Source organism: Clostridium sp. D33t1_170424_F3, from assembly GCF_015667585.1.
Taxonomy (GTDB): domain Bacteria; phylum Bacillota; class Clostridia; order Oscillospirales; family Acutalibacteraceae; genus Anaeromassilibacillus.
This window is the reverse complement of the sequence record NZ_JADPEG010000016.1, coordinates 1-81,900: the sequence shown is the minus strand read 5'-3', so window position 1 is coordinate 81,900 and position 81,900 is coordinate 1. Positions and strand designations below refer to the sequence as shown.

Sequence of the window (81,900 nt, the reverse complement as noted above, 5' to 3'; positions counted from 1 at the left end):
TGGTCTTATTGACCGTCTCAAAGACAAACTGCAGGTTTTCCGCATCCATGCCCATTGTGAAGTCGTACAGGTATTCCCTGCCGCCGACCAACGCCGGCTCCGCGCCGTTCACAGAAACGGAACGGAACACTTCGTTTTCAAGCCGCGGCGCGAACGCCAACTGCAGTTCCGTGCCGCTGTCCACGTCCTTCTGGGTGTACTTGCCGATCAGGTCTGCCAGCTTCTGCTCTTCGCCGTTCACCTTCAGCGTTACGTTCTTGCCGTAATTGACAATTACGCTGCGGTCCTCCTGCGATACGACTACATCCAGCGTGGGCTGATAGCCAACCAGATTGATTACGCCGTCCGCCAGGACAAAGCGGCCCTGCAGCGTGTAGGTACCGGTAACATTCGGGTTATAATCGCCCGGTTCCCAGGTCACAGCCAGCTCTTTCTCGCTGCCGTCCGCCAAAGTGACTTTTACGGTCTTCGGCAGATTCAGACTTTCAAATGCCTTGCCCGAAGACACGCCAAGCTTCTCCAGCTCCGACACGCCCAGGATGCACTTTTCAGTGCTGACGGCAAACGGGATCACAGCACCCTCGCCCTCACCGTTCTCATAGTAGGTAAAGTCTTCCACTGTAATGCTGATGTTTTCATTATTGTTGGAGCCATTGGTTGCAAAAACGCCAATCTTGACATCGGCTGCGTTGGCAACGCCGGAGCTTGTTACTTCACGAAGCTTCGTCCAGTTGGTTCCGTCATAGCTGTAATAGCCGGTAAATACATTGCCCTTGCGCTCCAACTTCAAGTATGCAGGGGCATCCTTATCGGTTTCAATTGCAACCGGGGTTTCGTCATATCCATTTTCAAACTTCATCAACTCAAAGCAGTTGCCGCCAAAGTTGCTGTGGTATCTTCTCATCATGGAAATGACATTTTTATTGTCGACAAACGCTGTCAAAGAAATGGTCTGGAATGCTTTTTCCAATCCACCGCTCACTTTCACGGTCGTGGTAAAGTCCTTATTGCCAATGGACTGCACGATCATGTTCTTCGGCAGGCCCGAGAGGTCAGCGTTGCCGTCGATGTCGCCCGCCAGAGAATTCTGCACAAGGGAATTCGGGCCGGTGTAGGAGATATGCTCGCTTCTTTCACGCTGGATTTCCCATGTATCCCGGTCAAGCGTATATTTTTCCAGCTCTACCGTAACGGTGCAGGAATCGCTGACGCTTGGATCCACCGGAGATTTTGCAGTGACAACCGCCGTACCGGGCCGCAGGCCGGTAACTGTTCCGTTTCCATCCACAGAAACGATTTCCGGATCGCTGGACTCCCAAATCAAATTGGAGATCATCGGTTTTTCCGGCGTAATGGTTGCATTGATCCGCTGACTGCGATTGCGTTCGACCGTCATCTCAGACTGATCAAATTTGATCGTTTCCGCCGCGGAGGGCTTCTCTTTACTCAGTCGAACGGCACAGCCGCCGCCCTTTTTCACGGGAATCGTCAAAGTGTCTTTTGAAGTCACCTTCTGGAATTCCATCTTCATGGAGCGTGCATCGGTTCCGTCGTCGCGATAGATCGACGCATAATATTCCTGTCCTTCATCCAGGAAATCGAGCGGGAATTTCGCGTCGCGCGCATCGGTGGAAATCGCCGCCGCATACCATTCCTCGCCGCTCTTACGTGCGAGCGCGGTATATTCGCCCGGGTAGCCGTCGATAAAATGATAGCCGTCCCAAACAGCCGGGAAGTTTTTAAAGAAAGAAATACCGCCGCTGCTCTGATAGTCCTCTACGCTGCTGGCAAAGCAGTGCAGACCGCTGGTATACAGCACGGAAACAGCCATCTGGAAGCCGATGGTTGTGGAAGAGCCGCGCGGATAGACCGTTTCCGTCACATCCGCCGGGCCGACTGCATTGCGGGTAAACGGCATGATGGTGTACTGCTCCGCCTTGAGGTCGCCCATCTCCTGGCCATAGATGCCCTCACGGGTCAGGATATTCGGATAGGTGCGCACTTCGCCGGTCGGTTTATTCGCACCGTGTGCATTGACTACCAATCCCAGCTCTGCGCATTCCTTGTAAATGTCCTCCATCAGCTGGACCCTGTCCTGATTCTCGCGGTCGAAGAAGTCCACCTTGATGCCCTTGATGCCAAGCTCCGCCCATTTAGGCAGGCGCGCGGCCCGTTTCTCCGGCGTATTGAGGTCGTCGCAGTGTACCCACGCCAACAGCCCGATGCCCACTTCGTCCGCATAGTCGCGCACTTCCGGGAACCAGTCGTATTCGCCCCAATAGCGGCCGCCGTCGCCCTGTCCGGAGCCGGGTCTGGGCTGCCAGCCCTCATCCATGATGAAATAATCCCAGCCCATCTCCGCGGAGAAGTCCAGATATTTCTTAATCGCATTCGGATCGCTCTGCATGCCGGCGTAACCAACCAGCCAGGTCCAGGAGGTAATGCCCGGTTTCGCCCAGGAGTAGTCCATCTCCGAATCAGGATCGGGGCTCAGGTTCTCCGTCATGGTATTGACGTTGATGGTACCCAGATCACCCGCCACGACAAAGCGCCACGGGAAAGCAAATGCTCCGGTGACCACCGCGTCGCCGCTCTGTTGTGTGGTGGCGCTTACCTTTAGAACGCCGTTTTTCGCAACAACCATGGAGCCCATGTAACCGGCGATATCCGCCTCGGAAATCATACCGAAGGTGCCGTCCGGCGTCTCATACAGGAGCGGCATGGTCTGGTTGCCGCCAAGGGACTCCACTGTATTCTCATAGAAGAAGGACTCGTAAGAGAAGTTCCCGCTGCCGTACGCCATCGACCAGACTTTGGATTTCGCCGGAAGCTGGAAAGTGGTAGCCTCGTCCTGAACTTCTATTTCTTCGCCGTCTTCCGCCTGCACGGTATAGCGGAATGCCATGCCGTCGTCGTAGGAGCGGATCGTGACGTCAAAGCCGACGCTGTCCTTTTCAAAGGAAATCACACGTTCATTATAATGGTTCTTATACTCATCCAGCTTGCGGGCATGGACGGTATAGGTCTCGTCCACCTCTTTGGACTCTGTCACACCGACAAACGTCAGGCCCTCTGTAAAGTCCGCAACGCTGGTAGTCATGCCCATTGCGGAGAAATCCAAAATGGATTGTCCGTCCTGCTGCGCGGAATAGGCGAGCTTTCCATGATCGTCCAGCATGAAGACCGCACCGGTCTTTCCATCCGGAGAGGCAATGGACCACACCCTGCCTTCCACTTCGGAGCCGATGATAAAATTGACTTCCGCGGTTTTCGTGATGCCTTCAAGCGTTACCTCGCAGGTAATGGTCGCCAGGCCGTTCGCCAAGCCGGTGACAACGCCCTTGTCATTCACCTCCGCAATACTGTCGTCGCTGCTGGTGTAGACGACGTCCGCTTTGGAGAGGTCCGCTTTGGAATCGTCGACAAGCGAGCCGCTCAGGCTGAGCTTTGCTTCGTCACCAACCTCCAGCAGCGTCTTGTCCGCAGATGCGGTGACCATACGCAGATCCTTCTGTACGGACGCGTCAAAAACCACTTTTGCATCCGCCCAGACGCTGTGGTCGGAGTTGTTGCTGCCATCCGCCTTATCGGTAATCAACGTCAGAAGTTTGGTTCCTTCGGGAATTTCCAAATCCAGAAACTCTTGTACATCGGACTCCCGCATCATTTTGCTGCGGTAAATTTCCTCATCATCCGCTTTTACGATAAAAATAACCGTACCGTTTGTTTTCGTGTAGTTGACACCGATATAGGACTGAAAGCGCATAGCGCCGCGTCCCTCAATGTCATATACCACCTCAGAATCCGCATGCGCGCACAGGCCCTTATCATATACTTTGGTTCCGCCGCCTTCTGTACGCAATTTAAGCGGCAGGTCCTCGTACCCCTCGTCGATCATCAGGCTCTGCCAACCGACCTGCGCGCTCACATATTCCATATCGCTCACATAGCGTTCTATGGTTTCCGCTTCCGGGTCGGCCGCATCTTCCACCTGTTCCATGGCGGCGGCCTCCAGCAGTGCGGCCGGATCCTCCGTCTGCGCCATAACCGTTGCTCCGCTGGCCATCGCCATCTGCGCCGCCAAAATCAGCGCAATTGCAGAGCGAAGTGCATTTCTTTTTTTCATTTTCTCCTCCTGTTCCGCTCCAAATGAAGCAGTTTTTTTCTTTTTACAACTCGCCAAACGCGGGACTTTTTCCCGCCAACCGATCTCCCCAAAGTCACTCCTTTCCAAAATATCCGTCTAACCTTCTATTCAATGAGTCAATTCATTCGTATTATAGCATTGTCATTTAATATTTTCCAGTTGTTTTGAACATTTTAGATTATTTTTACAAGATATTTTTTGATTGGACATATTTTTCTAGAATTCACGGGCATGATCTGGATTTCTTAATCAGAATGTGCTACAGTACGGTTGACGGGGCAATAGCGTCTTCCGCCTCTCATGCGGCAGCCCGGCGAGTCGCCGGACCGGACAGCCATTCCCGATACCGGGAGAAAAACAAGCCTCGCCGTGTTCCGGATACACTGCGTGTATCAACAGACACGGCTGCGGTTGCATTTCTGAATGAAGCTTTTTGTATTGTCCCGTCACCACTTAACATATGATAGGGAGGGGATTGTATGCTGCGCACACTGGAGGATTTCTGCCGCGCAGTCTACCCCGGTCTCCCACCGGAGCAATTCCGGAAAAACATCCATCAGCTCGCCGCCTACGCCGACAACCGTAAGCGCCGTAAGAGCTATCAGGAATGCTGGATTCCAAAAAAGCATGGCGGTGCACGGCGTATTCTGGCTCCGTCCTCCGGACTGAAGCAAATCCAGCGGACCGCCGCCGCACTGCTGGCCAAAGGCGACGTTTCATCCTGTGCTACCGCCTATCGGACCGGGTATTCCATTCTGGAAAACGCCGTCCCCCATACGGGCCGCGAGCTGCTGGTCAAGCTGGATATCCGGGACTTCTTTGGCAGCATCCGTTTTCCCGCTGTTTTTCACGCGATTGACAATGCCCTGCGCCGGAACCCGGAGGTTGGCCGGCACTGTAAAGCCTACCCGCGCGGCTGCCGCGAATCGCGCAACTACAACAGCGTGCTCAGCTTTTATCTGGCGCAGTTCTGCACGCTGAACGGCGTTTTGCCGCAGGGCGCGCCCTCCAGCCCCGTCCTCTCCAATCTGGTCTTTTACCCGCTGGACTGCAGGATTGCCGCGTATTGCAAAAAGCGGAGCATTCAATATACCCGCTACAGCGACGATATGACCTTCTCCGGCTGTTTTCATCCGGGAGCGCTGATTCGTTTTGTCCGCCGCCTGCTGGCGGAATACGGCTTCACCCTGAACGAAGAAAAAACTGTCCTTGCGGGACGCGGATGCCGGAAAAGCGTGACCGGCGTTACAGTCAACGAGACGCCTCAGGCAAGCCGCTCTTACCGCCGCAACTTGCGCCAGCAGATCTATTACATCCGCCGCTTCGGCTTGCGGGAGCATCTTCTGCATTTGGGGCGGACGGAGGACGCAGGCCAGCCGGAACGATACCTGCGCCAATTACTGGGAAAAGTGTCGTTCGTTTTGCAAATATGTCCGGAGGATTCAGAATTCCAGCACTACCGCGCCTATTGCCTGGGTCTGCTGCGAGCGCACACCGGCGGAAATACACCGTAAAAAGCCGAATGTTTCCCGCTTTTTTCCTTTCGAAACACCGTGTCAGAACTTGACATAACTTAGGAATTCCCATATAATCAAACCATAAATATCGTCCGGTCTTATCATTGACCGGCGGTCCCCATCATACCGGATGCGGCCCGGCTTATGTGCGGACAAAAGGAGGATTAAGTAATGAATAAAATTATCAAAGCAATCTGGTTTGTACTCACGGCAGCTCTCCTGGCATACTTTTGTGGCGTATCCGCATATCCGGAGGATAAATATTGAAACGATTGGTCTCCTTATTACTGGTCCTGACGCTTGTCGTCTGCGGCGGCGCGGTTGCCTTTGCAGACGACAACGCCGACATGCCTACTGCCTATGCGGCCAGTAACACGTTTACCATTGACAACACCTCCCTGGCGGTTAAAATCGGGGAAAGCGCTATGGTCACCGCGTATGAATACGGCTTACCGATCATGAACGCCACATGGACGGTCAGCAACCCCAGCATCGCTTCCGTCAGCAACGGTATGGTCACGGGCAAGCAGCTCGGCACCACGGCGGTCACCGCCACCAACAGTTCCGGGCAAAGCGTCACCTGTTATGTTCACGTAATCCTCAAAGGCATCGACGTATCCGCCTGGCAGAAAACCGTGAACTGGAGCACCATCGCCGCACAGGGCACCGATTTTGCATTGATCCGCACCGGCTATGGCAAAACCGCTCCGGAGGTGCAGACCGACGCTTATTTTACAACCAACTACGACGGTGCAACACGGAACGGCATCAAGGTCGGCGTTTACCACTACAGCTATGCGGAAAACGTGGAAGACGCGATCGCGGAGGCCAATTTCTGCCTGAGCATTCTCAACGGACGCAGTCTGGATTACCCTGTTTTCTATGATATTGAGGATACGGTACACCGCACCATGGACAAGGAGCTGATGGCCGACGTAGTGGAAGCCTTTTGCACCCGGATGGAAGAAGCAGGCTACCGCACCGGCATCTACAGCTCCGTCAGCATCTTCAACTCCAATCTTGCAAGCCCGCGGCTGGACAAGTACGACCGTTGGGTGGCAAGCTGGGGCAAGGATGTCCCCAATTTCGACAAAGCCTACACCATTTGGCAGTATGCGTATGGAACGCTGCCCGGTGTGGATGGCAACGTCGATTTGAACTATTCTTTTAAGGATTATTCCAAATCCGGAACGCCGGTCGATCCCAGCACCCCGAGCACGCCATCCCTTAAATGCGACACAACATCCTATACTTTTAGTAACAGCGATGTGTATTATTACAAAGTGTTTACAACAAGCAACACCGTTCCCACCGCGGCATCTTCCGATCCAACCGTTGCAACGGTTACCTTCGGCAAAAAGGTCAGCGACGGCTACATCTTCCAGATTAACAACGTGGGACAAGGGTCGGCGGTCATTACCACTACTGCGGCGGACGGGGCGTCCGTCAGCTTCCCGGTTACCGGCACAAAGAGTACTGCCACAACATTGCGCTGCGACACCAATTCCCCCTATGTATTTGGTTCCAACAGCGCATACTACTATAAAGTATACACTGCCAGTGCCACAGCGCCTACGGCGGTTTCCTCCAATCCGGCGGTCGTTTCCGTCCAGTTCGGCAAGAAGGATTCCGACGGCTATATCTTCCAGATCAACAATGTAGGACAAGGCACGGCGGTCATCACTACCACCGCGGCGGACGGTTCTTCCTGCAGCTTCCAGGCTACCGGAAATAAATCTGCTTCCAGTACGCCGACCGCGCTGCGCTGTGATACCACCACTCCCTATACCTTCGGTTCCAACAGCGCGTACTATTATAAGGTATACACCACCAGCGCCACAGCGCCTACGGCGGTTTCCTCCAACCCGGCGGTCGTTTCCGTCCAGTTCGGCAAAAAGGATTCCGACGGTTATATCTTCCAGATTAACAACGTGGGACAGGGTACGGCGGTGATTACCACCACCGCGGCGGACGGTTCTTCCTGCAGCTTCCAGGCTACCGGAAACAAATCCGCTTCCAGTACGCCGACCGCACTGCGCTGTGATACCACGTCCCCCTATACTTTTGGTTCCAACAGCGCGTACTACTATAAGGTATATACCACCAGTGCAACGGCACCTACGGCGGTTTCCTCCAACCCGGCGGTCGTCTCCGTCCAGTTCGGCAAAAAGGATTCCGACGGCTACATCTTCCAGATCAACAATGTAGGACAGGGCGCCGCAGTGATTACCACCACCGCAGCGGACGGTTCCGCATGCAGTTTCCAGGCGACTGGCAACAAGGCGGCTTCCTCCGGTACGCCGTCGTCCTCCAGCCTGATCTGCGATACCACCGCGCCGTTCACCGTTAAAACCGGAAACTTGTATACCTTCCTGTTTACGCCCAAGGGGAATATCGGGACTCCGCAGTTTACCACGGGAAACGGCAGCGTTTTGGCAACAGCCGGACTGACCCTGCGCAACGGTTCTTACCTGCTCACGGTCAAGGGAATTTCCAAAGGAAGCACCGGCGTTTACGCAACATTGCCCGGTCAGCAGCCGGTAAAATACTGCACCGTTACGGTGGCATAAAGCATAACAAAAACATAGAGCGCATTGCTTTAATCAGCAATGCGCTCTATTTATTTTCGATCATGGACGCCAATTTTATAACTGAAACAGAAAATGTCTTTGGGTTTAACTGACCATTCATTTCAAAGGTATTTTACGATCTGTCATCAATCACAAAAGTGTTTTCACATCAATAGGGATTTCCTCCCCATTATGCATTTGCAACGCTCCTTCTATTCCAGCTAACCATCGGCAAACATGTCAACCGCCATTAAGGGATTCTGCGCTCGTAAACCAGGTCGACAATCCCGTCATACCGCCGGGTTGAGAGCAATTGCAGCTTATACTCTGCGCTGTGTTTATGAAAAAGCGGAACGCCGTCCCCAAGAATCGTCGGAATAATGGAAATGCAGTACCGGTCTATCTGGTCCGATTCCAAAAGCTGGTTTACAATCTCCGCGCCGCCGCAGATCCAGATATTTCCGCCGCCGTTGTTTTTCAGCTCTGACAAAAGTTCCGACGGTTCCTTTTGCGTAAAAGTAATTTCCTCCGTAGACGCCAGGTTCCTATGCGTCAGCACATAGCTTTTCTTATCGCTGTAAATCCATCCATCCGGCGACAGCTCCGTGGCAATCTGACGATAGGTTTTATAGCCCAGAATCACCGTGTCAATTGAATCATAGAACGCGGCATAACTTCCCTCGTTCTCCGGATCTGAGCCATCTCCCCTGAGCCAGGCGACGCCTCCTTCTGTATCGGCGATGTACCCGTCCAGACTCATGGCAATATATAAAATAACGTGTCTCATAGAATCTCCTTCGTCTTCTAAACTTTGGAGGAAAGCCTATTTGGATTTCCTCATTCATCAAATTACACCCCATAGCAGCAAGTTCTTCCAGCTCAATCCGCCGCTTTTATTTCTCTTCCGCCTGTGAGGAAAGCTTCTTCTTTTTCCGTCTTTTACAATAAGGAGCGCCCTTTTTCTCTGATTGATGATGCTCCATGCAGGCCACGCAGTCGCCATGGCGCGGACAGTTTTTCCATTTGCAGGTACATGCCTCTTTCCCGTTTTCCAGCACTTTGCATCCCTCCAATATTTTTCTCAATTCTATCATATCCGATTTAGAACAGGCCTTTTCAAAACCGTGATTTTTTAATCTTTTATTCAGCAGGATTTCACATTTTTCAGCCGTCGGAAGCTCTGCTTCCGCTAACGGCGTGAGGTTATTATACCATAGGACCTTTAAACGTGCCCATGGTAATATACGGTATTTCAAACGCTTAAAAAACACCGTCCGCCGCAATCGCGACGGACGGTGTTTTTTATCATTTTAGTACAAATTGTATGTCTCTTCTCACGTTATCTTTCTGCTGCGAATATTTCCGCAACCGGACTACCGAAGAATAAAGAGACCCGAATACATTGCGTTATCCGCGGACATAGACCGTCCCGAACATCTGCATCAGCCAATCGTCACCGTGCAGTGCTTGACAGCAGCAGCCCCCGGCAGGGTAGTGTACACGCCTGTACTTGTGCCCGGCGCGCCAACCGCCCATACGCGGAAGTAATACTCGTTGCCGATCTTCGCTACAAACTGAGTCTTCAAAACATCTTTGTTTCCGACTGTAAAGCTCGGAGTGAGTGTGTCACCGTTGACAACCGTCATCTTAAAGCAGTATGCTGCGCCTCTTCTGACCCGGAAGTCCACGGTCGTGTCGGAACGGACATATGCCGCTGCCGCCTGCACATTGCCAGCCGCGCCGATCACTCCGGAGGAACCGTAACTGTTATCCTGCACTTTGCTGGTGCTGCCCTTGCCGCTGTTGTTCGGCTTCGGCGCATCCTTCAGCTCCAGTGCTTTGACAGAAGCGACCAGTTCCGTATCAGCGGCGTCAACCTCTTTCTGTCCAACTGTATCGCTGTACAGAGCCGCAAGAGCATTGGCCAAAGATTTCTCAAAGACCTTTACGGACTCTTCCGTATACTTGCTGGTATCGATGGCCTGCGCCGCGGTGACGTCCTCCTGAAGCTTGGTCTTATCCGGGATGAGACGAAGAGCAGACATCGCTTCGAGCAGTTTATCCGTCGCTGCCTTAATTTCAGTCGGTGTATTCTCAGCCGTGATTTCCTTGGCTTCTGCCAAAGCGGCGAGGAACTCTTCCTGGCCGGCTTCCAGATACTCTTTTTCCAGCTTCGGAACGATGATCTCCGCGCGTGCGATCACCTCAAGCAGTTCGCTCAGGTCGTTCTTTTGATACTCAAGGTTTTCAATCGCATCGTGCAGCTCATGATAGGCATTTTCCACTTCGGCTGCGAGCGGTTCATCTTCTGCAGCCACTTCCTTCGCATCGGCCAGCTTCTCAACCAGCACGGCCCAGGTTTCGGAGGTGTAATCCTCTTCGGTCAGGTTTTCTGCGGTAATAATCAGCTTCTCCAGCTCTGTGGTATCGCCCGCCGCAAAGCTGAGATAGTGGAACGCGTCGATCAGATCGATCCAGGCGTTGTCAATTGCTTCCTGGCTGGCGGTCTTATCGTCCGCAACGGCCTGCGCCGCTTCCAGGGCAGCATCAAACTTCTTCTGTACCGTCTCTACTGCAGCTGCATACTCCGGCCCTTCCGCAAGCTCCGCCGCCTGCTCCAGAACCGTATACAGGACCTGCTTGTTGACGATGGTAAAGGCAAAGCTGACATTCTGATCCAGCATACCCATCTTACCAGTATAATCGTAACCCAGCGTATCGGTGTCCTTATCAAAGACGACCGCCTTGCCATTGACCGTGATTGCGGAGAACTCTCTGCCCTCTACTCTGGGAGCAAAGCGCAGGGTGTAGCTGTCGCCATCCATGACGGACGCCTGATACTTGCCGACCAGATTCGCCAGGCGGGTGTCTTCACCGTCCACCGTCAACTGCGCCGCGGTGTTGAAGGTCACGTTGAGCGCATGCTCTTCCTTCGGTCCATTGTTCTGCGTGAAGGTGAACCAGTTGAGGTTCAGGCCGCCGGTCGTCATCAGGACCTTGATCTTATACTTGCCGGCCTCCAGATACACGCGCGGGCCTTCCTTGGTAACCCACTTCTGCCAGCCGCCGGTTCCGCTTGTGGTAAAGGAAGCAATGGTGTTGCCCTTGATCTGCATTGCAAAGGAGGACTGCACCAGCTCATCCTGACCGCTGGAAACGCGGGCTGCAATATCATAGTAGCCGGATTCCAGAATCTCAATGTTGTAAATGGCGTATTCGCCCTTGTCGCAATAGCCCAGGTTCTGGCCGCCGTCGGTATCGCTGCAGTTTTCTCCGCGCATGGTGGAGGAAATGCTTGCAAAATCTTCCGCGGCCTTGATCTTGGTCTCTTCGCTGCCAACCTGGATGTACTTCGCTTCCATGCTGGTATCGAAGCGGAGATAGTCAAATTTTGCGGTGATGTTGCCGCCCGCCTTGGAACCGTCGGAGGCCAGCAGGCCAATCTTCGGATCCGTATAGTTGGCGGTCGCACGCACGCCCATATCGTGATAGGTTTCGCCGTCCGCGCTGACCGCGCCGGTATAGACGTTGCCGCGCTTGGAGAGCTTCAGGTACATGGTATTGTTCTCATCCGAGAACATGTCGGCCAGATCGGCGTTTGCTACCAGCTGTGAATGCGAACCGGAGCTCTCCTGCGAAATAAACATATTCGCACCGGGTCTCTGGCTGCTGGTGGAATTGTTAAACTCCATGCGCAAGGTAATATAGTTGTTCTCATCCTGCATGGCGATCATGCCGATTTCCTGATATTCGCGGTAAGGTTTCTTATCAAAGGTAACCTTTGTATACGCATCCCAGTTGCCCGCGGCAGACTGGGTAACGTAGTTCCTCAGATTGTCGTTCGTCTGATAAAGATCGCCCACCTCTGTGGTGATGCAGAGCGCGCCGTCTTCCATTTTAAATGTATCCGGGTTCGGACGGTGCAAGGTCCAGAAGCTGTTCAGTTCCGGCCCATCGAACTCATCGCTGCGCGGTCCCTGGGACATCCGGACCGTGTACTTCATCGCCTGATCCGCACTTTCGCAGAGGATGGTCGCAACCTTGTTAACCGCGTCATAGGAAACGCTGTAGGAAACGCCGTCCGGTACGTCCGCGGTGATCTCCGGCACTGCCTCCAGATCTTCCACCAATACAGAATAGGCGGTAATCGTGGATTCAAAGTCCTGCAGGGATTCGCCGTTTACCTGGATATCATCGGCGTATGCGTAGGTCGGGTTGTCAAATACCGGCGGCAAACCGGCTTCATCTGTAAAGATGACCTTGTAAATGCGTTCTTCCATGCCCTCGTTGGCATAGATGACTGCAATGGGGCTTTCCTGCGTAGCCTGGACTACTTTAACGTCCACGCCGGCCGGCGCTTCAACAGAGATTTCCGGAATCTCAGCGCCGTCGCTCAGTTTGGTATATACTTCATAGTCAAGCACCAGCGAATTGAAAACGGCGATGCTGCGTCCGCCGACCTTCAGGCTGCTGATCATCGGATCGCCCGGCTCGCTCTTTTCCACGCTGAACCAGCGCTCGCCCGGCTGATAGGTGCTTTCATAGTCCAGATTGTGCATACGTGCAAAAGAGGGAGATTTGATCAGGCAGTTCAGCACGTTGATCGCGCTGCGCTGCACCTCGCCGAGCGTCAGGACGCCGGCGTTGACCGCATTGACAATGGAATCGGCTTCATCCGCAACCGGCATCGCGACGTCGTTCTGCGCGCGGACCATCGCGGCCTCCTGCCGGAGCAGGCCCTCTTCGTTCTGGTTTGCCCACCAGTCGGTCATGACCATATTTTCAAAGCCCCACTCCTTGCGCAGGGCGGTTGTGCACAGGTCATAGTTGGAAGAAGCCCAAATGCCGTTGATCTTATTATAAGAGGTCATGATCGTGCCGGGGTTCGCGTCGCGCACCAGAATTTCATAGCCCTTCAGATAAATCTCACGCAGGGCGCGCTCCGACACGCGGGAATCGTTGTTGTTGCGGTTTTGTTCCTGGTTGTTGGCCACAAAATGCTTTGCCGAAACCACAGCGCCGCTCTTCTGTACGCCGCGGGTCACCGCCGCGCCGGTCATACCGCTGAGCAACGGGTCCTCGGAGAAATATTCAAAGTTACGGCCGCAAAGCGGGTTGCGGTGAATATTCATGCCCGGTCCCAACGTGACGTCAACCTCGTTGAGCAGCAGTTCCTTGCCGTAATAGTTGTGCAGCTTTTCCACCAGATCGGTGTTCCAGGTGCAGGCCATCAGCGTTCCAATGGGCATCGCGGTCGCAAGCTCGCCGTCGTCCATGCGGATACCGGATGGGCCGTCGGCACAGCAGCCGATCGGGATGCCGAAGCTCTTCAGGCTCGCGGTGAGGCCGCCGAACGCAGAAGCTGTACCCGGGGTGACCTTCGGGCTGTTCATTCCTTCGCCGCGGCACAGGTACGCAACATCCGCCAGCGGAAGCTGCGCTACAAACTGTTCCATGGTGACAGTATTGTTGTAAACGTCCAAAAGCGAATACCCTTTATCGCCCGTCATTTCAATCGTTTCGGGCAAACGCTCCTGGATGCGTTCCTTAACGTCCACCGTACGGGTGGGAACCTTCTCCGTGCCTTTGACAATTTCGCCGTTCTCCCCTTCGGAAGCGGTCATACGGTCAAACGCCTTGTCCGGCTCCACCGCCATGATCTCTTCCAGCTGCTCCACTACGCGGAGTTCCGGCTCCTCGTGGGTATAAACCGCTTCGCAGTCGCGTACGGAAGTTCCCACATAGACGGGATAATTGCCCGCCTCCATGACATAGGCGGATTTATGTCCGGTTTTGCCAGCGTCGTCGTAGGAAGCCATGTTATCGACGTCGTAGGAAATCGTCATCTCCTGGGAATCTCCGGGCTGCAGCAGGCCGGTCTTTGCAAAGCCGGCCAGAGATTTGACAGCCTTGCCCAGCTTGCCCTGCGGCGCGCCGTAATAGACTTCAACCACTTGTTTGCCCTTATAGTCGCCGGTGTTCGTCACGTCCACCGTGACTTCAATTTTGCCGTCCTTTTCCTCCACGGACTTTGTATCCACCGTAAATTCCGTGTAGCTCAGGCCGAAACCGAAGGGATACAGCACCTTGTCCTGCGCAAAGGTTTCAAAGTAGCGGTACCCTACATAAATATCTTCGGTATAGTTGTTGTATGCGTTGTTTCCAAAGCTGTTGGCAGACGGATAGTCCGCATACGATCTCGCAATGGTGTCGCTCAGCTTGCCGGAGGCAGGTACATCGCCGCTGACGACGTCCGCGACGGCCTTGCCGCCCTCCATACCGCCGTGCCATACATACATAACGGATTCCACGCCGAGTTCATCCACCCAGCTCATGTCGATCACGTTGCCGACATTCAGCAGTACTGCCACACGATCGAACTGGGCAGTAACCTTTTGGATCATGTCGCGCTCATCGTCGGTCAGGAGGAAGCTGCCCTTTGTGTTGCTGGCGTCCTTGCTCTCGCCCGCGGTACGGCCGAGAACGACAATCGCCTTATCAGATTTGGAAGCGGCGTCCGCTGCCAGCTCTTCAGTTACGGGCATTTCCGCCTGACTCCAGGGTTCCGTCCAGTCGCCGATTCCTACGGGCGGGTTCTTTTCGACCCAATCCTCATAAACCTTCGCTAAATCTTCATTAATATGAATTCTTGGATTTTTACGGAAGCCTTCAAGGATGTTTGTCACATGGTCCACGTTTACTTTACCGCCAGAACCGGTGCCGCTCTTGAAATAGTTGATTTGAATACGACCGAAAACCGAAACCGTCTCATCCGCTTTTACAGGCAGCGTCTGCCCCTCATTCTTCAGCAGGACGGCGCCTTCCGCGGCTGTCTGACGGGAAAGATCCGCAAAACCAACCTCCACCTTCGCTGACACCGACGCAAACGGTAACGCGGATACCAAACAGCAGACACTGCACAAAGCAGCAATGGACCGTCTCCAGAACTTGTTTTCTGACTTTTTCTTTTTCATTTTCTCGCTCCTCTCCTAAATCCAATTGAAATGTTCCGAAACTTACATACGGCCTCCTTTCTTATCAATCCATCTAATTAAATTAGCCGGATTCCTAGTTTTTCCAATAATACGCTAACTATATTAAATCATTCCTTCAAACAGTTGTCAATATCTTTATCCATATTGCACATACATTTTTTATTACATCAAGAAAATCGCCAGATTTTCTACTTTTAAATGCAACAAAAAATCCTTTTCCCGAATTAACCAGAGTACATTCAGGAACTGGTAGGACACCGTTGTTTTTTTATTACATCAAGAAAATCACCAGATTTTCCACAGCAAAGCGGGCATGCCATATGGCATGCCCGCTTTCAATCGGCTAAAGGCCCCTTTTATCCCTCCAGCCAGGTATTCCATTTTTCCAGATTTTCTTTGTCGCTCAGCAGGTGATAGCGCAGCATGGGCTCGTCAAACTCCACGCCGCAGACCTGCGCCCGCAGAGCATATTCCTTGAGAAGCGACCAGATCGCCGGAGAATACGCCTTTATCTGCGCCTCCGTCTCCGCATCGGCAAAAATGGCCTCCTGAAATTCCATCCTGTTCTGAATCCGCTGCACCGTTTCAAGGTCCAGCACGTCGCAGGGGTACTGCCCCAGTTGCTGCGTCATCCAACTGGCGAGCATCTGCTCCACTGTGTTTAAATCCCGCAGAATCTGTTCTTCCGTCATGCCCGGCGTTTTGAGCTCCCAAAGCGGCAGAAGCGCGTCCGACTGAAAATAGTTGTTGTAAACACCGCCCGCCTGGCTTCCCAACACCTGCACCAGGAACGGCTCCATCTCAAATACTTCCCCACGGCTCCACTGAGCGGTCAATTCCTGCAACACGGCGTCTTCCCGCCCGGCGAGCGATCCCACCATCCAGACAACCAGAGGCGCCTGGATATAATGCAGAAATTCCTTGCGCCCCTCGGACTCGGAAATCCGCGCTTCATCCATCGGTGCAAACGAAAACAGCGCCGGGTCCTTTACCTTTATATATAGGTACTGATTGAACAGCGAGGCAAACTGCGTTTCCGGCTGAATGCCCGCCGCCGCGCGCACGGCTTCCGGCAGCGACGCCACGGACCGGTTTTCATAATAGGTGGCCAATCCTTCATAAAACCAGAGCTGGGGCGCGGCGTGGAACCGCTGTGTGGGAAACGCGGTATCAAAATACGCGTGAAACATCCGGTGGCTCAACAGCTCCCAATCCCGCTTGCTGGTTTCATCAAAGGTTGCGCAGACGGAGCCGGCCCCCGCGCCGCCGATGACCGCTTCGCCGCCGCCCGGCAAAAGTATCGCCTGATACGGCCTGTCCTGCCTGGAAAATTTCTGCTGGTAATAGTTGTCAAGCGCGGCAATCCCCTCCAGCGTCTGCCCGGACAGGTCATTTTCCGCCCCGGACAGCCGGTATACGCGCAACCCTGTATCCTGCTCCGGCAATGCGCACGATGTAAACCGGCCCATGGCAAAGCAATCGTTGTTTATATGGTAAGCGTCCATCCAGGTCAGATCCGTCAGCTCTTCAAACGGAAGGACAGCCGTCCATCCTTCACGCAAGTCCATTCGAACACTGAGGCGGCTCACAACGACCTCCTGCTCCGGGAACCCATCCGTATAGAACTCCATCGGCAGCAGCAGCGCCTGCCCGCCGTCAAATACGCAGTAGTCCTCCGTCACCGCGCCGCGATGTCCATGCTTGCCTTCCGCGCCGATCGGCACATCGTATACCAACTGGATTTCTTTTCCGCGTCCCAGTGAACACGCCAGCGTATCCTCCGTTTCGCGTATTTCCCCGCCGTCCACATCCCGCAGTGTCACCTCTTTATCGCCGGTATACAGCGCCACCTGTCTGTCCCTGGAGAAAAACGAGCTGCGCAGCTTTAAGGTAACCTCCAGCGTGTAAGGTCTGTCCTGGGGGGCGGACACGGTAAATTCCATTCCATATCCCCGGTCAACCGCCAGAAATACTGCCGCACCGCCCAGCAAAATCACCAAAACGCATATTCCCGCGCAAAGCGCCCATTTCTTCCATTTTTTCATCCATTTCCGCTCCATTTATCAAGGTGCTTTTATCATACTTCTTCCGGCATCCCCTTGTCAACTAAATTTACGAACTGGATACTATCATTAATTTTTTTCTACATATCATTTGCAAATTGTCTTTTCTTCCAAAGGAACCCCCCTGCAATCAAAAAAACCTCCCCTACTTTTTTGCCTGCCTTTCCCTGTATAATATTGGCAAGGGCCAGGTTCCGGCCAGGGATTCCGGCGGAACCATTTTTATGAAACATGCACAGGTCCATTTTCTGGAGGTGGATATTTTGAAAAGACAATATTGGATCGGCGGCTTTTTGGCGTTATTGATCGTTGCCGCAGTTTCCTTTGGCATGTGGTGCAGCCAGGTAAGCGCATCTCAGTACATAGACCCGGCGATCTCCCAGTTTGCGGTGGATTACACCGTGGAGCCGGTCGACTTTTCTGGAAAACTGGCGTCCGTCACCATTCAACTGACGCCTGAAAAGCTCTCTGATGACCGCACTCTTTATCTGGACGCGAGCGCGGTGGACGGCTCCAAACCGAAATGCACCGGCGAAGACGGAGCGGAACTCACATTGAACGATCTGGGCAGCGTCTGGGAAATCGGCCCGCTGCCCGAAGGCTGCGAAACCGTTCTCTTTACCTACGACGTCAAGCTGGGCGAAGGCAACGGAGAAGACTTCCAGGTGGAAGGCAATTTGTATGAGGACCTGATGGTCTTTCAGGGCAAAAAGGTCCTGATGATTCCGTGGTTCGACGGCGACAACGCCCCTTATATGGACCGCTATATCAGCCGCGTATCATTTCGGCTGCTGAATCACCCCGGCTGGAACGCCATTATGCCGTTTGCAGAAACCAACGGAACGGATGCGTCCTTCCAGCTGGACAAGCCCACCTGGTACGACTTCTATGACATCAGCAATTCCAGCTTCTGCTTCGGCAGCTTTGAACCCTTAAACCTGTCCGCCGCCGGTGGAACCGGGACCCTGTATCTGGACAAATCCATCGACAACAGCGCGGACGTCAACGACCTGAGCACGGTCGTTTCCTTCTGCAACTATTACGCGGGCGTCTTCGGGGGAGGCCTCGATGATATGCCCCTGGTACTGCTTCGCAGCGCTGAGGACGGCGAAAGCGTGATTCTGGGCGGCGTCGGCGGAAAAAGCGCGGCGATTTCCCTCTCCATGCTCACCCCCGGCGAGTGCCAGACGATGTCGCGCACAATTTATCACGCCTTTTTTGACAGCAAAATTTACGCGCGCAACCTGCACTTTATGCCGAACCAGTGGTTGTATAAGGGATTGGAGAACTACTACTTGGACGACTCAGCGAACGCACTGCCGCTGGAACTCAAGGAACGCTACGGCATCGAAGTGCAGGACGATATGAACCGAAAATATATGAAATACCTGTTCTTCTCCCTGAAAGACCCCATCCTGGCGTCCCTCTCTTCCGACATGGAGGACAGCATGGTCAACGCGCAGCAGGATTTTTATTACACCGTCAAGGTACCGCTGATCCTGCACACCATCGAAAAATATGCCGGACAAAACGAACCGAACGCGCTGCTCCGCTATTTGCAGGAGCAAACGCCCCGCCAGGACGTCAACGTTTCCAAACTGATGAAGGACCTGCTCGGCAAGGATGAGATGGCCGTACGCGCCTATTTCTCCGGCAGCTCTTATATTCCCAACTACTGGGATTTTTCCGCGCAGGCGATCAATCAGGAAAGCACCGTAGAACTGCTCTCCTCCTATGAAGATCTGCTCTCTGAGCTTTATGAGAAACAGTATGTCGATTATCCCTACGATCCCGTATTTTTGATTAACACGGACGTTTTGCATAAAGAGATTGCAGAACGGAGCCTGTCCTTCTCCAGTCCGGAGATGGAAACCATTGTAAAGGATTATTCCGAGACGCTCTACCTGCTCCTGATGCAAAACGCCCTGCGCGCCGACCTGTGCGGCATTGAAGACCCCGGCGCCGCCGGCGTAAAAGCGGAGCTGAACTCCCTGGAAAACGGGCAGAAATGGGCCGACTATGTGAGCAGTGTTGGATACGCAGAATAACGGCTGATTAAACGCCCGTCAGGGACGTTTTCAGAATATGATGCAATGAGCAAACGGACGTTGAAACGCGGCTTACACCACGGGCCGCATTTCGATTTCGTCCCGGACAAGTTGACCGGCAAAGGAGGGATACCCAACTTTACATAACCGCAGTTTCCTGATAAAAACAGTTGCGTTTTCCCGGCCTCCGAGCGCTTCGCGGTTCACCTGACAGACAACCATTTTGTTGCGTTCAGAGGCAAAAATCTGGCGATTCATGCATTAAAAAATTCGCGGGGCGCAACAGCGCGCCGCCAAAAGAAGGAGAGAAGTATGAAAAGGAAAAATCTCAGAAAAACTGTTTCCCTGATGCTGGCCGCCATGTTGGCGGTTTCTGCCGCCGCGCCGACCACCATGTTGGCGGGCCCCAATGAAAACGCGCCTTCCAACGCGCAGATCGACAGCAGCTGGACCATGTACCTGGTTCCGAACGCACATATCGACACCGCCTGGGAATGGCCATTCGAAGACACCGCCCGTGATGTCATCAGTGAAACATTTAAGCGTGCAATCGATAATTTGAAGAGCAACGAAAAATATAAATTCAGCATGTCCGCCTCCAAACACTATGAGTGGACCAAAGAGTATTATCCGGAGATGTACGAGGACGTCAAGGAACTCATTGCCAAAGGCCAGTGGGACAACCCCGGTGGCCAGGTCGTAGAGCCGGACCTCAACCTTCCCAGCGGCGAAGCGCTCGTCCGCCAGAGCCTGGAGGGCCAGCATTTCTTCCTCAATGAATTCAACCAGATGAGCACCGTCGGCTATGTGCCGGACACCTTCGGCTTCAACGGCCAGTTCCCGCAGATTTTGAAAAAGTCCGGCATGGATAATTTCGTCACCACAAAGCTCAACTGGCAGCAGCAGAACGTGCAGCGCGACTCCGATATCTTTAAGTGGCAGTCCATCGACGGATCGGAAGTCCTCGCTTACGCACCGATGCGTGATTATGTCAGTAAATACGAAAGTAACGCCATGCTTAATGCCATGAAGCGCAACAACCAGACCGGCAAGGAAACCGGCGTGAAAAAGGCGTTAGGCATGTTCGGCAACGGTGACCACGGCGGTGGCCCTTACAACAACGAGTATGCGGAAGTTATCAATACCAGCGGCACAAGCGCAATCAACGGCGCCAGCGCGGAGCTGGCCACCATCACCGAATATTTTGACAGCGTCCGTGAAACTGAGCCGCTGGACAAGGTCCGCACGGTCAAAGGTGAAATGTATTTTGAAAACCATCGCGGCACCTACACTTCCTGGGCGCGTGTCAAGGAATACAACCGTAAAAACGAAATTCTGGCAGAAAAGGCAGAGAAAGCCGGCACTTTGGGCAACTGGCTGGGCGTTCTGCCGGGTGCGGGCAACGATGAGGTCAGCAAGGCCTGGGACAAAATCCTGATCAACCAGTTCCACGACGTTCTCCCCGGCTCCTCTATTCCATCCCAGTATGAGGCCACCTATAATAACCAGGAACTGGCAAAGAATCTGTTGAACAATGTACAGAACAACGGCCTGCAGGCCATCGCCTATAAGGCGGACACCAACATGGACGGCACGCCGGTCCTGGTGTTCAACTCCCTTTCCTGGGCACGCGACGACATGGTAGAAACCATCGTCAGCTTTGACGGCGCTGTTCCGGAAAACCTGGTGGTCTATGACGGCGATACCGAGCTCCCCTCTACCGTCGTCGCCAGAGATACCGAAAAGAACACCGCGACCATCCGCTTCCAGGCAAAGGATCTGCCGCCCGTCGGCTTCAAGGTCTTCAATGTCAAGGCCGGCGAGAGCGCCGTGGAAACCAACCTCAGCGTTAAAGAAGACGGCGGCCTCTTCGTATTGGAAAATGCCGCGCTGAAGGTGGAAATCGACAAGAATACCGGTAACATTGCACAGATTTATAATAAGAACGATGAGAATCGTCCTGTGTTTGCAGACGGCTATCAGGGCAATGAAATTCATATTTTAAAGGATACCGGCGGTACCCAGTATATGGCCTGGGACCTGATTATGGAAGAGATGAACGCCGATCCGGTCGCCATCCTGAACGGTGCGCCGCAGTCCATCGAAATCGTGGAAAATTCCGCCGACAAGGTGGTCGTACGGGTCGCCAGAGACTGGTCCGACTCCACCATGTATCAGGACATTTCCCTGTATCCGGACACCGACCGCGTGGACGTCAAAATGCATGTCAGCTGGAACGAAAACCAGCGCATGATGAAGATTTCCTTCCCGTTTGCCGCGGAATCCGACCACGCCACCTACGAAATCGCCTATGGCGCACTGGAGCGCCCGACGACCCGCGACAACAGCATCGACAACGCCAAGTTTGAAGTCTCCGGCCACAAGTGGGCGGACGTTACAGATGACAGCGGCGCATACGGCACAAGCATTCTGAACGATTCCAAATACGGATGGGACGCCATCCAGCTGAAAGACAAAGAGGGAAATGTTGAGGCGACCCGCATGCGCATGACTGCGCTCCGTTCCCCGATGGGTGCAAGAGTCCGTTGCCCTGGCTGGGACCCGGCTGCCTATTACATCGATAAAACAGAGCACGATTTCTCCTACTCCATTTATCCGCACAGCGGCACCTGGCAGGACGCCAATACCGATCAGAAGGGATCCGAATTCAACTACAGAACGGAGGCCGTCCAGTCTGAAAAGCACAGCGGCGAACTGGGCGCCAGCCACTCCTTCGCAGCTTCCTCCGCAGACAACGTCCATCTGACGGTCATCAAGACCCCGATAGAAAATCCGGACGCAAAAGATCAGCTGATCGTCCGCGTCTATGAAGCCCAGGGCAAGGATAACACCGACGTCACCCTGACCCTGCCCAGCAACGTCAAGTCCGCCAGGGAAGTCAACATGATTGAATTTGAGGACGAAAACCTGAACAAGGATATCGCCGTCAACGGCAACCAGATCAGCTTCCAGATGGACAAATACGAGATCACCACAATCGCACTGGAGATCGAACCGTACGCGGACGAATCCGTCGCATTGAAATCCAAAGCGGTCGACCTGTACGATTACTACAACATCGATGCGGTCAGCTTCAATGAGAACCGCAAGGACGGCAGTTACGACGGCAAGGGCAACACGATCCCGGCGGAGCTTTGGGACGATTCCGTCACCTTCCAGGGTGTGGACTTCCAGCTCGGACCGAAGGAAGACGGTTATAAGAACGTCGTCGAGGCCAGAGGCCAGAAGATCGACCTGCCGAAATCCAACTATAAGTATGTCTACCTGCTGGGCGCAGCCGCCGGTTCTGGCGACAAATCCGGCGTCTTTACTGTCAACATGGCGGACGGAACCTCTGTCACCAAGGAAATTTCCTTTGCCGACTGGGATTCTAAGCTCTCCGGCTGGGACCGCTTCTCCAACAGCGACCTGCGCCCGTATGTTTACGATCAGGTCGGCCACTTCTTCACCCACTTCCACAACGGCAGCAAGGACCGTATGACCTGCGACAATTACCAGTTCGTCTATGCAATTCCGGTCGATCCGGACGTCGCGCTCGATTCCATTGAGCTTCCGGATGCGCGCGGCATCAAGATCACCGCGATCTCCCTTGCCGACAGCGATTTCCTGCGCGTCGCAAGAGAAGCCGTCCGGAAAGAAAGCATCACCCTTCCCGCCATTGAAAACGTTGCCGCTGCTATGGAAACCGGCGAAGGCGTGCTGGGCGACAAGGCCGTCGTTTCCTGGGACAAGGCGGACAACATCGCCACATACCGCATTTACAGAGGCACTTCCTCCGACTTTACCGTGGAAGAGGGCACTCTTGCCGGTACAGTAGGCGGTAAAAACAGTTCCTTTATCGATACACTGCCCTATAACGGCGAGTTTGTTTACAAAGTGATCGGCGTTGACCTGAATGGCAACCAGACGGAGCTTTCCGACGTTTCCAACGTCATCAAAGGCGGACTGGACAATGCATTTCTGAATGTTTCAAGCGACCGTATTTCTTCAACAGGCAGCTTTAACAATGAAGAACCTTACAAAGCCTTTGACGGAGACGAAGGAAGCAAATGGTGCCACCGTGACAATAATATATTCCTGCAGGTAGACCTTGGCGAGAACAATGGCTGGACAATTGACAAGTTCCGCTTAGTTAACGCAGGCCGTGAAAATGAGAATTATATCACGCGCGACTTCCGTATTTTGACCAGCAACGATGGAAAAAACTGGGATGAGCAGGTCAAAGTGACGAACAATAAAGAAAATATATTAGAATTTGTCATGGATGAACCGATCCAGGCCAGATACTTTAAGTTAATCCCGGATTACGCGGGCCAGACCAGCAGCGATGCAAAATGTGCGCGTATCTATGAGTTCCAGGCATGGGGCAAGTCCAACAAGGAAGCGCTTCCCTCCGCGGAAAACGCCACCATCGCGGCTTACAAGGAAAAGGAAGATGATTCCAAGGTCGTCTTTGAAGGCGGATACACCTATATCAACGCGGGTGTGACGGGCGTGGAAGGCGATTCCACCTTCCAGTGGTACCACAGTGGCGACGGAGAAACCTTTGCTCCCATCGACGGCGCGACGGAATCCACCCTGACCATGGATAAGGAAGACGCACTGAAGCTGAATACCCTCAAGTTTGAAGTGACCCCGGTTACCGCAGACGGCGTGGCAGGCAAGCCGATCAGCACCACCTACATCGTCAGCGGCGACGGCGTCAACGTCTTCCAGGGCAAGACCTCTATTGCGGATAAGCAGTTTAACGCAGGCGAAGCCGGAAGTATGCTCACGGACGGCAATCTGTTCACCAAGTGGTGCGCGGACGGCGTCTCTTTGGAGGATCCGCGCGTTGCGGTAATCGATCTCAACGGCATTTACGATCTGAGCAAGATTACACTGCGCCACGCGACCGCAGCGGTTGATGAAAAGCTGCCCGGAGCAGATGAGAGAGACCGCTTTAAGGAATACAACACCCGCAAGTACAACCTCTACGTCAGCGACGATCAGAAAAACTGGAAGCTGATTACCGCCGGCGTAAATGACGAAGGACTGGGCGTTACCGAACATACCTATGAGGCGGGCAGCGTCGTCGGCCGTTATATCAAGGTGGAAATTACACAGGGCGTGGCATTGAACAAAGACGGAAGCCCTTACGACGGCAACAGCTGCGTGCGTTTGTATGAGGTGCTCGGCTACGGCAACTTGACCGATTTTGCCGACAAGGACAGCGGCGGCCCCAACGTGCCGGATACCGATATCACCGACGTCATCCCGGAAGACGTCAAGGTTGTCAACACGAGCGGAGACAGAACGCCGGTCGCAGGCGACAAGTTGCAGGCTTCCTTCACAGTGGAAGAACAGTATCGTCCCTATGCGCGCTATCGCTGGCTGATTTCCGACACCAAGGACGGCGTCTTCATCCCGGTCTCCGGCTCTTACTCGGAGTTCCTGACGGTCGCAAAGGATATGGCCGGAAAATTCGTCCGTACCACGGTCCGCATCGATCAGGGTCCGGTCATCTACAGCAATCCGATCGAAATCTCCACGGAAATCGACGTGCCCACCGAGCACAGCCTGGTCATGACCTTCCCGTCCAACAAGGCGCGGGTCGAGATCACCGGCAGCGACGCGACAATCGCCAACCTGATCGGTAAGTATGACGCGGAAATCCTGTCCGGAGAGGACTACGAATTTGTCTTTACGCCGAGAGTGGAAGGCAGAGAGTTCGCCGCTGTTTCCGTCAACGGAACCGACGTAATCTTTGACGAAGATACGGATACCACCAGCTACACGTATACCAACACCATGGGCCGCGAAGATACGGAGCTGTCCTTCCTGTTCACAGTCGTCAACAAGATGACCCTGCGCGACATCATTGCGACAGCGGACGAACTGAAGGAAGGCGACGAATACGCAACCGCCGTCCCGTCCGTTCAGAAGGCGTTTGACAGCGCGCTGAAGAACGCAAAGGATGTGGAGGCCGATAAGACCGCCACACAGGACACCATCAACAACGCATGGAGCAAGCTGCTCAAGTCCATCCACTTCCTGAGCTTTGAGAAGGGCGACGTCACCCGCCTGCAAACCCTGCTGGCCAACGCCGACACCCTGAGCGAGGAAGACTTCACAGCGGAAACCTGGGCTGCCTTTGTTGAAGCGTACGAAGCTGCGCAGACCGTCGCGGACGATCCCGACGCGCTGGTTGCGGACGTTGAAATGGCCTATGACGACCTGTACGACGCCATGATGAACCTGGAGGCGATCGCCGACAAGACCAGCCTGAACAGCACAATCGAACAGGCCGACGCTGTCTATGAGAATCTTGACCAGTATCTGGATACCGGCAAGGAAGCCTTCACAGCCGCTTTGGAAGAGGCAAAGAAGGTTTACGACGCCAAGAACGCCACGCAGGCCAAGGTGGACGAGGCGGAAACCGCGCTTGTTAACGCGATGATGGCACTGCGCAAGATCCCGAACAAGGATTACCTGGCCGAGCTGCTCGAGAGAATTGACAATATGGACCTCAGCGGCTACACCAGCATCAGCGTGTCCGCGCTTCGCGCCTCCTACAACCTGGGCGTGAATGCAATGAAGAGCAGCACCGCGACGCAGGAGGAGGTCGACTCCATCAGCGAGATGATCGAAACACGCATCAGCGGCCTGAAAAAGGATACGCCGAAGCACAACTCCAGCAGCGGAAGCAGTTCTTCCAAGCCGTCGATCAACACCAACGGCGAAGGCACTGCAGTCGCAACGCCGGTCGTCGCCGCCGCGCAGAACGTCGTCTCCGGCGCAAGCGTCCGTTCCGACACGACCCTGCCGTTCACCCTCAAGAGAGGCGCCGCATACTGCTTCAAGATGACCGTCAACGGCACCGACGCCGCGCCGAACTTCACCGTCGGCAATGGCAGCGTGCTCAAGACGCAGTATGTCGCCAAGATCGGCAACGATTACTACTACCGCGTATGGGCAGTCGGTGCGCCGGGCACAAGCACGGGCGTATACACCACCCTGCCGGGTCAGAATGCCGTTAACCACTGCACGGTAACCATTGGGTAATTCCTGTAAACCTCTTAATAGAATGTAAGCAGACAGACCGCCCCCGGATTGGCAATGCCAATCCGGGGGCGGTTCTTTACTTTTATAAGTTCTTACATGAAACAGGAGCCAAAACTGGCATCATTTCTTATACTCTACTTAATCACCATGAATAGGGTCAATCCCCTCGAAGAATTCATCATAACTCACATTAAGTATCTTGCGAAACAGAATCAAATCACTTATGTAGATATTCCTGATCCCCTGCTCAATATGAGCGTAATTCGCCCGCGTCATGCCACGTCCTAATAATTGTAATTGATCTACCATATCTTTTTGTGAAAGATTTCGGCTTTTTCTTATCTTTTGTAAATTCCCACCAATAGATGTATCCTGTAAAAACTTTTGCATTGTACACTCCTCCAATCTTGATACTATTTGGTATCTTATATATTGATTATAGCAGCGTAAAAGAGTAAACCAGATACCAAGTGGTATTCTAAAGAAAAAAGGGGAAAATTATATGCAAACAGAAATTAATGAAAACAAACTGGTACAGATGGCAAATTGGCTGGCAAATCACCCAAAAGTCCAGCACAAGTTATGTGACGATGGATACGAAGTATCTCCGGAGGAATATTGAAATAATGGAACTCTTCGAGCGCAACGGATTTCATGAATGGATTCCCGTGCTGTTTCTTAAAAACTGTTACAATGACATCCTGCATCAGGCAATGACCAGCCTACTGATTGAAAAAGCAGGGCGGGAGTGACAGCGGATCGGCACCGGGCAACTGTGCAAAGAGATAAAAGACAAAATCAAAGAAGAAATCCGGCTCAAAGAAGAGCGGAGAAGTACGCTCTAGCAGAATTCCTACCTTGTCATTAGCAGACAAAACCTTCCCTTATTGACGCGGAACAGATAATCTGCTATTCTGAAATTGTCGATCATCCATTTATGAGAAAACGGATCCTATCTGCCGATGGTCACACCATGACCAGACAGGAGATTACCGCAAATGAGGGAATCGGAATGAACCAAAAACAGGTTTTCGGCATTTTGATTGCTGTTATTCTGCTATTTGGATTGGCCATGTCCGGCAAGCATTTTATCCAGCAGGAGCCCTACCAGATCACGACGGAAACCTTTTCCCAAGGGGAAGCGACGCTCAAGTATCCGCAGCTTCATGGGCTCAAAGACCCCGTCAAGGAAAAAGCCATCAATGCGCTGATCCGGGACGACCTCAAATCACAGGTGAATTTGGACAGCATCGGTCCGATAGACATTTTTGAATTGGACTTGAACTATCAGGTCACTTTACACACCCCTGAGCTGTTGAGTATTCTTTACACGGGAACTTCCACCTATTACACCGGACGTCCGGATGTTAGAAGCTCCTGCCGTATCTCGGACGATATTTATGCAACCACCATCGACCTGCATCGTATGGAAAGATTAAAGCTCTCCGACTTCATGGATATCAACATGGACCTTGTGCGGAAAATCAAGCAGTCTGAAAACGTTACAAACGAGGCGGTCAAAAGCGGCTATATCAGCAAAGAGCAGATGCAGACCATCGTCAAGGATGTCAGTGACGAATATTTATTGGATGATCTGACGTCTGACGATCACCGCGCGTACTATGCGTTCTGCTTAACGCCCGATTCCTTTCTTGTAAGCACATCCATCGCTTCCGCATTAGGCAACTATGTATTGATAGAAGTGGACTGCCCAAATGCCAGCTGGAACGCTGCATAGAACAGCTCGCCCAGGTAAATTTATTTATTCCCGTATAACAAAACCGCCGCCGTGCTTTTTCTGTTTAAAAGCACGGCGGCGGTTTTGTTATTTTGTTATACGGTCTGCTGTTTTCATCTGCACTGGAATGCTTCTCCCAGCAGGGCCGCCCCGATCACGCCCGCGTCGTTTCCCAGCTCCGCAATGCGCACAGAGGTATTCTGATCTGCAAAGCGGGAAAACGCGTACCGGTTGATATAGGTGTTGATCGGCCCCAGGAGATTCTCCCCCTCCTTGGAGAGGCCGCCGCCGATACAGATGATCTCCGGCTGAAAAATGTTGACGATATTGACAATGCCCTCGGCCAGGTACTCCGTGTACTTCTTCACCACGGCAGTCCCCTCCGGGTCTCCCTGCCGCATCGCGTCGAACGCCGTGCGGCCGCTGACTTTTTCCAGGTTGCCGCCCACCAGCTTCCACATCAGGCTTTCCTTACAGCCCTCCATGCGGTTCTTCGTCATGCGGATCAGGCCCGTCGCCGAGGCATAGGCCTCCAGACAGCCGCGCCGCCCGCAGGTGCACAGCTCCCCGTCCTTTACAAGCAAACTGTGTCCAATCTCCGCGCCGCCGTAGGCGAAGCCCGTGTACAGCTTGGAATGGATGATAATTCCGGAACCAAAACCCGTTCCCAATGTGATGGCAATCATGTTTTGGCTGCCTTTTCCCGCACCCGCTTTGAATTCCCCAAAGGCCGCCGCGTCCGCATCATTTGCCATCAGGACCGGAATTCCCAGCCGCCCGGACAATTTCTCCCCGACCGGCTCATGATAAAACTCCAAGTTATTGGAGTAAATGACGACGCCGGTGGTAATATCGATCATCCCCGGACAGCCAAGCCCCACATAGTCCAGCTCCTGCACCGCAACGCCCGCCTGCCCGGCGGCTTCCCGCACGGTGGCCTCCATATCCTCGATAATCGTGTCGCATGGGCGCGGCAGGGCGGTTTTGCGCTTTGCGGAAGCGACAATTTGAAACGATTCATCTACGATGCCTGCGACGATGTTGGTGCCTCCCAGGTCGATTCCCGCATAATACTTCATATGATTACTCCTCCAAGTTTTTCTGATATCGGACGTCACACGCCCATGGAGATACAAACGGCGCACCCCTCCAAGGCGTATGCGCCCAGCCCGGCCGGCAAAAACATCGTGTCGCCCTTTTGGAGCTCCCATGCTTCTGTTTCCGTCCGAAGAACCGCCGCGCCCTCCGCGCAAAACAGCCCTTCAAATGAGCCTCCGTCCACGGTGCGGTCCATACATCCGTCCAATGTGATTTGCCTGGTTTTGAAATAAGGACAGTCCGCCAGCAGCGTCACCGTTCCGCCTGTTTCTTTGCGCATGGGATATGCCTTCTGTTCCGCACGATATGCCTCCAGATCGGTCACGTCGAGCGCTTTTTCAATGTGCAATTCCCGCAGACTGCCGTTTGCATCCACGCGGCCATAATCGTACACGCGGTAAGTGGTATTGGAATTCTGCTGGATTTCCGCAATGACGATGCCCTTTCCAATTGCATGCAGCGTCCCCGCCGGAATGAAGAAAACGTCCCCTTTGTGAACCGGGACCTCGTTGACCGCCTCCATCAACGTCTGCTCCGCGATCCGCCTGCGGAACGTCTCCCGGTCCATCTCCTGCCGGAAGCCATAGACCAGCTTTGCGCCGGGTTCGCATTCCAGTACGATCCACATTTCCGTCTTGCCGTATTCCCCTTCCACGCGCATCGCATACGCGTCGTCCGGGTGGACCTGCACAGACAGGTCGTCTTTCGCATCGATCAGTTTAAACAGGATGGGAAACGAAGGAAAGTCCACGCCGCGCGTCCCGGCCGCTTCTGGGTTCTGCTCCAGGTACGCGGACAGCGTCATGCCGGCACATGGGCCGTTTGCAATCACAGAGCTTCCGTCCCTGTGGCAGCTGAGCTCCCAGCTCTCCGCCAAAGGCGTCATATCGGTCTGCTTATTGTAGTCTTTTTTCAAACGCTCTCCGCCCCAGAGATTGTCTTTATAGACCGGGCGGAGCTTCATTGGATACGCATTCATATTGTCTCTCCTTATTCCAACTGGATACTTTTATAAAAATTCTCCAATACCAGCGCCACGGAACCCAGTGCACACTGATTTTCATGGAAGCTGCATTCCACCACGCAGATATGTTTGACAAACTTCTCCCCCTGCTTTTTCTGCGCCTTTTCCAGAATCACACGCGTGAAATACGGGTATTTTGAGATCATTCCGCCGGACAGGACAATCTTTTCCGGCGCGAACAGCGTGGCGATGTTGCGCACGCCGACCGCCAGGTATTCCGCCATGCGATCCAGCTTTTCCTTGCAGAGCGCGTCGCCCTGCTCCGCGGCCTCCATGATCTGCCGCATCGTGACGGCATTATAATCTGCCGCGTCCGCCAGCAGGGACGGCCTGCCCAGCTTCAGGTCCGCCGCCACATCCGCCAGCAGACGCTGCTCGTTGACCAGCGTTTCCAAACAGCCGTAGCTGCCGCAGGAACAGCGTTCGCCGCGCACGTCCACAATAGTGTGGCCCACCTCGCCCGCGCCGCCGCTGCACCCGCGGAACACCTCGCCGTTGACCAGCAGCGCCCCGCCGACGCCCGCCCGGTTGATTAAAAAACCGAACACGCTGTCGCAGTCCGCCACCTTGCCGAACCAGTATTCCGCCATGACGACGCCGACGGAGTCCTTATCAAAAAACGCGGGATAGCCGGTGTGCTCCTGTATGTAATCGCGGATCGGGACATCCCCCCAATCCGGGAAGTTCGGCGGGCTCTGCATGACGCCTTTTTCCGGATCGCACGGGCCGGCGGAGACGACGCCCACACCGATGACCTTCCCGGGATCAATCCGCGCATCCGCCACGGCGTTTTTCACCATCTGCGCCATTTTGTCCAGCACATAGCCGGGCCCCTGCTCGAGTTGTGTATCGCAGGAACATTCGTAAATGATCTGCGCTTTAAAATTGGTGATGACCAATTTAATTTGCTTGGTTGTAAGATCGATACCGACCGCATAGTGGCAGTCCGCGTTGATTCCCAGCAGCGTCGGGCGGCGTCCTCCCACGGATTCCCCCGCGCCCACCTCCACCACCAGGCCGTTGGCCAGCAGCTTTGAAGTAATATTGGAAACGGCTGCGACCGTCAGGCCGCCGAACTCGGCGATGTCCCGCCGCGACGCGGGCTCGTTCCGCCGGATATAGTCAAAAATCACTTTTAAATTCATTGCCCGCATGGTCTCACTGTTGATATTCCCTACCATTTCCGTTCCCCCAAATCCAAGGTGATTCAAATTCTGTTCCGCCGCTTTTCCCATATTCTCATCATAGAAGATTTGTTGTATGAAGTAAAGGGTTTTGACGTGGAACGCGCCGCAAAGAATGGATTCTTTGCGGCGCGGACCTCTTGTCAAAATTTCGCCATTTCCAGCCTCTGGCGGCTGGTCCGGATTACGGCGAGGAGCGCCGTGTCTTTGCATACAATCAATTCAATTGTCTGATTCGCGCAACCAACAGATCTTAACCAATTGTTACTGTGCAGTGCTTGACAGCAGCAGCGCCCGGCAGGGTCGTATACACGCCCGTGCTTGCGCCCGGCGCGCCGACCGCCCATACGCGGTAATAATAGGCATTGCCGATCTTTGCCACAAACTGCGTCTTCAAAACGTTGCTGTTGCCCACGGTGAAGTCCGGTGCAGAATCTGTTCCGTTGACCGTCATCTTGAAGCAGTATGCGCTGCCTCTTCTGAGGGTGAAATCAACCGTCGTATCGGAAATCACGGTCGCCTTTCCAAGCACGCTCTGTGCCGCGCCGACCACCGCGACGCCCTCCGCGCCGTAGCTGTTGCCCGTATAGGACGGCGTTCTGCTGCCGGAGCTCTTGGAGGTGTTTTTATTCACTGTCACAAGTCCGTTCTTTGCATTGACCACAGCGTCATACGCAGCCGCGATTTCTTTGTCCGTTGCGTTCGGGTTTGCCAGTACCGCGCGCGCCGTCTGAAGGGACGCCTGCAGGACTGCATAGCTGGACGCGGTATAATCGCCCTGCGAAATGTTTTCCGCCTCTTCAACGATTTCCTTCAGCGCATCCTTCGTCGGAATTTTGCGCAGCTTGGAAATTGCCTCGCTGAGGGCTGCCGCCGCCGCGTCAACGTCTTTTTGTGCGGAATCCCTGGTCAGTTCTTTGGCAGCTTCCAGTGCGGCAAGGAACTCCTCCTGTCCGTCCGGCACATACTGCTCTTCCAGATTCGGAACAATGTCTTCCGCCTGACTGATGTAGTAGTTTAACATGCTCAGGTCAGAGGCGTCCTCCAGCCCGATAAAGGCCTTGTAAAGGTCATCGTACGCCTTCTCCACATCGGCCTTCAGCGGTTCGTCCTGCGCGGCGACTTCCTTTGCCGCTGCAATGGCTTCCGCCAGCTTCTGGTAGCTTTCTGCGGTGAAATTGTCTTCAGAAGCAGCTTCCGCCATGGTGATCAGGTCTTCCAGCGCGGACGCGTCGCCCAGTTCAAAACTCAGGAAATGGATGATATCAAGCAGATCGCTCCACGCTTTGTCGATCTCTTTCTGCGTTGCGGTCATATTCTGCTGTACTTTTTGTGCGTTTTCCAGCGCAGAGCGGAATTTCTTCTGAACAGACGGGACCGCCGCATTGAATTCGTCGCCGTCGAGCAGGCCTTCCGCCACTTCGACCACCGCGTTCAAAACCTGCTTATTGACCAGCGTGAACGCAAACTGCAGCTTGGTATCCGTTGCCGCCATTTTGTGCGTGTAAACAAATGCATTGGAATCGGTAAGGGTCTGCGGTTCTCCATTCAGGGTGACCGCCGCGAATTCTCTGCCCTCCACAGCGGGGACAAAGGAGAGTTCCACAGCCGCGCCGGAGGAAACCACATTTTCATACTTTCCGATGAGGTCGGCCAGCTTCTGCGCTTCGCCGTCGACGGTCAGGCTTGCCGCTCTGCCGCTGTACTGGACGGTGAGGTTCGCTTCCGCCTGCGGCTCGACTTCGGTAAAGTCAAAGTAGTCGATGTTGGCGACATAGGCTTTGCCGTCGCCGCTGACCAGCTTCAGATATACATCGTGCGTACCGGTGACAGGCGGTACAATGTCTGTTTCCGTGTCAATATAGGTTGACCAGTTGCTGCCGGTGTTATGGGTCTTCAGAATGGCGAACGGTTCTCCCTCCATGGAATCCAGGAACAGCTGTACCTGGCCGTTGTTGGAACCGTCGCTGGACTGGCAGGAATAGCTCATCACAACGTGGCCCGCGCCGTTCTCTCCGAAGCTGACGTTGTCAAACTCCGCCCAGAAGCCGTTCTGCGCGCCGCCAATGTTACCGCCGCCGCTGCGGTCCGCGTTGACGTCGCGCACCACATTGCCGTCGTTGAAGGTTTCACCTTCCAGCCTGTCGTAGGCGTTTCTGGAAGTGCCCAGGATTGCAAGGGCTTTCTCCAAATCCGCCACCGCCGTACGAATCTCTTCCTCAGAGGCGTTTTCATTCTGGTAAACGATGGTTACGTCCGCCAGTGTTTTTGCAAAAGCTTCCGCTCTCGCGGCGGTATAGGCCTTCAAATCAATCCGGTCTGCTTTTTCGATCATGTCGCCCAATGTATTGCGGTCAATCGATTTCTTCGGGTTGCCCAGCAGTTCCAGCTCGGCAATTTCCAGACCGTTCTCAGAGCCAACCAGGTCGAGGCGGTAATGCTCATATTTTTCCGCTGCATTGACTGCAAACGGGCGGGTGTATCTTGCCCAATCGAAGGCCAACCCCTCGCGCTTCTCCAGGCTGGTCCAATTGGTTCCGTCGTTCGAGCCGAACAGTTCAAAACCGACCGGCGCTTTTTCCGGCTTGGTGCTGGAGGTGATGGTCACCATATCCACAATACCCGGTTTCATGAGGCTGTAATAAACGGACGCCATATTTTCACGGAAGCTTGCCGCAGAAGCCGACGTGTTGTCAAACAGCTTTGCCGCATCCGTGGTCTGTGCGCTGTATACGGTGTCCTGTGCAACGCTGCCGGACGGCGCGGACTGTCCGACAACGGAATGGGTGCTTGCCAGATCCTGAATCGGCTCCGCTGCCTTGTCGCCTGTGGTAAGGGAGGCGGGAAGCGCGTCCTCCGAGCTGCCCCAGTCGGACGGATAGCTGCCCATGTCAAAGTCGATCACGCCGCCCTTGGCAAGGTCCTCATGCAGGAAATAGTTTTTCTCATATGCTTCGCCGTTGAGCTTTACGCCCTGCACATAGATATTCTGATCGCTGTTGTTCGGCGCGTTGATTACAAGGTCTTCGCCGTTTTCCAGATGGATGGTCGCCTTTTGGAACAGCGGGCTGCCAATGGCGTACTCGCCGCTGCCCATATTGACCGGATAGAAACCCAGCGCGCTCAAAACATACCAGGCGGACATTTCGCCGTTGTCTTCGTCGCCGATATAGCCCTGGCCGATGTCGCTGCCGACATACGCTCTCTTGAGCACTTCACGCACGACTTCCTGTGTGCGGTCCGGACGGCCCGCATAGTTGTACATGTAGGGGATGTGATGGGAGGGCTGATTGCTGTGGCCGTACAGGCCCATCTTGAGATCCCTTGCTTCGACCATTTCATGAATGGTTCCGTCTTCGATCAGGTCCGGAGCGGCGTTGAACAATCCGTCCAAACGCTCTGCCAGCGCTTCTCTGCCGCCATAGAGGTTGGCAAGGCCCTGGCCGTCCTGCGGTACGCTGAACGCCATGTTGTAAGCGTTTGTTTCCGTGTAGTCGCCCCACCAGATGCCCGGGTTGAAGGAGCTGCTGTTGGTACGGAAGGAACCGTCCTTCTTGCGGCTCATAAACCACTCGATGTTCGGGTTGAAGAGGTTTACATAGTTCTGGGCACGGTTGCGGTAATACTGCTCTTCGTCCGTATAGCCCAAAGATTTTGCCAGCTCATAAATGCCGTAGTCGTTGATAAAGCCTTCCATCGCCCAGGAGAAGCTCAGGCTGTCTTCCTCCAGCGGCGTATAGCCGTAGAAGATGCCGGTGCCCAAGCCGGTGCGGCCGCCGTTTGTCAGGTTGTTGGAAACGACGGATGCGTTTTTCAGAGCGGACAGGAATGCGTTTTCCGCATCAAAGTCCAGCCCTTTCTTTGCCGCGTCGCCGAAGATAACGTCGGAGCTGGTGCCCACCATGCTGTTGGTGCCGCCCGGCGCGATCCATCTCGGAACCCAGCCCTGGTCGTTGTAATGCTGGACAAGGCCGTTCAGCAATTCCACGTCTTTTTCCGGCGTCAGGAGGGAATAGGCCGCCCATGTGGTGCGGTAGGTATCCCAGAAGCCGTTGTTGTAATACATTTTGCCGTCTTTTACTTCATGGCTGCCGTACGGGCTCTTGTACTGCCAGCCGTCCTCGCTGCCTTCGCCGGTCTGCTCGGACAGGTTGTTCGGATACATGAACAGACGGTACATGCCGGAATAGAAGCTGGTCATCTGGTTCGGCGTCGCGCCTTCCAGCTCGATGATGCCAAGCTGATCGTCCCAGGTCTGCTGCGCCCTGGCAAAGATTTCATCGAATCCTTCGTCCGCGGCGATTTCCTGATTCAGATTCTTCTTGGCCTGGTCCAGGCTGATGAAGGAGGTGGCGACCTTCAGCTCGACAACCGTCTTGCCGCTCTCCGCCTTCTCAAATTCCGCGATGCCGGCCTTGCCGACTTCCTTGCTGTTCACATAATTCTGGCTGAATTCGCCGTAAACATACATGCGCTGCATGCCGTTGCTCGTATGATCGGAATACCCGCTGAAGGTCTTTCCATCGGAAGAAAACGTCGTGTCCCCGTTGGCTCTGTCGCAGTCGAGAATGACATTGCAGTGGGCCGCGTCTTCCGGATAGGTAAAGCGGAGGACCGCCGCATGCTCCGTCGGGGTGACTTCCATCTGTACATTGGAAGCCTTCGCGTCGCCTTCGTTAAACTTTACGCTGTAATAGTGCGCGCGCGCCGTCTCGTTGTCATGGCTGAAGCCCGCCGCACGCGCGCCGGTCCCAATGCTGGAAACGGACGTTGCGTCAAAGCTGCTGTTCGGCATGAACTCGTAGGTGCCGCGCTCTCCGGTCCAGAAGGACGCCTGATGGCTGATCGTAAGATGTTTCAGCGTGCCGCCGTCACGGCTGTGCTGGTAATTGTACATCTTGTTGTCGCCCGCTTTGGTAACCGGCGCCCAGAAATTGAAGCCGTGCGGCAGCGTCGTCCCCGGGCAGACCAGCCCGCGGGAATAGTTCGTGCCGTCGTTCGTGCCGCGCAGGGTATAAACATAGTCGGAGAGATGCTCGTATTCAACCGGTGCGACGTCCTCAATGCGGATGTCGTCGATGTCCGCTGTAAACGCGTCCAGATCGCCGGTGGGGTTGGAAGGTTTGTTGTAGCCGATCAGAACCTTTGTAATGGTTTTTCCGACAACGTCTTCGCCTGTTGCGAGATACGCGGAGATTTTATTCCACTGCTTGGTGGTCAGCGTTTTGGAGAGGCCCTGCTCCTTCGGGGAAACAATGTTCCCGTTCTGGTCAATGGCGTTCAGATCGCTGAGGTAAGTGCCGTCGCTGAAGGCCAGATCCACCGAGATGTACGTGGATGTATACTCAAAGTCATAATTGCTAGTCGTCCATTCCGGGAAAATCATGTAGCTGAGCTGTGTATTTTCCGTAACCGGGATATTGAGGCCATCGTACAGGACGTTGTACGCATACGCCTCGTCCTCGCCCTGATGATAACCGCTGACCTTCAGCGCTTTCGCGCCGGTCCAGCCCTGGTTGGACGCGGCGTCGTGCACGGAAGCGGGGCCGCTTTCAATCGTAGTGGCCATGGCGACCTTCGCGCCCTGGTTGTCCGCTTCGTCCAGCGTTGCCAGATTCAGGTCCGCAAACTGGACCATTTTGTCGCTCCGGCTTTTTGTAATGCTGATTTTGTAATACTCGTATGCGGTATCGTTATCCAGTTCAAATGTCTTTGTCTCATACCGCTTGCTGAAGCGAACGCCGGTTTGGCTGTCCAGCGCCGTCCAAGTTTCGCCGTCATTTGAGCCGGACAGCGTCCAGTTCTCCGGGTCGCGCCCTTCGGCGTCGTTTGCGGAAACCATCACATATGTCTTGATGGCTTTTGCTTCTTTCAGCCGGAATGAAACCCAAACCGGGCTGCTCTCCGAAGCGCCGTCGTCACACAAATATTTTGTGCTGGGATTGCTGTCAAACAGCTTTTCCTTCGTCTCGTTGTTATTAAAGTTAGAAGAACCCTGTATGGAGTCCTTATCCACCATCCAGGTAACGTCGCCCACCAGGCCTTCGCTCGTGCTGCTGATGACATTCTGAGATTTTCCAACACCGTCCACGACTTCCAACGTGGACTCCTGGAACAGGCCGGTCAGTTCCTCATCCTTCTCAAACGAAGTATAAAAGCCTTTGGATTCCTCCGTCCGTGCGGAGACAACGGTGGAAAGCACACTTCCCGGAAGGGCCAGTGTAGCCGCCAACGCGATTGCCATCAGTTTTTGCAACCTTTTCATTGTTTTCCTCCTTAAATTTACTCGTACACATGAGCTGATGATCGAATCTCTGCGCCTGCCCCCCTTTGCGGTGAATTGTTTCTGCCCGCAAATTCACACCTGTTATTTCGACCAATAGAAATGAACTTGCAGCGCAAATATAAGTAATTTAGCTACATTCTAGCAACGATCGTTTCATCCGTCAAAGGTGTATTCCATAGAAAAAGTGGAAAAATTTTGGTTTTTATTCAAATCAATTTTATTTTTTGCAAACTTTATTCCGAAAAGCAAGGAAAATATTTCTTATTTTATAATATTTTGGTCTTAACTAAACAAACTTATGATTTTGATTTTAATAAGTGAACAGTCTGATCTTCTGTCTCACCGGGAGAGGTTGTCAGGGGGAAATGCGCCTGTATTCAGAAGGTTTGACGCCCAAATGCTTTTTGAACAGCCTGGAAAAATATTTCACATCGTTGTAGCCCACTGTTTCCGCAATCTCAGAAACACTTTTCCCGGTCGACTGCAACAGGGACTGCGCCGCCCGCAGGCGGCGCTCCACCAGATAATCGGAAAATGTCTTCCCGGTTTCTTTTTTAAAAAGAGCGGAAAAATACGCGGGGTTCAGCTCCACATAGCCGGCCACATCGTCCAGCCGGAGCGGCTCTGCAAAATTCTGCTCCAGATAGGCCCGCGCCCGGCGGATCGCCCGGCTGCCGCCTTTATCCCGTCCGGCCGGAGCACCCGCCTCCTGCTTCCCAGCCGGTTCGGTTGGGTTCAACAGCTCACACGGATCGATTCGCACCACCTGAGTGCCGGCTCCCGCTATTTTTGAGATTTCCTCAAACGGCGCGCCATTTTCCACCAGCAGAAGGTCCGGATTCCTCTCCCGCAGAGCATGCAGGACCTCTTCCTTTGTACCGGCGACAACTGCCTCCGCCCGCAGGGCTTCCCAATGAATCGACGCCAGAAGCAGCCGGGCCATTGGCGCGCCTGCCGCAATCAACACCCGTTTCATAGCGGATTTACCCGTACATACGTATTCTGTTCCACCTTTCCATTTTCAAAAAGATGCTTCAAAAGTACGCAGCCGCTCCCGTACAAAGAGGAATCTACCCCAAACCGCGATTTCCGTACCCGGACCTTCAAATATTCCTGCGAAAATTTGCGCTGGTTGATCTCTTCCTCCAGAAAAACCAAATACCGCTCCGGCAGGTACACCCCGTTATGCCCGATCAGGATCGCCTGCGGATTGAGCAGGTTGACTGCATTCACCAGGGCGTGCGCCAGCTTGCCGAGCATATCCGTCAAAACCGCATCCACCCGGGGATCCCCCGCGCGGTCGCAGAACTGAGGAAAGCTGTAATCCCAGCCGGTCACGGCGCGCAGCCGCCCCAGGACAATGGGCATGCCGATGTATTCCTCCAAACAGCCGCGGTTGCCGCAGCCGCAGGGCAGGCCCTCGCAGTCGATGCTGGTGTGCCCCAGCTCCCCCGCAAAGCCGCTGCTGTTCTGGTACAGTCCGTCGTTTTCAATAATGCCGGAACCGATGCCGACCGAAAGGCCCACATAGAGGAAATTATGGAATTCCCGCCCCGCGCCGAACATCTTCTCCCCCAGCGCGGCGCAGTTCATATCGTTATTCAAAAAAACCTCCAGGCCGGTGTGCTCCGAGAGGGCCTGCCGGAGCGGCCAATTGGAAACGCCGAAAAAGTTGGGCGGGTTCAGGACCATACCGTCCTCCACATCCAGAGGGCCTACCACGGATACGCCGCAGCCCAGGATATTGGGTTCCTGCTCGCTGATCTGATCCACCACCCAGAACAGCTTATTCTGGATGGACGCCATGTCCTCCTGTAAAAAGGGGATGAAGCGCTTCATCTGGATGCGCAGCTTGAGGTCGAACAGCACGGCGGTGCAGCCTTCCCGGCTGATCTGAATCCCCAGCACTTTAGGCGCGTCCGGGGAAATTTCCAGCGTAATCGGATTGCGCCCCACGCCCGTGTTGCGGCTGGGCGTGCTCTCCACCACATATCCCTGATCGATCAGCTCCGCAATGATGTTGGTCACTGCCATTTTGGTCAGCCCTGTATCCTGCGCAAGATGGACGCGCGACAAGCCCTCATGGGTACAGATCAGCTTCAGGAGCAGCCCCCGGTTTCGATATTTTAAATTCTGGTTGTTCATACCACCAGTTTTTTCCAAAATAATTCCCCCAGGTAATAATAGTATATTGACTTTACTAATATACATATTATATAATAATTGGGAAAATTGCAAATGTTTTTATGAATTCAGCCGGATTTTTTTTCGTTTTCCTACTTTCTTTTTCTTTTAAGTTGTAAAAAGGAGGAAAAACGGCTGTAGGGGATAAGGAGTCAGCTTTATGATCAAAGTAATCGTGGCAGACGACGAAGTCAAGGTCTGCCAATTGATTTGCAATCTGGTGAACTGGGCAGCGTTTGATATGGAAATCATCGGCGTAGCCCACAACGGCGTGGAAGCACTGGAAATGGTGGAACACCTCCGCCCGGACCTGCTGGTCACAGACATCCGCATGCCGGGATATGACGGGCTGGAAATGATCGAGCGGGCAAAGCAGGTGCGCGACGATCTGGAGTGCGTCATCATCAGCGGATACCGCCACTTCGATTATGCGCAGAGCGCCATTAAGTTCGGCGTGTCCGACTATCTGCTCAAACCGATCAAGAAAGAGGAGCTTGCCGCCACGCTGGAAAAAATGCGCAGCCGCTACCAGCTGCGCACAGAAAAGATGTCACAGGAAGAACGCTTGAAGATCCGCCTGCAAAGCGACATCGACAAGCTCCGTTCCGGCCTGTTCAGCCGGCTGCTGGCCCAGCAGATGCAGGAACCGCTCCTGCTGGAGCAGGCCAACACGGATTACCATTTTCAATTTCAGCCGGGGCTGTTCCGGCTTTTCATTGTCAAGGTAGACTGCCCGCCGGGCCAGCTCTGCCAGGACAGCACCAAGATTCTGGAGTACAAGGTGGCCCAGCAGCTGCGCGCCGTCCTGCAGCCCATCTGTTTTGACATGGAAATCTGTTTTATCGGCAGCCGCGCTTACGGCGTGCTGAACTATGCGGAAAGCAGGCAGGCCAATGTGCGCAAGCTCTTTAAAACTGCCATGGACGAATTGCAGGTGCAGCTTGGCATTTTTGAAAATACGGAGCTGACGATCGCGCTCGGCAAAACGGTGACGCAGCCGGAGCAGCTTGTTCTTTCCCTGCACTCCGCGGAAAACGTCTGCGCGCAGCGTCTGGTGGAAGGAACCGGCAAAGTGCTGGAGGACGCCTCCCATCCGGAGCTGCCTTACGAGAGCGACAGCTTGCTGGCGGAATTGAACCGGGAGCTCGAAACCGCTTTAGAGATTCTTGACCGCGACGCGGTGTCCGGCGCGTTGGACCGGTTCCGCAAAGCGGCGCTTGCCGCGCCCGGCGTAAGCGGGCAGAAATTGATTTCTCTGGCGCTGGACGCCTGTCACACCTATCTGGTCGTGCTGCGCAAGCACCACATCCATGTGGAAAACACGGATGATCTTTACCAGCGCTTTTCCGAACGCTGCGATCTGTGCGGCAGTGCGCAGGAGCTGTTCCGCCATCTCTCCGGCATGGTCTGCAATTCCGTCGACGCCATTCTGCAGGACCGCCGCCAGGCGGAAAAGAAGCCCGTGCGCGCCGCAAAACAATACATACAGGAAAACTTTATGCGCCCCATCAGTCTGGAGGAGGTGGCGGATTTCGTCGGCTTCAACGCCTCCTATTTCAGCACGCTTTTTAAGAAAGAGAGCGGGAAAAACTTTTTGGAATATCTTTCCGAGGTGCGCATGAACCGCGCCAAGGAACTTTTAAAGGAGACAAATCTGACCGTGGCGAACATCTGCAGCCAGGTGGGCTACAGCGATCTCAAACACTTTACCCAGAGCTTCCGCAAGGCAACCGGGCTCAAACCAAACGAGTTCCGCAAGCTCTATTCCTGACGGGCGGGTGAACAAATGAAAAAACTGCAATTTCGCTTTCTTTCCCACCGCTCTGCGCGGATCGTCACCCTGTTGGGCATTTTGGTCGGCCTGCTGCTGGCTGCGCTGGCGATCTCCATCGCGGAACAGACCTGGGCCGTCTGGGTGCTGCTGGGCGGCGCGGCGCTGTTAATCGCCATCCTTTACCTTGGCCACCGCTGGGTCTACCTGCCCTACCGGGAAACGGAAAAGATGCTGAATCTTTTTGTGGATGGCTACTCCATGCAGAGCTTCCACGAGCTGCGCCATCCCTATTCCCCCGCGATGGAAAGCGCGCTGGAAAAGCTCAACGGCATGCTGGACACCAGCGAACTGATCAACGCTTCCAAAAAGCAGGCGCAGTACCTGGCCCTGCAAAACCAGATCAATCCCCATTTTCTATACAATACGCTGGAGGGGATCCGCGGCGAAGCGATCACCGCCGGACTGGACAACGTGGCCAAGATGACCGAGGCGCTCTCCACTTTTTTCCGCTACACGATCTCCAACGTCGAGCAGCTGGTCACGCTGGAGGATGAACTGCGCAACATCGACAATTACTACATCATTCAGCGCTACCGCTTTGGCGAACGCATCAACCTGATCGTGGACTGCGACGAAGAGGACCGCGAGGAGCTCTATCAATACCGCATGCCCAAGCTGACGCTGCAGCCCATCGTGGAAAATGCGATTATCCACGGCATCGAGCGCAAAATTGACCGCGGCAATATCCGGATCAAACTGGAGGCCACCTCCAAACGTTTGATTATCACGGTTTCCGACGACGGCGCAGGCATGGACGAAGCCCGCCTGCGCGAGTTAAACCGCGAGCTGGAAACCCCCTCCTTTGATTTTGTCAAGCCGGACCGTGAGAAACGGGGCGGCATCGCCATCATCAACGTCAACAGCCGCATCCGGCTGCTGTTCGGCGAGGAATACGGCATTTCCATTTACAGCACGGTGGACGTCGGCACGGACGTGGAGATCACGCTGCCGCTCCTCACCGGGAATGCGAAGGAATACTGATATGCGTAAGGAAATCATCCGGCTGGACCGGGTCACTCAACGGGATGAGGGCGTCACACTGCTGGACGGCGTCAATCTGCACATCTTTGAGGGCGAAATCATGGGCCTGGTCTGCATCGACTCTGATGGCCAGGACGCGCTGGTCAATCTCCTGTGCGAGAATGTCCCCATCCACTACGGGTATATCTACTTTGAAGAACAGCTGGTCAACAGCTATAAATCCAGTTCCATGGAATTAAACCACGTCTCCGTCATCGAGGAGCGCAGCCGCCTGGTGGAGAGCCTGACCGTGGCGGACAACATCTTTGTCCTGCGGCGCGGGTTTAAAAAATATGTGATCGATCCGCGCGTGCTGAAATCCCAGCTCGCCCTGTTTACCGAGGACCTCGGCATCCATATTGACGCCAACGCGATTGTGGACGAGCTGTCCTCCTTTGAACGCTGCGTCACGGAGTTGCTCAAGGCGGTCGTCACCGGCGTCAAGCTGGTGGTCCTGCGGGACATCAGCAATTTCATCGGCCCGGCGGACCTGCGGCGCTTCCAGGAGCTGATCCGCCGTTACGCCGCGCAGGGGATGTCTTTCCTGTACATCTGCAACCACCACGAGGAGACATTCCGCATCTGCGACCGCGTTTCCCTGATGGAATGCGGAAAAATCCGTAAGCTGCTGCGGCGCGAGGACTTCCGCGACGACATCATTTCCCATTTCACCCTCGACTTCAGCCGGCCGGCCAACCTGCCGCAGGACTCCGACCAGCACAGCGGCATACTGAAATTCCGTCATGTCTTTACGGAACACATCCACGACATGAGCTTTACCATCGAGCAGGGGGAATGCGTCGTGTTCCTGGACGTAAACAACCTGGTCCTGACCGACCTGTTCCAGCTGATGACGGGGGACCTGTTCCCGCAAAGCGGTAAAATCCTGCTGGACGCCACCGACTGGTGTGAAAACCGGGCGAAGCTCCGCCAGCGCCTCAGCTTTATTAAAGAAAATCCGCTGCAAAGCATGCTGTTCCGCGAGATGAGCTATATCGATAACCTCTGCTTCCTGCTGGACCGCAAATCCCCGCTGCTCTGGATGAACCGCCGCTTCAAGCAGAGCATTCTGAAGGAGTACGAACCCCTGGTCGGCAAGGATATTTACGCATACGACATTACGGGGCTTTCCCCCGCCTCGCTGTACAATCTGATTTACTACCGGGTGCATCTGTACCACCCGGAGATTGTTTTCTGTATCCAGCCCTTCGCGGGCGCGGATATGTACCTGCGCCACCATCTGGTCCATCTGATCAACGAGCTGCGCGCCCGCAAGATCACTGTGGTGATCCTCGCGGTCAGCATGTCGGACAGCCTGGTTGTGGCGGACCGCCTGCTGATGCTGGAGCAGGGACATCTGCTCCGGGAATACCACAGCGGGGAATTCCATCTGCTGCGCGGGCAGTCCGCCCCGGTGGACACCGCGATTCCCTGGCTGCCCACCGGAGAGACCCCTTCGGAATCCTGAAAAACCGCCCCCAGCCGGGCGGCTTTTTTCATGGTTGGGTGGGTCATCAATTTGACTAAAACCCATTTACCTTGTTTGGATAAAAAATTCATATCGCACAAAATTTCCAAAAGAAACCCCCTATAAGACCAAACGCAGCCCCCTTATGTTCTGAAAAACCCGGTGCTATAATAAAGCCACAGAACGAGACAATGAGTAACGGGGGGCACGAAAGGAGCGGGAAAGCAACCGCACGGTTTTACCGGTCCCCTAAGAAAAGATAGGTGGATTTGATGCAGGAATACATTGTCGAACTAGAGCATATCAACAAATCCTTTCCCGGGGTCAAGGCGCTGGACGACGTCTCCTTCAACCTCAAGTCGGGCGAAGTGCTCGCCCTGCTGGGAGAGAACGGCGCAGGTAAATCGACGCTGATGAAAATCCTGAGCGGCGTTTACACGCGCGACAGCGGCGAAATGACCATCTTTGGGGAAAAGATTGACGAGCTGACGCCGAAAAAGGCACAGGCGCTCGGCATCGCGATCATTCATCAGGAACTGAACATGTGCGCGCACCTGACGGTTGCGGAGAACATGTTCCTCGGCAGGGAAAAAACGCACTCCGGTGTCCTCTCCGAGCGCGAGATGCGCCAGGAAGCCGCCCGCATCCTGGGCAGCCTGAACATCGACATCGACCCCGACACCATCGTCGGCGACCTGGCGGTCTCCAAACAGCAGATGGTGGAAATTGCAAAGGCGCTCTCCACGGACGCAAAGGTCCTGATTATGGATGAACCAACCTCGGCGCTGACCTCCAAGGAGATCGACGACCTGTTTGTAATCATCCACAAGCTGCGCGAGGCGGGACACGGTATCGTCTACATATCGCACCGGCTGGAGGAGCTGCAGCACATCGTCGACCGTGTGACCATCATGCGCGACGGCCGGTACATCACCACAATGAATTTCCAGGATACCAACATGTCGGAGATCATCGCCTACATGGTCGGCCGGGAAATCAAGGAAAAATTCCCGCGCGTGACCTGCGCCAAAGGCAAAAAGATTCTGGAGGTTAAGCACCTGAACGCGGGCCGCATGGTACGCGACGTCAGCCTGGACCTTTACGCGGGCGAGATCGTCGGCATCGCGGGCCTGATGGGCGCGGGCCGGACGGAAACCACCCGGGCGCTCTTCGGCGTCGATCCAAAGGACAGCGGCGAGATCATTCTGGACGGCCAAAAGGTCGTCATCCGCAAACCGATGGACGCCATCAAGGCGGGCATCGTGCTGGCGCCGGAGGACCGCAAAAAAGACGGCCTGTGCACCAAGCTGAGCATCCGCGACAACATCGCGCTTCCCAATCTGGATATCCTCTGCAACAAGGCGGGGGTCATCAACCGTAAAAAGGAAGCGGACATGGTGGAGAAATCCGTACAGAACCTGACCATCAAGCTTGCCGGCCCGGAGGTCGACGCAGGAAGCCTCTCCGGCGGCAACCAGCAGAAGGTCGTCGTCGCCAAGTGGCTGGCGCGAAATTCCCGCGTGGTCATCTTCGACGAGCCGACCCGCGGCATCGACGTGGCGGCCAAGGTGGAAATCTACAACCTGATGAACCAGCTCAAACAGGAGGGCATCGGCGTACTGTTCGTCTCCTCCGAAATGCCGGAAATCATGGGCATCAGCGACCGCATCCTCGTCATGTGCGACGGGCGCGTCACAGGGGAATTCCTGTCCGGCGAGGTCACGCAGAACCAGATTCTGGAATGTGCGACGAAATTTGAAAATAAGATCGGCCAGAAGGCCGGCGCATAACGAATGAGTGGGGAGAGAACACATATGGAAAACAAGACAAAACAAAACCCCTTTAAAAAGCTCCTGGCAATCCGGGGCATGGGGCAGGTCATCACCGTGGCGTGCGGCCTGATTATCCTCTGCATTGTATTCGGCGTTTTAAACCCGATTTTCTTTTCACCGCAGAACGTGGGCAACCTGCTCCGTCAGATCGCCCCGATCCTGATTATCGGCGTGGGCCAGTCCTACGTCCTGATCACCGGCAACATCGACCTTTCCATCGGTTCCGTGGTCGGCATGAGCTGCATGATCTCCGCCACACTGATGACCAAGGGCATCAATCCATGGCTCGCGGTGGGCATCACCTTCCTCTGCTGCATCCTGGTCGGCGTTCTCAACGGACAGCTGGTCGCCAAATGCAAGCTGCCCCCGTTCATCGCAACACTCGGCACCATGACCATTGCACGCGGCATCGCGCAGATCGTCAACAACAACTACAACACCGATTCCATTGGCGACGGCGCGCAGGCTTTCCGTGATTTCTTCTACTACGGCAAGTTACTCGGCATCTACAACACCATCTGGATCGCCGTCATCCTCTGGCTTCTGTTTAACTTCCTGTTAAGCAAAACCCGCACCGGCCGCCACATCTACGCCATCGGCAGCAATGTGGAAGCCTCCCGCCTCTCCGGCGTCAATGTCGTATCCAGTACCACCAAGGCCTATGTGGTCAGTTCCATCTGCGCATGCGTCGTCGGCCTGATTACCTGCGCCACCAGCGGCATGGGCACCATGGACGCCGGCAATATGTATGAGATGTACGCGGTTGCCGCATCCGTCATCGGCGGCGTATCCACCCTCGGCGGCCAGGGCATCCTGCTCGGCACCGTCATCGGCGCTTCCATCTGGGGCGTGCTCCAGAACGGCTTACAGTTTGCCGGCGCGCCGGTCGCCATCCGCAACATCGTCATTGGCATCATCGTTGTGATCTCCGTTCTGCTAGACGTGGTCGTCCGCAGCGGCAAGCCCAGAAAAAAGAAGGAAAAGAACGTTTCCGAACCCAAACCCAGTGGAGTTAAGGCGTAACGCTTTAATCATATTTAACTAGGAGGAAAGAATCATGAAATTCAGAAAAGTAACATCTCTCTTATTGTCCTGCATGCTGATGGCCGGCATGATGGCTGGCTGCGGCGGCGACGCTCCGTCCCAGGCGCCCACCGGCAACACCCCGTCCCAGACCGAGGGCCAGGCCCCCGAAAACACACCCACCGGCGCAAACCACAAGGTATACCTGATCACCATGGACCAGATGGACCAGCACTGGGTGAATGTGGACGGAGGCTGCAAAAAAGCAGTGGAAGAGCTCGGCAACGTCGATTATACCTGGCTTGCTCCGGACGTTAAGGACGACGCAAAACAGATTGAATGTGTAAATAACGCGGTTGCCGGCGGCGCGGAAGCGATCCTGTTGGCGGCGAACGGCCCCGACGCCGTCACCGCAGCATTGAAAGAAGCGGACGCCGCAGGCGTAAAGATCGTCTATGTTGACTCCGCGGCAGATTTCCCGGGCGTCCAGACCCTGGCAACCGACAACAAGGCCGCTGGCACCACCGCCGGCAAGGAAATGATCAAAGCCCTTGAGGCCGCCGGCATCACCGAAGGCAAGATCGGCATCGTAAACGTCAACGCCGCCACCGCTTCCACGGTTGCACGTGAAGAAGGCTTCCGCGCAGCGTTTGAAGGCTCCAAGTTTGAGCTGCTCGAGACCCAGTACGGCGAAGGTGACGCAGCGAAATCCAAGGATATCGCCGCGAACTACATCACCCAGGGCTGCGTTGGCATCTTCGGCGCAAACGAAGGCTCCACCGTCGGCGCGGGCAACGCCATTCAGGAAGCCGGCCAGACCGTAATCGGCGTTGGCTTCGACAAATCCGATACCATCCTGAACCTGATTAAGAACGGCTTCCTGCTCTGCACCATGGCGCAGAACCCGGACGTCATGGGTTACGAAGGCATGAAGACCGCCGTCAACGCGCTGGAAGGCAACGACGTCGGCGAAGCGACCATCGACACCGGCGTTTCCGTCATCAACAAGGATTCCCTTTAATTCCCTTTCATTTACTTAGACCTTCTTCAATCTGATAAATCTTCTTCTATTTTAATCCTCTTTCAACTTTCTTAGCATGGGGCGGCTTCTGCGGGTGCAGGGGCCGTCTTTTGCATACGGGACAAAGGAGGCAAAACCATGTATGCAATCGGCGTCGACATCGGCGGCACCAAATGCGCCGCCTGTCTGGGCGAGGTCACCGAAGGCCGCGTCCAAATCCTGTATAAATGTAAGCCGCATCCCACCGCTTCCTTCCCGCCGGAGGAAATGCTGGCCCTGCTGGCGGAGGACATCCGCTTCTGCCGGACGCAGTCCCCCCGCCCGCCGGAGGGGATCGGGATCAGCTGCGGCGGGCCGCTGGACAGCAAATCCGGGCGCATCCTCTCCCCGCCCGCTTCCCGATCCGGAACAGGCGGCATTTGCGCGGCAGTTTGGCCCGGAAGGCGCGGAAATCGCCGGGAAATTGCAGGGCGGGCTTCCGGCGATCTCACTTTCCGCGCATACGGCGCTGAACTCCGCGTTCAGCAACGACGTCGATCCCCGTCTCGTTTACGCGCAGCAGGTTTGGGGATACGCCAGAGAAGGCGACGTATTGCTGGGGATCAGTACCTCCGGCAACGCGGAAAACGTCTGCTGCGCGGCGATGGCAGCGAAGGTCCGCGGCGCAACGGTACTGGCCCTGACCGGACGGGACGGCGGCAGGCTGGCGGAGCTGGCGGACTGTTCCCTCATTGCGCCGGAACAGGAGACGTACCGGATACAGGAGGTACACCTAGCGGTGTATCATCTGCTGTGCGCCGTGGTGGAATCAGAGCTGTTCAGCTGACCGCTGAAAACGCGTTTTTCCACCTTTCTAAAAGGTGGCAGGATCAAAGGGCAGAGCCCTTTGCCGTTCTCCGCAGAGAACGGAACTCTCTTCCTGAGAAGAGCGAGTGGGAACGAGTGATATGGTCCTTTGCGGACGGCAAGTGATATGGAAAACAGCAAGCCCACCGTGGGTGAGGGAATCTCACCTGCGGTGGGCTTGTACTTTGTTTGCTTTGAGAAGCAAATAGAAATCCTATTTTCTTGCTTTGGAAAGCAAAGGGAAATTTTTCTGATTGTATGTGCAATTTTTATTGCTGATTCGCTTTTGAATAAGCGGGAGAAAACCGCTGGTTGCCCTCATGCCGGGCGGCACTTACTTTTCGTCTTGCCACAAAAGTAAGCAAAAGGACGTGCAACGTCTTTCGCGCCTCCGGCGGTAAACAGTGACAGTTTTCCGCTAATCTATTTCATGTGCGTGTCAATTGGGTTTTCCGGGGACGCGAGAGCTGGGCTCCGGGAGGGTACGACTCACGCCCCCCTACACCCCCGGTATCCCCATGTACTTAAGAGGCTCCGGGCAACCTGTGTGGTTTTCATTGCCGGCGGAGCTTTGGTCTCTTATGCTTCTTCATTTCTTTCATTTTTTAACATTTCTAGTCCCAATCTTATTAATTCCACCGTTGCTTCTGATCTTGTTTGATAACGGCGCTCGAAACGAAAATCTTCAATTTCTTTAAACATTTTATCATCAACCGATACCGAATATCTATGCTTTGACGTTGCCAAAATCATCACCTCGTTTCTAATTATACACGAGTGAACCAATGATGTAAAGAAAATCAAAAAAGCATTGACAGTGCATCAGTGAACCTGTATAATAAACATAATGATTCACTGATGCACTAGGAGGTAATTTAAATGTCTAAAGATGAAAAGCAAATTACACTACGTTTACCAAAAGAGTTGGAACAAAGACTTGAACAAGTTAGAAGCGAATCTTCTATCAATCGATCAAACAGCGATATGTATTTATATCTTATTCGCGTTGGACTGGATTCATGGGACAAAAATCGTCATATATAATGTAGCGTTTTACTATTATTTCTAACAAGCATTATATAAGGACGAATGCGAAGCCTAAAGAGGAGATAAGCCGTGCGGCTTATCTCCTCTTTCTCTACCCTTTCAGGCCGTTTGCCTGCCGTTCCATATTCTCTACGACAACGTCGTGAATATCGCCCAGAGATGCACAATATTCCAGCACCTTCCACGGCGTATTGGTATGAAAGTGAATTTTAATCAGCTCTTCATCTCCCACGGCGATCAGGCAATCCCCTTCAATATTCTGTGTGATATAATCGTGAATTGCGTCTTCGGAAAGGTTTTTTCCTTCCACCAACAACTGCGTATCAAATTTATACTCCACCATTTTTACTCCATCCTTTCAGAAATGATTATGATACTATTCTACTCGTTTGATTCCTTTTTTAATTTCTACCTTATAGAATAAAACCGAACGCCAAAGCTCCGCCGTCAATGAAAACCATATTTCCCTCCCTGAGCTATTCAGGTATACGGGGGATACCGGGGGTGAAGGGGGGCGCGAGTCGTACCCTCTCGGAGCCCAGCTCTCACGCCCCCCTTCGCGTGCTTTTGCTTACTTTTGTGGCAAGACGGACACGCAGTGTCTGACGCGCCTCCGGCGATGGTCGTTTGAAGCATCGAGCGAGGCTTTAGCCTCAAGCGAGCGTCCCCACCGGAGGTGCCGCCCGGCATGAGGGCAAACCAGCGGTTTTTTCCCGCTTTATCAAAAGCAAACAAGCAATAAAGATTGCTATTACAAATCAGAAGAATTTCCACTTGCTTTCCAAAAGCAATCGAAACCTTTATTTTAAAAAAACACCCTTGACAACGTAACAATGTTTTGTTATACTATACTCATGAAACAAAACATTGTTACGTTAGAAGGTGGATACATTGGATCTCATTTCAAAAAAAGAGCTTCTCTCGATGACGGGCATCTCCTATGGCCAGCTCTACCGCTGGAAGCGGGAACGGCTGATCCCGGAGGAATGGTTCATCAAACAGTCGTCCTACACCGGACAGGAGACCTTTTTCCCAAAAGATTTGGTGCTCCAGCGCATCAAATCCATTTTGGAGCTGAAAGACTCCTATTCTCTGGAGGAGCTGGCGCAGATGCTTTCCCCGGAGGCAACCGGCGCGTTTCTTTCCGCTAAGGCGCTGGCCGGCATGGAGGAAATCGACGCTTCCCTGCCGCCGCTGCTCGCTTCCATCTATCCGAAGGAGCAGTACACGTTCCCGGAAGTGGTGCTGTTTGCCATTTTCTCCGGGGCAATCCGCGAGCTGCGGTTATCCGCCGCGGACACGGAGGCGCTGCTCCGCCGCTGCATCCCCCTGGCTGAGGCGCTGAAAAGCATGGATATGACCTGTGTGGTTTTCACAGTGGGCGGCAGCCATCATCTGGCCCTGGTCAAAAGCAGCGCGGCGCTGCATTTTGACGGCGACGTTCAGGTGCTCGGCTCCTATCCTGTCAGCGAGCTTGCGGGACAAATCAAGCTGAAATACAACATGAAACTGGCCATCAAAGGCTGATTGAGGAGGATTTTTTTATGCAGGATATTCGTATTGACGGCGTCGGGAAAATCAACGGCGGCGAATATGGGGTTGTCCGGATCGACGGCATCGGCGAATGCACAGGCGACGTCACGGCAAAAACCATCGACATCGACGGCAAATACAAATGTCAGGGCGTTACAAAAGCGAACCTGATCGACTGCGACGGTATGGCCACCTTCAGCGGCAATGTGCAGGTCAAAACCCTGCGGGTGGACGGACTGTGCAAAATCAACAGCGGTTCCGTCGAGGCGGAGGAGGTCGACTGCGACGGTTCCATGACCGTATCCGGCCAGATTTCCGCGGACACCGTACTGGCGGACGGCCTGATTGAAGCAAAGGAAATCGTCGGCGACCGCGTTGTAATCAAGTCCCGTATCAGCAAGCTGGCGCGCCTGTTCATTAAGAATCTGTCAAAGGCAGACCTGATCGAGGCGACCACCATCGAGCTGGAGGGCGTCACCGCGCGCACCGTCAACGGCAGCGACATTACCATCGGCCCCGGCTGCCAGATTGAAACGCTGGACTGCAATGGCCGCCTGTTTATTCACAAGGATTCCACCGTGAAGACCATCACCGGCGACTACACGCTGATCGATCCGTAATCATTCCCCTTCTTTGTGGATCGTCTTTTCCCTTGCGCGGCAGAGGAACGCATAAAACGGCGCGAGGCGCTGAAAGCCCTGTGCCAGCGTTTCCCAAAGCGTATCTGAAAACAGCAGTGCAAAGTCCTTGCTGTTGTGAATCAAATCCAGATTTTTCCGGTCCAGCCATTGGCGCAGTTCCTCCGGTTGGTCCGGAAATTTGCTGCGCTTGTAGAACTCTCCTTCCAGCTGGAACTCGGTTTGCCGCTTCATCGCCTCATACACACTGGTAAATACCGGGTCCTTTTCTATTATCAGTTCCCGCGCGGCCTGCATGAGCTTTGCCGGCGCCTGATAATACCCGCAGCCATACCGGAACCCGTCCGGCGAGAATTCAAAAAAGAAGCCGGGCATGTCCGGGAACTCCTTTTTGTTGCGCTCGTAGGCACACCACATGACCTCCCGGTACAGGGATTTATCCTTTGAAAAACGGGTATCGCGGTAAATACGGGAGATGGTGCGGTCCACCTTCGGTTCCGTCACCAAAAGCGGGTCGATTTGCAGCATCACCGGCTCCAGCCGTCCGGCAAGCTCCTTCAGCGGCTCCAATACCCATTCCTGATACTGCGGCTTGTGCTCCTGATACCAGGCGCGGCTGTTCTGGATGCGGTTTTCCGCCAGAAAATCCAGCGTTTTCGGTGTAATTGGCATACGGTTTCCTCCCTGTATTTTATTCGTCGCTATGTAATAGACGCATGGCGTTTTGATTCTTCTCCTCAAAGGAAGCTTTAAATTCAACGGAAAGCCCTTCGTACAGCTGATTGATATTCGGCGTTTTTTCCTGATCTCTATCCCGGTTGACCATCAGGTAAATCCGGTCAATCAACGCCGCCAGCTTTTTCTGGGTTTCCTCGCTGCTCATGAGAAAAATCGTGCGGAGCTGTTCAAAATCTTCCAGCAGCACACGGTACGCAAACGAACGGTTTCCTGTTTCCTGATCCTTTTGCATCCCCAGTATGCGGACAGAACTCAGCTGACGCCGGTTGCAGGCGTCCATTTTATCCAAAAGATCGTAGGCAAGACCTATATCATGCGGGTGAAATTGTATTCCGCAATACGGACAACTCAGATTCCCCTGTTCCAGTTCGTGCATCTGGAATGTGCCAATATCTCCGCATGTTAAACATCTTAGCTCAATTTGCATGGAAAGTCCCTCCTTTATATCCTTTTTTTACCAGTATATCATATCCAACATAAAAAGTCGAACAAACAAAGATTTGTTCGACTTTTTATGTTGTTGGGACATACGGAAAAGTTTTCTCAATTTTATAAATATATGCTGCCAATTGATATCATCCGAAAAACACAATAACCACCCAAAAAAATGTTTTATGTTCTTTTTGTACATTAGCATATATTATAAAATATAAATTGAATCTTTAAAATTTTTACTTAAATTGTTTAACAATTTTACATTATACATTTATTTTCACGGTTTGCTTTGATAGAATATAAGCGTCGATCGGAAAAGCGGGTACAGCGAACGCAAAAACTGATATTGGTTCCGTTGTACCCTTCATCTTTTCAATCAAGGAGGAGGGAGGGCCGTACAGTTTCCTTGGATGGAAGAATATGATTATTGAAAAGGAAAGGAGAACAAACATGAAAACAACATGGCAAAAGTGGACGGCAGGTTTGCTGTCCGCCCTGCTGGTTCTGGGAGCCGCCTGCTCTGTTCCCAGCGTTTCCGCCGCAGCGGCGGAAACCAACGCGGATGGAACGGCTGCCGCAGAGAAAGCCCGGGCTTCCGGCGAACAGACGGTCAACATGAACCTGACCGCCCCGGAAACCGTGGCTGCCGGCAGCAGCTTTGACGTGAAGCTTGCAATCGACGGCTTGGACAAGCTGGATGCATCGATTTACGTCATGCAAATGAACCTGACCTACCCGGAGGGGCTGACCTGCGCGGAGGTTACGCCGGGAGAGAAGATCGCCGGAACTCTGACGTCCGGTATCCACAACGACCAGCTTAAAACCACCGTGGTATACGACAGCGACGCGCTCGACGGCATGCCGAAGGATGCGGACACAGTCTTCACCGCAACCTTCAAGGCGGACGAAGCGATGGAGGAGGGCGACTATACCATCGAGATGGGCGGCGTCATGCTCTACAACGCGGACTTTGACGAAATTGTCGGCGTTCTGCAAAATGCCGCCGTACATGTGGGACATCAGGTCGCACCGGAAAAAGCCGACCTCACCGTAACGTTCAACGCGCCGGCCGCACAGCTGTGGATTGGCGGCGAAGAACAGCGGCTTGCAAACCTGATCGGTTCCTACCAGCAGAAGGACGTCGAAAACGGCGCGGACCTGGCGTTTGATTTTGTCCCCACCGTGGAAGGCAGAACCTTCCGTTCCGTAGCAATCAACGGCGGCGAGCCGGTCCTCATCGGCGACGACGCCTATACCTATACAGGCAGCATGGATACCCTGAACCCGACGCTGGGCTTTGTCTTTGAAACCGTCAATAAAACGACGCTGGGCGCCGTGATCGATTACGCGCAGGAGCGCATCGACGCAGGCGACACAGAAGACCTTGTCCCAACCGTTAAAAAGAAGTTTGATCAAGCATTTGAAACCGCAGGGAAGGTTTATGACAATCCGGAGGCCACACAGGCGGAAATCGACGACGCATGGAGCGAGCTCATGCACATGATCCACATGCTCTCCTTTGTGTCTGGCGACAAGACCGCCCTGGAGGGCCTGATCGAGACAGCCCTCACCCTGGACGAAAACGACTACCTCACCTCCGCGTGGAGCGACTTTGAAACCGCTCTTGCCGAGGCGCAGGAAGTCGTAGCGGACGACGACGCGCTGAAAAACGACATCGAGAACGCATATGAATCGCTTTACGATGCCATGATCGCGCTGTTGGAATCCAACCGCGCGGACCGCGCCGAACTGGATGAAGTGATCGCACAGGCGGAAGCCATCGATCTGGACGAATATCTGGACGCCGGCCAGGAAGCCTTTAATGAGGCGTTGGAGCAGGCAAAAGCCATCGGCCCGAACGCAACCCAGAAGGAAGTTGACAAAGCGGCGAACGCATTGGGCGAAGCGCTTGCAAATCTGCGCAAAAAGCCGGACCGTGCGGAACTGGAAGACCTTCTCGCACGGATGCAGGCCAAAAACCTGAGCAGCTACACAGCTTCCAGCGCGGCGAAATATACCGCGGCGGCGAACGGCCTGGCAGCAGCGCTGGCGAACCCGGACGCAACGCCGGAAGAACTGGCGGCAGCAGAAGACGCGGCGCTCCTGGCGGAGAAAAACCTTGAGAACAAACCGCACAACAGCTCCAAGGGCACCTCTTCCGGCAGCTCCGGAACATCCCGTAAGCCTGCCAACGCATATGGCGAAGGCGGAACCGCTGTCGTCAGCCCCGTTGTTAACGCGGCACAGGCCGTTGTGGAAAAAGCCTTTGTGCGCAGCGATACCACCCTTCCGTTTACCCTGATCCGTGGCAGCGCTTACTGCTTCAAGATGACGGTTGTGAACGGCGAAAATCTGACCCCGAAATTTACCGTCGGCAACGGCAGCGTACTCAAAACGCAGTTTATTGCCAAGATCGGCAACGATTATTACTACCGCGTCTATGCCATCGGCACACCGGGACAGAGCACCGGCGTGTATACCACGATGCCCGGCGAGAACGCGCAGCAGCACTGTATAGTTACCATCGGTTGATGCTTCTCATTTCCTGAATCGCAGCCCTAACCTATCCAAACTGAGGTGAAATGCCATGCACGATCGCAGCAAGCTACGTCGAACGATTTCCTGCCTTTCCATCCTTCTGATTTTCCTGGCGGCCATGACAGCGCTTCCCACCGCCATTGCGGAAGCGGAAGCGCCGGCAAGCTCGTCCCCCTCCCATATGGAGAGCGAGCGGTACACGGGCGCTCCGGAGGAAGACGGCTATGTGGACACCCTTCCCGTCAACCCCGGCGCGGATACCGGGGAAGGCGAGGTGGAAATCCTCTATTACTTTTATAACCGCTGCCTTTCCTGCGATGAGGAAGCCACCATCAAAGAGAATATTCTCGGGATGGTCAAAAAGGATTTTCCCAACGTTACAGCGGATTTGACCATCTGCAACGTGGCGGAGGAAGAGAATCTGGAATCCCTGAAACAGGAATTCGCGGAGCGGGACATCAGCGAGGAAAAACTGATGCTGCATCCGATCGTCTTTATCGGGGACGACGTGATGATCGGCTCGCAGGAGTTGGGGGAAGGTTTTCAAACCGCCGTAACCCATTCCCTGAATGCCAGCCGAAAAGCCGCTTCCAATCAGGTGACGGTGCAGTATCTGTATGCGGACGGCTGCGCGGAGTGCGAAAAGGCAAAGGCATTTTTAGACGGCGTCACAGAGATCCAGGTAAAGAACGCGGATGGAACGGTCACGGAGAAGCCCTTCCGCGTCGACGCGGTCAACGCGGGAAACATTGCCGACATTGAACGGATTAACGCGTTGTACCGCAAGCACCAGGTCAAGCCCGAAGAACAGCGCGTACCAATCGTTCTGTACGACGGCGGCTATCTGGTCGGCTACGACGACATCAGCAAACATTTGGTGCAGGCGCTGGAAAGCGGGACGGCCGCGGGGACCTTTTCGCAGGAAAATGCGGCGATGTCCGCCGCCGACCTGTTCTGGATCGCCCTGTCCGGCTTCATCGGGGGACTGTCTCCCTGCTCGATGTCGCTGATTCTGCTCCTGTTCTCCCTGCTGGCCACGGACAAACGCCGGGTGCTCAAGGCGGGTTCCGGCTTCATCCTCGGCAGGATCATCGCGTATTTCCTGATGGGAACCGTATTCTACGGCATACTGAGCGCCGCCAGCAAGGCGTTCCTGTCTGGGATTAACACGGCAATCACTGTCCTGGTGGTCATTGTGGGCGCTGTTTTCGCCACCTTAAGTTTGATCGATTTTATCCGGACAAGGAAGGGACAGGCCGGTAAAGCCATCTTACAGTTTACACCCAGGATGAAAACATTCTATCAAACCTGCATGCAAAAGGTTTCCGCAGGAAAAGCGCTGTTCTTTGCGGCCATGGCCGCGGGCGCAGTCGTTGCCGTGGGGGAATTCCTGTGCACCGGCCAGCTTTTCGCCGCGACTGTGCTCTACTATTTTGACGCAGGCGCGGGAAATTGGCTGCTTGGCGCGGCGGTCTTCCTTCTTTACGCGGTCATGCTGTCCCTGCCCGCCGTTGCGGTGACGCTGCTGCTCTACAAGGGCAAACAGTATCTGGAACTGGCGGACCGGTTTGCGGGAAAAGAACATCTGGTTAAGCTGTTTATGTCCCTTCTGTTTCTTGGTTTTACCATTTTGGGCGTTTGCCACCTGCTGGGGAACTGACCCCGGCCTGTGGATGCGTCTTCCATTACAAAGGAAAAATGCCGGCGGTCTCCGGAGGTTTGGTCCCGCCCAACCGGGATAAGGCCGCGGCAGCATCACTTTTGCAGGGGCCAAAAATAGATGAAAAAGGAGGATTTATGTGAAACGGGTTACAAAATTCGCCACCGCAGTCGTCACCGCATTTTTGGCGGCGGCCATGCTGGCGACCGGCGCTAGCGCGCATGATAACGGCGTTGGAAAAACGCCTCCCATGGGATGGTCCAGCTGGAACGCGTTCTGGGCAAACATCGACGAAGACCTGATTGTCGACACAGCAGACGCCATGGTGGAACACGGTCTGAAAGACGTAGGATATGAGTATGTCAATCTGGACGACAACTGGCAGTCCTCTGAACGGGATGTAAACGGCCGGCTGCAGTTTGATCCGATCCGCTTCCCGCACGACGGCAACTGGTTGTCCCAACAGCTTCACGACAAGGGCCTAAAGGTCGGCCTTTACACCTCAAACGGCCTGTTCACCTGCCAGGATATGCCGGCTTCCGAGTTCCGGGAGCTGAGCGACGCAACAAGCTTTGCGGAATGGGAAATCGATTATTTTAAATACGATTACTGCCATAATGTACAGCTTTCGACCACCGCATACGGCATTCACGGCCTCAAAATCGCAAAGCCCTACGCACCGGGAACGGAAATTTACTCCTACGAAGCCAAAGATGCGAAGCTGGAGGGCACCGCTGTGCTCAAGGGCAACTACATCGATGGCCTGGGAGAAAACGCAGGCTTCGCAACCTTTACGGTTAATGTTCCGGAAGCAGGCGCCTATGCGCTGAACCTGGACTTCTATAAGAAGCCGTCCAGCACGGAAGTGCCGATGTTTATCACCATCAACGGCGACGACCGCCATCCCTACCGGATGATGCTTCCCGCGACCGGCTATACGGACGGCGCGCCCGGAAGCCGCGCCGCCGCGATGCTGGAGCTCAACGCGGGCGAAAATACCCTGAAGTTCTACAACCCCATCCGCAGCTCCAACCGCGACTACGACACCGCACGCTACAATTACGGCTTTATGCGCGACAACCTGATGCAGGCCACGGAGAAATATGCGGCGGAAAACGGCAAGGAAAACCGTCCGATCGCGTTCTCCATCTGCGAATGGGGCGGCCGCCAGCCCTGGGTCTGGGGCGGACAGACCGGAAACCTGTGGAGAACCACCGGCGATATCTCCGCCAGCTGGAGCTCCGTCATGAGCATCTACGATGTCAACGTCAATCTGTATCAGTACGCGGGCCGCTATGGCAAGGAAGACGGCGACTATGACTACGGCTGGAACGACCCCGATATGCTGGAGGTCGGCAACGGCTCTTTAACACATGACGAAAACGTATCGCACTTCAGCCTGTGGTGCCAGATGGCGTCTCCGCTGATCCTCGGCAACGACCTCCGCAAGCTCGACAACGAATCGGAAGTCCTTGAGATCATCAAAAACGAGGACGCTATTGCGATCAACCAGGACCCGACCGCCATCCAGGGCATCAAGTTTAAGGACGACGGCGACCTGGAATACCTGGTGAAGCCTTTGACCGACGGACGGGTTTCCCTGCTGATGTTCAACCGCTCCGGCGAAGACGCCACCATGAGCATGGAAATCTCCCAGATCGGCGACCTGGTCCGGGATAAGGACGAAACCTACTACGAGAACTATTACAATCTGGACAAGACGGCTGTCTATCATCTGAAGGATGTGTGGGAAAAGAACGAAGACGGCGCCAACGTGGAGTTTGACTCCCCCGTTGCTTCCGCGGTTGTTCCCTCTCACGGCGTAAAAATGTATATCGTTTCCCCGGGCGAGGAAGTCGACAAAGCCGTATATGTGATCGGCAGCCTCTCCAAGACCAGGCTGAAGAGCGGCGAATCGGCGGTTCTGACGGCAAAGCTGGTCAACGGCGGCAAAACCACCGTCGAAAACGCCAGCCTGAGCCTGAAGCTTCCGGAAGGCGTCACCGCTAAGGCGCTCTCCTCCACGGTTGCAAACAATCTGGCCACAGGAGACAGTCTGGAGGCGCAGTACCGCATTACGGCGGGCAACGTTTCCCTGACCAACGAGCCCCTGATTGTCAGCGCGCTGCTTCTGTACGAAGGAGACCGCCAGCCGGCCACCGCGGAATTCAAGGCCTCGGTTTCCGTTGAAAACGTGGATCCGGGCGACCCACTGGAGGACGGCCCGCTGACCATCCACAATTGGGTATCCGGAAAATCCGGCTGGGGCACCATCCGGCAGGATCGTTCCATCAACGGCAATACTCTGACCATCGCCGGAACTACCTATCCAACCGGTATCGGCACACATGCCAATTCGGAGCTGGTCTATTTCGTCGGCGGACGCAACGTCCAATTTACCGCACTCTGCGGCTCGGACGACGACTCCGGCGGCAACGGCGACATCCGCTTCTATGTCTATGGGGACGACGAGCTCCTGTTTGATAGCGGCGTGATGAAGTGGAAGAGCGCCGCAAAACCCATTGACATCAAAGTAATGAACCACGACTACCTGCGCCTTGTGGTCGATTCCTGCGGCAACATGGACTTTGACCATGCCGACTGGATCGACCCGCAGATCGCTTCGTATGAACCGACCACTGTGCTCGACGGAATCCTGACAGTGAAAAACGCACTGTCCGTCAGCAGCTACTGGAAAGACGCAGTGGACGGCAAGAACCAGGACGGCGGCCCGCTGATGCTCGGCGGTATCGACTACAGCCGTCCGGACGGCGGCTTCCAGGTCAACGCACCTGGACAGGCAATCTATTACATCGACGGCGCAGCTGGCGTCTTTACCGCAAAAATCGGCCTTGGCGACGAGGTACTGGAAAATGCAGGAAAGGGCGCGACCGTCAATTACAAGGTTTACGGCGACAATGACCTGCTTTATGAGCAGTACATGGACGCGTATTCCGATCCCATCGACGTGGAAGTTCCCATGGCGGGATATAAATTCCTGAAGCTGGTCGTGGAAGAGGTGGAAAGCACGCTGTACGACCATGCCTGTTGGGTAGAACCGAGATTCAAAGCCTCCGTCAACCTTTTGGCGAATATGATCGATGAAGCGGAGGAAAAGCTGGCTTCGACGGGCAACGTATCGCGGGACGCGGCCGATGCGCTGAGAGCTGCTATCGACAACGCACAGGCCATCGTGGACAAGGGCAGCGACGCCACAGCGGAAGAAATTGCTTCCGCCGCCAAGGAGCTGCGCGAAGCTATGCGGAAATTTGATTCCGCTACCTATGTTGTGGACAAGTCCGGCCTTTACGGGGCGATTATTCTGGCGAAATGCATCAACGAGGAAGATTACGATGCAGCCGAGTGGGCCGCTTTTAAGAAGGTCTATGACGCCTCCTACGAGGTCTACCTGAAGGAAGGCGCTTCTCAGGAAGAAGTCGACAAGGCGGAAGAAAAGCTGCGCCGGGCCATGAAGGACCTGGATTGGGTCGCAAACGACCTGAACGGCGACGGCAAACTGGATCAGAAGGATATTGACATCCTCCGCGGTTACATCGCCGGCACGGTAGAACTGACCGACGAGCAGCTGCTCCTGGCGGACTACGACGGAAACGGAATCGTCGATGTGCGCGATCTGATCAAGTGGAAACAATATCTGGCAAACCACGGCGGCTGATCACCGCTTGGCAAAAAACTTTTATCACAAAAACAGCGGGGTACCGGTTTGCACCGGTACCCCGCTGTTTTGCTATTTAAAATCCACGGAATGTCCTGTGGAGTATGATGCCGTAGGATAAGCGCGCAGGTTATGCTTACCTGGACCAGCCGCGCACCGCTTTAAAGATTTGGATGCAAAGCGTCGGCAGGAACGCCAGCAGCGCAATGGTCCCTACATTCGCCAAGGAAAGCGGCGTCACCAGGAACAGGCCGCTCAGGAAGGGCAGGAAAAGCACGGCGCACAGCAGCAGGACGCCCGCTCCAAAGGCCATCAGGCTGTATTTGTTGCTGAGAAGTCCCAGGCGGAAAATCGACTGCCTGCCGCGGCAGTTAAAGCCATGGAACAGCCGGGACAGCGTCAGCGTGGCAAACGCCATGGTGGTTGCCAACGCGGCGCTCGTCTGCAATCCAATGTAGAACGCCGCCATGGTTGCAATGCCGATCAAAAGGCCCTGTGTAAAAATCTTGCCGATCAGCGAGCCGTTGAGAATCGGCTCCCTGGGATCGCGCGGCTGACGGTCCAGCAGGTCCTTGCGCGCCGGTTCCATCCCGATGGCGATGGCGGGCAGGCTGTCCGTCAGCAGATTGATGAACAACAGGTGCACCGGTGCGAACGGCATGGGCAGCGCCATAATGGAGGTATACAACACGCACAGAATGCCCGCCATATTGCCGGACAGCAGGAACTGAATTGCGTTCTTGATGTTTTCATAGACATTGCGCCCGTTGAGCACCGCTTTGATAATCGTGGCAAAGTTGTCGTCCGCCAGAATCATGGAAGCCGCGTCCTTGCTGACCTCCGTTCCGGTGATCCCCATGGCGACGCCGATATCGGCTTTTTTCAGCGCGGGCGCATCGTTTACGCCGTCGCCGGTCATGGAAACAATCTTTCCCCGGCGCTGCCACGCGTTGACAATTCGGATTTTATTTTCCGGAGAAACACGCGCATAAACGGAGATTTTTGCAAGCGTTTCATCCAGCTCCGCGTCCGTCATGCGGTCCAGTTCCACGCCTTCCAGCGCCATATCGCCGTCCATAAAAATGCCGATCTGCTTTGCAATGGCGGTCGCGGTAATCTTATGGTCGCCCGTGATCATGATGGTACGGATACCGGCGCGCTTTGCGTCCGCCACCGCCTGCATGGATTCCACACGCGGCGGGTCGATCATGGAGATCAGGCCGATGAAGGTCAGGCCGGTTTCATCCTCCAGCGTGAGAGGCCGCGCCGCGTCCAGCTCCCGATAGCCAAAGGCCAGGACGCGCAGGCCCTGCTCAGACAGCTCCCGGTTGACGCGGTGCAGCTCCTGTTTGCCCTGTTCCGTCAGTTCCCGCATACCCTCGCTGGTATAGATATGCGTCGCGCGGGCAAGAAGCACGTCGATCGCGCCCTTTGTCAGCAGCGTGGGTTTGCCGTCCACGTCGTGCAGCGTGCTCATCAGCTTGCGGTCGGAATCGAACGCCAGCTCGCCCAGACGGGGATGCTGCCTGCGGTAGGCCACCTCTTCCACGCCGTAACGGTCGCCGAGCTGCACCAGCGCCACCTCCGTCGGGTCGCCGATTTCCACGCCCTCCACGTCGGTTGCGTCGCTGTCCAGCACCGCGGCCTTCAGAAGCAGACGCTGGGGATCGTTTAAAAGCTGCATCTCGCCGCCGTCCAGCAATTTGCCGTCCGCATACACCTTCTGCACTTTCATCTTGTTTTGGGTCAGCGTACCGGTTTTATCGGAGCAGACAACGGAAACGGAGCCGAGGCTCTCCACCGCCTTCAGATCCTTGATAATCGCGTTTTCCTTGGCCATCTTCTGGGTGCCGAGCGCCAGCACAATGGTCACAATTGAACTGAGCGCCTCCGGAATCGCGGCGACCGCCAGCGCCACGGCGAACATCAGGGAATCCAGTACCGGCATCGCGCGGTACAGCGAAAGGCCAAACACCAGCGCGCAGATGCACAGGATGATGACCGCCAGCTTTTTGCTGAAGTCGTCCAGACTCTGCTGCAAAGGCGTTTTGCGCTGCTGGGTCTGGTTCATCAGCGCGGCGATTTTTCCCAGCTCCGTCTGCATTCCGGTGCCGGTAACCACCACCGTGGCGCGCCCATACGTGACCAGCGATCCGGAAAAGACCATATTCTTCTGGTCCCCCAGCGCAACCTCTCCGCCCTCGATAGTTTCTTCCGTCTTGTCCACGCCCTCCGATTCGCCGGTCAGGGAGCTTTCGTTCACTTTCAGGGAGAAATTCTCCAAAATACGCCCGTCCGCGACGACCATGTCGCCCGCCTCCAGGAAGACGATGTCGCCCGGCGCCACGTCGCGTGAGGGGATTTCCTGCCGCGCGCCATCGCGCAGGACCTTCGCCGACGGCGAGGACATCGCCTTAAGGCTGTCCAGAGACTTCTCCGCTTTGAAATACTGCACGGTTCCCAGAATCGCGTTCAAAAGGATCACCGCAAAGATCACCAGCGTGCTTTCGCTCTGCCCGGACAGCAGGGAAATGACCGCCGCAATCATCAGGATCACCACCAGCAGGTCCTTGAACTGCTCCAGGAATACCTGCAACAGCCCTTTCTTTTTGCCCTCGACCAGGGCGTTGGGTCCATATGTTTCCAGTCTTTCCTTTGCCTGCGCGCCGGTCAGGCCGTTCCGGCTGCTCTTCTGCTCGCGCAATGTTTCCCCGGCGGAACGGTTGAAGAATGTGTTCGCCATGTTTTTTCTTCCCTCCATTTGATTGACCTCCGCCCGACCGCCGGAAAATAAAAAAAGACTTCCGGCGGCCGCCTGCGTATAGCAGGACAGCCCTCCAAAAGTCTTGTCACCGAAAATCGGCACACGCCGCCAGGTTCGCAGGGAACCGGGTATGTTGATCGGCGCGTATTATAACTACTCCCTTTTGTTGGGTATATAACAGAGATATGATGGAATTCATTATAGAGGATTTACCCGTCTCTGTCAACGTTCCTGCCAAATTTTACAGATTGTTCTTATTCCGTCGCACACTGCTAACTTTTGCCCTGCCGGTACACCTTGCCCGCCACAGGGGTGATCTCCTTCTCCGCCAGCAGCTCCGAGACGGTGACAAACTGGAACCCCTGCTTGGACAGCTCCGGCAGAATGACCTCCAGCGCGTCCGCCGTGGTGGAATACATGTCGTGCATCAGGATGATATCCCCATCCTTGACCTTTCCGATTACCTCTTTGACAACCGCGTCCTTATTGCGGGTTTTCCAGTCCAGCGTGTCGATGGACCACAGCGCAAGCGGCTTCTGCACACTGGTCTTGACGGCGTCGTTCACCGCGCCGTAGGGCGGGCGCAGCAGCGTAGGCACCACCGGCACCAGCTGGGAGATACGGGCATCCGTCTCGTTGACCTGGTAAGTAATGTCCTTTACGCTGAGCTTGGTCAGGGAAGGATGGTTATACGAGTGGTTGCCGATCTCATGCCCCTCCTCATATTCGCGCTGTAAAATGGAAGCGTAACTGTCCACGCGGTTTCCCAGCACAAAAAAGGTGGCGCGGGCATTATTCTGCTTTAAAATATCCAGGATACGCGGCGTAACCTTGGCGTTCGGCCCATCGTCAAAGGATAGGGCTACAACGGGGCGGCTTTTGTCGATGGCGGCGGGGGCCGCCGGCTCCTCCAATACGCGCTCCGGCGCCGCGTTGGCGGCCGCAAGCTTTTCCGTCGTGTTGACGTTCAGGTAGGCTTTCAGCTCCGCATATGGGATGTCCACGTACGGCAATCCGTAACTGCCCGCGAAGAGCTGGTACTTTTGAAAATACAACCGCAGGGCGTCGTCCGTCAGTGCAAAGGACTGGTAATTTTCGTCCTCCGGCGCGGTGCCGCGCATGAACTGCTCGTCCTCCGTCAGGCCCGCATAGCTTGTGTTCTCGCGGAAATGTTTGCGGGTCAGGTCCGCGAGCGCCTGCAGATAGTCGCCCTTGAGCGCCTCGTGCAGCGTCAGCTCCTTTTCGTCCTTCAGGTCAAACGTCATGGTGCGGACAAATACGTCCGGATGCGCCAGCGTGGAAAAATCAATCTCCACATGGAACACCACGGAAACAGTCCGATCGCCCGCCAGATAGGACTCGTAATCCACCAGCAGGGAACCCGTCGCCCTGCCGCGGCCCTGCTCCTCCCTGAGCTGCTTCTGGTATTCCTGTAACAGGGAATCGACTTGCGCGCGGATTTTATCGTCTACCTTCTGGATACCCAGCACCGGAAAGTGCACACTAACGGCGTTGTCCGGATCGTTGTTTAAAATGGATTCCGTTACGCCCACCTGCTGTTCCTTGGAAGGGCTTGGAAAATGCAAATTCTGCAGTAAAACCTGTTTGTCCTCCGGGGAAAGCGGCTGTGCGCGGTCCTGCTGCGCGGACGCCGAAAAAAACAGCATCGCGGCCGCAAATACCGCCGCACAGCCCAATAAAAAACCGGTCTTTTTAACCGTTTGTCCTGTTTGGTTCATCGTACATCCCTCCACCGCTCTAGTATGGCAGGAATACGGCGGTTCCATACCCTTCGCGCCGCAAACTCCGCCTGCAAAAAATTTCATGCGGAACCTTGACAAAGCAAAATGCATATGATATGTTATATGAAATCTCTTTGCGCTGCACGGCGTCTTTTGTAAAGATGCCCAATCAACAGTACAAACTGAGCAGGCGATGGAAGTTTTCCATGGGGCCGGGCCGTTTCCTACGGCAGCAGATGAAACCGACTGCGTACATCTGCGGGACAGTTGTTGTTCCGCAGGTGTTTTTTTATTTTCAGGCCAGAACACCCTGCCGGACGAAGAGGATTCATATGTACATTTTGGGAGGGTCTGGCTATGAAAGTACGGACAAACGAACAAACCGCAATGCACGTCTCGCGGGTCAGCATTTTGGGAAACGTCCTGTTAACCGCTTTTAAGCTCTTTGCCGGTATCTTTGCAAGGTCCGGGGCAATGCTTTCGGACGCGGTGCACTCCGCCTCCGACGTGTTCAGCACCGTGGTGGTCATGATCGGCGTGAAGCTTGCCAACCGCGCGTCCGACAAGGACCATCCCTACGGCCACGAGCGGCTGGAATGTGTGGCCGCCATTTTGCTGGCGGCGCTCCTGTTTGCCACCGGTATCGGCATTGGAGCCAACGGGGTGGAACATATCGTAAACGGCACGCATGGCGGGCTGGCGGTTCCGGGCGCACTGGCGCTGGTTGCCGCCGTCGTTTCCATCGTTTTGAAAGAGGCCATGTACTGGTACACCCGCGCCGCCGCCAAAAAAATCCATTCCAGCGCACTGATGGCGGACGCGTGGCATCACCGCTCCGACGCGCTCTCCTCCATCGGCAGCTTTGTCGGCATCTTCGGCGCGCGGCTCGGCTTCCCGATTCTGGACCCGATTGCCAGCGTGGTGATCTGCCTGTTCATTCTCAAGGCCGCCGTCGATATTTTCCGGGACGCGATCAATAAAATGACCGACCGGGCGTGCGACGACGAGGTGGTGGAGGAAATCCGGGGCGTGGCGGCGGAGCAGGAGGGCGTTCTGGCAATCGACCAGATCAAGACCCGCCTGTTCGGCGACAAGGTCTACGTGGATTTGGAAATCCAGGCGGACGGCAGCGAGACGCTGACGCAGGCGCACGGCACCGCGCAGTGCGTACACGACGCGATTGAAGCGCGGTTTCCCGCCGTCAAGCATTGTATGGTCCACGTGAATCCTTCTGAAAACGAACCGCAGGCATAGATAACAGCCCATGTTTTGATTGTAACGTAGAACGAAATGTGTTTTTCCGCTTTTCTAAAAAGCGGCGGTTTCCAAAGGCAGAGCCTTTGGCCGTTCTCCGCAGAGAACGGGACTCTCTTTATGAGAAGAGCGAGTGGGAACGAGTGATACGGTCCTTTAGGGACCTTTCATGCTGCCGGGCAAACTTCAAAGGGCCGTTGCAGTTTTATTCTGCAACGGCCCTTTGTTATATTTAGCTGGTCTTTCAAATCCTGCTTAGGTATCGCTTTCCTTTACAATATGGACGCTGCCTTTCGCGTGCCTTCCCGTGACCGTCAGCAGATAGGTCCCGCTGTCTTCTATGGCAACCTGGAAGGAGGACGTCGGGACGTTTGTTTTCTCATAGACGGCTTCTTCCCCATCTTTTTGCAGCGAAAGATCCACCTGTCCCCATTCGCTGACGATGGCAAAATCGACCACGTCGCCCGCCTCCAGCTTCAGGGATTGGGTATCCGTTTGGTTCAGCACTTTGTAATCCATCACCAATTGATCTTCGTTTCCCAATCTGCTGCCATCAAACCGCGTACCGATCCATCCACAGGCGGTGACGGAACCCGCAAGCAGCAAAAGCAACAGGAATAAAACGGCCCTTTTCATATGCACACTTCCATCTTCATAAATTTGCAGCCTTTGCCGCCGCACTGTTTTCCATCTGTCCTGCCGGCGGAGCTTACAGCTTCACAAGAATTTCTTCCCCCTCGCTGGTTTGCACCTCGACCAGCGTCAACCCTTTCCATTGCCTCCGAAACCGTTTCAGCTGCGTAACCAGCGCTTCTTTTCCCGTTTCAGAAACCCTGACATACTTTTGGGATGCACACAGCGCGACGGACAGGCCCAGCTTGCTGAACAGAAGGGAATTGGGCAGGTAAAAGGTCCTTAAACGCTTTTGTACGTATTTTTACCTTCATCATTCCACCGTGACTTCAACAATATCTCCTTCGCTGCTCTCCACCTCCACGATCCTGCCGAGCACGCCGTTCTCGATCATGGAAATAATCAGATCAAAATCGAGCGCCTTCAGAATCTCGCTGCCGTTAAACTGCGGGATTTCCAGGTCCATTTCCGCCGCCATTTTGACAAAGGCCAGCGGCAAATTCACCTTGACCTTATCCCCCTGCACCGTGTGGATATTGACGCGCAAAAACATTTCCTCGATCTTTTTCCGTTCCTCCACGGGCACCAGATAGACGGCCTCTTCCTTTTCTTTTACGAGGTCGTCCAGGGACATATGGAAAAAGTCCGAAAGCTCGATCAGGATGGGCAGGTCCGGAATGCTCAGCCCGGTTTCCCATTTACTCACCGCCTGAGAGGACACCCCCATCTTTTCCGCCAGCTCGTCCTGCGTCATTTTTTTCTGTTTTCTAAGATCGCTGATCTTTTCACCGATTGTTTTTTTCATGTTGTTTCCTCTTTTCTATTACGAATCTGTTTTGATTATAGAATAGAGTCCATGAAAAAAGAAGCGATTCACGGTTGAAACGCCCTACCGTTGGTTGTAATTTTAGAAACCGGCGGTTGTATCCGCGCATTTCATCCCGTATTTTCGTCGGTTTCTCGCCATTTATGCGATCCCGAACAACTGTCCCAAAAAGCTTCCCACAATGGACAGCAGCAGGACGGCCCAAAAATAGAGCGGAAACCACGACGGATATACCGCGCACGCCGGAAGCTGCGGCAGCTCCGCCGACCACCGGCCCATCAGCCACTGGTGCAGGAAAAACTCCGCAAAAAGCAGCCCGTACAGCAAAACCGTCAGGCAGATGATCACATCCCATTCCCCAGTCTTTCTTTTCATGGTATCCGCTCCCTTCTGATCATAAAACGAATCAGAAGGGCAAAAACCTTCAAATAAAAGGGACAAACTGGAAAAAATTTAAAAGCCGTTTCCAGACCGGAAACGGCTTTCATCCTATCCCCACGTAAAAGAGGGTTAACTTTTCTTCTCCCAGGTGCGGTACAGGGCCTTTTTTCCAAGGCCGTTCTGCTTCCCCTGCCGTTTCCAGCCGTAATTCGCCACATGGAAATACAGGAAGCGCGGGATGTTCGGCTCCACATAGCGGTCCTCCCCGCCGGTTTTTCCCTGCGCGATCGACGCGGCGAAGGCGGTAAAGGCGGCGCACAGGGACTTTTTGGGGGAGGCGTCCAGCGGGATCCCCACGCTCTGGCCCAGGAACCCGCCCCCGCCGACGGCGACGCCCTCCCCCCAGGGGAACCCGGCGCGGCGGCAGAAATGCCGCATGATTTGGAGCGCATACCGGTTCTGCTTCGTCTCAAAAAAGCCGCAGTTGACCACGGTATAAACAACCGGTTTCTGCTTCTTCCCCGCCGCAACCGCTTCCAGCTCCGTGAGGATGCGCACCAGATGGGACGGCGCCGCGTCCACATAGAGCGGAAAAACAAAAACCAGCGCGTCGCAATCGCAGAGCTGCTCCAAAAACGGCTTCCCCGTGTACGAGGCTGATTCCAGCACAGCCGTCTGCGCCTGTGCCGGCAGGAGCTTTTGCAGCTCCGCGATAAACCAGCCGGAGGCGCTGCCCTTCTTTTTCGGGCTGCCGTTGACCAGACAAATTTTCATTTAAAGCGCCTCCTTTACGTCTTCCAGCACCGGCAGATGATCCAGCCAAATCGCGCGGAAATCCGTGGTGTCCAAATTGAGCGCGTTCGCTTCGACCAAACGGCGGAACGTCTCCCGCTCCGCCGGATCGGCGTCCCCATAGCCGTACACGCGGAAGACGGGCGGCGTCCGGTAGCGCGTTATATGGTGCATTTCCCCGTTGCGTTTGGCAAAGAACGGCAGCAGTCCGCCGATGATGCGGTCCATGCAGTTTTTGACAAAGGGACTGTAGCCGCCGTAGGTCACGCGCGTCAGCAGCACCAGCGCGTCGCACTGGAACAGCCACTTGCCCAAGTCCTGATAAAAATCCTTCCACACACAGACGCCCGGCGTTTTGATCCAACAGCCAAAACAGCCGATGCACGGGTGAATGTCGCCGTGGCAGTCTCCGATCTCCTTGACGTCTTCCGGCAAACCGGGAAAGCATTCCGCAAACGCGGAGGGTTCCAAATCGTGCAGCAACAGTTTCATATCCGCCTCCAAAGTTAACACTGTAAACATTCTGACGGATTGATCATAGCACAGAATGTTTACACCGTCAACTTTTTATTGTATACTTTTGTCAGGAGTTGATCGAGATGGAAGAAAAGCGGTACCACCACGAGAATTTGCGGCAGGAGCTGATCGACGCGGGCATCCGGCTGATCGCGGAGGACGGCGTGGAAAAGCTCTCTCTGCGCCGGATCGCGGCGGCCTGCGGCGTGAGCCACACCGCGCCGTACAAGCATTTTCAAAATAAAGACGATATGCTTGCCGCGATTTTGCAATATGTGCTGACGCAGTTCGCGCAGGGTTTGCAGGCGTCCGTGGACCGCCAGCCCGGCACGCCGCCGGAACGATTGATGGAGCTGGGCAAGGGCTATGTGCAATTTATGGCGGAGCATCCGGACTACTTAAAAATTTTGTTTTTTACCGGGTTTATGTCCCCGATGCCCTGGGAAGAGCTTGCGGACACCTCCACGGACCGGCGGCCCTACCTGCTGTTCCAGCAGACGGCGGTCGCCTATCTGGAATACCTGCATATCCCCGAGCCGGAATACCGCCCGCATCTGATCTCCCTGTGGGCGCTGGTGCACGGCATCGCGGTCATGCTGGTGAACCGGAATATCGACGCGGGGCCGGACTATCTGGACGAGGTGGAACGGACGCTGCGGACCGTCATCCGGTTTGCGCCGGAAGTCCCCTGAAATCACCCATCGATTGGAGGAAATCAAAATGAATTACATTCAGGAAAATAAAGCGGCCTGGGAAGAGGCCTTTGAGCATCGGCATCCCGGCTGGGGCGAAACAAACCATGAGCGATTACTCATCGAGCGCCTTCCCTTCTTTTGCCCGGATGTGGCAAAAGAGCTGGAGACCATCGACTTCCACGGCAAGACCGTCGCGCAGTTCTGCTGCAACAACGGGCGCGAGCTGCTCTCCCTGATGCAGCTGGGCGCAAAGAACGGCTATGGCTTTGACATCGCGGAAAACATCATTCAACAGGCCGCCGGCACCGCGGAGAAAGCGGGCGTCGAACACTGTGAATTTATCGCCTGCAATATTCTGGAAATCCCGCCGCAGTATTACAATCGTTTTGACTTTGTGCTGTTCACCATCGGGGCCATCACCTGGTTTGAGGATCTGGACGCGCTGTTTCAAACTGTTTCCAAGTGCCTGAAGCCCGGGGGCCTCCTGATGATTCACGATTTTCATCCGGTCATGAACATGCTGCCCATGCCGGGCGAACCCGCGTTTGACGAACAGCATTTGAACCGGATCGCGTACTCTTATTTCCGGAAAGAACCGTGGATTGAGAACGAGGGCATGGGATACATGTCGGAGCAGTACGAATCCAAAACCTTCACCAGCTTTTCGCACACGATGTCCGCGATCATCAACGCCGTCAGCGGCGCGCAACTGTCCGTTGTCAAACTGAACGAGTACGATTACGACGTCGGTTTGTCGGAAGCATACGACCATAAGGGCTTCCCTCTGTCCTACCTTTTGACCGCTGAAAAGCGGTGAAAGAAAACCGGCCCGACCGGGGCGCACCCCGCCCTGACCGTTTTATGAAAAAACCTGCCGAAACGCGCATCATGCGGTCGTTTCGGCAGATTTTTATATCATACAGTATTATATATTAAATAAACAACAAATAGTATTCAATTATTTTTCTAAAAAGCAGTAAATGATAACACTTTGTTTGTAGACGCGCAATATTAAAAAAGATAAAATAGAAACATGAACTGCTTTATATCTCATCCCCCAAAGCGTCAATATTTTTCACTTAACAAATATTGGCATATCTATTGACTTTCGTGGCACAATTCCCTATTGTTATATCATGGGCCACGAAAGTGAGGTGAAGCCATTGCCCGAAAAAAAGAAAATGGGTCGTCCAACCGACAATCCAAAAGGCACCTCCGTACATGTCCGTCTGGATCAGGAATGCTGCGATGTTCTGGACGCGTACTGCAAAAAAGTGCCGGTCCCGCGAACGGAAGCAATCCGGCGGGGGATTAAGCTGTTGAAGGGCGAGCTGGAAAAGTAAAGGAAAGCGGCCCACACTCAAAAATGCGCCGCTTTCCCCACAAAACCACAGCGCCTCAGAAAGGCTCTGCACAAATATTTTACCATGTGCAGCGCATTCTGGCAAGGCGCCGTGGAAACAGAAAGGAAATAAACCAATGAGCATAATTGAAAATCTGTTTTTCATGGATTCCAGGGCGAGCACCACTATTTTTGACGACGATTCATCCGCGGCCCGCGCGGACCAGACTGTCCAGCAAAACGAACAAATCCTGTTTGACCTGCTGCACGGCAGAGAACGCCAGCTCTTTTCCGATTACGTGGATGCACAGTCGACGATTGAAGGCTCTGTTTCGGCGGAAAAATTCTGCTACGGCTTCCGGATGGGCGCGCTGTTGATGCTGGAACTTTTAGACAACTATGAGGAATTTGCCGAAGCGCAGATTTTTCGCAAAACACCCTGATTCAAGGGAGGACGGACTATGAAAAAACTGTTGATTTGGGGCGCGGGCGACCAGGGAACCGTCACGCTGGACTGTGCCCTGGCGATGAAGACATATGATTCCATCGCCTTTTTATCTTTTGCGGAGAGAGACGCGCGTGAGATACCAAATTACACGATATACCGGGAGCAGGACGTCGACCTCCGCGCGTTCCTGCCGTCCTTCGATGAGGTGATCGTCGCAACGGGCGACAACTCTCTGCGCGAACAGAAGAGTTCCCTTTTAAACGCGCTGGACATTCCGCTGGCAACCGTCGTCCACCCCACGGCTTTTATCAGTCCCTTTGCGCGGGTTTCGGCGGGATGCACGGTTCTCGCGTTTGCCGTCGTTCATACCAACGCCTTTGTCGGAACCGGCTGCATCGTCAACACCGGGGCAATTGTGGAGCACGACTGCGTGCTGGAAGACTTCGTCAACGTCTGCCCCAAAGTCTCCATGGCCGGACACACCACCATCGGCAGAAAAGCGTTTTTGGGGATTGGATGTACCATCATCAACAATGTCTCCGTCGGGGAAGAAGCGGTCGTTGGAGCCGGGGCGGTGGTCATCCGTGACGTACCGGCCCGCGAGGTGGTGGCGGGCGTTCCGGCAAAACGCATCAGGTAATGACAGAAGCCGCTGTTTCCCGTACCGTACGATTACAATTGACGACGCTCCCCCGCCTTTGGCGGGGGAGCGTTTCTTCCTGTACTGCCGATATTTTGCGTATCACGCACACTGCGAGACACCTTTTTTCGTGCCGTTTGGCTCAAATGCGGACGTTTTTCCGTTATAATACAATACTTTTCGTATAATTGTTATTTAAATAAACAAATTGGTATCAGAGGTTTCCGCCGAACCGAGGAATGTCGCCACGCCGCCCAGCTCCACGCCGTCGAGCAGTTCCTCCGCGCGGATGCCCATGATGTCCATGGACATCTGGCAGGCAACGACGCGCACACCGTTGTCCATGGCGGACTGGATCAGTTCCTCCAGAGAGGAAACGTTCTTGCTCTTCATCACTTCGCGGATCATCTTCGAGCCCGCGCCCGCCATATGCATTTTGGAAAGCTTCAGCTTTTTGCTGCCGCGCGGCATCATCATGCCAAACATCTTTTCAATCACATTCTTTTTGACCTTGACCTTCTCGCTCCTGCGCAGGATGTTCAGCCCCCAGAAGGTAAAGAACAGCGTCACCTTGCGGCCCATCGCCGCCGCGCCGTTGGCGATGATGAACGCCGCGATCGCCTTATCCAGATCGCCGCTGAAAATCACCATCGTTTTGTCGTGCCCTTCCTCCGACGCAATGGCGCACGACGGCGCGGGGTTTGCACCGCAGCCCTTTTGCAGCACGACTTCATAGGTCCCCTTCTCGTTCTGGACGGAAAGCAGCCGGTTCCCCGTGCTCTTGCACCACGCCTGAATATCGGAGGCAAAGGCGGGGTCTGTCGCGCGGATGCAGAGCTGTTCGCCCTCCGCGATGCCCTTCATCCCTTCGGCAACCTTCATGATCGGCCCGGGGCACTGCAGCCCGCAGGCGTCCACCACAATGGTTTTCACGTCATGATCCGCCCTTTCTTCCTCCGGTTTCTGCGGCGCGGGAGGCTCTGCAAATTCGTTCTTCGCATGCACCAGCTGATACGTCTTATACCCGCCGCTCAGGTTATACGCGTCAAACCCGTGCTGCTTCAGAATCCGCGTGGCAAGATAGCCGCGCAATCCCACACGGCAGGTCACATAGACCGGCTTCTTCGGGTCCAGCTCGCCCAGCCGCCCGCGCAGCTCATCCAGCGGCAGGTTCCGGAAGCCCGGCACCGTGCCCATGCGCACTTCCTCCGGCATGCTCACGTCCAGCCGCGTGGTCTGCTCCGGGTCGAGCGCCGGCACGTCTTCGGCGTAGATCACGGGCATATCGCCCTTCAGGATATTTGCGGCGGTAAAGCCCAGCATGTTAACCGGGTCCTTGGCGGAGGAATACGGCGGCGCGTAGCAGAGCTCCAGTTCCTCCAGATCGTACACCGTGCCGCGCAGGCGGATCACCGCCGCCAGCACGTCGATGCGCTTTTCCACGCCCTCATACCCCACGGCCTGCGCGCCCAATACTTTGCCGTCCTCTGCAAAGAGCAGCTTCATCGAGATCGGCGTTGCGCCGGGGTAATAGGAGGCGTGCGACTGCGGGTGGACATAGGTCTTCCGGTACGCGATTCCCTGCGCCCGGGCCTGCTTTTCGTTCAGGCCCGTCGAGGCGGCGGTCAGATCGAACACCTTCAGCACGGAGCTGCCCTGCACGCCCTCACCCGTTGTCTTTTGCGCGCCCAGCGCATTTTCCGCCGCGATGCGCCCCTGCTTGTTGGCGGGGCCCGCCAGCGGCACCAGATTTTCCTGTCCGGTCACCAAATTCTTTACACCGATCGCATCGCCCACCGCGTAGATGTCCGGGTCGGAGGTCTGGTAATTTTCATTCACGGCGATGCTGCCGCCGACGCCCAGCTGGAGGCCCGCCTCCTTCGCCAGCCTGTTTTCCGGCGCGACGCCCATGCTGAGCAGTACCAAATCCGCATGCAGCGGCTCGCCCTTTGTCAGACGCACTGCCAATGCGCCGTCCTTCTCTTCAATCCCCGTCAGGCCGGTTTCCAAACGCAGGCGCACGCCGTGCTCCGCCAGATGGCGGTGCAGCAGGTTCGCCATCTCTTTGTCCAGCGGCGCGACCACCTGGTCCGCAAACTCGACGATACTGACGTCCAGCCCGCGCTCCTTGAGGTTTTCCGCCATCTCCACGCCGATGAAGCCGCCGCCCACCACCACGGCGGACGCGGCGTTTTTCTCCCGGATGTACTGATCGATGCGGAAGGTGTCCGGCACCGTGCGCAGGGTGAACACGCCGTCCAGCTCCACACCGGGCAGGTTCGGGCACTTCGGCTCCGCGCCGGGGGACAGGATCAGCTTATCGTACGATTCCGTATAGGTTTTCCCCGCCGCGTGGTCCCGCACCTGCATGGTTTTCGCTTTGCGGTCGATGGACAGCACCTCGTTCTGCACGCGGACATCCACACGGAACCGGCTGCGCAGCAGCTCCGGCTTTGTCACCAGCAGCGCGTCCCTGCTTTTGATGCTGCCGCCAATATAATAGGGCAGGCCGCAGTTCGCATAGGAGATATACTCCCCTTTTTCAAACAAGACGATTTCCGCGTCCTCGCTCAGTCTTCTCAACCGGGTGGCCGCGCTGGCTCCGCCCGCGACGCCTCCCACAATGCATATCTTCATGGCTTTCGCTCCTCTCTGCATTTCCTGCTTTCATTCTATACTCTTTTTCACAATTGGCAAGTGACTAAGTTACAAAGACGCCGGCGCACAATTGGAAGAATCCACAAAAAACGATTCCTCTCGCTGCAGGCGAAAGAAATCGTTTCTTATCCTGTCCATATTTTGCGGCACAGCGGTCTGTGCTTTAAATCGGCAGCAGCGCCTGCGCCACGTTAAAATAGATCACCAGGGAAAAGGCGTCCACAATGGTTGTGATGAGCGGCGCGGCCATAATCGCCGGGTCCGCGTGCAGCAGCTTTGCCAGCATCGGCAGCACGCCGCCGACGGTCTTCGCCATCAGCACGGTGGTGAGCATCGCAATTGCGACGGTCAGGGCAATCAGCTCGTTCCCGGGGAACCGGATGGAAAGCTGGATAAAATTCACCACGCTCAGCGCCACGCCGACCAGCAGGCTGACGCGCAGCTCCTTCCAGAACACGCGGAAAAAATCGTGGAAGGTGATGTCGCCCACCGCCATGCCGCGGATCACCATGGTGCTGCTCTGGCTGCCCGCGTTGCCGCCCGTATCGGTCAGCATGGGAATAAACGTGACCAGCATCGGCATGGCGGCAAACGCCGCCTCGTACCGGCCCAGAATGCCGCCCGTGATCATGCCGGAAACCATCAGCACCAGCAGCCAGACGATGCGGTTTTTCGCCAATACAAACACGTTTGTTTTAAGATAGGGCTTTTCCGACGGATGCATTGCCGCCATTTTTTCAAAGTCCTCGGTCGCCTCCTCTTCCATGACGTCCATCACGTCGTCGACGGTGACAATGCCGACCAGCCGGTTCTCGTGGTCCACCACGGGCATGGAGATAAAGTCGTATTTCATCATGCGCTGGACGGCCTCTTCCTGGTCCTCCATCGTGCCCGCCGTAATGACGTCCGGCTCCATCAGCGTCTCGATAATCTGGTCGTCCTGCGCCAGAAGTAGCTCTTTGACAGTGACGACGCCCTCCAGGCGGCGGCTTTCGTCGATCACATAGCAGGTGTAGATCGACTCGCTGTCCTCGCCGGTGCGGCGGATGCGCTTGATCGCGTCGCTGACCGTCATATTTTTGCGCAGGTCGATGTATTCCGCCGTCATGAGGCTGCCGACGGAATTTTCCGGGTAATTCAAAAACTGGTTGATGAGCTGGCGCGTGTCCGGCTTGGCGTTTTTCAGCACGCGCTTGACGACGTTTGCGGGCAGCTCCTCCAGCATGTCGACCGCGTCGTCCACAAACAGGTCCTCGATGATGGCAGACAGCTCCGTATCCGTGATGGAACCGACGATGACCTGCTGCACCTCGGGCGGCAGGTTGGCGAATACCTCCGCCGCCAGCTCCTTGGGCAGGGTACGGAACACCACCGTCGCGCGCTCCTGCGGAAGCTGCTCAATGAAGTCGGCGATGTCCACCTCGTTTTCTTCTGCCAGCGCCGCGCGCAGGGCGCGAAAATCCTTCCGTTCCAGCAGACGGAACAGCAATTCAAAATCATATTCTTTTTCCATTGGTTTCTCCTCCTGTTTTTGATTACAGCGAGGAAGCAGCCAAACGGACAGAACCGCATGGGGATACGCTGATTGTTACAGCGCATCCCCATGCGGTGACGTCACTTTTCCAAATCTGTTTTACAGGGCGCGGAAAAACAAGCGCCGCGGCGTAAAGCAGCTCCGCAAAGGAACGCCACTGTCCATCTTCGTACTTCGTCCGCATAAGTCCACTTGTTTTTCCCCCTTTTTGATTCAAATTGTTTCATTCCGGGCGGATTTTAACCGCAATCACAGAATAGCACTTTCGCACGCCAATTTCAACCCATTTACGAATTCTTTTTCGTATTTTCCGCAAATTAGATGCGGTCAACATATTTTCCGTTTCCCAATATTCGATTCCCGCATAGTATGGAACAATTGTCTGGAAAGGAAGTGCGCATATGCGGGAAACATTACATAGGTGCCTGGGCCTCCGCGAGACCATCACCATCACGGCGGGCACCGTTATCGGCGTGGGACTGTTCACCGTGGGGGCCAACGTCGTGGGCGTCCTCGGCCCGTTTGTCATTCTGGCAACGCTCGCGGCGCTGCTCATCAGCATTTACCCCTCCCTGCTCTACGCGGAGATGGGAGGGGCCCTTCCCTCCGCCGGGGGAACCTACCGCTACGCGGCCCTCGGGCTGGGCCGCCCCTTCGGCATGCTGGCGGGGTGGAGCTTTGTGATCTCCATGGTCTCCGTCGCCAGCGGAGAAGCGCTTGCGTTCAGCTTTTACCTGCGGACCCTGCTGGAGGCGCTGGGGCTTTCCCTGCCCATCGGCGACCGCTGGATCGCCTGCCTTGCCGTCGCCGGATTCCTGATTTTGGCGGTGCGCGGCGTGGAGATGACCGGACGGCTGCAAAACGGATTCATGTTCTTCTTCTGGGGCGTCGCCATCGTGTGGATTCTCTCGACGCTCCCGTCCATGCACTTTGGAGAAGCGCTGCCCGTACCGGACCCGGCCAGTTTGACCTTTGCCGGCTTCCTGCCCTGCGTCGCCATGGTGTGGTGGTGCTTTGCGGGCTTTGAGACCTGCTGCGCCATGGGGGAGGAAATCCGCCGCCCGCGCGTGAACCTGCCGCGCGCGCTGTTTCTCGCGCCCTTCCTGGTCTTTGCGGTGAACGGGCTGTTCCAGTGGGCGCTGCTGCGCATCGTCCCGCCGGAATCCATCGCTTCGCTGGCGGACGCCGCGGCCCCCTACGCGCAGGGGATGAAGCAGGCGGGCATCGTCGGCTTTCCGCTGGTCCTGCTCTGCCTGGGCATCGCCTTTGGCGGAGATTTCTCCACCCTGAACGCCAGCGTGACCGCGCCCGCCCGGTACCTGTACACCATGGCGCGCGACGGCGCGCTGCCGAAGGTCTTTGCAAAGCTGCATCCTCGCTGGAAAACGCCTGTTGCGGCGATTGCGGCGCTCGGGATTTTTACCCTTGTGCTGATCTCGACCGATTCCATCAACTACATTGCGTCGCTCTCCCTGTTCTGCACCCTGCTGTATTACATCATCGGCATGGCGGCGGCCTGCGCGCTGCGCGTCCGGCAGCCCGCGCTCTCCCGCCCCTACCGCGCGCCGTGGATCCGGCTGGGCGCGCCGGTCAGCATTGTGATCTATCTGTTCATGATGACGCAGCTGGAGCGTTCCGCCGTCCTGACAGGCGCCGCCTGCTGTGCGCTCGGCATGGCGGCCTTCCTGCTCTGCCGCAAAAGGGGCGCCCCGCGCGAGGAAGCGCTCCTTCCGCCAGACGATGCGCCGCCTTCTCCCGACGAACAGCGGCGCATGGACCGGGAATACCGCCTGTGGAAATGGGCCGTCGCAGTCGCGGTTCTGCTTGTGCTCGCCCTGCATCTTCCGCTTCTTCTGGGGGCCGTCCTCTGAAAATCCACATACCGCCGTCCTGTCCCGCATACCTATTAAAAAACAGGAACCAAAGGGGGACGCGGATACGGTACAGCAACGGCTTTTGACAGAAGGCCGCCCGTTTGAAACACTGGTGCGGTTTTCCCTTCCATTTCTGCTATCCAATATTTTGCAGGCCTGTTACGGCGCGTCAGACCTGTTCATGGTGGGCCATTTTTCCGATTCCGTAGGAGTCGCGGCGGTCGCAACGGGCGGGCAGATCATGCAGACCATCACCGGGCTGTCCATCGGGTTGACCGCGGGCGGCACCGTGTTGATCGGCCGGACCTTCGGCGCGCAGCGCAAGCAGGAGGTCGCCCACGCGGTCAAAACGATTTGCATTGTGTTCGGCCTGTTCTCGCTGCTGGTGACCGCGGCGACCATTCTGCTGCTCGATCCCATCTGCCAGTGGATGCAGGTGCCGCCGGAGGCGGTGGAGATCACCCGCCAGTATCTGTTCATCTGCGCGTGCGGCATTTTATTCATCGTCGGATACAATGCCATCAGCGCCATCCTGCGCGGGCTTGGAGATTCCCGCACGCCGTTGATTTTGATTGCGGTGGCGTGCGTCATCAATGTTTCCACCGACCTGCTGTTTGTAGGCGTGTTCCGGATGGGCGCGCCCGGCGCGGCAATTTCCACCGTGATCGCGCAGATCGCCAGCCTGCTGCTGGCAATCATCTATCTGGCATACCGGGGCTTTCTGGGAAAATACCGCAGGCACGCGCCCTGCTTCCGGCTCTGCGCCGCGAAGGACGCGCTGGCGGCTGGTCTTCCCATCGCCTTGCAGGAAGGGCTGGTCAACGTCTCGTTCCTGATTATCACGGCTCTGATCAACGGCATGGGGCTGGTCGCGTCCGCGTCAATCGGCGTGGTGGAAAAACTGATCGCGTTCAGCATGCTGCCCACCACCGCCTTTGCTGCGGCCCTTTCCGCCGTGACGGCCCAGCACCAGGGCGCGGGGCTGATGGACCGGGCGCGGAGCTGTATGCGCATGGCGATCGGGCTTTCTCTGGTCTTTGGGGTCGCGTGCTTTCTGCTGGCACAGTGGAACGCGCCGATGCTGGTGGGCCTGTTCACTGCGGACCCGCTGGTCATCGAAGCCGGCGCGTGGTATCTGCGCTCGTACAGCCTGGACTGCGTCGTCGTCTGCTTTGTGTTCTGCATGAACAGCTTTTTGAGCGGCGGCGGGCATCCGCTGTTCCCGCTGTTCCACAGCCTGCTGACAACATTTTTGGTGCGCATCCCCGTTTCGTACCTGCTGACCTGTACGGCCCACCCTTCGATGTTCCAAATCGGCTTTGCCGCACCCGCGGCTTCACTTCTCTCCATGCTGCTCTGCCAGTGGTTCATTGCAAGGAATTTTGGAGACGGGACACAGGCCTGCGGTCAGCTCGCACCTACGGCGAGGAACACTTTTAGAGGAACACTTTTATCTGACAGGTAATGACTAAAACGTGTTTTTCCGCTTTTCTAAAAAGCGGCGGGATCAAAGGACAGAGTCCTTTGCCGCTCCTCGCAAGGAGCGGGACTCTCTTCCTGAGAAGAGCGAGTGGGAACGAGTGATATAGTCCTTTACGGACCTTAGTGCTACCAGGCAAACTTTAGGGGCCGTTGCAGAATAAAACTGCAACGGCCCCTTGTCAATGATCATACAAACCCTTTTCCTTATGCCAGCACGCGGAGTGCTTTCAACAGTGAAACGCAGTCCAGCATTCCCCGGCGGTAGGCGTACTGGTTTTCACGACAGCTGATCTCCGCAAGGGTTTCAAAGCATTCCCGTACAAAGCCCTGTTCAACCTCTGCCAGCATCGTTTCGCATTCCCGGTCAATCTGATCCCATTTTTCTATCAGGGATTCGTATTCCCCCTCGCGCGTGAATTCCCGCATGGCGCTGTCAAACAACTGGTTAAACATTTCGTTCAACGTATCTTGCTTCAAATCATTCATCCTTTCCTGTCGTTCACCCACACGCTTGAAAGGATTTGCAATGCATGTTATACTATTTACACTGCAATGGTCCTTTGGGCGATTGTGGGTGTGTGAAGGAAGCGGTTGATCTTTGTGGGAGAAAGCCGCTTCCTTTCATTTTTTGAGGTCGTCATACTTTTCCTGGATACTTCTGCGCACAAACTCGGAGCGGTTGGTCTTTTCCATTTCACAACATGCGTCCAGCTTTGCCAGCGTCTCCTTGTCCATTTTTACTCTTAACATAAACGTTTTTGGACTATCTGTAGGACGACCCATCTTTTTTTGCGGCACTAATGCATTCACCTCGCTTTCGTAGCACCTAAATATATAATAATGTACGTAGCACCTAAAGTCAAGTGATTACTTGCGCCTCTTAAAATAAAGTATATTGTTTTTTATCGTTGCAGTCCATCCGCCGATACCGCACATTTGTTGCCTAATAGAGTCAGGACCCCCGGCAAAGCCGGGGGCTTGGGAAAGCCCTAGAAGGGCATGATACAGACAACACCCCTGAAGGGGCCACGAATGGGTCGGCCAACTGCATTGCTGACTCATGGCGGGCCCCTAAAGGGGCATTACTTTTT

General features: G+C 55.0%; 57 protein-coding genes and 1 riboswitch. Of the genes, 28 read left to right on the top strand and 29 right to left on the bottom strand.

All coding sequences use genetic code 11. The features are described from left to right. On the bottom strand, positions 1–4,126 hold a 4,126-nt coding region (locus I4V53_RS11250), incomplete at its 3' end, for a glycoside hydrolase family 97 N-terminal domain-containing protein (protein WP_195985791.1). A 500-nt stretch (positions 4,127–4,626) separates the two neighbouring features. Here I4V53_RS11250 and I4V53_RS11245 point away from each other — a divergent pair. Further along, positions 4,627–5,661 carry a reverse transcriptase family protein gene (locus I4V53_RS11245; protein WP_195985790.1) on the top strand — a complete coding sequence of 345 codons (1,035 nt, stop codon included), beginning with the start codon at positions 4,627–4,629 and terminating at the stop codon, positions 5,659–5,661. A 266-nt stretch (positions 5,662–5,927) separates the two neighbouring features. Then, on the top strand, positions 5,928–8,234 hold the full coding sequence (locus I4V53_RS11240) for a GH25 family lysozyme (protein WP_195985789.1): 2,307 nt from the start codon (positions 5,928–5,930) through the stop codon (positions 8,232–8,234). A gap of 250 nt (positions 8,235–8,484) precedes the next feature. Here I4V53_RS11240 and I4V53_RS11235 read toward each other — a convergent pair whose 3' ends face one another. The 4 genes from I4V53_RS11235 to I4V53_RS11220 form a co-directional block, all read right to left on the bottom strand. Further along, entirely contained in the window at positions 8,485–9,021 is a 537-nt protein-coding gene (locus I4V53_RS11235) for a dihydrofolate reductase family protein (protein WP_195985788.1), read from the bottom strand. 106 nt (positions 9,022–9,127) lie between these two features. Then, positions 9,128–9,505, bottom strand: a complete 378-nt coding sequence (locus I4V53_RS14040; RefSeq protein WP_286167124.1) for a hypothetical protein — start codon at positions 9,503–9,505, stop codon at positions 9,128–9,130. 171 nt (positions 9,506–9,676) lie between these two features. Beyond that, positions 9,677–15,208, bottom strand: coding sequence for a glycoside hydrolase family 3 C-terminal domain-containing protein (locus I4V53_RS11225; RefSeq protein ID WP_195985787.1), 5,532 nt, complete (start codon positions 15,206–15,208; stop codon positions 9,677–9,679). A 377-nt stretch (positions 15,209–15,585) separates the two neighbouring features. Continuing rightward, positions 15,586–17,274 carry a hypothetical protein gene (locus tag I4V53_RS11220; RefSeq protein ID WP_195985786.1) on the bottom strand — a complete coding sequence of 563 codons (1,689 nt, stop codon included), beginning with the start codon at positions 17,272–17,274 and terminating at the stop codon, positions 15,586–15,588. A gap of 281 nt (positions 17,275–17,555) precedes the next feature. Here I4V53_RS11220 and I4V53_RS11215 point away from each other — a divergent pair, with 281 nt between their 5' ends. Beyond that, positions 17,556–19,340: a YciI family protein gene (locus tag I4V53_RS11215; protein WP_195985785.1), complete on the top strand. Its 1,785-nt coding sequence runs from the start codon at positions 17,556–17,558 to the stop codon at positions 19,338–19,340. Between the two features lie 312 nt (positions 19,341–19,652). Then, positions 19,653–26,405 carry a glycoside hydrolase family 38 N-terminal domain-containing protein gene (locus I4V53_RS11210; RefSeq protein WP_195985784.1) on the top strand — a complete coding sequence of 2,251 codons (6,753 nt, stop codon included), beginning with the start codon at positions 19,653–19,655 and terminating at the stop codon, positions 26,403–26,405. Positions 26,406–26,543: 138 nt separating this feature from the next. On the opposite strand, the gene I4V53_RS11205 is transcribed toward I4V53_RS11210, so the two are convergent. Beyond that, positions 26,544–26,795 (bottom strand): helix-turn-helix domain-containing protein, encoded by a 252-nt coding sequence (locus I4V53_RS11205; RefSeq protein WP_195985783.1) that lies wholly within the window; start codon positions 26,793–26,795, stop codon positions 26,544–26,546. Positions 26,796–26,923: 128 nt separating this feature from the next. On the opposite strand from I4V53_RS11205, the gene I4V53_RS11200 reads away from it, so the two are divergent. Beyond that, the gene (locus tag I4V53_RS11200) at positions 26,924–27,157 is read left to right on the top strand and encodes a hypothetical protein (RefSeq protein WP_195985782.1); all 234 of its coding nucleotides are present in this window, start codon (positions 26,924–26,926) and stop codon (positions 27,155–27,157) included. A 260-nt stretch (positions 27,158–27,417) separates the two neighbouring features. Further along, the gene (locus tag I4V53_RS11195) at positions 27,418–28,143 is read left to right on the top strand and encodes a polysaccharide deacetylase family protein (RefSeq protein WP_195985781.1); all 726 of its coding nucleotides are present in this window, start codon (positions 27,418–27,420) and stop codon (positions 28,141–28,143) included. Positions 28,144–28,256: 113 nt separating this feature from the next. Here the strand turns inward: I4V53_RS11195 and I4V53_RS11190 are convergent, their stop codons facing one another. From I4V53_RS11190 to I4V53_RS11165, 6 genes are all read right to left on the bottom strand, one after another. Then, positions 28,257–29,222, bottom strand: a complete 966-nt coding sequence (locus tag I4V53_RS11190; protein WP_195985780.1) for an ROK family protein — start codon at positions 29,220–29,222, stop codon at positions 28,257–28,259. Between the two features lie 35 nt (positions 29,223–29,257). Continuing rightward, the gene (locus tag I4V53_RS11185; RefSeq protein ID WP_286167123.1) at positions 29,258–30,220 is read right to left on the bottom strand and encodes a type I phosphomannose isomerase catalytic subunit; all 963 of its coding nucleotides are present in this window, start codon (positions 30,218–30,220) and stop codon (positions 29,258–29,260) included. Positions 30,221–30,231: 11 nt separating this feature from the next. Further along, positions 30,232–31,446: an ROK family transcriptional regulator gene (locus tag I4V53_RS11180; RefSeq protein ID WP_195985779.1), complete on the bottom strand. Its 1,215-nt coding sequence runs from the start codon at positions 31,444–31,446 to the stop codon at positions 30,232–30,234. A 256-nt stretch (positions 31,447–31,702) separates the two neighbouring features. Further along, the gene (locus I4V53_RS11175) at positions 31,703–37,714 is read right to left on the bottom strand and encodes a GH92 family glycosyl hydrolase (RefSeq protein ID WP_195985778.1); all 6,012 of its coding nucleotides are present in this window, start codon (positions 37,712–37,714) and stop codon (positions 31,703–31,705) included. A 376-nt stretch (positions 37,715–38,090) separates the two neighbouring features. Then, positions 38,091–38,711: a helix-turn-helix domain-containing protein gene (locus I4V53_RS11170; RefSeq protein ID WP_195985777.1), complete on the bottom strand. Its 621-nt coding sequence runs from the start codon at positions 38,709–38,711 to the stop codon at positions 38,091–38,093. After that, positions 38,708–39,898 carry an ROK family transcriptional regulator gene (locus I4V53_RS11165; protein ID WP_195985776.1) on the bottom strand — a complete coding sequence of 397 codons (1,191 nt, stop codon included), beginning with the start codon at positions 39,896–39,898 and terminating at the stop codon, positions 38,708–38,710. The genes I4V53_RS11170 and I4V53_RS11165 overlap by 4 nt, the downstream gene beginning before the upstream one ends. 181 nt (positions 39,899–40,079) lie before the next feature. Between I4V53_RS11165 and I4V53_RS11160 the strand changes: the two genes are divergently transcribed. The 6 genes from I4V53_RS11160 to I4V53_RS11135 all read left to right on the top strand — a co-directional run bounded on the left by I4V53_RS11160 (position 40,080) and on the right by I4V53_RS11135 (position 48,117). Beyond that, a complete protein-coding gene (locus I4V53_RS11160; protein ID WP_195985775.1) occupies positions 40,080–41,690 on the top strand; it encodes a response regulator in 1,611 nt (536 codons plus the stop codon). A gap of 15 nt (positions 41,691–41,705) precedes the next feature. Then, complete coding sequence (locus tag I4V53_RS11155) at positions 41,706–42,734, top strand: sensor histidine kinase (RefSeq protein ID WP_195985774.1); 1,029 nt, start codon at positions 41,706–41,708, stop codon at positions 42,732–42,734. 1 nt (position 42,735) lies between these two features. Continuing rightward, the gene (locus I4V53_RS11150; protein ID WP_195985773.1) at positions 42,736–44,241 is read left to right on the top strand and encodes an ATP-binding cassette domain-containing protein; all 1,506 of its coding nucleotides are present in this window, start codon (positions 42,736–42,738) and stop codon (positions 44,239–44,241) included. A 272-nt stretch (positions 44,242–44,513) separates the two neighbouring features. Then, positions 44,514–46,031 (top strand): sugar ABC transporter ATP-binding protein, encoded by a 1,518-nt coding sequence (locus tag I4V53_RS11145; RefSeq protein ID WP_195985772.1) that lies wholly within the window; start codon positions 44,514–44,516, stop codon positions 46,029–46,031. Positions 46,032–46,055: 24 nt separating this feature from the next. Continuing rightward, a complete protein-coding gene (locus I4V53_RS11140; protein WP_195985771.1) occupies positions 46,056–47,096 on the top strand; it encodes an ABC transporter permease in 1,041 nt (346 codons plus the stop codon). A gap of 34 nt (positions 47,097–47,130) precedes the next feature. After that, entirely contained in the window at positions 47,131–48,117 is a 987-nt protein-coding gene (locus tag I4V53_RS11135; protein WP_195985770.1) for an ABC transporter substrate-binding protein, read from the top strand. Positions 48,118–48,188: 71 nt separating this feature from the next. Here the strand turns inward: I4V53_RS11135 and I4V53_RS14035 are convergent, their stop codons facing one another. Then, on the bottom strand, positions 48,189–48,497 hold the full coding sequence (locus I4V53_RS14035) for a hypothetical protein (protein ID WP_286167126.1): 309 nt from the start codon (positions 48,495–48,497) through the stop codon (positions 48,189–48,191). A gap of 71 nt (positions 48,498–48,568) precedes the next feature. Between I4V53_RS14035 and I4V53_RS14030 the strand changes: the two genes are divergently transcribed. Both I4V53_RS14030 and I4V53_RS11125 read left to right on the top strand, forming a co-directional pair. Continuing rightward, positions 48,569–48,943: a D-sedoheptulose-7-phosphate isomerase gene (locus tag I4V53_RS14030; RefSeq protein WP_353616517.1), complete on the top strand. Its 375-nt coding sequence runs from the start codon at positions 48,569–48,571 to the stop codon at positions 48,941–48,943. A gap of 147 nt (positions 48,944–49,090) precedes the next feature. After that, positions 49,091–49,324 carry a hypothetical protein gene (locus tag I4V53_RS11125; RefSeq protein ID WP_195985768.1) on the top strand — a complete coding sequence of 78 codons (234 nt, stop codon included), beginning with the start codon at positions 49,091–49,093 and terminating at the stop codon, positions 49,322–49,324. A 218-nt stretch (positions 49,325–49,542) separates the two neighbouring features. Here I4V53_RS11125 and I4V53_RS11120 read toward each other — a convergent pair whose 3' ends face one another. Then, entirely contained in the window at positions 49,543–49,716 is a 174-nt protein-coding gene (locus I4V53_RS11120; RefSeq protein ID WP_286167122.1) for a ribbon-helix-helix domain-containing protein, read from the bottom strand. Between the two features lie 126 nt (positions 49,717–49,842). On the opposite strand from I4V53_RS11120, the gene I4V53_RS11115 reads away from it, so the two are divergent. Then, positions 49,843–50,007, top strand: a complete 165-nt coding sequence (locus tag I4V53_RS11115; protein WP_195985766.1) for a hypothetical protein — start codon at positions 49,843–49,845, stop codon at positions 50,005–50,007. A gap of 94 nt (positions 50,008–50,101) precedes the next feature. Here I4V53_RS11115 and I4V53_RS11110 read toward each other — a convergent pair whose 3' ends face one another. After that, a complete protein-coding gene (locus I4V53_RS11110; RefSeq protein ID WP_195985765.1) occupies positions 50,102–50,353 on the bottom strand; it encodes a fatty acid kinase subunit FakA-related protein in 252 nt (83 codons plus the stop codon). A gap of 581 nt (positions 50,354–50,934) precedes the next feature. Between I4V53_RS11110 and I4V53_RS11105 the strand changes: the two genes are divergently transcribed. Continuing rightward, positions 50,935–51,537: a DUF4004 family protein gene (locus I4V53_RS11105; protein WP_502709367.1), complete on the top strand. Its 603-nt coding sequence runs from the start codon at positions 50,935–50,937 to the stop codon at positions 51,535–51,537. Between the two features lie 17 nt (positions 51,538–51,554). Beyond that, the gene (locus I4V53_RS11100; protein ID WP_195985763.1) at positions 51,555–52,163 is read left to right on the top strand and encodes a hypothetical protein; all 609 of its coding nucleotides are present in this window, start codon (positions 51,555–51,557) and stop codon (positions 52,161–52,163) included. On the opposite strand, the gene I4V53_RS11095 is transcribed toward I4V53_RS11100, so the two are convergent. Both I4V53_RS11095 and I4V53_RS11090 read right to left on the bottom strand, forming a co-directional pair. After that, entirely contained in the window at positions 52,164–52,853 is a 690-nt protein-coding gene (locus I4V53_RS11095; protein ID WP_195985762.1) for a DUF2461 domain-containing protein, read from the bottom strand. A 19-nt stretch (positions 52,854–52,872) separates the two neighbouring features. After that, the gene (locus I4V53_RS11090; RefSeq protein ID WP_195985761.1) at positions 52,873–53,346 is read right to left on the bottom strand and encodes a hypothetical protein; all 474 of its coding nucleotides are present in this window, start codon (positions 53,344–53,346) and stop codon (positions 52,873–52,875) included. Between the two features lie 458 nt (positions 53,347–53,804). On the opposite strand from I4V53_RS11090, the gene I4V53_RS11085 reads away from it, so the two are divergent. The 3 genes from I4V53_RS11085 (at position 53,805) to I4V53_RS11075 (ending at position 61,228) form a co-directional block, all read left to right on the top strand. Beyond that, positions 53,805–55,886 carry an FIVAR domain-containing protein gene (locus tag I4V53_RS11085; protein WP_195985760.1) on the top strand — a complete coding sequence of 694 codons (2,082 nt, stop codon included), beginning with the start codon at positions 53,805–53,807 and terminating at the stop codon, positions 55,884–55,886. Between the two features lie 55 nt (positions 55,887–55,941). Beyond that, entirely contained in the window at positions 55,942–57,552 is a 1,611-nt protein-coding gene (locus I4V53_RS11080) for a hypothetical protein (RefSeq protein WP_195985759.1), read from the top strand. Positions 57,553–57,691: 139 nt separating this feature from the next. Further along, complete coding sequence (locus tag I4V53_RS11075) at positions 57,692–61,228, top strand: NPCBM/NEW2 domain-containing protein (protein ID WP_195985758.1); 3,537 nt, start codon at positions 57,692–57,694, stop codon at positions 61,226–61,228. 136 nt (positions 61,229–61,364) lie between these two features. Here the strand turns inward: I4V53_RS11075 and I4V53_RS11070 are convergent, their stop codons facing one another. Together I4V53_RS11070 and I4V53_RS11065 are read right to left on the bottom strand one after the other, a co-directional pair. Further along, positions 61,365–63,971 carry a cation-translocating P-type ATPase gene (locus I4V53_RS11070; RefSeq protein ID WP_195985792.1) on the bottom strand — a complete coding sequence of 869 codons (2,607 nt, stop codon included), beginning with the start codon at positions 63,969–63,971 and terminating at the stop codon, positions 61,365–61,367. Positions 63,972–64,264: 293 nt separating this feature from the next. Continuing rightward, on the bottom strand, positions 64,265–65,731 hold the full coding sequence (locus I4V53_RS11065; RefSeq protein ID WP_195985757.1) for a polysaccharide deacetylase family protein: 1,467 nt from the start codon (positions 65,729–65,731) through the stop codon (positions 64,265–64,267). A 175-nt stretch (positions 65,732–65,906) separates the two neighbouring features. Next, positions 65,907–66,003: riboswitch (NiCo riboswitch) on the top strand. Positions 66,004–66,091: 88 nt separating this feature from the next. On the opposite strand from I4V53_RS11065, the gene I4V53_RS11060 reads away from it, so the two are divergent. Then, entirely contained in the window at positions 66,092–66,988 is an 897-nt protein-coding gene (locus I4V53_RS11060; RefSeq protein ID WP_195985756.1) for a cation diffusion facilitator family transporter, read from the top strand. Between the two features lie 255 nt (positions 66,989–67,243). On the opposite strand, the gene I4V53_RS11055 is transcribed toward I4V53_RS11060, so the two are convergent. The 5 genes from I4V53_RS11055 to I4V53_RS11035 all read right to left on the bottom strand — a co-directional run bounded on the left by I4V53_RS11055 (position 67,244) and on the right by I4V53_RS11035 (position 70,112). Next, positions 67,244–67,624, bottom strand: coding sequence for a hypothetical protein (locus tag I4V53_RS11055; RefSeq protein WP_195985755.1), 381 nt, complete (start codon positions 67,622–67,624; stop codon positions 67,244–67,246). A gap of 310 nt (positions 67,625–67,934) precedes the next feature. Continuing rightward, positions 67,935–68,426, bottom strand: a complete 492-nt coding sequence (locus I4V53_RS11050; protein WP_195985754.1) for a helix-turn-helix domain-containing protein — start codon at positions 68,424–68,426, stop codon at positions 67,935–67,937. A 162-nt stretch (positions 68,427–68,588) separates the two neighbouring features. Then, positions 68,589–68,822, bottom strand: a complete 234-nt coding sequence (locus tag I4V53_RS11045) for a hypothetical protein (RefSeq protein WP_195985753.1) — start codon at positions 68,820–68,822, stop codon at positions 68,589–68,591. A gap of 135 nt (positions 68,823–68,957) precedes the next feature. Next, positions 68,958–69,602 (bottom strand): hypothetical protein, encoded by a 645-nt coding sequence (locus tag I4V53_RS11040; protein ID WP_195985752.1) that lies wholly within the window; start codon positions 69,600–69,602, stop codon positions 68,958–68,960. Beyond that, positions 69,603–70,112: a flavodoxin family protein gene (locus I4V53_RS11035; RefSeq protein ID WP_195985751.1), complete on the bottom strand. Its 510-nt coding sequence runs from the start codon at positions 70,110–70,112 to the stop codon at positions 69,603–69,605. Positions 70,113–70,219: 107 nt separating this feature from the next. Here I4V53_RS11035 and I4V53_RS11030 point away from each other — a divergent pair, with 107 nt between their 5' ends. The 5 genes from I4V53_RS11030 (at position 70,220) to I4V53_RS11010 (ending at position 73,261) form a co-directional block, all read left to right on the top strand. Further along, positions 70,220–70,828 (top strand): TetR/AcrR family transcriptional regulator, encoded by a 609-nt coding sequence (locus tag I4V53_RS11030; RefSeq protein WP_195985750.1) that lies wholly within the window; start codon positions 70,220–70,222, stop codon positions 70,826–70,828. A gap of 28 nt (positions 70,829–70,856) precedes the next feature. Next, complete coding sequence (locus I4V53_RS11025; RefSeq protein WP_195985749.1) at positions 70,857–71,648, top strand: class I SAM-dependent methyltransferase; 792 nt, start codon at positions 70,857–70,859, stop codon at positions 71,646–71,648. A gap of 346 nt (positions 71,649–71,994) precedes the next feature. Continuing rightward, positions 71,995–72,174, top strand: a complete 180-nt coding sequence (locus I4V53_RS11020) for a hypothetical protein (protein ID WP_195985796.1) — start codon at positions 71,995–71,997, stop codon at positions 72,172–72,174. 136 nt (positions 72,175–72,310) lie between these two features. Continuing rightward, a complete protein-coding gene (locus I4V53_RS11015) occupies positions 72,311–72,616 on the top strand; it encodes a DUF6809 family protein (protein ID WP_195985748.1) in 306 nt (101 codons plus the stop codon). Between the two features lie 18 nt (positions 72,617–72,634). Continuing rightward, entirely contained in the window at positions 72,635–73,261 is a 627-nt protein-coding gene (locus I4V53_RS11010) for an acetyltransferase (RefSeq protein WP_195985747.1), read from the top strand. Positions 73,262–73,456: 195 nt separating this feature from the next. Here the strand turns inward: I4V53_RS11010 and I4V53_RS11005 are convergent, their stop codons facing one another. From I4V53_RS11005 to I4V53_RS10995, 3 genes are all read right to left on the bottom strand, one after another. Continuing rightward, a complete protein-coding gene (locus tag I4V53_RS11005; RefSeq protein WP_195985746.1) occupies positions 73,457–75,898 on the bottom strand; it encodes a DsrE/DsrF/DrsH-like family protein in 2,442 nt (813 codons plus the stop codon). A 184-nt stretch (positions 75,899–76,082) separates the two neighbouring features. Further along, on the bottom strand, positions 76,083–77,432 hold the full coding sequence (gene mgtE, locus I4V53_RS11000) for a magnesium transporter (protein WP_195985745.1): 1,350 nt from the start codon (positions 77,430–77,432) through the stop codon (positions 76,083–76,085). Between the two features lie 22 nt (positions 77,433–77,454). Then, positions 77,455–77,637 (bottom strand): hypothetical protein, encoded by a 183-nt coding sequence (locus I4V53_RS10995; RefSeq protein ID WP_195985744.1) that lies wholly within the window; start codon positions 77,635–77,637, stop codon positions 77,455–77,457. Between the two features lie 217 nt (positions 77,638–77,854). Here I4V53_RS10995 and I4V53_RS10990 point away from each other — a divergent pair, with 217 nt between their 5' ends. Together I4V53_RS10990 and I4V53_RS10985 are read left to right on the top strand one after the other, a co-directional pair. After that, on the top strand, positions 77,855–79,324 hold the full coding sequence (locus tag I4V53_RS10990; RefSeq protein WP_195985743.1) for an APC family permease: 1,470 nt from the start codon (positions 77,855–77,857) through the stop codon (positions 79,322–79,324). Positions 79,325–79,409: 85 nt separating this feature from the next. Next, positions 79,410–80,792 (top strand): MATE family efflux transporter, encoded by a 1,383-nt coding sequence (locus I4V53_RS10985; RefSeq protein WP_195985795.1) that lies wholly within the window; start codon positions 79,410–79,412, stop codon positions 80,790–80,792. A 221-nt stretch (positions 80,793–81,013) separates the two neighbouring features. Here I4V53_RS10985 and I4V53_RS10980 read toward each other — a convergent pair whose 3' ends face one another. Then, on the bottom strand, positions 81,014–81,286 hold the full coding sequence (locus tag I4V53_RS10980) for a hypothetical protein (RefSeq protein ID WP_195985742.1): 273 nt from the start codon (positions 81,284–81,286) through the stop codon (positions 81,014–81,016). 144 nt (positions 81,287–81,430) lie between these two features. Next, positions 81,431–81,544 carry a ribbon-helix-helix protein, CopG family gene (locus tag I4V53_RS10975; protein ID WP_286167121.1) on the bottom strand — a complete coding sequence of 38 codons (114 nt, stop codon included), beginning with the start codon at positions 81,542–81,544 and terminating at the stop codon, positions 81,431–81,433. Positions 81,545–81,900: the final 356 nt, after the last annotated feature.

Excerpts from the sequence above, each read along its gene's own strand:
- I4V53_RS11245 (WP_195985790.1), top strand. The coding sequence starts at position 4,627 with ATGCTGCGCACACTGGAGGATTTCTGCCGCGCAGTCTACCCCGGTCTC.
- I4V53_RS11235 (WP_195985788.1), bottom strand. The coding sequence starts at position 9,021 with ATGAGACACGTTATTTTATATATTGCCATGAGTCTGGACGGGTACATC.
- I4V53_RS11225 (WP_195985787.1), bottom strand. The coding sequence starts at position 15,208 with ATGAAAAAGAAAAAGTCAGAAAACAAGTTCTGGAGACGGTCCATTGCT.
- I4V53_RS11220 (WP_195985786.1), bottom strand. The coding sequence starts at position 17,274 with ATGAAAAAATGGAAGAAATGGGCGCTTTGCGCGGGAATATGCGTTTTG.
- I4V53_RS11210 (WP_195985784.1), top strand. The coding sequence starts at position 19,653 with ATGAAAAGGAAAAATCTCAGAAAAACTGTTTCCCTGATGCTGGCCGCC.
- I4V53_RS11205 (WP_195985783.1), bottom strand. The coding sequence starts at position 26,795 with ATGCAAAAGTTTTTACAGGATACATCTATTGGTGGGAATTTACAAAAG.
- I4V53_RS11200 (WP_195985782.1), top strand. The coding sequence starts at position 26,924 with ATGAAAACAAACTGGTACAGATGGCAAATTGGCTGGCAAATCACCCAA.
- I4V53_RS11195 (WP_195985781.1), top strand. The coding sequence starts at position 27,418 with ATGAACCAAAAACAGGTTTTCGGCATTTTGATTGCTGTTATTCTGCTA.
- I4V53_RS11190 (WP_195985780.1), bottom strand. The coding sequence starts at position 29,222 with ATGAAGTATTATGCGGGAATCGACCTGGGAGGCACCAACATCGTCGCA.
- I4V53_RS11185 (WP_286167123.1), bottom strand. The coding sequence starts at position 30,220 with ATGAATGCGTATCCAATGAAGCTCCGCCCGGTCTATAAAGACAATCTC.
- I4V53_RS11180 (WP_195985779.1), bottom strand. The coding sequence starts at position 31,446 with ATGGTAGGGAATATCAACAGTGAGACCATGCGGGCAATGAATTTAAAA.
- I4V53_RS11175 (WP_195985778.1), bottom strand. The coding sequence starts at position 37,714 with ATGAAAAGGTTGCAAAAACTGATGGCAATCGCGTTGGCGGCTACACTG.
- I4V53_RS11170 (WP_195985777.1), bottom strand. The coding sequence starts at position 38,711 with ATGAAACGGGTGTTGATTGCGGCAGGCGCGCCAATGGCCCGGCTGCTT.
- I4V53_RS11160 (WP_195985775.1), top strand. The coding sequence starts at position 40,080 with ATGATCAAAGTAATCGTGGCAGACGACGAAGTCAAGGTCTGCCAATTG.
- I4V53_RS11155 (WP_195985774.1), top strand. The coding sequence starts at position 41,706 with ATGAAAAAACTGCAATTTCGCTTTCTTTCCCACCGCTCTGCGCGGATC.
- I4V53_RS11150 (WP_195985773.1), top strand. The coding sequence starts at position 42,736 with ATGCGTAAGGAAATCATCCGGCTGGACCGGGTCACTCAACGGGATGAG.
- I4V53_RS11145 (WP_195985772.1), top strand. The coding sequence starts at position 44,514 with ATGCAGGAATACATTGTCGAACTAGAGCATATCAACAAATCCTTTCCC.
- I4V53_RS11140 (WP_195985771.1), top strand. The coding sequence starts at position 46,056 with ATGGAAAACAAGACAAAACAAAACCCCTTTAAAAAGCTCCTGGCAATC.
- I4V53_RS11135 (WP_195985770.1), top strand. The coding sequence starts at position 47,131 with ATGAAATTCAGAAAAGTAACATCTCTCTTATTGTCCTGCATGCTGATG.
- I4V53_RS14035 (WP_286167126.1), bottom strand. The coding sequence starts at position 48,497 with ATGCGCCCGGATTTGCTGTCCAGCGGCCCGCCGCAGCTGATCCCGATC.
- I4V53_RS11125 (WP_195985768.1), top strand. The coding sequence starts at position 49,091 with ATGGAAAACAGCAAGCCCACCGTGGGTGAGGGAATCTCACCTGCGGTG.
- I4V53_RS11120 (WP_286167122.1), bottom strand. The coding sequence starts at position 49,716 with ATGATTTTGGCAACGTCAAAGCATAGATATTCGGTATCGGTTGATGAT.
- I4V53_RS11115 (WP_195985766.1), top strand. The coding sequence starts at position 49,843 with ATGTCTAAAGATGAAAAGCAAATTACACTACGTTTACCAAAAGAGTTG.
- I4V53_RS11110 (WP_195985765.1), bottom strand. The coding sequence starts at position 50,353 with ATGGTGGAGTATAAATTTGATACGCAGTTGTTGGTGGAAGGAAAAAAC.
- I4V53_RS11105 (WP_502709367.1), top strand. The coding sequence starts at position 50,935 with ATGACGGGCATCTCCTATGGCCAGCTCTACCGCTGGAAGCGGGAACGG.
- I4V53_RS11100 (WP_195985763.1), top strand. The coding sequence starts at position 51,555 with ATGCAGGATATTCGTATTGACGGCGTCGGGAAAATCAACGGCGGCGAA.
- I4V53_RS11095 (WP_195985762.1), bottom strand. The coding sequence starts at position 52,853 with ATGCCAATTACACCGAAAACGCTGGATTTTCTGGCGGAAAACCGCATC.
- I4V53_RS11090 (WP_195985761.1), bottom strand. The coding sequence starts at position 53,346 with ATGCAAATTGAGCTAAGATGTTTAACATGCGGAGATATTGGCACATTC.
- I4V53_RS11085 (WP_195985760.1), top strand. The coding sequence starts at position 53,805 with ATGAAAACAACATGGCAAAAGTGGACGGCAGGTTTGCTGTCCGCCCTG.
- I4V53_RS11080 (WP_195985759.1), top strand. The coding sequence starts at position 55,942 with ATGCACGATCGCAGCAAGCTACGTCGAACGATTTCCTGCCTTTCCATC.
- I4V53_RS11070 (WP_195985792.1), bottom strand. The coding sequence starts at position 63,971 with ATGGCGAACACATTCTTCAACCGTTCCGCCGGGGAAACATTGCGCGAG.
- I4V53_RS11065 (WP_195985757.1), bottom strand. The coding sequence starts at position 65,731 with ATGAACCAAACAGGACAAACGGTTAAAAAGACCGGTTTTTTATTGGGC.
- I4V53_RS11060 (WP_195985756.1), top strand. The coding sequence starts at position 66,092 with ATGAAAGTACGGACAAACGAACAAACCGCAATGCACGTCTCGCGGGTC.
- I4V53_RS11055 (WP_195985755.1), bottom strand. The coding sequence starts at position 67,624 with ATGAAAAGGGCCGTTTTATTCCTGTTGCTTTTGCTGCTTGCGGGTTCC.
- I4V53_RS11050 (WP_195985754.1), bottom strand. The coding sequence starts at position 68,426 with ATGAAAAAAACAATCGGTGAAAAGATCAGCGATCTTAGAAAACAGAAA.
- I4V53_RS11045 (WP_195985753.1), bottom strand. The coding sequence starts at position 68,822 with ATGAAAAGAAAGACTGGGGAATGGGATGTGATCATCTGCCTGACGGTT.
- I4V53_RS11040 (WP_195985752.1), bottom strand. The coding sequence starts at position 69,602 with ATGAAAATTTGTCTGGTCAACGGCAGCCCGAAAAAGAAGGGCAGCGCC.
- I4V53_RS11035 (WP_195985751.1), bottom strand. The coding sequence starts at position 70,112 with ATGAAACTGTTGCTGCACGATTTGGAACCCTCCGCGTTTGCGGAATGC.
- I4V53_RS11030 (WP_195985750.1), top strand. The coding sequence starts at position 70,220 with ATGGAAGAAAAGCGGTACCACCACGAGAATTTGCGGCAGGAGCTGATC.
- I4V53_RS11025 (WP_195985749.1), top strand. The coding sequence starts at position 70,857 with ATGAATTACATTCAGGAAAATAAAGCGGCCTGGGAAGAGGCCTTTGAG.
- I4V53_RS11015 (WP_195985748.1), top strand. The coding sequence starts at position 72,311 with ATGAGCATAATTGAAAATCTGTTTTTCATGGATTCCAGGGCGAGCACC.
- I4V53_RS11010 (WP_195985747.1), top strand. The coding sequence starts at position 72,635 with ATGAAAAAACTGTTGATTTGGGGCGCGGGCGACCAGGGAACCGTCACG.
- I4V53_RS11005 (WP_195985746.1), bottom strand. The coding sequence starts at position 75,898 with ATGAAGATATGCATTGTGGGAGGCGTCGCGGGCGGAGCCAGCGCGGCC.
- mgtE (WP_195985745.1), bottom strand. The coding sequence starts at position 77,432 with ATGGAAAAAGAATATGATTTTGAATTGCTGTTCCGTCTGCTGGAACGG.
- I4V53_RS10995 (WP_195985744.1), bottom strand. The coding sequence starts at position 77,637 with ATGCGGACGAAGTACGAAGATGGACAGTGGCGTTCCTTTGCGGAGCTG.
- I4V53_RS10990 (WP_195985743.1), top strand. The coding sequence starts at position 77,855 with ATGCGGGAAACATTACATAGGTGCCTGGGCCTCCGCGAGACCATCACC.
- I4V53_RS10975 (WP_286167121.1), bottom strand. The coding sequence starts at position 81,544 with ATGGACAAGGAGACGCTGGCAAAGCTGGACGCATGTTGTGAAATGGAA.